The 112,598-nt window shown below is 71.4% G+C and carries 102 protein-coding genes, 1 tRNA gene and 12 pseudogenes (1 of these 115 cut by a window edge); 68 read left to right on the forward strand and 47 right to left on the reverse strand.

Annotation, left to right across the window (positions count from 1 at the left end; all coding sequences use genetic code 11):
* Positions 1-1,018: the 5' portion of a phospholipase D-like domain-containing protein gene (locus tag ACQ86L_RS17305; protein ID WP_434316522.1), read on the reverse strand. 230 nt of this gene lie to the left of the window's left edge; only the first 1,018 of its 1,248 coding nucleotides appear in the window; it begins with the start codon at positions 1,016-1,018; the stop codon falls past the left edge of the window.
* Between the two features lie 156 nt (positions 1,019-1,174).
* Between ACQ86L_RS17305 and ACQ86L_RS17310 the strand changes: the two genes are divergently transcribed.
* The 6 genes from ACQ86L_RS17310 to ACQ86L_RS17335 all read left to right on the forward strand — a co-directional run bounded on the left by ACQ86L_RS17310 (position 1,175) and on the right by ACQ86L_RS17335 (position 8,237).
* Positions 1,175-1,354, forward strand: coding sequence for a hypothetical protein (locus ACQ86L_RS17310; RefSeq protein WP_434316523.1), 180 nt, complete (start codon positions 1,175-1,177; stop codon positions 1,352-1,354).
* Positions 1,355-1,588: 234 nt separating this feature from the next.
* A complete protein-coding gene (locus ACQ86L_RS17315) occupies positions 1,589-3,226 on the forward strand; it encodes an ABC transporter substrate-binding protein (RefSeq protein WP_434316524.1) in 1,638 nt (545 codons plus the stop codon).
* A gap of 4 nt (positions 3,227-3,230) precedes the next feature.
* Entirely contained in the window at positions 3,231-4,241 is a 1,011-nt protein-coding gene (locus ACQ86L_RS17320; protein WP_434316525.1) for an ABC transporter permease, read from the forward strand.
* Complete coding sequence (locus tag ACQ86L_RS17325) at positions 4,238-5,107, forward strand: ABC transporter permease (RefSeq protein WP_434316526.1); 870 nt, start codon at positions 4,238-4,240, stop codon at positions 5,105-5,107. The genes ACQ86L_RS17320 and ACQ86L_RS17325 overlap by 4 nt, the downstream gene beginning before the upstream one ends.
* Positions 5,104-6,837: a dipeptide ABC transporter ATP-binding protein gene (locus tag ACQ86L_RS17330; RefSeq protein WP_434316527.1), complete on the forward strand. Its 1,734-nt coding sequence runs from the start codon at positions 5,104-5,106 to the stop codon at positions 6,835-6,837. Before ACQ86L_RS17325 ends, ACQ86L_RS17330 begins: the two co-directional genes overlap by 4 nt.
* On the forward strand, positions 6,834-8,237 hold the full coding sequence (locus ACQ86L_RS17335) for an LLM class flavin-dependent oxidoreductase (RefSeq protein WP_434316528.1): 1,404 nt from the start codon (positions 6,834-6,836) through the stop codon (positions 8,235-8,237). The genes ACQ86L_RS17330 and ACQ86L_RS17335 overlap by 4 nt, the downstream gene beginning before the upstream one ends.
* Positions 8,238-8,340: 103 nt before the next feature.
* Here ACQ86L_RS17335 and ACQ86L_RS17340 read toward each other — a convergent pair whose 3' ends face one another.
* Entirely contained in the window at positions 8,341-9,066 is a 726-nt protein-coding gene (locus ACQ86L_RS17340) for a DUF4386 domain-containing protein (protein WP_434316529.1), read from the reverse strand.
* Positions 9,067-9,179: 113 nt separating this feature from the next.
* On the opposite strand from ACQ86L_RS17340, the gene ACQ86L_RS17345 reads away from it, so the two are divergent.
* Positions 9,180-9,875 (forward strand): TetR/AcrR family transcriptional regulator, encoded by a 696-nt coding sequence (locus ACQ86L_RS17345; RefSeq protein WP_434316530.1) that lies wholly within the window; start codon positions 9,180-9,182, stop codon positions 9,873-9,875.
* A 10-nt stretch (positions 9,876-9,885) separates the two neighbouring features.
* Here ACQ86L_RS17345 and ACQ86L_RS17350 read toward each other — a convergent pair whose 3' ends face one another.
* Entirely contained in the window at positions 9,886-10,809 is a 924-nt protein-coding gene (locus ACQ86L_RS17350) for a Ppx/GppA phosphatase family protein (RefSeq protein ID WP_434316531.1), read from the reverse strand.
* A 443-nt stretch (positions 10,810-11,252) separates the two neighbouring features.
* On the opposite strand from ACQ86L_RS17350, the gene ACQ86L_RS17355 reads away from it, so the two are divergent.
* The 3 genes from ACQ86L_RS17355 to ACQ86L_RS17365 are packed head-to-tail and all read left to right on the forward strand — an operon-like array spanning position 11,253 to position 13,317.
* Positions 11,253-11,699 carry an FAS1-like dehydratase domain-containing protein gene (locus tag ACQ86L_RS17355; protein ID WP_345837138.1) on the forward strand — a complete coding sequence of 149 codons (447 nt, stop codon included), beginning with the start codon at positions 11,253-11,255 and terminating at the stop codon, positions 11,697-11,699.
* Positions 11,699-12,124, forward strand: coding sequence for a MaoC family dehydratase (locus ACQ86L_RS17360; RefSeq protein WP_434316532.1), 426 nt, complete (start codon positions 11,699-11,701; stop codon positions 12,122-12,124). Before ACQ86L_RS17355 ends, ACQ86L_RS17360 begins: the two co-directional genes overlap by 1 nt.
* Before the next feature lie 8 nt (positions 12,125-12,132).
* A complete protein-coding gene (locus ACQ86L_RS17365; protein WP_434318917.1) occupies positions 12,133-13,317 on the forward strand; it encodes a UDP-N-acetylmuramate dehydrogenase in 1,185 nt (394 codons plus the stop codon).
* Between the two features lie 11 nt (positions 13,318-13,328).
* Here the strand turns inward: ACQ86L_RS17365 and ACQ86L_RS17370 are convergent, their stop codons facing one another.
* Positions 13,329-15,446 (reverse strand): RecQ family ATP-dependent DNA helicase, encoded by a 2,118-nt coding sequence (locus tag ACQ86L_RS17370; protein ID WP_434316533.1) that lies wholly within the window; start codon positions 15,444-15,446, stop codon positions 13,329-13,331.
* Between the two features lie 210 nt (positions 15,447-15,656).
* Here ACQ86L_RS17370 and ACQ86L_RS17375 point away from each other — a divergent pair, with 210 nt between their 5' ends.
* Genes ACQ86L_RS17375 through ACQ86L_RS17385 form a run of 3 tightly spaced genes read left to right on the forward strand, consistent with a single transcriptional unit; the run spans position 15,657 to position 18,179 of the window.
* A complete protein-coding gene (locus ACQ86L_RS17375; protein ID WP_434316534.1) occupies positions 15,657-15,830 on the forward strand; it encodes a hypothetical protein in 174 nt (57 codons plus the stop codon).
* A gap of 10 nt (positions 15,831-15,840) precedes the next feature.
* A complete protein-coding gene (locus ACQ86L_RS17380; RefSeq protein ID WP_434316535.1) occupies positions 15,841-16,920 on the forward strand; it encodes a glycosyltransferase in 1,080 nt (359 codons plus the stop codon).
* Positions 16,917-18,179 (forward strand): O-antigen ligase family protein, encoded by a 1,263-nt coding sequence (locus ACQ86L_RS17385; protein ID WP_434316536.1) that lies wholly within the window; start codon positions 16,917-16,919, stop codon positions 18,177-18,179. The genes ACQ86L_RS17380 and ACQ86L_RS17385 overlap by 4 nt, the downstream gene beginning before the upstream one ends.
* Before the next feature lie 16 nt (positions 18,180-18,195).
* Here the strand turns inward: ACQ86L_RS17385 and ACQ86L_RS17390 are convergent, their stop codons facing one another.
* From ACQ86L_RS17390 to ACQ86L_RS17400, 3 genes are read right to left on the reverse strand one after another with little or no spacing between them, the layout of a single operon-like run.
* On the reverse strand, positions 18,196-19,749 hold the full coding sequence (locus tag ACQ86L_RS17390; RefSeq protein ID WP_434316537.1) for a polysaccharide biosynthesis tyrosine autokinase: 1,554 nt from the start codon (positions 19,747-19,749) through the stop codon (positions 18,196-18,198).
* Between the two features lies 1 nt (position 19,750).
* Entirely contained in the window at positions 19,751-20,110 is a 360-nt protein-coding gene (locus ACQ86L_RS17395; RefSeq protein WP_434316538.1) for a PqqD family protein, read from the reverse strand.
* The gene (locus ACQ86L_RS17400; protein ID WP_434316539.1) at positions 20,107-21,219 is read right to left on the reverse strand and encodes a hypothetical protein; all 1,113 of its coding nucleotides are present in this window, start codon (positions 21,217-21,219) and stop codon (positions 20,107-20,109) included. The genes ACQ86L_RS17395 and ACQ86L_RS17400 overlap by 4 nt, the downstream gene beginning before the upstream one ends.
* Positions 21,220-21,479: 260 nt before the next feature.
* On the opposite strand from ACQ86L_RS17400, the gene ACQ86L_RS17405 reads away from it, so the two are divergent.
* From ACQ86L_RS17405 to ACQ86L_RS17415, 3 genes are read left to right on the forward strand one after another with little or no spacing between them, the layout of a single operon-like run.
* Positions 21,480-22,061, forward strand: coding sequence for a low molecular weight phosphatase family protein (locus tag ACQ86L_RS17405; protein WP_434316540.1), 582 nt, complete (start codon positions 21,480-21,482; stop codon positions 22,059-22,061).
* Complete coding sequence (locus ACQ86L_RS17410) at positions 22,058-23,164, forward strand: LCP family protein (RefSeq protein WP_434316541.1); 1,107 nt, start codon at positions 22,058-22,060, stop codon at positions 23,162-23,164. The genes ACQ86L_RS17405 and ACQ86L_RS17410 overlap by 4 nt, the downstream gene beginning before the upstream one ends.
* Positions 23,164-24,567 (forward strand): sugar transferase, encoded by a 1,404-nt coding sequence (locus ACQ86L_RS17415; protein WP_434316542.1) that lies wholly within the window; start codon positions 23,164-23,166, stop codon positions 24,565-24,567. Before ACQ86L_RS17410 ends, ACQ86L_RS17415 begins: the two co-directional genes overlap by 1 nt.
* Before the next feature lie 18 nt (positions 24,568-24,585).
* Here ACQ86L_RS17415 and ACQ86L_RS17420 read toward each other — a convergent pair whose 3' ends face one another.
* From ACQ86L_RS17420 to ACQ86L_RS17430, 3 genes are all read right to left on the reverse strand, one after another.
* A complete protein-coding gene (locus tag ACQ86L_RS17420; RefSeq protein ID WP_434316543.1) occupies positions 24,586-25,500 on the reverse strand; it encodes a nucleotidyltransferase family protein in 915 nt (304 codons plus the stop codon).
* 457 nt (positions 25,501-25,957) lie between these two features.
* Positions 25,958-26,506, reverse strand: a complete 549-nt coding sequence (locus ACQ86L_RS17425; RefSeq protein ID WP_434316544.1) for a hypothetical protein — start codon at positions 26,504-26,506, stop codon at positions 25,958-25,960.
* Positions 26,503-28,071 (reverse strand): PspC domain-containing protein, encoded by a 1,569-nt coding sequence (locus ACQ86L_RS17430; RefSeq protein WP_434316545.1) that lies wholly within the window; start codon positions 28,069-28,071, stop codon positions 26,503-26,505. Before ACQ86L_RS17430 ends, ACQ86L_RS17425 begins: the two co-directional genes overlap by 4 nt.
* A gap of 57 nt (positions 28,072-28,128) precedes the next feature.
* Here ACQ86L_RS17430 and ACQ86L_RS17435 point away from each other — a divergent pair, with 57 nt between their 5' ends.
* The 8 genes and pseudogenes from ACQ86L_RS17435 to ACQ86L_RS17470 all read left to right on the forward strand — a co-directional run bounded on the left by ACQ86L_RS17435 (position 28,129) and on the right by ACQ86L_RS17470 (position 33,479).
* Positions 28,129-29,331, forward strand: coding sequence for an ATP-binding protein (locus ACQ86L_RS17435; protein ID WP_434316546.1), 1,203 nt, complete (start codon positions 28,129-28,131; stop codon positions 29,329-29,331).
* Positions 29,332-29,335: 4 nt separating this feature from the next.
* A pseudogene (locus ACQ86L_RS17440) lies at positions 29,336-30,006 on the forward strand (LuxR C-terminal-related transcriptional regulator).
* Positions 30,007-30,128: 122 nt separating this feature from the next.
* A tRNA-Trp gene (locus ACQ86L_RS17445) sits at positions 30,129-30,201 on the forward strand.
* 43 nt (positions 30,202-30,244) lie between these two features.
* Positions 30,245-30,517, forward strand: a complete 273-nt coding sequence (gene secE, locus ACQ86L_RS17450) for a preprotein translocase subunit SecE (protein ID WP_185278484.1) — start codon at positions 30,245-30,247, stop codon at positions 30,515-30,517.
* Positions 30,518-30,571: 54 nt separating this feature from the next.
* Positions 30,572-31,492 carry a transcription termination/antitermination protein NusG gene (gene nusG / locus ACQ86L_RS17455; RefSeq protein WP_434316547.1) on the forward strand — a complete coding sequence of 307 codons (921 nt, stop codon included), beginning with the start codon at positions 30,572-30,574 and terminating at the stop codon, positions 31,490-31,492.
* Positions 31,493-31,614: 122 nt separating this feature from the next.
* Complete coding sequence (gene rplK, locus ACQ86L_RS17460) at positions 31,615-32,046, forward strand: 50S ribosomal protein L11 (RefSeq protein WP_345837119.1); 432 nt, start codon at positions 31,615-31,617, stop codon at positions 32,044-32,046.
* A gap of 79 nt (positions 32,047-32,125) precedes the next feature.
* The gene (rplA, locus tag ACQ86L_RS17465) at positions 32,126-32,815 is read left to right on the forward strand and encodes a 50S ribosomal protein L1 (protein ID WP_185278481.1); all 690 of its coding nucleotides are present in this window, start codon (positions 32,126-32,128) and stop codon (positions 32,813-32,815) included.
* Positions 32,816-32,927: 112 nt separating this feature from the next.
* Complete coding sequence (locus tag ACQ86L_RS17470) at positions 32,928-33,479, forward strand: GNAT family N-acetyltransferase (protein WP_434316548.1); 552 nt, start codon at positions 32,928-32,930, stop codon at positions 33,477-33,479.
* Here ACQ86L_RS17470 and ACQ86L_RS17475 read toward each other — a convergent pair.
* Positions 33,460-34,431, reverse strand: a complete 972-nt coding sequence (locus tag ACQ86L_RS17475; protein ID WP_434316549.1) for an NADP-dependent oxidoreductase — start codon at positions 34,429-34,431, stop codon at positions 33,460-33,462. The genes ACQ86L_RS17470 and ACQ86L_RS17475 overlap by 20 nt on opposite strands.
* Before the next feature lie 203 nt (positions 34,432-34,634).
* Here ACQ86L_RS17475 and ACQ86L_RS17480 point away from each other — a divergent pair, with 203 nt between their 5' ends.
* The gene (locus ACQ86L_RS17480; protein ID WP_434316550.1) at positions 34,635-35,393 is read left to right on the forward strand and encodes a DUF998 domain-containing protein; all 759 of its coding nucleotides are present in this window, start codon (positions 34,635-34,637) and stop codon (positions 35,391-35,393) included.
* On the opposite strand, the gene ACQ86L_RS17485 is transcribed toward ACQ86L_RS17480, so the two are convergent.
* The 5 genes from ACQ86L_RS17485 to ACQ86L_RS17505 all read right to left on the reverse strand — a co-directional run bounded on the left by ACQ86L_RS17485 (position 35,372) and on the right by ACQ86L_RS17505 (position 40,433).
* The gene (locus tag ACQ86L_RS17485; protein ID WP_434316551.1) at positions 35,372-36,124 is read right to left on the reverse strand and encodes a YqaJ viral recombinase family protein; all 753 of its coding nucleotides are present in this window, start codon (positions 36,122-36,124) and stop codon (positions 35,372-35,374) included. The genes ACQ86L_RS17480 and ACQ86L_RS17485 overlap by 22 nt on opposite strands.
* Before the next feature lie 35 nt (positions 36,125-36,159).
* A complete protein-coding gene (locus tag ACQ86L_RS17490; RefSeq protein ID WP_434318918.1) occupies positions 36,160-37,188 on the reverse strand; it encodes a Gfo/Idh/MocA family protein in 1,029 nt (342 codons plus the stop codon).
* A 95-nt stretch (positions 37,189-37,283) separates the two neighbouring features.
* Complete coding sequence (locus ACQ86L_RS17495) at positions 37,284-38,021, reverse strand: ThuA domain-containing protein (RefSeq protein ID WP_434316552.1); 738 nt, start codon at positions 38,019-38,021, stop codon at positions 37,284-37,286.
* On the reverse strand, positions 38,018-39,145 hold the full coding sequence (locus ACQ86L_RS17500; RefSeq protein WP_434316553.1) for a Gfo/Idh/MocA family protein: 1,128 nt from the start codon (positions 39,143-39,145) through the stop codon (positions 38,018-38,020). Before ACQ86L_RS17500 ends, ACQ86L_RS17495 begins: the two co-directional genes overlap by 4 nt.
* 106 nt (positions 39,146-39,251) lie before the next feature.
* Complete coding sequence (locus ACQ86L_RS17505; RefSeq protein WP_434316554.1) at positions 39,252-40,433, reverse strand: ROK family transcriptional regulator; 1,182 nt, start codon at positions 40,431-40,433, stop codon at positions 39,252-39,254.
* 149 nt (positions 40,434-40,582) lie between these two features.
* On the opposite strand from ACQ86L_RS17505, the gene ACQ86L_RS17510 reads away from it, so the two are divergent.
* The 5 genes and pseudogenes from ACQ86L_RS17510 to ACQ86L_RS17530 all read left to right on the forward strand — a co-directional run bounded on the left by ACQ86L_RS17510 (position 40,583) and on the right by ACQ86L_RS17530 (position 45,288).
* Positions 40,583-41,329, forward strand: a complete 747-nt coding sequence (locus ACQ86L_RS17510; RefSeq protein WP_434316555.1) for a sugar phosphate isomerase/epimerase family protein — start codon at positions 40,583-40,585, stop codon at positions 41,327-41,329.
* Entirely contained in the window at positions 41,326-42,426 is a 1,101-nt protein-coding gene (locus tag ACQ86L_RS17515; RefSeq protein ID WP_434316556.1) for a Gfo/Idh/MocA family protein, read from the forward strand. The genes ACQ86L_RS17510 and ACQ86L_RS17515 overlap by 4 nt, the downstream gene beginning before the upstream one ends.
* 116 nt (positions 42,427-42,542) lie before the next feature.
* A pseudogene (locus ACQ86L_RS17520) lies at positions 42,543-43,585 on the forward strand (Gfo/Idh/MocA family protein).
* Entirely contained in the window at positions 43,582-44,616 is a 1,035-nt protein-coding gene (locus ACQ86L_RS17525) for a sugar phosphate isomerase/epimerase family protein (protein ID WP_434316557.1), read from the forward strand. Before ACQ86L_RS17520 ends, ACQ86L_RS17525 begins: the two are co-directional and overlap by 4 nt.
* Positions 44,617-44,700: 84 nt before the next feature.
* Positions 44,701-45,288, forward strand: a complete 588-nt coding sequence (locus tag ACQ86L_RS17530) for a pentapeptide repeat-containing protein (RefSeq protein ID WP_434316558.1) — start codon at positions 44,701-44,703, stop codon at positions 45,286-45,288.
* A gap of 120 nt (positions 45,289-45,408) precedes the next feature.
* Here ACQ86L_RS17530 and ACQ86L_RS17535 read toward each other — a convergent pair whose 3' ends face one another.
* The 3 genes and pseudogenes from ACQ86L_RS17535 to ACQ86L_RS17545 form a co-directional block, all read right to left on the reverse strand.
* Positions 45,409-46,080: an ABC transporter ATP-binding protein gene (locus ACQ86L_RS17535; protein WP_434316559.1), complete on the reverse strand. Its 672-nt coding sequence runs from the start codon at positions 46,078-46,080 to the stop codon at positions 45,409-45,411.
* Positions 46,081-46,106: 26 nt separating this feature from the next.
* A complete protein-coding gene (locus ACQ86L_RS17540) occupies positions 46,107-46,472 on the reverse strand; it encodes a hypothetical protein (RefSeq protein WP_434318987.1) in 366 nt (121 codons plus the stop codon).
* Positions 46,473-46,522: 50 nt separating this feature from the next.
* Positions 46,523-46,669 (reverse strand): annotated as a pseudogene (locus tag ACQ86L_RS17545) (FtsX-like permease family protein); the annotation flags it as partial.
* On the opposite strand from ACQ86L_RS17545, the gene ACQ86L_RS17550 reads away from it, so the two are divergent.
* Positions 46,641-46,835 carry a hypothetical protein gene (locus tag ACQ86L_RS17550; RefSeq protein ID WP_434318988.1) on the forward strand — a complete coding sequence of 65 codons (195 nt, stop codon included), beginning with the start codon at positions 46,641-46,643 and terminating at the stop codon, positions 46,833-46,835. The pseudogene ACQ86L_RS17545 and the gene ACQ86L_RS17550 sit on opposite strands and share 29 nt — an antisense overlap.
* 2 nt (positions 46,836-46,837) lie before the next feature.
* Here ACQ86L_RS17550 and ACQ86L_RS17555 read toward each other — a convergent pair.
* Both ACQ86L_RS17555 and ACQ86L_RS17560 read right to left on the reverse strand, forming a co-directional pair.
* Positions 46,838-47,128 (reverse strand): annotated as a pseudogene (locus ACQ86L_RS17555) (ABC transporter permease); the annotation flags it as partial.
* On the reverse strand, positions 47,128-47,685 hold the full coding sequence (locus ACQ86L_RS17560; protein ID WP_434316560.1) for a hypothetical protein: 558 nt from the start codon (positions 47,683-47,685) through the stop codon (positions 47,128-47,130). The gene ACQ86L_RS17560 and the pseudogene ACQ86L_RS17555, both read right to left, overlap by 1 nt.
* Positions 47,686-47,879: 194 nt before the next feature.
* On the opposite strand from ACQ86L_RS17560, the gene ACQ86L_RS17565 reads away from it, so the two are divergent.
* From ACQ86L_RS17565 to ACQ86L_RS17595, 7 genes and pseudogenes are all read left to right on the forward strand, one after another.
* A complete protein-coding gene (locus ACQ86L_RS17565; protein WP_345837104.1) occupies positions 47,880-48,650 on the forward strand; it encodes a response regulator transcription factor in 771 nt (256 codons plus the stop codon).
* Positions 48,647-50,311, forward strand: coding sequence for a sensor histidine kinase (locus ACQ86L_RS17570; RefSeq protein ID WP_434316561.1), 1,665 nt, complete (start codon positions 48,647-48,649; stop codon positions 50,309-50,311). Before ACQ86L_RS17565 ends, ACQ86L_RS17570 begins: the two co-directional genes overlap by 4 nt.
* Positions 50,308-51,126, forward strand: a complete 819-nt coding sequence (locus ACQ86L_RS17575; protein WP_434316562.1) for an alpha/beta fold hydrolase — start codon at positions 50,308-50,310, stop codon at positions 51,124-51,126. Before ACQ86L_RS17570 ends, ACQ86L_RS17575 begins: the two co-directional genes overlap by 4 nt.
* 196 nt (positions 51,127-51,322) lie before the next feature.
* A complete protein-coding gene (gene rplJ / locus ACQ86L_RS17580; RefSeq protein WP_369960998.1) occupies positions 51,323-51,838 on the forward strand; it encodes a 50S ribosomal protein L10 in 516 nt (171 codons plus the stop codon).
* Positions 51,839-51,890: 52 nt separating this feature from the next.
* A pseudogene (rplL, locus tag ACQ86L_RS17585) lies at positions 51,891-52,276 on the forward strand (50S ribosomal protein L7/L12).
* A 240-nt stretch (positions 52,277-52,516) separates the two neighbouring features.
* Positions 52,517-52,654: a hypothetical protein gene (locus ACQ86L_RS17590; protein WP_179607953.1), complete on the forward strand. Its 138-nt coding sequence runs from the start codon at positions 52,517-52,519 to the stop codon at positions 52,652-52,654.
* Between the two features lie 68 nt (positions 52,655-52,722).
* On the forward strand, positions 52,723-53,403 hold the full coding sequence (locus ACQ86L_RS17595; protein WP_434316563.1) for a class I SAM-dependent DNA methyltransferase: 681 nt from the start codon (positions 52,723-52,725) through the stop codon (positions 53,401-53,403).
* Here the strand turns inward: ACQ86L_RS17595 and ACQ86L_RS17600 are convergent.
* Positions 53,358-54,806: pseudogene (locus ACQ86L_RS17600) on the reverse strand (amino acid permease). The gene ACQ86L_RS17595 and the pseudogene ACQ86L_RS17600 sit on opposite strands and share 46 nt — an antisense overlap.
* A gap of 64 nt (positions 54,807-54,870) precedes the next feature.
* Here ACQ86L_RS17600 and ACQ86L_RS17605 point away from each other — a divergent pair.
* Both ACQ86L_RS17605 and ACQ86L_RS17610 read left to right on the forward strand, forming a co-directional pair.
* Positions 54,871-55,344, forward strand: coding sequence for a MarR family winged helix-turn-helix transcriptional regulator (locus ACQ86L_RS17605; RefSeq protein ID WP_434316564.1), 474 nt, complete (start codon positions 54,871-54,873; stop codon positions 55,342-55,344).
* Between the two features lie 60 nt (positions 55,345-55,404).
* Positions 55,405-56,643 (forward strand): MFS transporter, encoded by a 1,239-nt coding sequence (locus ACQ86L_RS17610; protein ID WP_434316565.1) that lies wholly within the window; start codon positions 55,405-55,407, stop codon positions 56,641-56,643.
* Between the two features lie 243 nt (positions 56,644-56,886).
* On the opposite strand, the gene ACQ86L_RS17615 is transcribed toward ACQ86L_RS17610, so the two are convergent.
* From ACQ86L_RS17615 to ACQ86L_RS17635, 5 genes are all read right to left on the reverse strand, one after another.
* Positions 56,887-57,894 (reverse strand): LacI family DNA-binding transcriptional regulator, encoded by a 1,008-nt coding sequence (locus tag ACQ86L_RS17615; protein WP_434316566.1) that lies wholly within the window; start codon positions 57,892-57,894, stop codon positions 56,887-56,889.
* Between the two features lie 9 nt (positions 57,895-57,903).
* A complete protein-coding gene (locus tag ACQ86L_RS17620) occupies positions 57,904-58,140 on the reverse strand; it encodes a hypothetical protein (RefSeq protein ID WP_345837096.1) in 237 nt (78 codons plus the stop codon).
* 4 nt (positions 58,141-58,144) lie between these two features.
* A complete protein-coding gene (locus ACQ86L_RS17625) occupies positions 58,145-59,059 on the reverse strand; it encodes a carbohydrate ABC transporter permease (protein WP_434316567.1) in 915 nt (304 codons plus the stop codon).
* Entirely contained in the window at positions 59,056-60,090 is a 1,035-nt protein-coding gene (locus ACQ86L_RS17630; protein WP_345837094.1) for a carbohydrate ABC transporter permease, read from the reverse strand. The genes ACQ86L_RS17625 and ACQ86L_RS17630 overlap by 4 nt, the downstream gene beginning before the upstream one ends.
* 82 nt (positions 60,091-60,172) lie before the next feature.
* Positions 60,173-61,462 carry an ABC transporter substrate-binding protein gene (locus ACQ86L_RS17635; RefSeq protein WP_434316568.1) on the reverse strand — a complete coding sequence of 430 codons (1,290 nt, stop codon included), beginning with the start codon at positions 61,460-61,462 and terminating at the stop codon, positions 60,173-60,175.
* Positions 61,463-61,705: 243 nt separating this feature from the next.
* Between ACQ86L_RS17635 and ACQ86L_RS17640 the strand changes: the two are divergent.
* Together ACQ86L_RS17640 and ACQ86L_RS17645 are read left to right on the forward strand one after the other, a co-directional pair.
* Positions 61,706-63,584 (forward strand): annotated as a pseudogene (locus ACQ86L_RS17640) (ABC transporter ATP-binding protein).
* Positions 63,585-63,704: 120 nt separating this feature from the next.
* Positions 63,705-64,946, forward strand: coding sequence for an Nramp family divalent metal transporter (locus ACQ86L_RS17645; RefSeq protein ID WP_434316569.1), 1,242 nt, complete (start codon positions 63,705-63,707; stop codon positions 64,944-64,946).
* Between the two features lie 4 nt (positions 64,947-64,950).
* Here the strand turns inward: ACQ86L_RS17645 and ACQ86L_RS17650 are convergent, their stop codons facing one another.
* Together ACQ86L_RS17650 and ACQ86L_RS17655 are read right to left on the reverse strand one after the other, a co-directional pair.
* Positions 64,951-65,619: a metal-dependent transcriptional regulator gene (locus ACQ86L_RS17650; RefSeq protein ID WP_434316570.1), complete on the reverse strand. Its 669-nt coding sequence runs from the start codon at positions 65,617-65,619 to the stop codon at positions 64,951-64,953.
* Between the two features lie 10 nt (positions 65,620-65,629).
* The gene (locus ACQ86L_RS17655; protein ID WP_434316571.1) at positions 65,630-66,661 is read right to left on the reverse strand and encodes an acyltransferase family protein; all 1,032 of its coding nucleotides are present in this window, start codon (positions 66,659-66,661) and stop codon (positions 65,630-65,632) included.
* Between the two features lie 87 nt (positions 66,662-66,748).
* Between ACQ86L_RS17655 and ACQ86L_RS17660 the strand changes: the two genes are divergently transcribed.
* From ACQ86L_RS17660 to ACQ86L_RS17680, 5 genes are all read left to right on the forward strand, one after another.
* A complete protein-coding gene (locus ACQ86L_RS17660; protein ID WP_434316572.1) occupies positions 66,749-68,113 on the forward strand; it encodes a cystathionine beta-synthase in 1,365 nt (454 codons plus the stop codon).
* Positions 68,114-68,151: 38 nt separating this feature from the next.
* Positions 68,152-69,297 (forward strand): cystathionine gamma-synthase, encoded by a 1,146-nt coding sequence (locus ACQ86L_RS17665; RefSeq protein ID WP_434316573.1) that lies wholly within the window; start codon positions 68,152-68,154, stop codon positions 69,295-69,297.
* 11 nt (positions 69,298-69,308) lie between these two features.
* Complete coding sequence (locus ACQ86L_RS17670; protein WP_434316574.1) at positions 69,309-69,824, forward strand: GNAT family N-acetyltransferase; 516 nt, start codon at positions 69,309-69,311, stop codon at positions 69,822-69,824.
* 83 nt (positions 69,825-69,907) lie between these two features.
* Entirely contained in the window at positions 69,908-70,960 is a 1,053-nt protein-coding gene (locus tag ACQ86L_RS17675) for a carboxylate-amine ligase (protein ID WP_434316575.1), read from the forward strand.
* A gap of 118 nt (positions 70,961-71,078) precedes the next feature.
* A complete protein-coding gene (locus tag ACQ86L_RS17680) occupies positions 71,079-71,348 on the forward strand; it encodes a hypothetical protein (protein WP_185278434.1) in 270 nt (89 codons plus the stop codon).
* A 4-nt stretch (positions 71,349-71,352) separates the two neighbouring features.
* Here ACQ86L_RS17680 and ACQ86L_RS17685 read toward each other — a convergent pair whose 3' ends face one another.
* The 3 genes from ACQ86L_RS17685 to ACQ86L_RS17695 form a co-directional block, all read right to left on the reverse strand.
* Positions 71,353-72,813 (reverse strand): DUF1254 domain-containing protein, encoded by a 1,461-nt coding sequence (locus tag ACQ86L_RS17685; RefSeq protein ID WP_434316576.1) that lies wholly within the window; start codon positions 72,811-72,813, stop codon positions 71,353-71,355.
* Between the two features lie 80 nt (positions 72,814-72,893).
* On the reverse strand, positions 72,894-73,100 hold the full coding sequence (locus ACQ86L_RS17690) for a hypothetical protein (RefSeq protein WP_179607925.1): 207 nt from the start codon (positions 73,098-73,100) through the stop codon (positions 72,894-72,896).
* 164 nt (positions 73,101-73,264) lie between these two features.
* Entirely contained in the window at positions 73,265-73,426 is a 162-nt protein-coding gene (locus ACQ86L_RS17695) for a hypothetical protein (RefSeq protein ID WP_434316577.1), read from the reverse strand.
* Between the two features lie 105 nt (positions 73,427-73,531).
* Between ACQ86L_RS17695 and ACQ86L_RS17700 the strand changes: the two genes are divergently transcribed.
* Positions 73,532-74,500, forward strand: coding sequence for an aldo/keto reductase (locus tag ACQ86L_RS17700; RefSeq protein ID WP_434316578.1), 969 nt, complete (start codon positions 73,532-73,534; stop codon positions 74,498-74,500).
* 69 nt (positions 74,501-74,569) lie between these two features.
* Here the strand turns inward: ACQ86L_RS17700 and trxA are convergent, their stop codons facing one another.
* The gene (gene trxA, locus ACQ86L_RS17705; protein WP_434316579.1) at positions 74,570-74,953 is read right to left on the reverse strand and encodes a thioredoxin; all 384 of its coding nucleotides are present in this window, start codon (positions 74,951-74,953) and stop codon (positions 74,570-74,572) included.
* 97 nt (positions 74,954-75,050) lie between these two features.
* On the opposite strand from trxA, the gene ACQ86L_RS17710 reads away from it, so the two are divergent.
* From ACQ86L_RS17710 to ACQ86L_RS17725, 4 genes are all read left to right on the forward strand, one after another.
* Positions 75,051-75,659, forward strand: coding sequence for a glyoxalase (locus ACQ86L_RS17710; RefSeq protein ID WP_434316580.1), 609 nt, complete (start codon positions 75,051-75,053; stop codon positions 75,657-75,659).
* Between the two features lie 112 nt (positions 75,660-75,771).
* The gene (locus ACQ86L_RS17715; protein WP_434316581.1) at positions 75,772-77,076 is read left to right on the forward strand and encodes an APC family permease; all 1,305 of its coding nucleotides are present in this window, start codon (positions 75,772-75,774) and stop codon (positions 77,074-77,076) included.
* Positions 77,077-77,182: 106 nt separating this feature from the next.
* On the forward strand, positions 77,183-78,220 hold the full coding sequence (locus ACQ86L_RS17720) for a LacI family DNA-binding transcriptional regulator (protein ID WP_434318919.1): 1,038 nt from the start codon (positions 77,183-77,185) through the stop codon (positions 78,218-78,220).
* A complete protein-coding gene (locus tag ACQ86L_RS17725; RefSeq protein ID WP_434316582.1) occupies positions 78,217-79,602 on the forward strand; it encodes an MFS transporter in 1,386 nt (461 codons plus the stop codon). The genes ACQ86L_RS17720 and ACQ86L_RS17725 overlap by 4 nt, the downstream gene beginning before the upstream one ends.
* Before the next feature lie 84 nt (positions 79,603-79,686).
* Here the strand turns inward: ACQ86L_RS17725 and ACQ86L_RS17730 are convergent, their stop codons facing one another.
* Positions 79,687-80,973: an MFS transporter gene (locus ACQ86L_RS17730; RefSeq protein ID WP_434316583.1), complete on the reverse strand. Its 1,287-nt coding sequence runs from the start codon at positions 80,971-80,973 to the stop codon at positions 79,687-79,689.
* A gap of 97 nt (positions 80,974-81,070) precedes the next feature.
* On the opposite strand from ACQ86L_RS17730, the pseudogene ACQ86L_RS17735 reads away from it, so the two are divergent.
* A pseudogene (locus ACQ86L_RS17735) lies at positions 81,071-82,161 on the forward strand (glycerate kinase).
* A 140-nt stretch (positions 82,162-82,301) separates the two neighbouring features.
* Here the strand turns inward: ACQ86L_RS17735 and xylB are convergent.
* The 3 genes and pseudogenes from xylB to ACQ86L_RS17750 form a co-directional block, all read right to left on the reverse strand.
* A pseudogene (xylB, locus tag ACQ86L_RS17740) lies at positions 82,302-83,728 on the reverse strand (xylulokinase).
* A gap of 105 nt (positions 83,729-83,833) precedes the next feature.
* The gene (gene xylA / locus ACQ86L_RS17745) at positions 83,834-85,027 is read right to left on the reverse strand and encodes a xylose isomerase (protein WP_345837066.1); all 1,194 of its coding nucleotides are present in this window, start codon (positions 85,025-85,027) and stop codon (positions 83,834-83,836) included.
* Positions 85,028-85,121: 94 nt separating this feature from the next.
* Complete coding sequence (locus ACQ86L_RS17750; protein ID WP_434316584.1) at positions 85,122-86,087, reverse strand: acetylxylan esterase; 966 nt, start codon at positions 86,085-86,087, stop codon at positions 85,122-85,124.
* 75 nt (positions 86,088-86,162) lie between these two features.
* Between ACQ86L_RS17750 and ACQ86L_RS17755 the strand changes: the two genes are divergently transcribed.
* From ACQ86L_RS17755 to ACQ86L_RS17775, 5 genes and pseudogenes are all read left to right on the forward strand, one after another.
* The gene (locus tag ACQ86L_RS17755; RefSeq protein WP_434316585.1) at positions 86,163-87,182 is read left to right on the forward strand and encodes a LacI family DNA-binding transcriptional regulator; all 1,020 of its coding nucleotides are present in this window, start codon (positions 86,163-86,165) and stop codon (positions 87,180-87,182) included.
* Between the two features lie 135 nt (positions 87,183-87,317).
* A pseudogene (locus ACQ86L_RS17760) lies at positions 87,318-88,495 on the forward strand (Gfo/Idh/MocA family protein).
* Positions 88,492-89,184 carry a ThuA domain-containing protein gene (locus tag ACQ86L_RS17765; protein ID WP_434316586.1) on the forward strand — a complete coding sequence of 231 codons (693 nt, stop codon included), beginning with the start codon at positions 88,492-88,494 and terminating at the stop codon, positions 89,182-89,184. The pseudogene ACQ86L_RS17760 and the gene ACQ86L_RS17765 overlap by 4 nt, the downstream one beginning before the upstream one ends.
* Positions 89,169-90,266 carry a Gfo/Idh/MocA family protein gene (locus ACQ86L_RS17770; RefSeq protein WP_434316587.1) on the forward strand — a complete coding sequence of 366 codons (1,098 nt, stop codon included), beginning with the start codon at positions 89,169-89,171 and terminating at the stop codon, positions 90,264-90,266. The genes ACQ86L_RS17765 and ACQ86L_RS17770 overlap by 16 nt, the downstream gene beginning before the upstream one ends.
* Positions 90,267-90,308: 42 nt before the next feature.
* Positions 90,309-91,493: an ROK family protein gene (locus ACQ86L_RS17775; protein ID WP_434316588.1), complete on the forward strand. Its 1,185-nt coding sequence runs from the start codon at positions 90,309-90,311 to the stop codon at positions 91,491-91,493.
* A 71-nt stretch (positions 91,494-91,564) separates the two neighbouring features.
* Here ACQ86L_RS17775 and ACQ86L_RS17780 read toward each other — a convergent pair whose 3' ends face one another.
* Positions 91,565-92,764: a Gfo/Idh/MocA family protein gene (locus tag ACQ86L_RS17780; protein ID WP_434316589.1), complete on the reverse strand. Its 1,200-nt coding sequence runs from the start codon at positions 92,762-92,764 to the stop codon at positions 91,565-91,567.
* Between the two features lie 224 nt (positions 92,765-92,988).
* Here ACQ86L_RS17780 and ACQ86L_RS17785 point away from each other — a divergent pair, with 224 nt between their 5' ends.
* Both ACQ86L_RS17785 and ACQ86L_RS17790 read left to right on the forward strand, forming a co-directional pair.
* Positions 92,989-94,218 (forward strand): multidrug effflux MFS transporter, encoded by a 1,230-nt coding sequence (locus ACQ86L_RS17785; RefSeq protein ID WP_434316590.1) that lies wholly within the window; start codon positions 92,989-92,991, stop codon positions 94,216-94,218.
* Positions 94,219-94,245: 27 nt separating this feature from the next.
* Positions 94,246-94,935: a phosphatase PAP2 family protein gene (locus tag ACQ86L_RS17790; RefSeq protein WP_434316591.1), complete on the forward strand. Its 690-nt coding sequence runs from the start codon at positions 94,246-94,248 to the stop codon at positions 94,933-94,935.
* On the opposite strand, the gene ACQ86L_RS17795 is transcribed toward ACQ86L_RS17790, so the two are convergent.
* Both ACQ86L_RS17795 and ACQ86L_RS17800 read right to left on the reverse strand, forming a co-directional pair.
* Positions 94,907-95,779 (reverse strand): aminoglycoside phosphotransferase family protein, encoded by an 873-nt coding sequence (locus tag ACQ86L_RS17795; protein WP_434316592.1) that lies wholly within the window; start codon positions 95,777-95,779, stop codon positions 94,907-94,909. The genes ACQ86L_RS17790 and ACQ86L_RS17795 overlap by 29 nt on opposite strands.
* A complete protein-coding gene (locus ACQ86L_RS17800) occupies positions 95,776-96,597 on the reverse strand; it encodes a helix-turn-helix domain-containing protein (RefSeq protein ID WP_434316593.1) in 822 nt (273 codons plus the stop codon). The genes ACQ86L_RS17795 and ACQ86L_RS17800 overlap by 4 nt, the downstream gene beginning before the upstream one ends.
* A 17-nt stretch (positions 96,598-96,614) precedes the next feature.
* Between ACQ86L_RS17800 and ACQ86L_RS17805 the strand changes: the two genes are divergently transcribed.
* A complete protein-coding gene (locus tag ACQ86L_RS17805) occupies positions 96,615-97,223 on the forward strand; it encodes a GNAT family N-acetyltransferase (protein ID WP_434316594.1) in 609 nt (202 codons plus the stop codon).
* Between the two features lie 6 nt (positions 97,224-97,229).
* Here ACQ86L_RS17805 and ACQ86L_RS17810 read toward each other — a convergent pair whose 3' ends face one another.
* The 5 genes from ACQ86L_RS17810 to ACQ86L_RS17830 form a co-directional block, all read right to left on the reverse strand.
* Complete coding sequence (locus ACQ86L_RS17810) at positions 97,230-97,790, reverse strand: hypothetical protein (protein WP_434316595.1); 561 nt, start codon at positions 97,788-97,790, stop codon at positions 97,230-97,232.
* Positions 97,787-98,032, reverse strand: coding sequence for a hypothetical protein (locus tag ACQ86L_RS17815; protein WP_434316596.1), 246 nt, complete (start codon positions 98,030-98,032; stop codon positions 97,787-97,789). The genes ACQ86L_RS17810 and ACQ86L_RS17815 overlap by 4 nt, the downstream gene beginning before the upstream one ends.
* Positions 98,033-98,081: 49 nt before the next feature.
* A complete protein-coding gene (locus ACQ86L_RS17820; protein ID WP_434316597.1) occupies positions 98,082-99,587 on the reverse strand; it encodes an alpha-N-arabinofuranosidase in 1,506 nt (501 codons plus the stop codon).
* 78 nt (positions 99,588-99,665) lie between these two features.
* Positions 99,666-100,679, reverse strand: a complete 1,014-nt coding sequence (locus tag ACQ86L_RS17825) for a LacI family DNA-binding transcriptional regulator (protein WP_434316598.1) — start codon at positions 100,677-100,679, stop codon at positions 99,666-99,668.
* Positions 100,680-100,747: 68 nt separating this feature from the next.
* The gene (locus tag ACQ86L_RS17830) at positions 100,748-101,395 is read right to left on the reverse strand and encodes a TetR/AcrR family transcriptional regulator (protein WP_434316599.1); all 648 of its coding nucleotides are present in this window, start codon (positions 101,393-101,395) and stop codon (positions 100,748-100,750) included.
* 155 nt (positions 101,396-101,550) lie between these two features.
* On the opposite strand from ACQ86L_RS17830, the gene ACQ86L_RS17835 reads away from it, so the two are divergent.
* The 7 genes and pseudogenes from ACQ86L_RS17835 to ACQ86L_RS17865 all read left to right on the forward strand — a co-directional run bounded on the left by ACQ86L_RS17835 (position 101,551) and on the right by ACQ86L_RS17865 (position 111,403).
* Positions 101,551-103,230 (forward strand): ABC transporter substrate-binding protein, encoded by a 1,680-nt coding sequence (locus ACQ86L_RS17835; RefSeq protein WP_434316600.1) that lies wholly within the window; start codon positions 101,551-101,553, stop codon positions 103,228-103,230.
* Positions 103,231-103,327: 97 nt separating this feature from the next.
* Positions 103,328-104,151, forward strand: a pseudogene (locus ACQ86L_RS17840) (ABC transporter ATP-binding protein).
* Positions 104,148-104,960 carry an ABC transporter ATP-binding protein gene (locus ACQ86L_RS17845; protein WP_434316601.1) on the forward strand — a complete coding sequence of 271 codons (813 nt, stop codon included), beginning with the start codon at positions 104,148-104,150 and terminating at the stop codon, positions 104,958-104,960. The pseudogene ACQ86L_RS17840 and the gene ACQ86L_RS17845 overlap by 4 nt, the downstream one beginning before the upstream one ends.
* Positions 104,957-106,036 (forward strand): ABC transporter permease, encoded by a 1,080-nt coding sequence (locus tag ACQ86L_RS17850; protein ID WP_434316602.1) that lies wholly within the window; start codon positions 104,957-104,959, stop codon positions 106,034-106,036. Before ACQ86L_RS17845 ends, ACQ86L_RS17850 begins: the two co-directional genes overlap by 4 nt.
* An 8-nt stretch (positions 106,037-106,044) precedes the next feature.
* Positions 106,045-107,073: an ABC transporter permease gene (locus tag ACQ86L_RS17855; RefSeq protein WP_434316603.1), complete on the forward strand. Its 1,029-nt coding sequence runs from the start codon at positions 106,045-106,047 to the stop codon at positions 107,071-107,073.
* A pseudogene (locus ACQ86L_RS17860) lies at positions 107,070-109,336 on the forward strand (glycoside hydrolase family 3 N-terminal domain-containing protein). The gene ACQ86L_RS17855 and the pseudogene ACQ86L_RS17860 overlap by 4 nt, the downstream one beginning before the upstream one ends.
* Before the next feature lie 228 nt (positions 109,337-109,564).
* Complete coding sequence (locus ACQ86L_RS17865) at positions 109,565-111,403, forward strand: adenylyl cyclase (RefSeq protein ID WP_434316604.1); 1,839 nt, start codon at positions 109,565-109,567, stop codon at positions 111,401-111,403.
* 120 nt (positions 111,404-111,523) lie between these two features.
* Here ACQ86L_RS17865 and ACQ86L_RS17870 read toward each other — a convergent pair whose 3' ends face one another.
* Positions 111,524-111,997, reverse strand: coding sequence for a carboxymuconolactone decarboxylase family protein (locus ACQ86L_RS17870; protein ID WP_434316605.1), 474 nt, complete (start codon positions 111,995-111,997; stop codon positions 111,524-111,526).
* The gene (locus tag ACQ86L_RS17875; RefSeq protein ID WP_345837036.1) at positions 111,994-112,353 is read right to left on the reverse strand and encodes a UBP-type zinc finger domain-containing protein; all 360 of its coding nucleotides are present in this window, start codon (positions 112,351-112,353) and stop codon (positions 111,994-111,996) included. Before ACQ86L_RS17875 ends, ACQ86L_RS17870 begins: the two co-directional genes overlap by 4 nt.
* Positions 112,354-112,598: the final 245 nt, after the last annotated feature.

Raw genomic sequence — 112,598 nt, forward strand, 5'->3', positions numbered from 1 at the left:
GGAGGACGAGCATGTTCTCGTCGTTGCCCGTGGTGGAGGCCACGCTGAAGTTCGCCGAGCCCGTCACCACGACCGGGTCGTCGCCGAGCGGGTCGATCAGCAGGTACTTGCTGTGCACGTACTCCACGTTGTTGGAGAAGGGGTTCTGCAACTCCGGAGCGAATCCCGCCAGCGCGCCGGCGGGCAGAAACGCCCCGGCGACGATCGTCGTGCTGGGGTCGGTGACCACCGCGCTCGCCTTCGCGGCGGCCTTCGGGTCCTCGAACAGCAGGTAGCGGAGGGCGTCGTGGGCGCCCGGCAGCGCGTCGCCGAACCGGGAGTCGAGCGTGAAGGGGAACGTCCCGCACGCGATCGTCGCCGCCCCGTCGAACAGGGCCGCATAACGATCGAGGGCGGTGCTGCGGGTGTGCGGGCTGAACACCACGGACACACCCGCCGGCCACGGGTCGGGCAGCGCGTCGTTGGCGTCCACCCAGTCGTTCAGCGTGCTGTACGGCGGATCGTCCAGCAGCTGCGTCCAGTAGGCGAGGTAGGCGGCGGCGATCCCCGGATCGTCGATGGAGTGCCCGACGTTGGACTGCCCGAACACCCCGTTGGTCGTGATGTTGGTCGAGCCGGTCCACACCGCGACGGGCGCTCCGTCGTGCGACGCGACGACGAACTTGTTGTGCGGGATCTTGGCGTTGGCGCGCCAGAGCTTCACCAGGCCGTCGATGCCCGCCGCGCTGACGGCGTCGTGGTTCTTGGGGTTGCCGTCGTCGACGATCAGGTTCACGGAGGCGCCCGCCTGGTCCGCGACGCCGAACGCCTGCAGCACCGCGGGCAGCTGGAACTCGTAGAAGCTGCCGTGCAACTCCCAGCCCGCGTCCTGCGCCCGGCCGATGAACGCGAGGATGGCCTCCTGCAGCCCGCGCGAGAGCCACTTCCATGCGGCGTCGCCCGGGACGTCGGCGGGCAGGCGGTTCTGGAACCGCTCCGCGTACGCCTGCGACGAGATGACCCCGCGGTTGAACCACACCCCTGCTGCGCGGGCTGCCCGGTCGAGACGGCCAGCGTGACGGAGTCCGCGGAGGTCAGCGGCTGCCCCGCCGTGCCCGTCATGCTGTGCACGATGTACGTGTAGTCGTGGCCCTCCTTCGCCGTGTAGTCGCCCCAGAGGAAGGTCTGCAGCGGGTTGACGTCGCTCGTCCAGGTCCCGGCGGGGGCGCCGGTGAAGCGGAGCCGGTTCGGGAGCCAGCGGTGCTCGCCCTCGGTGTGGTCGAGCCGCTCGATGCCGAAGCCGTGGACGCCCGGCATCGCCGCCTGGTCGTGGTCGATCCCGATCAGCACGACGTCGTTGCCGGCGATCGCCTGAGCCGACAGCGCGCCGCTGGTTCCGGTCGTCCTCATCGCGTCCTCCGTTCGCGAGGCGGGGATGTCAGCTGGAGCCTACGAGCCCGGCCGATACCGGTGCCACCCCCTGTCGCGCCAGCTTCCATGACGGGGTGTTTCACCCGCGAAACACGGAGTCACGCCGGCTCGACCGCGCTTGCGGTTCGCCCGCATCCTGGGCGACATCCCGTCCCGCACCCGTAACCCAGGAGTCCACATGCGTTCCCGTTCCCTCCGCACCCTCGCCGGCGCCGCCGTCGCGCTCACCGGAGTGCTGGCGCTCGCCGCGTGCGCCGGCGCCTCCGACGCCGCGACCGGCGGCCAGAAGGTCGACGGCGGCACCATCGTCTACGCCCACCAGCAGGAGCCCGCCTGCGTGTTCGGCGGCTGGATCGAGCAGGCCTACCTCTCCTACCAGGTGCTCGACAACCTCACCTCGCTCGACGAGAACCACAAGGTCGTGCCGTGGCTCGCCACCGCGTGGAAGCAGTCCAGCGACGGCCTCACCTGGACCTTCACCCTGAAGAGAGGGGTGAAGTTCACGGATGGCACTCCGCTCACCGCGGCGGCCGTCGCCTACAACTTCGACTACTGGGTGAACGGCGGCAACAGCACCGCCAAAGTCTGGCTGGACGGCTACTACAAGGACGCCAAGGCGATCGACGACCAGACCCTCCAGATCGACCTGTCGCACCCGTACCCGCGCCTGGCCGACAACCTCACGCAGGGGTACTTCGGCATCCAGTCGCAGCACGCGCTCCAGACCCGCACCAAGGAGCAGAACTGCGAGGCCCCGATCGGCTCCGGCGCGTTCACCGTCGACAAGTGGAACCGCGGCCAGGACATCATCCTGAAGAAGAACAAGGCGTACACCTCCCCGCCCGCGAACGCGAAGCACACCGGCCCGGCCTACGTCGACACGATCGACTGGAAGTTCGTCGCCGACCCGACCACCCGCGTCGCCGCGCTGCAGGGCGGCCAGGTGGACGCGATCTACGACGTCCCCTCCGTGCAGTGGAGCGTGCTGAAGGCCGGCGGCTACCAGCTCGAGAAGTTCGTGACCCCCGGCCGGCCGCAGCAGATCTCGTTCAACACCGCGAAGGGACCGTTCACCGACGAGCAGGTGCGTCAGGCGTTCGCGTACAGCCTCGGCCGTCCGCAGATCGTGAACACGATCGGCCGCGGAGTCATCCCGTCCGAGGGTAATGGCGGCGTCAGTCAGGCGACGCCGGGTTACAGCACCAAGGCCGCGAACTGGTACACGCAGGACGTGAAGAAGGCGGACGCCCTCCTCGACGCCGCGGGCTGGAGCCAGAAGAACTCCGACGGCGTGCGGGTGAAGAACGGTCAGCCGCTGACCGTGCGGCTGCCCTACGGCGCCGGCTCGATCATCAACGCCGACGGCGCCGCCATCCTGCAGGGGGTGAAGGAGCAGGCGAGCAAGGTCGGCTTCGACGTGAAGCTCATCCCCGTGCCGCAGAGCGAGTTCTTCTCCGGCAAGTACTCCGGGCTGGACGCCTACGACCTCCAGGCCGGCTACTGGACGAGCGTCACGGCGGGCATCCTCTACATCAACTGGAGGCCCTCCACCGCCGACCACCCGAACTACAGCAACAGCAGCTTCACCAACGACCCGGTGCTCGCGCAGTACATCCTCGACGGCAACTCGGCGCCGACCGTCGAGCAGCAGAACGCCGACTACCAGAAGGCGCAGGACTACATCGCGCAGCACGCGCTGTCCATCGGCGTCTACGACCGGCTGAGCACGCTCGCCGTCTCGCCCAAGCTCCACGACGTCTGGCAGGAGCACGCACAGGGAGGACCGACGTTCTATGACGCGTATCTCACCAAGTGAGCCGGTGCTCGCAGACGCGGAGGCCGCACCCGGCGGCGCGGCGGTCATCACGACCGTCCGCCCCCGGCGCGGCCGGGCCGTCGCCTTCACCCTCCTGAGGAAAGCCGGCGCGGCCGTCGTGGTCCTCTGGGGCGCGGCGACGGTGGCGTTCTTCGCCCAGCTCGCCCTCCCCGGCGACCGGGCGACGACCATCCTCAACATCCGCGCCGGACAGGTGCAGCTGCGCACCCCGGCCGAGCTGGAGCAGATCCGCGCCCAGTACGGCCTCACCCGCCCGGTCATCCTCCAGTACCTCGACTACCTGCGCGGGCTGGTCGCCGGTGACTTCGGGACGTCGTACCAGCAGTATCGCCCGGTCACCGCGATCATCGGCGAACAGCTCGGCAGCACCGTCACCCTCTCGCTGACGGCGATCGCCCTGGCCTGGGTGATCATGGTCGTCTGGGTCACCCTCACCGCCGGACGCGGTTCGCGGATCGGCGCGCTCGGCTCGACCGTGGACGTCGTCACCGCCGGCCTCCCGGCCTACTGGCTGGGCATCATCCTGCTGCTGGTGTTCGGCCTCGGCCTGCGCTGGTTCCCGATCATCAGCGGCTCGTCGCCGAACGGGATCGTGCTGCCGGCGCTGACGCTCGCCATCCCACTGGCCGGGTTCATGGCGCAGAGCGTCCGCACCGAGTTCGAGCGCTCGCTCGACCAGCCCTTCGTGCTCTCGGCGCGGATGCGCGGGATGGGGGAGTGGGGCATCCGGCTGCGGCACGTCCTCCGGCACGCCGTCATCCCCGCGGTCACCCTCTCGGGCTGGGCGCTCGGCGCGACGCTCTCGGGTGCGGTGATCGTGGAGTCGATCTTCTCGCGGCCCGGCATCGGCTCCGTGCTGGTCACTGCGGTCAACTCCCAGGACCTGCCGGTCGTCACCGGCATCGTCACCCTCGTCGCCGTGGTCTACGTGGCGGCGAACCTCATCGTGGACGTCGTCTACACGGTGATCGACCCCCGATTGGAGCTGTCATGACCTCCGTCGTCTCACCCTCGAAGCAGCGTGCCGCACGGTCGACCGCGACGCGCCTCACCCGCGCGCCGTGGGGCCTCTACTTCGCGGTAGCCTTCGCCGCACTGCTGCTCGTCTCCGTCCTCGCCCCGCAACTCCTCACCACTCACCTGCCCACCGCCGTCGACTACTCCGCAGCCCTCCAGCCGCCGAGCTGGGCTCACCCGTTCGGCACGGATGAATCCGGACGTGACCTCTACACGCGCATCGTGTGGGGCGCCCGCGACTCCCTCACCATCGGGGTGGGCGCCGCGGCCGTGAGCATCGGACTGGCGCTGATCCTCGGCACGCTCGCGGCGTTGGGAGTCAAGCCGGTCGCCGTCGTGATCGACCGGCTCGTGGAGATCCTGTTCGCGTTCCCCGCGCTGCTGCTCGCGCTGCTGCTCATCGCGATCGCCGGCCCGAGCGCGGCCACACAGGTCTTGGCCGTCGGCGTCGGCACGGCGCCGGGTTACGCCCGGATGATCCGCGGCCAGATCCTCGGCGCGCGGAACTCGGCGTACGTGGAGGCCGCGACCGCGCTCGGGCACTCGCGCTGGCGGATCGTGCGCGCGCACATCCTCCCGAACGCGCTGCGCCCGCTGATCGCGGTGTTCGCGCTGTCGATCGGGCAGTCGATCGTGTGGGCGTCGAGCCTGTCGTTCCTCGGGCTGGGCGTCGCCCCGCCCGCGTCCGAGTGGGGCGCGCTGCTCGACGCGGGCCGCGCCTACCTCACCACGGCCTGGTGGCTGGTCGTCATCCCGGGCCTCGTCATCGTCGCGGTCGCGCTGGCCGCGACCACCATCGGGCGGCACATCCAGGCGCGCCTGGAGAAAGGGGAACGATCGTGAGCATCGCCGAGCAGAGCACCACCGCTGACCGTCCCACCACCGACGTCGACACCACAGGCGATTTCGCCGGCGTGGATTGGCCCGCCGCACGCCTCCGCGTCCGCAACCTCCGCACCGGTTTCACCGTGGACGGCATCCACCGGCCCATCGTCGCGGGCGTCTCCTTCGACCTCCTCCCCGGCCAGTGCGTCGCGATCGTCGGCGAGTCCGGCTCCGGCAAGTCCGTCACCGCGCGCAGCCTGGTCGGGCTCGCCGGACGCAACGCCACCGTGGAGGCCGACCTGCTCGAGCTTCACCACGAGGACGCCCGCGCTTTCACCCCGCGGCAGTGGCGTCGCGTCCGCGGCCGGGACGTCGGCTTCGTCCTGCAGGACGCCCTCGTCTCCCTCGACCCGCTGCGTCCGGTCGGCGCGGAGATCGCCGAGGCTCTGCGGCTGCACGGCTGGGGGAACCGCGCCGCACGGAAGGCCCGCGTGCGGGAGCTCCTGGAGCGCGTCGGCGTCCCGAACCCCGCCGTCCGTGCGCGGCAGCGTCCCGACCAGCTCTCCGGCGGCCTCCGGCAGCGCGCGCTCATCGCCTCCGCGATCGCGCTCGACCCGGACATCGTGATCGCCGACGAGCCGACCACAGCGCTGGACGTCACCGTGCAGGCCCAGGTGCTCGCCCAGCTGGAGGCCAGGAAGGAACGCGGCGCCTCCCTCATCCTGATCAGCCACGACCTGTCCGTCGTCGCCCGCCTGGCCGACCACCTCCTCGTCATGCGCGGCGGCGACGTGCTGGAGCAGGGGCCGGCCGAGCAGGTGCTCGCCGCGCCAGAGCACGCGTACACCCGCGCGCTCATCGCCGCGGTCCCCGGCGAAGCGACCCGAGGACGCGCGCTCACCCCCGGCTCACCCGCTCCGTCACCCCGGCCGCCCCTCGGCGAACCGGTGCTGGAGGCGCGCGGGCTGGTCAAGCGCTTCCACACCTCCGACGGCACCGTCACCCGGGCGGTCGACGGCGTCTCCTTCACCCTCCGCGCCGGCGAGACGCTCGGCATCGTGGGGGAGTCCGGATCCGGCAAGAGCACGACCGCCAAGCTCGCGCTCGGTCTCGAACAGCTCGACGGCGGCGACGTGCGCCTCCTCGGCCAGGAGTGGTCGGCGCTGCCCGAGTCGCGCCGTCGCGCCCTGCGCCGCCGCATCTCGGTCGTCTACCAGGACCCGCTGAGCTCGTTCGACCCGCGCTGGACCGTGGAGCGCATCCTGCTCGACGCCCTCCGCTCGGAGAGCTTCACCGACCCAGCCGCACGTGACGCCCGCGTGCACGAGCTGCTCGGCCAGGTCGGCCTGGGCGTGGAGGTGCTTCCGCGCTTCCCGCTCCGCCTCTCCGGCGGCCAGCGCCAGCGCGTCGCCATCGCGCGCGCCCTCGCCCCGCGGCCCGACGTGATCGTGCTCGACGAGGCCGTCTCGGCGCTGGACGTCACCATTCAGGCGCAGATCCTCGACCTCCTCGTCGCGCTGCAGCGGGAGTCCGGCGTCGCCTACCTCTTCATCTCGCACGACCTCGGCGTCATCAGCCACCTGAGCGACCGGGTGCTCGTGATGAAGGACGGCCGGGTCGTGGAGGAGGGGACGGCCGAGGACGTCTTCGAGCGCCCGCAGCAGCCGTACACTCGTGACCTGATCGCCGCGGTCCCGGAGTTCGCCCCGGCCGGCGTCACCCGCAGCAACCCGGAAGGCGTCGCATGACCACCGAACCCAAGCAGCTCTTCGTCAACCTGTTCGAGATGGCGTGCGTGAGCCACATCACGCACGGCCTGTGGCCGCTGCCGGGCAACAACCGCGAGCGCTTCGCCGACCTCGACTACTGGCTGGAGCTCGCGCAGCTGCTGGAGCACGGCGGCTTCGACGGGATCTTCCTCGCCGACGTGATCGGCGCGTACGACGTCTTCCGCGGCGGCCCCGAGACCGCGCTGCGGGAGGGCCTGCAGAGCCCGAACCTCGACCCGCTGCTGCTCGTCCCGGCGATGGCGGCCGTCACCGACCGGCTCGGCTTCGGCGTGACGTTCTCGACCACGTACGAGCCGCCGTTCGCCTTCGCCCGCCGGATGTCGACCCTCGACCACCTCACCAAGGGCCGGATCGGGTGGAACATCGTGACCTCCTACCTCCCGAACGCCGCCCGCAACTTCGGGCTGGACGACGAGGTGCCGCACGACGAGCGCTACCGCCGCGCGGAGGAGTACCTGGACGTGCTCTACAAGCTCTGGGAGGGCTCCTGGGACGACGACGCCGTCATCGCCGACCGCGCGGCCGGCGTGTTCACCGACCCGTCGAAGGTGCGGTACATCGACCACGTCGGCGAGCGGCACCGGGTGGCGGGCCCGCACATCGTGCACCCGTCGCCGCAGCGCACGCCGGTGCTGTTCCAGGCGACCGGTTCGCCGGCGGGGATCGAGTTCGCCGGCCGGCACGCGGAGGTCGTCTTCACCGGCGGCCGCACGAGCGACGAGTTCCGCCGCAACGCCGACGGGATGCGCGACGCCGCCGAGCGCCACGACCGGCAGCGCGACGACGTGAAGTTCATCGCGATGGCGGGCGTGATCGTCGGCCGCACGATCGAGGAGGCCGAGGACAAGTGGAGGCTGTACCAGCAGCACTCCAGCCTCGACGGCATCCTCGCCCACAGCAGCCTCCCCGTGGATCTGACGGCCTTCCCGCGCGACATCACCGTGCGGGAGGCGCTGGCGCGGGCAGAGTTCCCGGCCGAGCGGGTGCCCTTCCTCCCGCTGGATCGCACGGTGGGCCAGGCCCTGGACTTCATCAAGAACGGCCGCGACGACCGCTTCCTGGTGGTCGGCGACCCGAAGACGGTGGCGGACGAAATCGAGCGCTGGCTGGACGAGGACGGCCTCGACGGCATCAACCTCCGCCAGTACCACTCGTTCGAGACGGCCCGCGACTTCGCCGAGCTCGTCATCCCGGAGCTGCGCCGCCGGGGCCGGCTGCCGCAGGAGGGGGAGCGGTCGGGAACCCTGCGGGAGCGGCTGTTCGGGGACGGCCGCAACCGGCTGCCGGAGCGGCACCCTGCGACGCGGTACCGGGGCGGGGCGAACCTGCGGGAGGAGGAGGCGGCCGCGACGCGCTGACCGCGCTGACCCGCGCAGGCTCGTTGAGGGGCACGTAAACGCCCTTAAATGTCACTTTTAGGGGCGACAACGTGCCCCTCGGCGTGGCTGCCATCAGTCGGCGTCACACCGCCCCGCGAACCTCCGCACCCGCCCGGAACCCCAGGAACGCGAGGTACACACCCAGGAACCCCTCCCACACGATCTCCGGCAGCGTCGCCACCGCCGACACCGGCGACCCCTGGCTCCACAGCCCGAACAGCACGCCGATCCCGGACAGCGCGACGAGCGACCCGCCGACCATCCCGACCACTGCCATCGGCCGCGGCACCAGCCCGGTGCGAAGCAGCAGCCAGCCGAGGAGGACGCCGTTGCCGAGCCCCGCGACGAAGCCGGGGCCGAGGAGGAACGTCCAGTTCCGTAGCGCGACCAACGTCTGCGCGGACGCGGTCAACGCGCCCGGGTCTCCGAACGACGCCGCGTGCTGGCGGAGGGTCACGACGGTGAGCAGGCACAGCATCCCGACCGCGATGAACACGCACTCCATCACCCGGGCGACGACGTAGCCGAGTGCGAGGCCCTCGGCGCGGCGGCGGAGGACGGGGAAGAGCGCGAGCGCGGTGCCGAGGTTGGCGGCGATGAGCACCGCCTCGCAGAGGATGCCGGACAGCACGCGCACGTCGGCGCCGGCGCCGAGCACGTAGTGCGGGTCGTCCAGCACCGGCGCGTAGAGCAGGACGCCGGCGATGGCGGACACGAAGGTGACGAGGAAGAGCACGCCCGCGGTGAGCGAGCGTCGCCGGTCGGCGGCGGAATCCGCTGCGACGACGGGTGTCGATGTGGTTGTCATGGTGGCCTCGGATCGGGTGGAAGTGACCTAGGATGATAGGTGTACGGTGTACACCACGAACGATAGGTGTACGGCGTACACCTTGTCAATACCCGTCGACCGAGGAGCCGCCGATGCCGCAACCACCGCGCCCGCGCCTCACCAGCGACACCGTGCTGGCCAGCGCTCTCGCCCGCGCCGACGCCGCCGGCCTCGATGCCCTGTCGATGCGCGCCCTCGCCGCCGAGCTCGGCGTCGTCCCGATGGCTCTCTACAAGCACGTCGCCAACAAGGACGAGCTGATCGACGGGATGGTCGACCTGGTCTGGGCGGAGGTCGAGCCACCGGCGATTCGTGGCGTCGCCGCCGAGGCCGGGAGCACCGCAGCCCCCACCGTCCCATGGCACGCCGCCATGCGCGCCCGGGCCGTCTCGCTCCGGGAAGCGCTGCGCCGCCACCCCTGGGCCGTCGGCCTGATGGAGTCGCGCATGCGTCCTGGCCTTGCCAACCTCGCCGCGCACAACGCGATGATGGGCTGCCTCCGGGAGGCGGGGTTCTCGTTCCGCGCGACCGTGCACGCCACCTCGGTGCTCGACGCCTACGTCTACGGCTTCGCCCTGCAGGAGAAGACCCTCCCGTTCGACACCCCGGAGGAGTCGGGGGAGGCCGCCGCCGCGAAAGGCGAGACCGTGCCGCCGGAGGTCGCCCTCCGCTTCCCGTACCTCCTGGAGGTCGTGGCCGAGCTGACCCGGGAGGGCTACGACTACGACGAGGAGTTCGCCACCGGCCTCGACCTCATCCTCGAGGGCATCGAACGGCTCCAGCCCTGATCGACACCCCTCAGTCGAGGTGGTCGAGGTAGCGGAGGATGATCCCCTCGCGCAGCGCCCACGGGCAGACCTCGAGCACCGGGACGTCGAACGCGCGCATCGCCTCCCGCAGCACCACCCCGCCCGCGACGATCTGGAAGGTCCGGTCCGCCGTGATCCCCGGCAGCGCGGTGCGGGCGTCGGCCGTGAGCTGCGCCAGGCGCGGCACCCAGTCCGCGAGCTCCGAGCGGCGCAGGAGGCTGCGCTCGGTCCCGCCGGGGCCGCTCGCGGTCGAACCGGCCAGCCGGGCGAGCGAGCGGATGGTCTTGGAGGTGCCGATCACGTGCGCGGACCCACGGTCGGTGAAGCGCCCGACCGCGTCGGCGAGCGTGGCCCTGGCGTGGTCGCGGAGGGCGGTGACCTGGTCGGCGGTCGGCGGGTCCTGGTGCAGGAAGCCGATGGTGCTGCGGCCCGCGCCCAGCGGCAGCGAGACGGCGGTGTCGGGGTACTCGTCGACGCCCTCGGCGATCTCGAGCGAGCCGCCGCCGATGTCCATCAGGAGGATGGAGCCGGCCGACCACCCCGACCAGCGGCGCACGGCGAGGAACGTCAGCCGCGCCTCGTCCTCGCCGGAGAGCACCTGGAGGTCGACGCCCGTCTCGTCCAGGATGCGGGCCAGGATCGCGGGGCCGTTGGCGGCCTCCCGGATCGCCGAGGTCGCGAACGGCAGCAGCTCCTCGATGCCCTCGGCGCGGCCGACCTCCACCGCCGACCGGATCGCCTCCAGGATCGCCGTCTCGCCCTCGGCGCTGATCGAGCCGTCCTCGGTGATGTAGCGCATGAGCCGCAGCACGGACTTGTGCGTGGCCGCCGGGAGGGGGCGGGCGCCCGGGTGCGCGTCGACGACGAGCAGGTGGACGGTGTTCGATCCCACATCGAGGACTCCGAGTCGCATAGTCAGACAGTAGTGGGCAGACAGGCCGGTCGCGACACGCGCCTCCGGGGTGCGAAACGCGGCTCCGGGAGGGCGACACGCCGTGTCGATGTACCCAGTTCGGAGGTGGGTCTGTCGGTGGTCCCGCGTATTCTCGGGGGTATCGGAAGAGGTCCCGAAAAAATCGTCCAAACACTACATGTAGTGGAATGACAATCGTGTCATTCGGGTTATATAGTGGGTAAACACCGCGAGACACGCGAGTGACAAGATTTCTGGGGAGGCCATCATGGACTACGAAAACGACACTGTCGGCGGCTATGCGGTTCCGGTCGACCCGATGGACCTGCTGCAGTGCGACAGCTGCCAGTAGTCCGCTGACGACAGCTTCGAGGACCCCGGCGCCGAGTGCGCCGGGGTCCTCCTTTGCGAGGGGGCGCGGGGCGCTTGCGTAGAATCGTCGGGTGCCAGTGAATCCAGAGCTCGTGGGCCGCAGTTTCCCGCCCACCCCTCCGTATCTCGTCGGCCGTGAGAAGGTGCGCGAGTTCGCCGCCGCCGTGCTCGCGACGGATCCGATCAGCTTCGACGTGGCGGCAGCGCAGGCCGCGGGCCACGCCGACCTCGTCGCGCCGCCCACCTTCCCGGTCGTGGTGCAGCAGCTCACGCTCGACCAGCTCCTCGCCGACCCGGAGGCGGGCATCGACTTCAGCCGCGTCGTCCACGGCGACCAGCGGTTCACCTTCTCGCGCCCGGTGATCGCGGGCGATGAGCTGACGGCGACGCTGACCGTCACCGCGGTCAAGTCGCTCGGCGCGCACAGCATGGTCACCGCCGAGTCCGTGATCGTGGACGGCGCCGGCGATCACGTCGTCACCTCCGTTTCCACCCTGGTCGTGCGAGGAGACGAGTGATGGCCGCCCCCGATTTCGACGCCCTGACCGTCGGCGACGTCGTCGCCGAGCGCTCGTTCGACCTCAGCCGCGACGCTCTCGTCCGCTACGCGGGCGCCTCCGGTGACTTCAACCCGATCCACTACCGCGACGACGTCGCGACCTCGGTGGGCCTTCCCGGGGTGATCGCCCACGGGATGCTGACGATGGGTCTCGCCGTCCAGCCGGTGGTCGACTGGGCCGGCGACCCGGCGCGTGTCGTGGACTACCAAGTTCGCTTCACCCGCCCGGTGGTCGTGGACCCGGCGGAGGGCGCGAGCGTGCAGGTCACGGCCAAGGTCGGCCAGCTCGACACGGAGGCCCGGGTCGCGCGCATCGACCTCACGACGACCTTCAACTCCGAGACCGTGCTCGGCAAGGCGCAGGTCCGCGTCTCGCTCGCGTGAACGACGAGATGACCCCGAGCGACGGAGTGACCCCCGGCGACGAGTGGACCGGCGACGAGCCGTCCGCGACGCCCCTGTCGGAGCTGACGACCATGCGCGTGGGCGGCATCCCGGAGATGCTGATCGCCCCGGCCGACACCGACGCGCTCGTCGCGGCCGCCCGGGAGGTCTGGGCGTCGGGCGAGGACTGGCTGCTGCTCGGCGGCGGCTCCAACACGGTCGCGAGCGACGAGGGTTTCGAGGGCACGGTGATCCGCGTGGTGACCCGCGGCGTCGAGCGCCTCGATGCGCCGGAGGGCCGCGTGCGCCTGCGGGTGCAGGCCGGCGAGCCCTGGGACGACGTCGTCGCGCTGACCGTCCGCAATGGCTGGTCCGGCATCGAGGCGCTGTCCGGAATCCCCGGATCGACCGGCGCGGCTCCGGTGCAGAACATCGGCGCGTACGGCCAGGAGCTCGAGTCGGCGCTGCTCGGCATCGACTTCCTCGACGCGAGCACCGGGGAGGTCCGGCGCCTGTCGAGCGCGGACCTGGAGCTGGGATATCGCACCTCCGTACTGAAGCGCGGCCTGCTGGGCGTGGTGCTCACGGTGGACTTGGAGCTGGCGGACAACTCGGTCCCCGGCGGCGTCGGCGCGCCGCTCAGCGCCCCGGTCGCCTACGCACAGCTCGCCGACTCGCTCGGCGTGCCGCTCGGGTCGCGCGTGCCGGTTGCCGAGCTCCGCCGCGCCGTGCTCGCGCTGCGCGCCTCGAAGGGGATGGTGCTCGACCCGGCCGACCCGGACTCGGTCAGCGCGGGAAGCTTCTTCACCAACCCGATCGTGTCGGAGTCGTTCGCGCGCGGCCTGCCGGCGAACGCCCCCCGCTGGCCCGTCACGCCTCCGGAGCCGGACGTCGTGATCGGTCTCCCGCCCGGCGGCGTGCACCCGCTGGACATCCCGCCGCTCGCCGACGGCCCGTACGACGTCAAGCTCTCGGCCGCCTGGCTGATCGAGAACGCCGGAATCCGCCGGGGGTTCTCCCTTCCGGGATCGGGCGCCGGCATCTCCTCCAAGCACACGCTCGCGATCGTCAACCGCGGCCACGCGAGCGCGGCGGACATCGGCCAGCTCGCCTCCTTCATCCAGGCCCGGGTCCAGGCGGAGTTCGGGGTGCTGCTGCGCCCGGAGCCGATCCTGGTCGGGCTGACGCTGTGACCGCACGCCGATCACGCCCGTAGCGCCGCCGCGAACGGCAGCACGGCGCCCGCACCTGCCCGGCGCAGCTCGCGCCCGGCCACGGTGACGGTCCACCGGCTGTCGATGAGGTCGTCCACGAGCAGCACCGGCGCACCGCCCGGGAGGTCGAGCCCCGACGCGTCGAACCGGTCCCAGACCCCCGCGAGCCGGTAGGTGCTGTTGCCGCCGGGACCTCCCGACGGGCCGCCGCCGCGGAGCGCGAGGGCGCCGAGGTAGGGGAGCCGCCCGACCTCGGCGAGCCCGCGCGCAAGGCTCTCGGTGAAGCGCGGCCGGCCGCGCGACGGCATGGCGACCACGGCGGCGGGGCGGCTCGCCCAGACCCAGTCGGCGAGCACCTGCACGCACGCTTTCAAGATCTCCGGAGGGCACTCGCCGTCCGGAGCGTCGGCGTCGAGGAGCTGGCGGAGGCGTCCGCCCCAGCCGAGGTCGGTGAGCCGCGCGAGCACTCGTCCGGGCTCGACCTGTTCGCCCGGGCCGATCTTGCCCCGCACGGGCACGCCGAGGCTGTCGGCGCCGGTCGGCCACAGCTTGCGCGGTTCGACGGGGACGCCGACCCTGTCGAGCTCCGCCGCGATCGTCTGCCGCGCGTCCGCGGCCACTCCCGCCGGATACCATTCGCCCGCGCAGCGGTCGCACCGTCCGCACGGGCCCGCGTCGGGATCGTCCAGCTGCCGCTGCAGGAACTCCATGCGGCATCCGGCGCTGGTCTCGTAGTCGAGCATCGCCCGCTGCTCGGCCTCACGCGCCTCCGCGATCCGCTTGTAGCGCTCGCGGTCGTACTCCCACGGCCGGCCCGTCGACACCCAGCCGCCCGGCACCCGTCGCACGGCGCCGTCGACGTCGAGCACCTTGAGCAGCAGCTCAAGGGTGGACGAGCGCAGGTCGACCCTGCTCTCCAGCACCCGCGTGGACTGCACCTGCTCGCTCAGCGCGCCGAGCAGGGCTGTCGCCTTCTCCTCCGTCGGCATGGCCGCCGTCGCGAAGTACCGCCAGATCGCGCGGTCCTCCGGACCGGGCAGCAGCAGGACGTCCGCCGACTCCGTGGCGCGCCCGGCGCGGCCGACCTGCTGGTAGTACGCGACGGGGGAGGACGGCGCTCCGAGGTGCACCACGAATCCCAGGTCGGGCTTGTCGAAGCCCATCCCGAGGGCGCTGGTGGCGATGAGGGCCTTGACCTCGTTGCGTTTCAGCCGCCCTTCCAGCTCCTCCCGCTCGGCCGGATCGGTCTGCCCGGTGTAGGCGGCGACATCGTGGCCGGCCCGGCGCAGCACACGAGCGGTGTCGTCCGCCGCCGACACGGTGAGCGCGTAGACGATCCCGCTGCCGGGGAGGTCGGCGAGATGGCCGGCGAGCCAGGCCAGGCGCGCCGTCGCGTCCTCGAGCGCGAGGACGCCGAGCCGCAGCGACCGGCGGGCCAGCGGCCCCCGGATGGTGCGCACCGTCGCCGCGAGCGCCGCGCCGACGAGCTGTTCCTCGACGTCGGCGACCACCCGCTGATTCGCGGTCGCGGTCGTCGCCAGCACCGGGATGCCCTCCGGCAGCGCGGCGACGAGGTCGCGCAGCCGCCGGTAGTCGGGCCGGAAGTCGTGCCCCCAGTCGGAGATGCAGTGCGCCTCGTCGATGACGAGCAGCCCGCAGCGCTCGACCAGGGCCGGGAGCTGCTGGTCGCGGAAGTCCGGGTTGTTCAGGCGCTCCGGCGACACGAGGAGGACGTCCACGGTGTCGTCGCGCAGGCGGGCGGCCACGTCGTCCCATTCGTGCCGGTTGGCCGAGTTGATCGAGAGCGCACGCACGCCCGCCCTCGCTGCGGCCTCCACCTGATCGCGCATGAGGGCCAGGAGGGGCGAGACGAGGATGGTCGGCCCCGCGCCCTGCTCGCGCAGCAGCATCGTCGCCACGAAGTACACCGCGGACTTGCCCCAGCCGGTGCGCTGGACGACCAGGGCCCTGGCGTGATCGTCGACCAGGGCCGACACCGCCTCGTACTGCCCGTCGTGGAACGCCGCGTCGGGGCGGCCGACGAGCGCCCGGAGGCGGCTCAGGGCTCGATCGCGGGTGGCCTCGGGGACGGTGTCTGTGGTGCTCATGCAGCCATCGTTCCAGACGGTGCCGACGTTACGACCGGTGGGGGAGAATTTGTGGAAAGGTCGCCGGATCGGTGAGCTGTGCAGGACTTTTCTCGCAGCGGCAGCGGACATCCACGTCGGGTGATCGAGGAGATGAAAAGGTGGCGTCGGCCCGGGAAGTCGGCGCGGATCGCTCCCGATCGGCGCCGAACGCGCACCTACAGTTTCAGGGTGTCCACTCGTACCCGCACTCGCGCACAGGCTCCGCTCCGCCCGTTCGAGCTGCGGCTCCGCCTCCCCAACGGCACCTCAGCGGTCGTCGTGATGGACGCGCGCAACGTCGGTGAGGCCCTTGATATGGCCCGCAGGGCGCTCGGCGACGTCCAGGTCATCGAGTCGCGGTGAGCCGTCGTCCGTGACAGCCGACTCCCCGGGCCGCGGCCCGCTCCGCGTGATGCACGTGGTCGACAGCATGGGGCATGGCGGAGCTCAGCAGGTGGTCGTCGACCTGTCCAACTGGCTGGCCCTGGACAAGGGCGTCGCGGTCTCGGTGTTCGGGAGGGGAGGCTCGGCCGTCTCCCGGTTGGCGGCGCCCGTGCGCTTCATCGAGCACGACACGGGCGGGTTCGTCGCGCAGACCAGGCGGCTGCTGCGCGCAGCACGGCAGACCCGGCCGGACGTCCTCCACGCCCATCAGCGCCGTGAGGCACTGCAGTCGCTCATCGTCGGGCGGCTCCTCGGCATCCCGGTGGTGGAGCACGCGCATACGCGGCTGCCGAGCGTGCGGCCGCGCGTCCTGTCGTTCCGCAGCCGCGTCGTCTTCGCGGTCGGTCCCGCCGTCGCCGAGATGGTCGTGGTCGACGCCGGCCGCCCGGCCGCCCGGGTGGTGATCGTCGGAAACGTGCCCGCCCAGCGCGCCGGGGCGCCCGACCCGGTCCCGAACGAGGTCGCCTCGCCGCTGCGCCTGCTCGCGGTCGGCCGGATGGTCGCGCAGAAGGACCCGCTGCGCTTCGTCCGCGTCGTGGCGGAGCTCGCGAGCCGGCGACCCGTGGAGGCGACCTGGGCCGGCGACGGCGAGCTCCGCGACGCCGCACGCGCGTCGGCGGCCGAGCTCAACGCGCCGGTCGACTTCGCCGGCCAGATCGACGATGTCCCCGAGCGACTGGACGCCGCGCACTTCCTGCTGATGACCTCCCGCTGGGAGGGGACGCCCCTCGCGGTGCTGGAGGCCTTCGATCGCCGCCGCCCGGTCGTCGCGACGGCGTCGGCGGCGAACGGTCTCCTGGCCGACGGCCGGGGCTACGAAGTCCCTGACGACGCCACAGACGCGGAGTTCGCGGCCGTCGTCGCGCGGGCGGCGGACGACACCGCGGCCCGCGCCGACGCGGTCGAGAAGGCCAAGCGCTGGGCCGACACCGAGGCGTCCCCCGAGCGCGTCTTCGGCCCGGTGCTGGAGGCGTACCAGCGGCTCAACGGACCGGCCGTCCGCTCGTGAGCCCGCTGCTGCTCTTCGGCGGGGCGGTCGCGATCCTGGCGGTCGTCCTCCTCATGATCGCGGTGCCTCCGCGGCTGATCCGCGGTGTCGCGGTGTCGTTCACGGTGGTGGCCGCGTCGTTCGGGCTGGCGAACTTCGCACCCGACTCCGTGCGTCCGCCCGTCGCGATGGCCACCATCGGCGTCCTGGTGCTCGCCCTGGTCCGCTCGCGCGCCGTCGCGTCCGGGGGTGTCCGGTTCTGGGCGGTGACCGTCTGGTGGGGATTCATCTCGCTGAGCGTGCTGCTCACCGCAAGCTACGGCACGAATCGCGTCGTGCTGTACTTCGGTCTGGCGACGCTGGCGGCGTACGTCGCCTCCTCGCTCGACCGGGCGGAGCTCCGGATGGTCTACGCCACGATCGCCGGTCTGGCCGCGGTCCAGGTCGGCCTGGCGTTCGTTGAGATCCTCGTCCTGCCCGAACCGATCTGGGGATACACGGGCATGATCCGGTACAACCCGTTCACCAACGACATCTACGCCCGTGCCCAGGGCACGTTCGGGCACCCCATCATCTTCGCCGTGTACATCGGGATCGCGATGATCGTCGCGTGGTCGAATCCGGCACGCTGGTCTCAGACGTGGAGGCTGGTCAACCTGACGGTCGCGACCGTCGGCCTCGCGCTCTCGGGGACGCGCAGCGCTGTCGCCGCCGTCGCGGTCGGACTCCTGGTGCACGTCGCTCTGAACCGCTCGCTGATGACCTGGCTGCGTTCCGCGATCGGTGTCGGCGCGGTCGTCATCGTGCTGCTGAACATCGACATCGGAATCGGGACCATCGTCGCCAACCTGCTCGACTCGGGGTCGTGGACGCACCGCCTCGGCGCGCTCGAATCCGTCCGCGCGCTCCTGGGCCGCCCGCCGATGGAGGCGTGGTTCGGGAACGGGTTCGGAAGCGAGGCGATCCTCTATGATCGCGGCCTCATGCAGCAGACCTTCCTCCGTGCGGTCGACAACATGCTCGTCTATGCGCTGGGGACCACGGGAATCGTCGGCCTGAGCGTCCTCCTGGCCGTCTGGACCGTCGCCTTCTGCTTCGCGGACCGGACCATCAAGGCGGTGCTGGCGATGCTGTTCGCGATGTTCTTCTCGTTCGACCTGTTCACCTGGATGAACGCGGGAGTCATCACCAGCCTGATGATCACCCTCCCACGCGCGGACAAGCCCGTCCCGGGCATCGTCGCGCAGGTGCATGACGTGCCCGCGCTGCGAGCCGTCTAGCCCGACACCCCGGCGCTCAGCGACCGGCGCGGAGCTCCTTGCGGGCCGAGCGGCGCGTCGGTGCGTCCTCATCGCCTCTCGGCGCGTCGTCGCCCGCCTGCTTCTCCGCAGCGCCCGCATCGCTCGCCGCGACCTCCACGTTGTCGTTCGACGTGTAGTAGTCGTTGCGGTAGTACCCGTAGTCGTGCGAGTCGATACCGTTCGGCGGGATCTTGTTGAGGACGGCGCCCAGCACCTTGCCGTTGACGCGCGTGACCGAGCGGTACGCCTTCTGGAGCTGCTCGGCGGTGACCTGCTTGGCGCCGACCGTGATCACGACGCCGTCCGCGATGGTGCCCAGGATGGCCGCGTCCGTCACCGAGAGCAGCGGGGGCGCGTCGAGGATCACGGTGGCGACGCCGGACAGTGCGGCGATCAGCTCGCGCATCGTCCGCGAGCCCAGCAGCTCGCTCGGGTTCGGCGGAACGCGGCCGGCGCCGAGCACCCGCAGGTGGCTGCTCGCGGTCGGCGCCTGCAGGGCGTCGCCGAGGGCGACCCGGCCGCTCAGCACATCGGTGAGGCCGACCCCGCCGCGCAGGTTGTACAGGGTGGACTGCATCGGACGGCGCAGGTCGCAGTCGATGATGACGACGTTCGCGTTGCCGGAGGCGATCGCGTCGGCGAGGTTCGCCGTCAGCGTCGACTTGCCCTCACCGGGGATCGAGCTGGTCACCACGATGACCTTCGGCGGGTTGTCGACGTCGATGTAGCTCAGGTTCGTGCGCAGCTCGCGCAGGGACTCGGAGATCGCGAAGAGCTGTGTCGAGTCGGCCGTGCCGTCGTGCTCGACGATCCGTTTGCGGTCGGAGAGCGCCGGACTGGCCGGGACGGTCCCGATCACCGGGGCGTCGAGGAGGCGCTCGATCTGGTCGACCGACCGGATCCGGCGGTCGAAGTGCTGGCGGAGCAGGGCGTAGACCAGCGCGAGGGCGAAGCCCGCGAGCAGCGCGAGCACGAGCGCCGTCTGGATGTTGGGCGACGACGGGAAATACGGCGGGCGCGCGTTCGCCAGGGAGACGAAGGCGATGGGCGGATCGCCCACCGACCCCTCCGGCGACTCCAGCGCCTTCACCTGGTCCGAGAGCGCGGTGGTCCACGCGTTGGCGAGCTTCGCGGCGCCCTCCGGGCTGCTCGCGCTCGCGGTGATCTCGATGATGGCCGTGTCCGCCGGAAGGGTGGCGGTGATCCTCCCGAGCAGGTCGGAGACCGAGCGGTCCGTACCGAGGATCTCCTGCGCGCGCTTGGCCACCGCGTCCGACGTGGCCACACGCACGTACGTCTCGGCACGGGACTTGGCGAGGCTCTCGCCCGCGAAGGTCATCGAGAGGCTCTCACCCGCCGCCGCCTGGGTGAGGCCGGTCGAGGTGGACTGGTAGACGCGGGGCTGCAGCGCGGTGAACCCCGCGACGAGACCGATCGTCGCCAGCACGATGATCGCCTCGCCGAGCCAGTAGCGCCTGATCATCCGCACGAAGTCGCGCAGGTCCCTGCCCTTCGACTGGTTCTCCGTGGTGTCCGTCGGCGAGGTCATCTCACAGCTCCATTCCGGCGTCGGCGGCCTGTTCGTGGTCGGGGTGGGGGAGGGTGGGTTCGAGCAGTCGGAGCCGCAGCAGCTCGTCGATCAGCGCCCGGCAGTCGCCGCGAGCCGACTCCGGGTGGTCGGGATAGGTGTCGAGCACGCGTTCGACGATCGCGTCGTCCGTCGAGTGCCCGTCGAACGACCGCCAGAGCAGGCCAGAGGTTCCGTTGAGGACGAACTGGCGGAAATCGCAGATGTCGGCCACCGCCCAGCGGCCCGCCGTCGTCTCCACCCACACGACGGAGCGGGCATGACGGTGCACGCGGGCGGAGGTTTCATCCTCAACGTCACCCGTCGTGACGGCGCGCCTCACGACCGCCACTCGAGCACCCCCGCGTCGACGAGGACGTCGATCGCGCCGCGCAGAGCGAGGGCGTCGCCCGGCTCTGCGCCGTGGATCGCCCGCAGCCTGTCCAGGAGCTCCTGCTCGGACCGGGCGGCTCCGGCGTCCAGCCACAGCGTCTTCGCGACCCCGGCCAGCACCCGGATCTCGCTTCCGTGAGCGAGGACGAGCACGTCGGCGAGCTCCAGGGCGTCGGAGGGCCGCGTGCGGATCAGGCCGGCCCCGGACCCCTCGTCGCGGTCGCAGTCGACGGCCGAGTATGCGAGCTCCTCGTCGGTCAGCCGCGGTGACGCGGGTGGCCCGGAGGCCGGATCGAGGTCGACCACGTCGGCATAGCTGAGCAGCTCGATCCCGCCGACCTGCCGGATCAGCCCCGCGAGGGCGCCGAGCGGGCTCGGGTGCCGCTCCAGCGCCGAGAGCTGCGGGACGAGCGCCTCCAGGCTCTCGACCACGTCGAGGCGCCGGGACCGCGGCTGCCGCGAACCACCCGCCTCCCGGTTCAGGACGATCACCCGGTCCACCTCGTGCCGGGCATCGGCGACCGGCAGCCCCAGCTCCGACGGAGCGTGCTGCGCTTTGGCCGGGCCGCCCCGCTCGACCGAGAGCGGCTTCGCGTAGGGGAGGACGCTGCCGTCGGCTCGGACGAGGGCCGTCTCATCCGTCAGATAGCTGTGCGGGCCCGCGAGCCGGGTGATGGCAGTGGTCTTCCCCGCCCCGGACGGCCCGACCAGGAGGATCGCGCGGCCGTCGGCGCGGCCGGCCGCTGCCGCGTGGAACAGCAGCCCCTGTCCCGCGTTCAGGTCGATGAGCGCGCGAGTGATCAGGGCGCTGGCCTGGGCAAGGCCGGCGGCGATCGAGTCCGGCGTGTCCGCGGGGGAGTCGAGGACGAGTTCGTGGTCGGTCTCGGCGTTCGGGTCGAGCAGCAGGTGCGCCCATGCGTCCGCGAACACCGGGGCGAGGGTCCCGGCTCCCGCGCCGCTGATCCGGATGCGCACTGCCCGACCGAGGGCGCCGACGACGAAGCCGGCCTCCGCTGCGTGCGGGCCGTACTCGTGCGGTCCGGTCGGGTCGGCGGGCATAGGTCTCCTCGGGCGCATTCGGGTCGGGGCGGAAAGACACCAGTATCGGCGCGGGCGCGGCCGAGGAGTCCCCCGGACGTCCCGGTCGGCGCCGCGGCCGATCGGGTGATGTTTTACCTGAGAAATCAGAGATGAGGTCGATTCTTCGGGTGAAGAACGGATCGGGGAGGTGCGTCGTCGCCTCCCTGCCCGCGGAGCGGCGACGTCGGCGGGGTCATCCTGTCCGTCTGCATCCGCGTCCGACCGAGGGGAGTCCTGATATGCCAGGGAGCGGGTTCTCCGTCCTGTTCGTGTGCACCGGCAACATCTGCCGCTCGGCGATGGCCGAGCGGCTCCTCTCTGCCCGGTTGTCGCTCTCCACCGGCGCAGCGGGGGAGGGCGTGGTCGTCCGGAGCGCGGGCACGCGCGCGGTCGTCGGGCGGTCGATCTCATCGCAGACGCGCCCGCGCGTCCGCGCTTTCGGCGGCGATCCGGACGGTTTCGTGGCCACCCAGCTCACGGAGGCGGCGATCGCCGGCGCCGACCTCGTCCTCGCGCTGACCCAGGAGCACGCCACGCGGGTCACCGCGCTCGACCCCGGCGCCTTCTCCCGGACGTTCACGCTGCTGGAGTTCGCACGCGCGATCGAGGGCTTCGCCGGGGACGGCGACCCGGGCGATCCTGGTCGGTGGCGCGCGCTCACCGGCCGCGCCGTGGACGCCCGCCGTCACGGGCTGCTTCCGCCGCGCGCGGACGACGACATCGACGACCCCTACGGCAAGCCGGACGAGGCGTTCGACGCGATGGCGCGTCGGCTCGTCCCGGCGATCGACATCCTGGCCGGCCGGCAGGCCTCCGCGTGACGGCGCCCGGCGGAGGCGACGACCCCTTGCTTCCCGGAGGATCCGCGCCCGAAGCGTCCGCGCCCGAAGCGTCCGCGCGCCGCCAGGGGCGGCGCCGATCCGAGCGCAGACGGCGGCGACGCCTCTGGATCTGGATCACCGCGGCCGTCCTCGTGATCGTGCTGCCGGTGGCGCTCGTCGGCGGGTACGTCCTCTGGCTGGGGTCGTCCTTCGACGACACGGTCGAGCGCATCCCGGACGCGTTCCCGGACGAGACCGGGCGTCCGCCGGCCGTCGCGGGGGCGACCAACTTCCTGCTCATCGGATCGGACTCCCGGAGCGGGCTCCGCGATCCGCTGTCGGGCGGGGCGACCGGCGAGCGCTCCGACACGCTCATGCTGGTCCACATCCCGGCGGACCGTTCCGGGGTCGTCGTCGTCTCGCTGATGCGCGACCTCTGGGTGCCGATCCCGGGCCACGGCGAGGCCAAGCTCAACGCCGCCTACAGCTGGGGCGGCGTGCCGCTGACGGTCCAGACGGTCGAGGGACTCCTGGGCGCGCGGATCGACCATGTGGCGGTCGTCGACTTCGGAGGGTTCGGCGATCTCGCGACGGCGCTCGGCGGTGTGAAGGTCTGGTCCGACCAGGCGTTCACGTCCAAGAACATGCCCGGCTACAGCTTCGAGAAGGGCGAGAACCGGCTGGAGGGGTCGGCCGCCCTCGCGTTCGTCCGAGAGCGGTACTCCTTCCCCGACGCCGACTATCAGCGCGTCCGCAACCAGCAGGCGTTCGTCCGCGGGATGCTCCAGGGCTTCATCAGCACTCAGACCCTGAGCGATCCGGGCAGGACGCAGTCCGCGATCACCACTCTCGCGCGGCATGTGGCGGTGGACAAGGGGCTGACCGCGTCGGTCGCCGCGTCGCTCGCGCTCAGCTTCCGCGGCCTGGCCCCCGACGCGATCCACACCCTCACCCTGCCCACCGCGGGGACGGGGACCTCGCCGGACGGGCAGTCGATCGTGCGCGTCGACGAGGCGCGCGTCGAGGTCCTCAGAAAGGCGCTCGTCGCCGACGACGTCGTACCGACGCTGAAGCGCGGCGCGCTCGGGGATGGAAGGAACTGATGGTCCGCACCGATTCACAACGCCCGCAGACGCTGGCCGGCCGGCTGCGCGCCGCCCGCACACTCGTCCTGGCTGACGCGCTCGTCGTCGGCGGCGTCCTCGCCACCGCGCATGTCGCACGCTTCGGGAGCCGCGACGACCCGTTCCAGCTGGGGCCGCTCGACACCTCGTACGTGATGGTCTCGATCCTGATCGGGCTGACCTGGCTCGCCATCGTCGCGATGCTCAACGGGTACGAGTCCTGGCCGAAACGGCTCAACGGCCCGTCGTACGCGCCCCCGATCCGCGCGACCGTCTGGCTCGTGGCCCTCCTCGCGATCGCCTCCCTCGTCCTTCAGCTCGACCTCTCGCGCGCCTACCTCGCCTTCGCCATGCCGTCCGGCCTGCTCGGCCTGCTGGCCGTGCGCTTCGTCTGCCGGGGGTGGATCTATGCGCACCGCGCGCGCGGTCGCTACATCCGGCGCGCGCTCGTCGTCGGCACACCGGAACGCGTGGCGGAGCTCGCCGCGGTCTTCGCGGAGCGGGCGGCGCGGGTCGCGGTCGACGTCGTCGCGACGACCGGCATCGAGAACGCGCGCGGCCCGTATCTGCGCGAGCTGGTCGAGCGGCATCGTGTCGACATCATCGTGCTGACGGAGGAGCGCGACGGCGCCAATGTCCGCCAGCTGCTCTGGGACGTGGAGGGCGTGGGCGCCGTGGTCTGGCTCTCCGTCGACGTGCCGGAGCTCGCCGCGCCGCGCGCCGAGTACTTCCCGATCGACCGGCTCCCCATCGTCGAGGTCGCGCCGGCCGATCGCTCGATCACGCGGCGACGGGCCAAGCGCGTGTTCGACATCGTCCTGAGCTCCGTGGCGCTGACGCTGCTCCTTCCGATCATCCTCGTCTGCGTCATCGTGATCCGGCTCGACAGCCCGGGGCCCGCCTTCTTCCGGCAGTCGCGGGTCGGCCGCGACGGCGCCGCCTTCGGCATCGTGAAGCTCCGCACCATGCGGGTCAACGCGGAGGAGGAGGTCGCGGACCTGCAGCACAGGAACGAGGGCGCGGGGCCGCTGTTCAAGATCAAGGACGATCCGCGCGTCACCCGTGTCGGCCGGTTCCTGCGCCGCACGTCGATCGACGAGCTGCCGCAGCTCTGGAACGTCCTCAAGGGCGAGATGAGCCTCGTCGGGCCACGGCCGGGGCTGCCGTCCGAGGTGGCGGAGTACGACAGGGACAGCCACCGCAGGCTCATCGTCAAGCCGGGGATGACCGGGCTCTGGCAGGTGAGCGGGCGCTCCGATCTGTCCTGGGAGCAGGGCGTGCGGCTCGACCTCTTCTACGTGGAGAACTGGTCACTGGCAGGCGACGTCCAGATCCTGTTCCAGACGGTCCGCGTCGTGCTGCGCCCGAATGGGGCGTACTGACACCGGCCGCGCGCGGCCTCAGGGGCGCCGCCGCCCGCTCGCGCGCAGCACGGCGAGCGCCTTCGGGAGGGCCTTGGCTCCGCGGCCCCAGCGGCGGAGGTAACGGCCGGCGAGCTGGGCGGGACCGAGCGTCGTCACTGTGGTCTCCTTCACCAACGCGGAGGCCGGCGGGAAGAGCGCGAGGCGGAGCTTGGTGAGGCGCTCGCGCGGCGTCGCCTGCTTCCACAGCAGTGCCCGCCGCTGGGAGGGGTCGGGGATCCCCGTAAGCAGTTGCCACTCGGCGGAGGCCTCGCCCCAGTCGTACTCCGCGTCGAAGGGTTTCAGCCGCTCCAGGAACGGCCGCGCCGTGGCGAGCGCGCCGAGCTGCTCCGCGCGTTCGAGGAGGAGGGTGACGTCCATCTCCGAGCAGCGTCCGACGAGGAAGTCGAGCTCCACGCGGTGCCGCCGGGAGAAGCGCGACCGGATCGCGTGGACGGCGCCGATCAGGATCGCATCGACGAGCCCCGGGATGCAGACCGGCTGGTTGCCGCACCACATGGTCGTACGCTGCGCCCAGATCGGCCCGAAGACCTCGCCCTCGACCTCCAGGCCCGGGTAGCGGAAGTGGACGTCGATGTCCGCGGCCCACTCCGGGTGGTACATGCTCGCGCTGTGCACGGGGAAGGTGTCCGTGTCCGGGTCGTGCGCCCTCCGGCGCCAGCCGCGCTCCTCGAGCTCGGCGAGGAGGCGGCCGTAGTCGTCGTGGGAGACGAGCACGTCGACATCGCTGCTGATGTGGGCGGGGCGGAGCCCGTACTGGTCCGCGGCGATCCCTTTGATCACGATCAGCCGGACGCCGATCGTGGCGGCCAGCCGGGAGACGGCGGCAGTGAGCAGCAGCGTCGGGTCGGGGATGCTCGGAGGGACGGGCGGGGCGGTGGCCGGTTTCACCATGCTTTTCACTCCAGGTCTGCCGCTCGGCGATCGTGAGGGTCTGCCGTCGCGGCCGGTCGCGTCCCGAGTCGCCCGGGAATCCGCGGCGACCGCGCGCCGGGACGGGGCCGCCCGCGGCTGTTCACCACCCATAGTCACCGGACCCGCGCGACGCCGGCGGCCGCGGACCACGGGTCCGGGTGTGCCGGTCTCCCGCGGCCTTCCGGGATTTCCGATGTGCGAGGTGACCGCTCAGGTGATCCTGATGAGCCGTCGCCGCGGGATTCCGGGGCCGGCCGGGGTCGGGCGCTTCTGCGTCCGCGTTACTGGAATCCTGCGGTCGCCGCTTCCGGTACGGGTACCCGGAGCCGCGCCGCCAGTGGGTGGCCGAGCGTCGCTGCGTCCCAGTGCGCGACGAGGTCCGCCCCGGTGCCGGCCGGCTTATTCGGGTTGAGCGGCCGGCACCGTCTCTCGGCGGTCAGACCCGGCGGCGGCGGTTGCGCTGGGCGGCGCTGATCGCGCCGAGCAGCGCAGAGACGACGATGACGATCCCGAGTGCCGCGATCCAGACGGCGACGGCGCCGCCGGGCGAGAGCGTCGCGAGCCACACGGTGACGCCGGCGAGGCGCACCGGCGAGGAGACGACCACCAGGACGGTGGCGGCGACCAGGATGATCAGGATGCCCCAGACGATCCCGCCCCAGCGCACCGGCGGCGGCCCGGAGGGCAGCGGGCGGGCCGGGAACGTGTAGGCGGCATCGGCGAGCCAGGGCTCGGCGGGGGCGGCGGCCGGAGTCGTGGGCGCGGTCGCCGTGTCGGACGCAGTCGAGGCGCCACTCGGCTCCGCTGCCGGGATCACGAGCGTGTCGGCCTCCGCCGTGTCGGGCGCGGTCGGGATCACCAGGGTCTCTGCCTCCTCGGACCCGGCGGCCGGTGTGGCCGTCGGTGCGTTTCCGGGGGTCTGCGCGTTCACGTCGTCGGTCGGCTGGTCGGCGTTCGTGGGCATCTCGTTCTCGCTCTCGTTCACTTCTGGACTCGCTCGACGTGGACCGCGTCGAGCTGCGCGACGCGGACGATGGCCTCCGGGGTCCCGGCCGGTCCGACCACGATGTCCGTGGAGCAGCCCCCGAACGGTCCGGGGTCGCAGCGGTGCACCTGGTCGCCGCCCGAGGGGTCCGTGACCGTCACGGAGGAGACCGTCGCCGCCTCCACGCGGATCGTGGCGTCCACGGGGACGATCACCGTGGTCGGCCCAGGGCCTTTGGCGAGGTTCACCACGGGCGTGCCGGATGCCGTCACGGCCTTCGTGAGGTCGATCGTCGTGTCGCCGACGGCCTGGAGGTAGTTCGCGCTCCCGGCCGGGGTCGCCGAGAGGGTGTTCCCCGTCGTGACGCTCGCGTCGAGGCGGACCGCCGGGGACGTCGGCAGCAGCGCGGCCAGCACGGTGAGCGCCGCGAGCAGGATGCCGAGGAAGATCAGGAAGCCGCTTCCGCGGCGCGCGATCCCCGCGATCAGGATCGTGATCCCGAACACCAGGGTCGCCGCGGCGAGGGAGGCCGTCAGGGCGTAACCGGGCAGGCCGGTGAGGGGTCCCCAGAGCGCCCCCGCGAGGGAGCCGGCGACGAGCGCCAGCCCCACCGACAGCCAGCCGATCGCTGCGCCGACCCGCGGGTTCGCCGCGCGGTAGGCCACACGCCGGGCCTCCGCGTCGGCGTTCGCCGCGGCCGCCTGCGCCCGGAGCTGGGCCGAGCGCTGCGCCTTCACGGTGCGCATGTCCTCGGAGAGCCGCTGCTTCCACTCGTCGTGCTCGGCCTTCCACTGCGCCTGACGGGTGCGCCAGTCGGCGACCTCCTGCTCGCCGGCGCCGGCGCCGGGCGCGGGAGGCGCGCTCGGCTCGGCGACGGTGGCGACGAGGGGCGTGGCGGCGGCGGACGGTCCCGCACCGGGCGCAGGCGTCTGCTCGGCGGTCGCCGTTCCTCCTGCGCTCGCGGTCCAGGACCGGCGGTCGGCCTGGCGTCCGGCGAAGACGATCAGCGCCGTTGCGGCCGCCAGGACGATCAGCGTCCAGACGATCCGCCCGACCGAGTCACCCCAGCCCGGATCCCGACCGAACCACCACAGCCCCTCCGACCACGGCAGGAGCGACAGGACCACGAGCACCCCGATGGCGACCATCGGAGGCTCGAACTCGCCCTCGAAGAGCCGCTGCAGGTGGATGCGGCCGTCCGTGTCCGGCAGCAGCGCCCAGGCGAGGGCGTAGAACAGGATGGCGGGCGCGCCGAGCAGCGCGGCCACGACCAGGATGCCGCGGACGATGAGGGGATCGATCCCGATGCGGTACGCGATGCCCGCGCAGACGCCGCCGATCCAGCCGTCGGTGCGCGTGACGCCGAGGCTGCGCATCCAGTCGAAGAAGCGGGTGCCGCGCCCGGAGAGACCGGTCTGCGGGCCGCCGTAGGGAGCCTGCCGGCCGCCGGAGGCCGTGCCGTCCGCGGAGCCGTCCGACGGGGAGGGGTCGTGCTGTCGTTCACCATGACCCGATCGTGGCGCGCGGCGGCGCCCGGTCGCTATCGGGGGACACCCTGACCGCACCCTGATTCCCGCCGATCGCGCTGTGCGGGACGGACCGGGTCTGCTTGGATTCGAGGTATGGCCTCCACTCCCGCCACCCGAGGGCGCATCCCGCGCCCTCCGCTCGCGCGCCCGCGCGACTGCCTCGTCGGCGGGGTGAGCGTGGCGCTGGCCGACCACCTCTGCTGGCCGGTCGTCGCGGTGCGCTGGATCTTCGTCGGCACGGCCCTGATCGGCGGTGCCGGTGTGCTGTTCTATCTCTGGCTCTGGGCGCTGACGCCGCTGCGCGCGGCGACCCCGGACGATCCGGACGAGCGGGTCACCCGCCGGGTGAACGTCCCGTGGGTGCTCGAGGGGGTCGGCGCCGCCGCCGGGGTGGCCGCCATCGTGATGGTCGCCGCCGATGCGCAGGGGTCCGCGTTCGGCGCCGTGCTGACCTCGGTCCTGCTGGTGGTGGCCGCCGTCATCTGGGATCAGCTCGTGGACGACCAGAGCGTCGCCCCGTTCCCGCTCGCGCCCGCGACGTTCCGTCTCGCCGCGGGCGGCTTCCTCGTCACGCTGGCCCTCGTGCTCAGCGGGATGCAGGCCGGGCGCTCGTCGGGATACCTCTGGCTCGCCATCATCGGCGCCACCTTCGCGGGCGCGGCCGTCCTGGTCGCCCCGTGGGCGCTGCGGCTCTGGCGCGAGCTGATCGCAGAGCGGACGGCGCGCGTGCGGGAGGAGCAGCGCGCCGAGATGGCCGCGCACCTCCACGACTCGGTGCTGCAGACGCTCGCCCTCATCCAGAACCGGGCGGGAGCCTCCAGCGAGGTCGGCCGGATCGCGCGCGCCCAGGAGCGCGAGCTGCGCGACTGGCTCTACGCGGAGGGCGCGGACGGTGTCGCGCCGGAGGACTCCGACCTCGCGACGGAGCTCCGTGAGGTGGCGGCGGCCCTGGAGGTCGACCACGCCGTCCACTTCGACGTCGTGAGCGTCGGCGAGCCCGTGCTGCGCGCGCCCGCCGAGCTGGCGGCCGCCGCGCGCGAGGCGATGCTGAACGCGGCCAGACATGCAGGCGGCGACGTCTCCGTCTACGTGGAGTCCGGCACCGGGACGGCCGACGTGTTCGTCCGCGACCGCGGCCCCGGCTTCGACATCGCCGCGCTTCCGGAGGGCCGGCTGGGCGTGCGCGAGTCGATCGTCGGCCGGATGCGACGGGCGGGAGGCCACGCCACGGTCACCTCGCGGGACACCGGGACCGAGATCCACCTGACCGTCGAACTGCCCGCCGAGCGAGAATGAGACCATGACCGACGACACAGCTGCCGGCGCGATCACGGTCGTGATCGTCGACGACCACTCGATCTTCCGCTCGGGCCTGCGCTCCGACCTGGACGACCGCCTCCGCGTCGTGGCGGAGGCGCAGGACGTCGACGGCGCCGTGGAGGCGATCGTGCGCACGCACCCGGACGTCGTGCTGCTCGACGTGCACCTGCCGGGCGGCGCGGGCGGCGGCGGCGCGGAGGTGCTCCGGCGCACCGCCGCCGAGCACCAGCGCACGCGCTTCCTCGCGCTCAGCGTCTCCGACGCGGCGGAGGACGTCGTCGGCGTCATCCGCGGCGGAGCCCGCGGCTACCTCACCAAGGGCAGCTCCGGCCGTCAGGTCAGCGACGCGGTCGTCGCGGTCGCGGGCGGCGACGCCGTCTTCTCACCGAAGCTCGCGGGCTTCGTGCTCGACGCGTTCGGCGCGGCGGCGGGGAGCAGGCCGAGAGCACCGACGAGCTCGACCGGCTCTCGGCGCGCGAGCGGGAGGTCATGCGGCTGATCGCTCGCGGGTACGCTTACAAGGAGGTCGCGGCCGAGCTGTTCATCTCGGTCAAGACCGTCGAGACGCACGTCTCCGCCGTGCTGCGCAAACTCCAGCTCTCCTCACGTCACGAGCTCACGGCGTGGGCCTTGGAGCGCAAGCTGCTCTGACCGGGCGCGTTTTTGCGAGGGGGTGTGGCGTCCCGTACACTTGGTGGCGGTGGTTGAATCCGCCAAGCTTTTCTGCGCCTATTTTCGCGAATGCCAGGAGGGTTACTGGGTTCACGATCCCTAGGGCGGTAGCTCAATTGGCAGAGCAGCGGTCTCCAAAACCGCAGGTTGCAGGTTCGATTCCTGTCCGCCCTGCAAACCGGCATCCCGGATGCCGGTCCACGAAAGGTGTAACGAGGTGGCCCGAAAGGTAATCGACGAACCGAGCGAGGAAGTCGTCGCCAACGCCAAGAAGGAGCGCGCTGCGAGGCGCAACCCCTTCGCGCGGATCGCCCTGTTCATCCGGCAGGTCATCGGCGAGCTCAAGAAGGTCGTCACGCCGACGCGCAAGGAGCTCCTGAGCTACACCGGCGTCGTGCTCGTCTTCGTGGTGATCATGATGGCGATCGTGTCCCTGCTCGACTGGGTGTTCGGTCTCGGTGTCGTGTGGGTCTTCGGGAATCCGAAGTAATCCGCCCTTCCCGACCGGCCGCACGGCCATACCGACAGAAATGGAATGAATTCAGTGTCTGAGACGAACCGCGACGACGTCGACTGGGCGACCGCTGCCGAGCAGTCCTCCGAAGACGACGAGGCGCAGACGGGCAACGTCCTGGAGCGCGACGAGGAGTCGTCCGACCCCGCCGAGCACGAGGCGCTGCACATCGTCGCCGAGGACGGCACCGAGATCGACCTGGACGCGGTCCTCGACGCGATGGCCGAGGCCGTCGACCCCGAGGCCGACCGCGCCGTCGACGAGGCCCTCGAGGTCGACTCCTCCGAGGAGGCCGAAGCGGCCCAGGAGGCCGTCGAGGACGAGGACGAGGCCGCGAGCGACCCGTACGAGGAGTTCCGCGCCGAGCTGCGCGCCAAGTTCGGCAAGTGGTACGTCATCCACTCGTACGCCGGCTTCGAGCGCCGCGTGAAGTCCAACATCGAGAACCGCATGGTCTCCATGAACATGGAGGACTTCATCTTCGAGGTCCAGGTCCCGATGGAGGACGTGGTCGAGATCAAGAACGGCCAGCGCAAGATGGTCAACCGCGTGCGCATCCCCGGCTACGTGCTGGTGCGCATGGACCTCAACGAGGACAGCTGGTCCGTCGTCCGCCACACCCCCGGTGTCACCGGCTTCGTCGGCAACGCCCACAACCCGACCCCGCTGCGGTTCGAAGAGGCCTTCTCGATGCTCAAGAGCCTCGTGCAGGTCGAGCGGGCCCCGGCCAAGGGCGCCGCGAAGGGCCAGAAGGCCGCCGCGCGCGTCATCCCGGCCGAGGTCGACTTCGAGATCGGCGAGACCATCACCATCAAGGAGGGCTCGTTCGCGGGTCTGCCTGGCTCGATCAGCGAGATCAAGCCGGAGAGCGGCAAGCTCACCGTGCTCGTGTCGCTCTTCGAGCGCGAGACCCCGGTCGAGCTCAGCTTCGACCAGGTCACGAAGCTCTGACGGGAATCATTCAGGGCATCCCCCAGTTTTCACATGACACCGGGTCTCGGAAGGGCCGAGAAACCGGGAGAGCGACGCGGGCGTGAAGCCCACGTGCTCGAATACACAAAGAAGGAAGAGACATGGCACCGAAGAAGAAGGTCACCGGTCTGATCAAGCTTCAGATCAAGGCCGGCGCCGCCAACCCGGCCCCGCCGATCGGCCCGGCCCTGGGTCAGCACGGCGTGAACATCATGGAGTTCTGCAAGGCGTACAACGCGGCGACCGAGGCCCAGCGCGGCAACGTCATCCCCGTCGAGATCACCGTCTACGAGGACCGTTCGTTCACGTTCATCCTCAAGACCCCGCCGGCCGCTGAGCTGATCAAGAAGGCCGCGGGCGTCCCCAAGGGCTCCGGCGTGCCGCACACCACCAAGGTCGGCAAGCTGACCCAGGCCCAGGTGCGCGAGATCGCCGAGCAGAAGATGGTCGACCTCAACGCCAACGACATCGACGCGGCGTCGAAGATCATCGCAGGCACCGCCCGTTCGATGGGCATCACGGTCGAGGCGTAAGCCCGACCTCCCCGTCACCCCAGACATCACCGTGGCAGAGCCGCCAGGCTCGCACCACATTCTCGTTAGGAGAAATCTCATGGCACAGAAGTCCAAGGCCTACCGGGCCGCGGCCGACAAGATCGAGGCCGGCAAGTTCTACACCCCCACCGAGGCCGTCACCCTCGCGAAGGAGACCGGTTCCGCCAAGTTCAACTCGACCGTCGAGGTCGCGCTGAAGCTCGGTGTGGACCCGCGCAAGGCGGACCAGATGGTCCGCGGTACCGTCATTCTTCCTCACGGTACCGGCAAGACCGCGCGCGTCATCGTGTTCGCGACCGGCCCGGCCGCTGAGGCCGCGATCGCCGCGGGCGCCGACGAGGTCGGCGGCAGCGACCTGATCGAGAAGGTCGCCGGCGGTTACACCGACTTCGACTCGGCCGTCTCCACCCCGGAGCTCATGGGCCAGGTCGGCCGTCTCGGCAAGGTGCTCGGCCCGCGCGGCCTGATGCCGAACCCGAAGACCGGCACGGTCACCCCGGATGTCGCGAAGGCCGTCTCCGACATCAAGGGCGGAAAGATCGAGTTCCGCGTCGACAAGCACGCCAACGTCCACTTCGTGGTCGGCAAGGCCGGCTTCACCGCCGAGCAGCTCGACGAGAACATCAAGGCCGCCCTCGACGAGGTCGTCCGGCTCAAGCCGTCCGCCGCGAAGGGCCGCTACATCCAGAAGGGCGCCGTGTCGACCACGTTCGGCCCCGGCATCCCGCTGGACGTCAACGCGATCTGATCCCAGCGCGCCTGAACTGCGTTTCGAGGGGCACGTTGTTGTCGCTTTTCCGCTTGGAAAGTGACAACAACGTGCCCTTCGGCGTTGGTGGAGGCGTGGATAGGGTAGCGGGATGAGTGTTGTGATCCGTGCTGCGACCGCCGCCGACGCCCAGGCCCTCGCGGCCGTCGCCGCCGTGACCTTCCCGCTCGCGTGCCCGCCGCACACCACGGACGAGGCCAAGGCCGCCTTCATCGCGGAGGTGCTGTCGGCGGAGCGGTTCGGCGAGTACACGGTGGACCCGGCGCGGAGGCTGCTCGTCGCGGAGGACGACGAGGGGGCCGTGATCGGCTACACGATGGTGAACCTCGGCGAGCCGGCCGACGCCGACGTGCGGGCCGCTGTCCGGGTGCGCCCGACCGCCGAGCTCAGCAAGTGCTACGTCCTCCCCGGTCACCACGGCGAGGGCGTCGCCGGCCGGCTGATGGAGGCCAGTCTGGCGGTGACCGCGGAGGCCGGCGCCGCGGGGATCTGGCTGGGCGTCAACGAGGAGAACGCGCGCGCCCAGCGTTTCTACGGCAAGCACGGCTTCGAGCGGGTCGGCTCCAAGCGCTTCCTGGTCGGGGACCGGCTGGAGGACGACTGGGTGATGGAGCGCGAGCTGGTCAGCCCTCCGCGACCTTGAGCACGATCGCGCCCTTGGTGTGCTCGTGCTCGAGCGCCCAGTGGGCCTCCGCGATCTCGTCCAGCGGGAAGATCCGGTCGACGTGCACGCGGACGCTCCCGGTCTCCAGCAGGCGGGCGATGACGGCGAGCGTGCTCCCGTCCGGCGACCCGGTGTAGCCGGTGACACGCACTCCCGCGGCGTCGGCTGCCTCCGCCAGCCCTGGGTCGACGCCGGCGGGGACGTGCAGCACGAGGAGGCCGCCCGGCCGGATGAGGGCGAGCGCGCGGGTCGCGCGCTCCGGGTCCGGCGCCGGGTCGATCACGACGTCGACGGTGTCGCCGAGCCGGGTGGGGTCGTAGCCGGTCGCGTCCTCGTCCACCACCTCGGCGGCGCCGAGCGAGCGCAGCCAGGCGTGGTTCGTGCTCGGCGTCGTGGCGATCACGTGGGCGCCGAAGTAGGCGGCGAACTGGATGGCGAAGTGCCCGACGGCGCCGGTGCCCGCGTGCACGAGAACGCGCTGGCCCTCGTGCGCCTTGGCCAGCTCCACCACCATCCCCCACGCCGTCAGCGCCGCGTGCGGGGCCGCCGCTGCCTCGATGTGGGAGAGTGTCGCCGGCTTGCGGACGAGGCTCACGCTGGGCACGGAGACGTATTCGGCGTAGCTGCCGCCGAACCGGGGGACCATCACCATCCCGAAGACCTCGTCGCCCGGGCGGAGCGGATGCGCGGCGAACGGCGACTCCACGACCACGCCGCTGAAGTCGTGACCGAGCACGGCCGGGAAGCTGTGGATGGCGCCGAACACGCCGCTGCCGGAGCGGGTGGACGCATCGAGCGGGCTGACGCCGGCCGCGACGACCTTGACCAGGAACTCCGCGTTCACCCGGTCGGGGGTCGGGGCCTCGCCGATGCGGAGGGCGTCCGGGTCGCCCGCCGCGTCGAGGAGCGCGGCGCGCATCGTGTTCGGCATTCGTGATCCCCTCGTCGCGTCGCCGCGATCGGTGCGGCTGCTCCCCAGTCAAACGCGCGGAGGGGTCGCGGGTGTTTCGGGCGGGTCACCGTGTGTGAACAGTCTGTTTCCCGGTCCGCTCAGGCTGCACCGGCCCGGCTCAGGACGTTCGCAGGGATGGTCCGGTTAGAATCCCTCGACCCGAACCATCCCGAGGAGCCCCTGTGCGACGACTGCTGCGTATCGTGCGCCAGCCGTTCGCCCTGCCCGTGCTCGCCGGCGGATGGCAGCGTGCCGTGCCCGTCCTGCTGGCGATCGGGACGGTGTGCGTCCTCAGCGGCCTGACGATCATCTGGGCTGCCCGGCTCACCGTGCCGTACCCGGTCTACGTCAGCGAGCTGGGCGCGGTCGGCGCGCCCACCGCCGTCCCGTTCAAAGTCGCGCTGCTGCTCATCGCCGCGGGCGGCTTCTCGGTGGCGCTGGCGAGCGGGCACGTCCGGTCGTCGGTGCGGGGCCTGGACCGGTGGGCTCCCGCCGTCAGCCTCGGCTTCGCGGCGCTGTGCTTCGTGCTCGCCTCGCAGGTCACCTGCACGGCGTACTGCCCGGTGCCGCTCGTCGACCCGGCGTCCACCGTGCAGGATCTCGTGCACACGGTCTCAGCGGTGGTCGGCTTCGCGGCGGCGTGCTTCGCCATGCTCCAGGTCGCGTTCGCCTCCGGCCTGCCGCGGGTCGCGCGGGTGTCGCTGGCGAGCTGCGTCGCGGTCGCCCTCATCACGATCGTGGGCGGACTGCTCGCGCTCGTGCACGTCGCGACGGACATCGGCGCGTGGCTGGAGCTCGTCGGCACCACAGTCGCGATCGCCTGGATGGCGGCCTATGCGCTCGCGCTGGTCCGGGGACCGGCCGCTCGCACGGCGCCGGCCGACTCACCGGAGGCCGCGCAGGCGGCGGACTCGATGGATCAGGACGCGATCGTCGGCTGAGCCTGGACCGTCCGAGGCTCCGCTCGTGCTGCCGGCCGGGCCGTGGCCTCCCGCAGCAGATCGATCAGGTCGCCGGCCAGTTTCACGAGCCGGGCGATCTCCCGGTCGTCGCGGTCGACCCACTGGCACTGCGGCTCGTCGTGGATGGGCACGAACCGGTCGTGCTGCTCCCACACGAACAGCGTCCGCTCGGCGCCGAGGACGTACTGCTGCCACCAGATCTGCCGGAGGTAGTGCCGCGGGATGCTGTTGAACGGCTTGTTCGTGGTCTTGATCTCGGCGAGCTCGATCCGGCCGCCGGTGCGCAGGACGAGGCCGTCCGGCGTCGCGAGGTGCCGCCGGTCGCGCTCGGCGTGGAACAGCAGGTCGGAGGGCTGGATGCCGTGGGTCGCGGCCACCCAGGCGGCGATCTCCGGCTCCCGGCTGCGGCCGTGCTGGGTGAAGACGTTGCCGGAGAACCCGGAGCCGTTCAGCTTGTCGTAGACGGCCGCGCGGAGCGACTGCGGGGTGGACAGCTTGGCCACGTCGGTCGCGGTGATCCCGCGGCTGCGGGCGCGGAGCCAGCCCACGCGGTCGCTCGAGGACGCGACGATGCGCGCCAGGTGCCCGGTCGCGCCGGGGACGGCCGGCACCACGGGACGCGGGGCCGGAGCCGATGAGCTCGGGCCGAGGTCCGCCAGCACGCCCGGCCGGTAGAGGTCGGCGGTGCGGGTGGCGGAACGGTCGAGCACCCGTCCATTCTGCCTCGCCCCACGGACTCCCGCTGTCACCCCACGCCCGCGGCGCCGAGCTGGCGGCGCGCCTCGTCGATGGTGGCGAGCGTCGACACGGCCTCGTCCAGCGAGTGGAGCGGCGACTCGGTGCGGCCCTCCGCCACGTAGCGGGCGAGGGCGGCCGCCTCGTACGACATCCCCTCGCGGTACGGGCGGCCGTACGGGTCGCGCCACTCCGCGGCGACGCGGCCGTCGGAGCCGACCACCCGCAGCCCGCTCGGCCCCCAGAACGGGCTGTCCAGCTCGATCCTGCCCGCGGTGCCGCAGATCGTCGCGAGCGACGGCGTGCCGGCGCGCAGGCCTGTGCTGAGCAGCGCCTGGCCGCCGCGGGCCGCGCTGAGGATCAGCGCGACCTGCTCGTCCACGCCGGTCGGGGCCAGCGTGCCGGTGGCGATGATCCCGGCTGGAGCGCCGAGCGCGAACGACGCCCACGACACCACGTAGACACCGAGGTCGAGGAGGGCGCCGCCGGCCAGCGCAGGGTCCCACAGCCGCCCGGCCGGGTCGAAGGCGGCGTTCCCGCCGAAGTCGGCGGTGACCACGCGCACCTCGCCGAGAGCGCCGGTGTCGAGGACCTGGCGCACGATGTCGGTCTGCGGGAGGTAGCGGGTCCACATCGCCTCCATCGCGAAGACGCCGGCCTCCCGGGCCGCCGCGGCGATCCGCCTGGCCTGGTCCGCGGTCGCCGCGAGCGGCTTCTCCACCAGGACGTGCTTGCCCGCCGCGATGGCGAGGAGGGCGTGCTCCAGGTGCTCGCTGTGCGGCGTCGCCACGTAGACGACGTCCACGTCCGGGTCGGCGACCAGCGCCTCGTAGGAGTCGTAGGCGCGCTCGACGCCGTGCGCGGCGGCGAAGGCCGCCGCGCGCTCGGCCGAGCGCGAGCCGCAGGCGACCATCCGCTGCGTGGTGTGCGCGTGCAGCGCGTCGGTGAAGTCGGCGGCGATCCCCCCGGGACCGATCACGCCCCAACGCAGCGCCGGCGCGTCGGCCGGGTCGGGGAAGCGAGGAGCGGGCAGCGTCATGTCGACCATGTGACCAGTCTGCCTCGAACGAACTGACAGGACACACCGCCTCCCACGGTGCGGAGGCGGCGTGTCCTGTCAGGTAGATGGTCGAGCTAGACGGGCTGGGGGTTGGAGACCTCGGGGACGGCGCGGGCGCCGGGGATCGGGGCGGCCCAGCGCACGCCGTTCGCGAGGACGCGGCGCACCTGCGGGTGGAAGTACACCGGGTACTCCTGGTCGCCGGGCGAGAAGTAGAAGATCTTGCCGCGGCCCCGGGTGAACGTCACGCCGGAGCGGAACACCTCCCCGCCGGTGAACGAGCTGATGAACACCAGGTCGTCCGGGGTCGGGATGTCGAAGAACTCCCCGTACATCTCCTGGGCCTCGATCACGATGGGCTGCTCGACGCCCTGGGCGATCGGGTGCGTGGGGTTCACGTTCCAGACCAGCTCGCGCTCGCCGCCCTCCGGGTTGCGCCAGCGCAGCGAGCAGGTGGTGCCGAGCATGCGGATGAAGATCTTCGAGAAGTGCCCGGAGTGCAGCACGATCAGCCCCATCCCGCCGAGGACGTGCTGCCGCACGCGCTCCACGACCTCGTCGGAGACCTGGTCGTGCGCGATGTGGCCCCACCAGAGCAGCACGTCGGTCTCGGCGAGCTGCTGCTCACTCAGGCCGTGCTCGGGGTCGGCGAGCGTCGCCGTGCGCACGGTGACCTCCTCGCCGAGCAGCTCAGTGAGGCCGGCGGCGATGGCGCCGTGGATGCCGTCCGGGTAGATCGCGGCGATGTCGGGCTGGGTGGTCTCGTGGACGCCCTCGTTCCAGACGGTCACGCGCAGTGCGGTCATGGTCATGCCTCCTCAGTGGTGGTCGTGTCGTCGAGCCCGGTGGTCGCCGGGTGCAGGCGCACCTCGGCGCCGATGCGGGCCGACTCGTACGCCGCGTCGATGACGCGCGCGCGGTCGAGGGCGAGCGAGCCGTCCCAGTGCGACCAGTTCGCCCGATCGGCGACATGCTCCAGGAACGTCTCGACCACCGCGAGGTGGCCGCGGCCGGCGTCGGCGGTCACCGCGACGTCCTCGACCTCCTCGCCCTCACCGGTGAAGATGGTCAGCTCGCCGGCGGGCGCGTAGTCGACCACGCGGAGGTCGGCGCCGCCTTCGGTGCCGTAGAGGGTGATCCCGAACTCGTCGCCGGCCGGACGGTAGGCCGCCCAGCTGGTCTCCAGCACGATGGACCCGCCGCCCTCCAGGCGCAGCAGCAGGCTGGCCAGGTCCTCCACCTCGTAGGCGGAGCCGACATGCTGCTTGTCGCTCTTCGCGCCGCCGCGGCCGCGCGCGCCGAGCTCGGAGTGGGTGACGGCGGAGACCGCGGTGACCTGCGGCTCGCCGAACAGGTGCAGCGCGTAGTCGAGCACGTGCACGCCGATGTCGATCAGCGGGCCGCCGCCCGCCATCTCGCGGTTGGTGAACCAGCTCCCGAGCGCCGGGATGCCCGCGCGGCGCAGCCAGATCGCGCGCGCGTGGTACGGCCGGCCGATCTGACCGGCGTCGATGGCCGCCTTCAGAGCCTCGATGTCGCCGCGGCGGCGGTGGTTGAACGCGACCTCCAGCACCCGGCCGGAGCTGTGGGCGGCGTCGACCATCGTCTGCGCCTCGGCGGCGGTGCGCGCGATCGGCTTCTCGCTGAGGACGTGGATGCCGGCCTCCAGCGCTCCGACCGCGATCGGGGCGTGCAGGAAGGTGGGGACGGCGACGCTCACGACGTCGAGGTCGCCGTCGGCGACGAGGTCGCGCCAGTCGCTGTACAGGCGGGTCACGCCGTACTTCTCGCCGAGCTCGGCGCGCGGGCCGTCCTCCATGCCGGCGATGGCGACGAGCTCGACGCCGGGGAGGTCGGAGTAGGCGGCCATGTGCTGCTGGCCGGCCCAGCCGAGGCCGACGACGCCGGCGCGGAGCGGGGTGGATGCGGTGGTCACTGCGGTCCTTTCTAAGGGGTGTGGTTGGAGCCTGGTACGGCGCTCGTTCCGATCGAATCGATTCGATCTTTCAGAGGCGCCGAGGTGGACGGTGGACGGTGGCGGCTCAGCGGGGGAGGGGACGGGAGGCGACGCCGAGGGTGTCCTGGATGACCATGATGGCCGCCCCGATGGCGCCGCCGGTCTCGCCGGAGCGGGACTGGGTGATGGTGAGATGCTGGGTCGCGAGCGGGGTCGAGCGCTGGTAGACGACCTCCCGCACCCCGGCGAGGAGCTGCTCGCCGACCTGCGACAGGCTGCCGCCGACGACGACGAGCGAGGGGTTCAGGAGGTTGACGCAGGTCGCGACGACCTCGCCGAGGTCGCGTCCGGCCTGGCGGATGGCCTGCAGCACCTCGGCGTTGCCGGTGCGGGCGAGCGCCACGACGTCGTCGCTGGTCTCTGCGGGGATGCCTGCCGCGGTGAGCGCCCGCGCGATGGCCGGGCCGCTCGCGAGGGCCTCCAGGTCGGCGTCGCGGGCGCCGTGGCTCGGGGTCTCGCTGGTGAACGGCACGCGCACGTGGCCGAGGTCGCCCGCCGAGCCCTGCGCGCCGCGCTGCAGACGGCCTCCGCTGATGATGCCCGCGCCGATGCCGGTCGCGACCTTGACGAACAGGAGCTCGGACTGGTCGGGCCAGGCGAGGGCGTGCTCGCCGAGGGCCAGCAGGTTCACGTCGTTGTCGACCAGCACGGGCACGTCGAAGACGCGCCGCACGTAGGCCGGGATGTCGAAGCGGTCCCAGCCGGGCATGATCGGCGGGTTCACCGGGAGGCCCGTGGAGTGCTCGACCGGTCCCGGCACCCCGACGCCGACGCCGACCAGGTCGCCGAGCGGGCGTCCGGTCGCGGCGTACAGGCGCTCGGCCGTCTCCAAGGCCCAGTCGAGCACGGCCTCGGGCCCGTCGGAGATCCGCAGCCGGCGGGACTCGCTGCTCGTGATCGTGCCGGCGAGGTCGGCCAGCGCGACGACGCCGTGGGTGGCGCCGAGGTCCACGCCCAGCACCACGCGCGAGTCGGGGTTGAACCGGATGCGCGCGGGTGGGCGGCCTCCCGTCGAGACGTCGTCGCCGGCCGGCGCCACCAGCCCGGACTCGGTGAGCGAGTCGATGCGCACGGCGATCGTCGAGCGGGCGAGGCCGGTCAGCTCGGCGAGCTGAGCGCGGGTACGCGGAACGCCGTCGCGCAGGATCGCCAGGAGTTCCGAGGCGTCACCGGCGACGATGCCGGACTCCCGGACACTGTCGGTCATGCACGTATTGAACCACAGGGCTGGTCGGCGGTCCAAAGATCGCCGATGAAGCGGCGACTTTTGATTGACAATCGACAGAAGTCTCGCTTGAATGGAATCCGGCGCCGTCTCGCGCGCCGACATCCCAGCGAACTCGACGAGGAGAACCAGTGTCGACGTCAAAACTCTCCGTGCAGCTCTATACGGTCCGTGAGCTTCTGACCGAGGACACGGTCGGGACCCTCCGCCGCATCGCGGACATCGGCTTCACCCAGGTCGAGCCCTTCGGCTTCCTGGACTTCGCGGAAGGCCTCCGCCAGGGCTTCGCCGAGACCGGCCTGACCGCGCCCACCACCCACCAGGGCTTCATCGGCCGCGACGACCTCGACACCGTGTTCGCCGCCGCCGCGGACCTCGGCATCCAGACGGTCATCGACCCGCACGTGCCGGCCGAGCGCTGGCAGACCGCCGAGGACGTGGAGGCCACTGCCGCCGCCCTCAACGCCGCCGCCGAGGTCGCGGCGAAGCACGGCGTCCGCGTCGGCTACCACAACCACGCCCACGAGCTGGAGAGCACCATCGACGGTGTCACCGCGCTGGAGTACTTCGCGGGCAAGCTCGCGCCGGAGGTCGTCCTCGAAGTCGACACCTACTGGGTGATCGTCGGTGGCAAGGACCCGGTCGAGCTGCTCACGAAGCTCGGCGACCGCGTCGTCGCCCTCCACATCAAGGACGGTCCCGGCACCACGGAGACCAAGGACCAGGTCGCCGTCGGCCAGGGCTCCGTGCCCGTCGCCGACATCATCGCGGCCGCGCCGGACGCCCTCCGCGTCATCGAGCTCGACGACTCCCGCGGCGACCGCTTCCAGGCCGTCGCGGACAGCTACGCCTTCCTCACCACGGAGGCCTTCGCGTGACCGGGACCGGAAAGGTCGGCGTCGGCCTCATCGGCGCGGGTGTCATCAGCAACCAGTACCTGGAGAACCTCACCGCGTTCCCGGACCTCGATGTGCGCTTCGTCGCCGACATCGACCTGGACCGCGCCAAGGCGCAGGCCGAGAAGTACGGCGTCCCCGGCTCCGGCACCGTGGAGGAGCTGCTGGCGGACGACGCGATCGAGATCGTCGTCAACCTCACCATCCCCAAGGTGCACGTCGAGGTGGCGCTGCAGGCGCTCGCCGCGGGCAAGCACGTCTGGAGCGAGAAGCCGTTCGCGCTCGACCGCGTCAGCGGCGTCCAGCTCCTGGAGGCCGCGCACGAGAAGGGCCTGCGCGTCGCGACGGCGCCGGACACCTTCCTCGGCGCCGGGATCCAGTCGTCGCGCCGGCTGGTGGAGAGCGGCGCCATCGGCGCACCGCTGACCGCGCTGACGCTCATGCAGAGCGCCGGTCCCGAGTCGTGGCACCCGAACCCGGACTTCCTGTTCCAGGAGGGCGCCGGCCCGCTGTTCGACATCGGCCCGTACTACCTCACCGCCCTGGTGCAACTGTTCGGCCCGGTCAAGCGCGTGTCGGCCGTCGCCTCCAAGGCGAAGGAGTCGCGCGTCATCGGCTCAGGCCCCCGCGCCGGCGAGTCGTTCGAGGTCACCGTGCCGACCCACGTCAGCGCACTGTACGAGTTCGAGAGCGGCCAGACCGCGCAGTCGATCTTCAGCTTCGACTCGAAGCTCGGTCGCACCCAGTTCGAGGTCGCCGGCCTGGACGCGACGCTCGTCGTCCCCGACCCGAACACCTTCGAGGGTGACCTCCTGGTGCACGGAGCGGACGGCATCGAGACGCTGCCCGCGACCGGCACCACGAGCAGCCGCGGCATCGGCGTCGTCGAGCTGGCACGGGCGATCCGCGCCGGCGTCCCGGAGCGTGCCTCGGGCGAGCAGGCCTTCCACGTCCTCGACGTGATGGTCGCCACCATCGAGGCCGGCACGTCCGGAGTCCCGGTGGACGTGAAGAGCACCGTCGAGGTCGCTCCCGCGCTGCCGGAGGACTGGGACCCCCGCGCGGCGACCCTGGCCTGACCCGCGGATCGACGGACGAACGGAGCAGTGTGAGCAGGGAGTCGGGTGGACTGAGCCGGCGGGACGAGAGCGCGGCCGGGTCGCGGCTGCGGGTCGCGATCGTCGGCGGCGGATTCATGGCGGAGGTGCACTCGCGCGCCGCGCGGGCCGCGCGCGCCGAGCTGGCGGGAATCGTCTCGTCGTCGCCCGAGCGGTCGGCCGCCGCGGCCGAGCGTCTCGGGATCGGCCGGGCGTACGGCTCGCTGGAGGAGGTGCTCGCGGACGACACGATCGACGTCGTCCACGTGACCACGCCGAACGCACTGCACGCCGCGCAGGCAGCGGCCGTGCTGGCCTCCGGCAAGGACGTCGTCTGCGAGAAGCCGCTGGCCACGACGGTGTCCGACGCGGAGGCGCTGGTCGCCGCCGCGGCGGGCCGCACCGCGACCGTGCCGTTCGTGTACCGCTTCCACCCGCTCGTCCGGGAGGCCAGGGCGCGCTTCGCGTCCGGCGACGCCGGGCAGGTGCTCACCGTGAACGCCTCCTACCTCCAGGACTGGCTGCTGGCCTCCGGCGACGACAACTGGCGCGTCGACTCGGAGCAGGGCGGCCGCTCCCGCGCGTTCGCCGACATCGGCTCGCACCTGGTCGACCTGGTGGAGTTCGTCAGCGGCGACCGGGTCGCTCGCCTCTCGGCGAAGAAGCGCACGGTGTTCGCCGAGCGCGCCTCCCACGCGGGCATCACGACGGAGGACGCCGCCGCGGTCGTCATCGAGACCGTCTCGGGCGCGATCGGCACCCTGCTCGTGTCGCAGGTGGCGCCCGGCCGCAAGAACCGGCTCTGGCTGGAGATCGCGGGCAGCGCCGAGAGCGTGGCCTTCGACCAGGAGCAGCCGGAGACGCTGTGGGTCGGCCGCCGCTCCGGGAGCCTCCTGATCCCGCGCGACGCCGACCAGCTCAGCGCCGACGCCGCCCGCCTCTGCGTGGTGCCCTCCGGCCACCCGCAGGGCTATCAGGACGCGTTCAACGCGTTCGTCGCCGACAGCTACGCCGCGGTCGCGGGGAGACCCCGGACGGCCTGCCGCGCTTCGAGGACGGCCTGCGCGCCGTCCGGATCACCGACGCCGTGATCGACTCCGCCGAGTCGGGCACCTGGATCGAGATGGGAACCACACGATGACTGACGCCGAGACCACCGCGGGCCGCACGCACCCGGTCACCCTGTTCACCGGCCAGTGGGCCGACCTGACGCTGGAGGAGGTCGCCAAGCACGCCTCCGAGTGGGGCTACGACGGCCTGGAGATCGCCTGCTCGGGCGAGCACCTGGACGTCTGGCGGGCCGCGGAGGACGACGCGTACCTCCAGGGCCGCCTCGACATCCTCGACAAGTACGGCCTGAAGGTCTGGGCCATCTCCAACCACCTCAAGGGCCAGGCCGTCTGCGACGACCCGATCGACTTCCGTCACCAGGCGATCGTCGGCTCGAAGGTGTGGGGCGACGGCGACCCGGAGGGCGTGCGGCAGCGCGCCGCGGAGGAGCTGAAGCTGACCGCGAAGGTCGCCCGCAAGCTCGGCGTGGACACCGTCGTCGGCTTCACCGGCTCCAGCATCTGGCCGTACGTCGCCCAGTTCCCGCCGGTTCCGGCCTCCGTCATCGACGCCGGCTACCAGGACTTCGCCGACCGCTGGAACCCCATCCTCGACGTGTTCGACGGCGAGGGCGTGCGGTTCGCGCACGAGGTGCACCCGTCGGAGATCGCGTACGACTACTGGACCAGCGTCCGCTCGCTGGAGGCCATCGACCACCGCGAGGCGTTCGGCTTCAACTGGGACCCGTCGCACATGATGTGGCAGGACATCGACCCGGTCGGCTTCATCGTGGACTTCCAGGACCGCATCTACCACGTGGACTGCAAGGACACCCGCCTCCGCCCGAAGAACGGCCGCGCCGGCGTGCTCGGCTCGCACCTGCCCTGGGGCGACCCGCGCCGCGGCTGGGACTTCGTGTCCACCGGGCACGGCGACGTGCCGTGGGAGGACTCCTTCCGAGCGCTGGAGTCGATCGGCTACACCGGCCCCATCTCGATCGAGTGGGAGGACGCCGGGATGGACCGCCTGCACGGCGCCGCCGAGGCGGTCACCTACATCCGCTCGCTCCTCTGGAACCTCCCCACCGCCTCCTTCGACGCCGCCTTCTCCAACCAGGACTGACCGCCGAAACGTGAGTCGTTGCGGGAATCGCCCCCGGCATTTCCGCAACGACTCACGTCTCGCAGGCCGAGGTAGGGTTTCCGCGTGGAGATCGTTCGGGGTGAGGACTGGTACGGGCGGGAGCTCGACGGGGTCGAGTTCGACGGGGTCGAGTTCATCGACGTGGATCTGACGGAGGTTCGCTCGACCGGCGCAACGTTCACCGCGTGCACGTTCCGGAAGGTGCGCTTCAACGTCAGCGAGCACACCGACAGCGCCTTCGTGAACTGCACCTTCATCGGGTGCAACTTCTTCGACGCGACGTTCCGGCGGTGCAAGTTCACCGGCAGCAGCTTCAGCGGGTGCGAGTTCGCCCTCCTGAAGGTCGAGGGCGGCAACTGGTCGTTCGTGGACCTCGGCCGCGCCGAGCTGCGCGGCGCCGACTTCACAGGCGTGCGGCTGCGCGAGGCCGACCTCAGCCGGGCGCGCTGCGTCGAGGCCGTGTTCTCCGGCTGCGACCTGTCGGCGGCGGTGCTCACCGGCGCGGACTTCTCCGCGGCGAGCCTCGTCGGCAGCGACCTGACCGGTGTCGACCCGACCGATGTCGGCCTCCGCGGCGCGACCATCGACGAGCGCCAGGCCGTGCTCCTGGCGGAGGCGGCCGGGATGACCGTCGTCGCCACGCCTTCCTGACTGACGAGGGGTCGCAACACGCCGTTCGGCGCGCGCCGTGGCGGCGTGTCGCGACCCCGAACGCGACGGCGCCCGTCCCCGGTGTCGCGGGGACGGGCGCCGAAGCGGTCGCGGTGTGCGCTACGCGACCTCGTTCACCTGGCCGTGCTTGATGTGCAGCCGGCGCTGGGCGCGCTTGGCCACGGCGGTGTCGTGGGTGACGACGATGACGGTGAGGCCGCGGTCGCGCCACAGACCCTCAAGGAGGTCCATGATCTCGTCGCGCGTCTCCTCGTCCAGGTTGCCGGTCGGCTCGTCGGCCAGCAACACGTCCGGGTTCTTCACCAGGGCGCGGGCGATCGCGACGCGCTGCTGCTGGCCTCCCGAGAGCTCGGACGGGAGGTGGGTGCCGCGGTCGGCCAGGCCCACCGAAGCGAGCGCCTCCGCGGCGCGGCGCTTGCGCTCCTCCGCGCTCACCTTGAGCGGCGCGAGCGCGGTCTCAACGTTCTCCTGGGCCGTCAGCGTCGGGATCAGGTTGAAGCCCTGGAAGACGAACCCGATCTCGTTGGCGCGGATGCCGGTGAGCTTGTGGTCGCCGAGCTTCGACAGGCTGGCCGCGCCGAGCTCGACCGAGCCGGAGGTGGGCCGGTCGAGCGCGCCGAGCATCTGCAGCAGCGTCGACTTGCCTCCGCCGGTCGGGCCCTGGATGGCGACCAGCTGGCCGTCCGGGATCTCCAGGGTGACGTCGTTGAGGGCGATCACCTCGCGGGAGGACTGGCGGTACTTCTTGGTGACGTTCGTGAGGGTGTACACGATGACTCCTTCTGGTCGGGCGACGCTCAGGCGACCGAGCGCAGGGCTGCGGCGGGACGGAGACGGGAGGCGCGCCAGCCGCCGATCGCACCGGCGATGAGACCGCCGAGGATGGCGAGCGCGACCGCGCCGACGATGATCCACAGCGTGACCGGGGCGTGGAGGGCGATGTCGGCCGTGGTCTGGGTGGCGGCCCGGCGGGCGCCGGCGAACGCGCCGCCCCCTCCGGTCCCGCCGCCGAATCCGCCGCCGCCGAATCCGCCGCCGAAGCCGCCCCCGCCGGTGCCGGTTCCCGCGCCCCCGTCCCGGCACCGGTGCCCCGACCGGCAGCATCGGCGAAGCCGGAGCCGATGCTGCCGGTCAGAGTCGGGGAGACGATGTTGACGACCCACACGCCGATGAGTCCGACGGCGACGCCGATGATGCCGCCGATGAGGCCCTGCACGATCGACTCGCCGGCGACCTGGCCGGTGATCCGGCGGTTGGACCAGCCGATCGCCTTCAGGGTGCCGAACTCACGGGTCCGGCGGGTCACGCCGGAGATGGTGAAGAGGATGGCGATGAGGAACGCCGCCGCCAGTACGATCACCGAGAGCCAGGTGCCGAGGCTGGCGATGAGCTGCCCCGCGCTGCCGAGCGAGCCGGAGACGCTGGAGGCCAGGTCGGCCTGCGTGCTGACCGTCGCGCCGGGGATGGCCTTAGTCAGGTCGGCCTTGATCTGGTCGATGTCGCTGGACGACGCCGCCGTGACGTAGACGGACGAGATCTTGGACGCCTGCCCGGAGAGCGTCTGGGCGACGCCGATCGGGATGTACGCGTTGGCCGCGGTGGTGGAGTCGGCGCCGGTGGCGGAGACGATGCCGATCACCTTGAAGTCGGTGCCGCCGATGGTCACGGTGTCGCCGACCGCCTTGGACGCGGTCTTGGCGTACGCCGCGTCGAGCACGACGACATCCGCCGCCTTGTCCGCTGCGGTGAAGGTCCGGCCGCTGGAGAGCGTCACGGACGAGAGCGGTCCGACCGACTTGCCGGCCGGGTCGAGGCCCATCACAGAGAACGAGTCGACCGTGAACGAGCTTCCGCCCGCGCCGTCTGCGCCGCCGGTGGGCGGGGAGTGGAGGCGGTGGAGCCGCCGCCGGCCTGCCGCTGCTCGCGGAGCTGCTGGAAGTTGGGGAGGGTGCCGCTGAAGCTGGTGTTGGTCAGCGAGAGCACCGCGGCGGCCGACTGCACGTTCTGCACCTTCTTGGCGGTGGTCAGGGTGGCGGCGTCCATCACGGTCGCGCCGCGGGTGGGCTCCAGCCGGGACGTGTTCACCTGGCGGCCGGAGCCGGTGTCGGTCCCCGAGTCGGCGCCGAAGTCGAAGCGGGGGCCGCCCCCGGCGCCCTGCTGGGCGCTCGCGCTCTGGGCGGTGGCCGGCTGCGTGATGGTGATGTCGGTGCCGACGCCGTAGACGGACTGCAGCACGCTCGCCTGCGCGTCCTTCACACCGGCGGAGACCGCGTTGACGATGATGACGAGCGCGATCGCGAGCGCCATGCCGATCGCGATGATGATCGTCTGCTTACGGCGATTGAGGAGCTCGCGCCGCAGATATGTCCCGAACATTGGCTTCCATATCTCTGGGTCGGAAAAGTGATTCATCGTGAAGCTAGGGTCGGGGGATTGCCGGGCACTATGGCGAAGCTATGGATCTGCCGTGTGCCGCTTAGGGTGCTCACATGCGGCGCAGCGACGTCGATGCAGCGGTTCTCAGACGCTCCATAGCTTTCGCAAAGACACCATCAAGTCCGCTCCTCATAATGGGAAAGGTGACCATCAACGCCCGTGCCGCCTCCGGCGCCTCCAGCCAGCCCCGAACCCTCCTGCGCCGTGCGGACGGCAGCTCGATCCGCGTGCTCGTCGTCGATGACGAGGCGACGCTCACCGATCTGCTCGCGATGGCGCTGCACTACGAGGACTGGGAGGTGAAGACCGCGTCCAACGGGCAGCAGGCTCTGCAGCTCTCGCGCGAGTTCAAGCCGGACGTGGTCGTGCTGGACATCATGCTGCCGGACATCGACGGCCTCCAAGTGCTCTCGCGGATGCGCGCGGACGGCAACGAGGCGCCCGTGCTGTTCCTCACCGCCAAGGACTCCCTGGACGACCGCATCGCCGGGCTCACCGCCGGCGGCGACGACTACGTCACCAAGCCGTTCAGCCTGGAGGAGCTCGTCGCCCGGCTCCGCGGCCTGCTGCGCCGGTCACGCGCAGCCGTCGCGGACCAGGACGACCCGGTGCTCATCGTGGGCGACCTCGTGCTGGACGAGGACAGCTACGAGGTGCACCGCGACGGCGACCCCATCCAGCTCACCGCGACGGAGTTCGAGCTGCTGCGGTTCCTGATGCGCAACCCGCGCCGCGTGCTCAGCAAGGCCCAGATCCTGGACCGGGTCTGGTCCTATGACTTCGGCGGGTCGTCCAGCGTGGTCGAGCTCTACATCTCCTACCTGCGCAAGAAGATCGACGCAGGTCGCCCCGCGATGATCCACACCGTGCGCGGCGCCGGCTACATGGTGAAGGCCGCGCAATGACCGCTGCCCGCACTGCGGGCGCCCCGACCCCCGGCCGTGAGCGCGCCCGGCGCTTCGGCCTCCGTCCCTTCCGCTCCTGGACGCTGCGCAGCCGCGTCGTGCTCGTCGTGGTCGCCATGCTCGCGGTGCTGGGCGCGGTGATCGGGACGGTCAGCGTGCTCGCGCTGCAGAACTACCTGATGGACCGGCTCGACCAGCAGCTCACGAGTGCGCTGGAGCGCGGCCAGCACACCGCCGACCGCGTCAACGGCGGCGGCCCGACCGTCCCGGAGGCGCAGAGCGTCGTGACGACGCCCGGTCAGCCGACCGGCACCCTCGGCGCGGTGCGGAGTGCGAACGGGGGCCTGCTGTTCCCGCCGGTCATCCTCTCCGACCGGCCGTCCACCCCGTCGACCGACCAGCCGCTCGGGCCCAAGCAGGTGACGATCAACGGCCTCGCCCTGCTCTCGGTGCCCGCGGACTCCCAGCCCAGGACCGTCGACCTCGGCTCCGCCCTCGGCTCGTACCGCATCGCGGCGGCGCAGCTCGACAACGGGGACAGCGTCATCATCGGTCTCCCGCTCAGCGAGGTGACCGCGACCACCCAGCAGCTCACCCTCGTCATCGGGCTCGTGACCCTCGCCGGGCTCGTCTTCGCCTTCCTGATCGCCAGCTTCGTCGTGCGGCTCGCCATGAAGCCTCTCGCCCGGGTCACGGAGACGGCCGAGCAGGTGGCCCACATGCCGCTCGACCGCGGCGACGTCGCGCTGTCGGTGCGCGTCCCCGAGGAGGACACCGACCCGCACACGGAGGTCGGCAAGGTCGGCTCGGCGCTCAACCGGATGCTCGGCCACGTCGCCTCCGCGCTGACCGCCCGGCAGGCGAGCGAGCAGAAGGTGCGCCAGTTCGTCGCCGACGCCAGCCACGAGCTGCGCACCCCGCTCGCCTCCATCCGCGGCTACGCCGAGCTCACCCGGCGCTCGCCGCACGAGCTGCCGCAGGACGTCACCCGCTCGCTGGGCCGCATCGAGTCGGAGGCGACCAGGATGACCTCGCTGGTCGAGGACCTCCTGCTGCTGGCCCGCCTCGACGAGGGCAGGGAGCTGGACCGCGACCCGGTGGACCTCTCCCTGCTCCTGATCGACGCGCTCAGCGACGCGCACGCCGCCGGACCCGACCATGTCTGGCACATCGACCTGCCCGAGGAGCCGGTCGAGGTGCTGGGCGACGCCCCTCGCCTGCACCAGGTGGTGATGAACCTCCTCGCGAACGCACGCGTGCACACGCCGGAGGGGACCCGCGTCGTGGCGGCGCTCGCCGTGGACGCTGCGACGCGGGAGGCCGTGGTCACCGTGTCGGACGACGGCCCCGGCATCCCGGAGGAGCTCCGGTCGACGCTGTTCGAGCGCTTCGCCCGCGGCGACAGCAGCCGCAACCGGGCGACCGGCTCGACGGGGCTCGGCCTCGCGATCGTCTCCGCGGTGGTGGAGGCGCACGGCGGCACGGTCGCAGTTGCCAGCGAGCCGGGCAGCACGGTGTTCACGGTGCGGCTGCCGCTGGCGGGCGAGGTCTCCTCCGCGCCGGTGGAGGAGGCGGTGATCGAGCCCGAGAACGCGGTCGAGCTCGAGAACGCGGTCGAGCCCGCACCCGAGACCGAGCCAGAGGGAGCGGACCGGGAATGACCGGCACCGTCCTGCCCACGGTCGCGTACGGCGACCCCGCCGCCCCGCCGCTGGTGTTCCTGCGCGGCCTGCCGTCCGAGCCCGGCCGCGCCCGCGGCCTGAACGCGCTGACCGAGCGCGTCATCGTCAGCGGCCCGGCGCGCACCCACCGCGTGCACGCCGTCGGCCGCCCCGCGCGCCTGGAGCCGGGCGCCACGATGGCGGAGGTCGCCGACCTCTACGCGAGGATGCTGCGCGGCCGGTTCCGCACCCCCGCAGCGATCATGGGGGTCTCGACGGGCGCCAGCATCGCCCTCCAGCTCGCCGTCGACCACCCCGACCTGGTGAGCTCGCTCGTGGTCGCGGCCGGGGCCGCGACGCTGGGCGCGAACGGCAGGGCCGCGCAGCGCCGCTACGCCGACCTCCTCGGCGCCGGTGACCCCGGCGCGACGTCCGAGCTCGCGCTCGCGACGATGGACGCCCCGCTGCTGGCCCCCGCAGTCAAGCTGGTCACCCGGCTGCTGCCGGGCCCCGCCGACCCGGACGGGCTGCGCGCCCTCGTGGAGGCCGAGGAGCGCTTCGACGTCCGCGACCGGCTGTCGCGCGTCTCCGCGCCCGCGCTGGTCGTCTCCGGCGGCCGCGACTTCTTCTATCCGCTGCAGCTCGCCGCGGAGACGGTCCGCGGGCTCCCGCGCGCCTCGCACGTCGTGTACCTGAACCGCTCCCACGCCGGGGTCGCGCTGCATCCGCGGTTCGGGCGGGATGTCGGGGACTTCCTGCGCGCCCACCGCGGAGCGCCGGATTTGCGTGCGACCCGCCCCATCCCGTACCCTTGACGAAGCCAAAGACCGCTGGTTGACGTGCGTGCACGTCCGAAGATCCACTCAGGTGGGGCCCGCGCAGGTGTGTGAAGTGATTCCCGCAGTTCTCTGCGTGTCGAGCTCCGTGCCCTTGCGCCGGAGCTTTTTCTTTGCCCGCGGTCGAGGCGCACACCGCTCCCGCGGTGTGCATGAAGACAACCGAGGAGTAGCCATGGCGAACAAGGAAGCCACGGTCGCCGAGCTCGAAGGACTGTTCGAGAGCTCGACCGCCGTTCTGCTGACCGAGTACCGCGGTCTCACTGTTGCTCAGCTCAAGACGCTGCGCAAGTCCATCAGTGAGCACGCGACGTACGCCGTGGTGAAGAACACGCTGACCAAGATCGCGGCCAACAACCAGGGAATCTCGTCGTTCGACGAGGAGCTGGTCGGGCCGTCCGCGATCGCGTTCGTGCACGGCGACCCCGTCGCCGTCGCGAAGGCTCTGCGCGACTTCACCAAGGCAAACCCTCTGCTGGTGGTCAAGGGCGGTTACTTCGACGGTAACCCGCTGACCGCAGAAGAGGTAGGCAAGCTCGCCGACCTCGAGTCCCGTGAGGTTCTGCTGGCCAAGCTGGCCGGCGCCTTCAAGGCCTCGCTGTTCGGAGCCGCATATCTGTTCAACGCACCGCTGTCGAAGGCCGTTCGCACGGTCGACGCGCTGCGTGAGAAGCAGGAGTCCGCTGCCTAAGTCCCCCCGGGCTTACAAGCGGTGAGTAACCACACACACTAAGGAGAGAATCATGGCAAAGCTGTCGACTGAGGAGCTGCTCGACGCGTTCAAGGAGCTCACGCTCATTGAGCTCAGCGAGTTCGTGAAGAAGTTCGAGGAGACCTTCGAGGTCACCGCCGCCGCCCCCGTCGCCGTTGCTGCGGCCGGTGCGGGCGCTGCCGCCCCGTGGAAGAGGTCGAGGAGAAGGACTCCTTCGACGTCGTCCTCGAGGCCGCCGGTGACAAGAAGATCCAGGTCATCAAGGAGGTGCGCGCCCTCACCAGCCTCGGCCTCGGTGAGGCGAAGGCCCTCGTTGACGGCGCACCGAGCACCGTGCTCGAGGGCGCCAACAAGGAGACCGCCGAGAAGGCGAAGGCTCAGCTCGAAGAGGCTGGCGCCACCGTCAACCTCAAGTAGTCGACGCCCCATCGGGGCTTCTTCTACCGCAGGCTGACACAGCCACGCGACGCGGACTCCTTCTGTAACAGAGTGTTCCGCGTTGTGGAGGGCGTCGCCCCCGTGACGGGGGTGACGCCCTTCGTGGTTTAACCACGAAGGCCGGCCGCAGCGCGGACGCTCGACCCCACCAGAGCGTCCGATCGCGCCTGCCCGCGTGCATCGGTGTGCAAGGACGCACAACCGGAAGAAGAAACCACGATGAATACCTGGCGCACGTTCGCCTCCACCCTGCGCGGACTCGGGGCCGCGCTCCTGCACGGTGACGACCGCGACAGCGGCGCCCACCCGCCGGATCTCTACCGCAGGACCCTCCTGTACGACCGGTACCTGCGGTAACCCGAACCCACACGAAACGCCCCCGTCCTGCGCGGACGGGGGCGTTTCGGCGTCCTAGGGTCGGACGGGTGGACAGTGAGCACGAGGCGCGCGTCGCCTACGACCGGGTGGCCGAGGACTACGCGGCGCTGCTGGAGGGCGAGCTCGAGAAGCTGCCGATCGAACGGGCGATGCTGACCGCGTTCGCGGAGCAGGTCGCTGCGGACGGCGGGGGAGCGGTGGCCGACATCGGCTGCGGTCCGGGCCGGGTGTCCGGGTTCCTCGCGGGCATCGGGGTGGACGTGCGCGGCGTCGACCTGTCGCCCGGGATGATCGAGGTCGCGCGGCGCGACCACCCCGGCATCCCGTTCGAGGTCGCGTCGATGGCCGCCCTCCCGTACCGGGACGGCGGGCTCGCCGGCGCGCTGGCCTGGTACTCGATCATCCACATCCCGCAGGAGAAGCAGGACGCCGTGTTCGCCGAGTTCGCCCGCGTGATCCGGCCGGGAGGCCGGCTCCTGCTCGGCTTCCAGGTGAGCGAGCACGGGGACGAGGACGTCGTGCACCTGCGACAGGCCTACGGCCACGAGCTCGACCTGCGCACCCGCCGCCAGTCGCCCGCCCGCGTGAAGCAGCGGCTGGCGGAGGCGGGCTTCGCCGTGCGGGCGGAGCTGGTCCGCGAGCCGGTGGCTCCCGAGAAGTCGCGGCAGGCGTTCCTGCTGGCTCAGCGCAGTGCCGACTCCGCCTCGGAGGCCGCGGCCGCCTCCTGAGCCGCGTGCTCGCGCACCCGGCCGCGCACCAGGTACCAGCCCGCGACGAGGAGCGGCGCGATGATGACGACGGCGGCGCCGACGGTGAGCGTGCCCGTCGGCCAGTCGAACAGGATCAGCACCCCGACCGCCGCGAGGAAGCCGAGCGTCAGGTAGCTCGTGATCGGCGCCCCGGGCAGGTGGAACGCCGGCCGGGTGAGCCGCCCCGCTTTGGCGAGGGCCTGCAGCTTGAGCTGGCAGACCACGATGATCGCCCAGGCCCAGAGCAGCCCGATCGAGGTCAGGTTGATCCCGATCTCGAAGGCCTGGCCCGGCATGACCAGGTTGAGGCCGACGCCGACCAGTGCGACGACGCCGGTGATGACGATGCCGCCGTACGGCACGCCGGCCCTGTTCATCCGCAGCGCGAACCGGGTGGCCGCGCCGCGAGGGCCAGGGACCGTGCGATCCGTCCGGTCGAATAGAAGCCCGCGTTGAGCGAGGAGAGCGCAGCGGTCAGCACGACGAGGTTCATGATCGCGTCCGCTCCGTCGACGCCGATGGACGAGAAGAACGTGACGAACGGGCTCTCGTCCTTCTTGTAGGCCGTGTACGGGAGGAGCAGGGAGAGCAGCAGCACGGACCCGACGTAGAACAGCCCGATCCGCACCAGGATCGTGTTGATCGCGCGCGGCATCGTCTTCTCCGGGTTCTCGGTCTCGCCAGCGGCCGTGCCGATGAGCTCGATGGCCCCGTAGGCGAAGACGACGCCCTGGACCACGAGGATGAGCGGAAGCAGTCCCTTCGGAAAGAGGCCGCCGTTGTCGGCGAGCAGCGCGAAGCCGGGCGTGTGCCCGTCGACGGGCGTGCCGAAGACCACGAAGGCGATGCCGATCACGAGGAAGGCGACCAGCGCGACCACCTTGATCAGGGCGAACCAGAACTCCAGCTCGCCGAACACCTTCACCGACAGCAGGTTGAGCAGGAGCACGACCGCCAGTGCGACCAGAGCGAACACCCACTGCGGGATCTCCGCGAGCACGGGCATGTACTTGCCGAAGAAGTGCATGTAGAGCGCGACCGCCGTCACATCGACGATGCCGATCATCGCCCAGTACATCCAGTACATCCAGCCGGTCACGAAGGCGAGCTTCTCGCCGTAGAGCTCGCGGGCGTAGGAGACGAACGAGCCGGAGTCCGGGCGGTGCAGGATCAGCTCGCCGAGCGCGCGGAGGATGAGGTACGCGAACACGCCGCACACCGCGTAGACGATGAGCAGACCGGGACCGCCGGAGGCGAGGCGGCCGCCCGGCCCCGAGGAAGAGCCCGGTCCCGATCGCGCCGCCGATCGCGATCATCTGGATGTGCCGTCGCTTGAGGCCCTTGTGATACGAGCCGTCGCCGGCCGGGTCGGTGGAGGTCATCCGGAGATTCAACCAGGAGGGGACCGACTTGATTTATATAGGTTAGCTATATAAAATGGCTGTCGTGACCGAGATCATGACTGACACCGCCCAGCTCCGCACCACCATCGGCGACCTCGTCGTCGCGAGCCACCGGCTCGCCCGGCTGGCCGCCCGCGTCACGGGCAGCACCGAGTCCCCGGCGACCTGGCGGACGCTCAGCGTGCTGCAGACGGTCGGCGCGATGCGACTCGGCGAGCTCGCCGCCCAGAGCCGCGTGTCCCAGCCCACGATGACCAAGCTCGTGCGCAACCTGGTCGAGTCGGAGTGGGTCAAGCGCATCGCGGATGTGGACGACGCGCGCGCCTGGCAGATCGCGATCACCCCGAAGGGCGCGGCCGCGCTCCAGGACTGGCGCGACACGCTGGCGGAGGCCCTGGTGCCGATGTTCGCCGATCTCCGCGACGACGAGCTGGCCGCTATGCGGGCCACCGTCGAGATCATCGCGTCGCGCGTCGACCTGTCCACCGCGACGTCGGCGGCCGTCGACGGCCGCTGAGGCGTTTCACCTCACCGTTCACTTTTCACTCCCTACAGACCCAGGAGGCCTCACCCGTCCATGTCCCATCAGAAGCCGGACAACATCCTCAAACAGCCGACCGCCGTCTGGGCCGTCGCGTTCGCGTCGGTCATCGCCTTCATGGGCATCGGCCTCGTCGACCCGATCCTCCCCGCCATCGCCGCCAGCCTGAAGGCGACCCCGACGCAGACCGAGATGCTCTTCACGAGCTACCTGCTGATCACGGGTGTCGCGATGTTCTTCACGAGCTGGATCTCCAGCCGGATCGGCGCCAAGCGCACCCTGTTGATCGGCCTCGCCCTGATCGTGGTGTTCGCGCTGGCCGCCGGGCTCTCTCAGAGCGTCTGGTCGATCATCGGCTTCCGCGCCGGCTGGGGTCTCGGCAACGCGCTCTTCATCTCCACGGCGCTCGCGACCATCGTCGGAGCGGCGGCGGGCGGGACGTCGGCGGCGATCATCCTCTATGAAGCCGCGCTGGGCCTGGGCATCGCGATCGGCCCGCTGCTCGGCGGCCTGCTCGGGAGCTGGAGCTGGCGCGGGCCGTTCTTCGGCACCGCGACCCTGATGGCGATCGGCTTCATCGCGATCGTGGTCATGCTCAAGAAGAACCCGGAGAAGCCCGTCCCGACGAAGCTCTCCGCCCCGTTCCGCGCGCTCGGCCGTCCCGCCCTCGGCTTCCTGGCCGCCGCCGCGCTGTTCTACAACATCGGTTTCTTCGTGCTGCTGGCGTACACGCCGTTCGCGCTGGCCGACCTCGGCGTCAAAGACGCGATCACGCTCGGGCTGATCTTCTTCGGGTGGGGCGTCGCGCTCGCCGTCACGTCGGTCTGGGTGGCGCCGCTCCTCACCGCGCGGCTGCCGCGGACCCGCGTGCTGTGGCTGATCATGCCGCTGCTGGCCCTCGACCTCGCCGCCGCCGGCCTCCTGGTGGGCTCGCTGGTCGCGCTGATCGTGTGCGTGATCGTCGGCGGACTGCTGCTCGGCGTCCTGAACACCGTGCTGACCGAGTGCGTGATGGAGGCCACCGACCTGCCGCGCGCGGTCGCGTCGAGCGCGTACTCCGGCGTCCGGTTCCTCGGCGGCGCCATCGCCCCGCCGGCCGCCACCCTGCTGGCGAGCCTGTTCGCCCGGTCCACGCCGTTCTACGCCGGCGCCGTCTCGGTGCTGATCGCCGCCGCCTTGGTGATGCTCGGGCACAAGCACCTCAAGCGCGTCGACGCCCCGCAGGAGACGCGGGAGCAGGAGGCGGAGATCCTGGCCCTGGCCGACGCCGACTGACCTGAACCGGTTCAAGAGAAAGCGAAGAGCCGCCCTGTCCTAGTCAGGGCGGCTCTTCCCGTACGCGCCGAAGCGTCGGTACGGACGGACAGTCGGCGGTCGATCGTGCCTACCCGAAAGGCGCGATCGGCCAACGGCCGCATCACCTATTGTTTCAGATCACGGGGCGCTGATCGTTCATATCCGGACGAAATCGTGCAAATCCGCAACGATTCACCCGGCGCGTGTACGAACTCGCAGGGCTCAGCGCGGCGGCGCGGTCGAGGTGCGCACCACCAGGTGCGCGGATGAGCGCACCGATCCGACCCGCGGCTCGCCGCCGCCCAGCTCGTCCAGGAGGATGCGCGTCGCCACCGCGCCCTGCTCGAACGGGCTCTGCGCCATCGTGGTGAGCCCGAAGCACTCCGCGAAGTCGTGGTCGTCGATACCGATGACGGAGAGGTCCTCCGGCACGCGCAGCCCGTGGTCGCCCGCTGCGAGGATGGCGCCCATCGCCATCTCGTCCGAACCCGCGAACACCGCCGTCGGCCGCGGGCCGGGGCGGTCGAGCAGCCGGTTCATCGCCGCGCGTCCCTCGGGGAGGGAGAAGCCGCCGGGGATGACCCACTCCGGCCGCACGGCGAGGTGCGCCGAGCGCATGGCCTTCTCGAAGCCGCGCAGCCGGCCGAGCGGGACGTTGCTGTTCAAGCCCTCCTCGTCCTCGCCGCCGAGGTGGGCGATCTCGGTGTGGCCGAGGCCGATCAGGTGGTTGGTGGCCTCCTTGGCGGTGGCCTTCTCGTCGATCCCGACGCTGCGCAGCCCCTTGACCGGGCCGCCGACCACGATGGTCGGATGGCCGAGCGACGCGAGCTGCTCGCGCTCGTCCGGCGTGAAGTCGAGGCACAGCGCCAGCAGCGCGTCCGTGCGCTTGCGCAGGATGCTGCGGTGGAAGACCCGCTCCCGGTCGCCGCGATGGCCGCCCAGGTTGAACAGGATCATGTCGTAGCTGGCCGAGCGCAGCTCCGCGTCGACCCCCTCCAGCACCTGCGTGTAGAACCAGCGGCTGACCGAGGGGACGACGACGCCGAGAGCGAGGGTGCGCCCGCTGGCGAGGCCGGACGCGCTGGACGACGCGACGTAGCCGAGCTCGTCGGCGGCGCGCCGCACCGCGGCGCGCGTCGTGTCGGAAACGTTGGGAAGCCCCCGCAGCGCGCGCGAGACCGTCGCGGTCGAAACCCCTGTCGCGCGCGCGACCTCCTCGATTCCTGCCATGATCCCCCGTCAGGAGTCCTGGCCCGCTCGTGCCTCCTCCGCCCGCAGGCGCGCCGCCACGATGCGGTGGCGCGCCTGCAGCAGAGCGATGAAGATCACGACGAGCACGAGCGAGATCAGCGCCCACGTCAGCGCGGGTTGACCGGTCAGCTCGCAGACGGCTGTGATGATCGCGAACGCCGCCCCGAAGAAGCCGACGAAGCCGAGGCCGATGTCGACGAGCTCCTTCGGGTCGGTCACGCGCATCGGTTCAGCCCTTCACTCCACCTGCGGTCAGGCCCGCGACGATCCGGCGCTGGAAGATCAGCACCAGGATGATGAGCGGGACGGTCACGATCGTACCGGCCGCCATGATGGCGGTGTACGGCTCCTGGTGCGGCTGGCTCCCGGTGAACGAGGCGATGGCGACCGTCACCGGCTGCGTCGCGTCGCTGGAGAGCTGGCTGGAGATCAGGAACTCGTTCCAGGACGAGATGAACGCCAGGATCGCGGTCGTGAACACGGCAGGCGCCGCCAGCGGCAGGATGATCTTGCGGAACGCCTGCGCCTGGGTGCACCCGTCGATCCGTGCGGCCTCCTCCAGGTCCCACGGCATCTCGCGGAAGAACGAGACGAGCGTGTAGACCGTCAGCGGGAGCGCGAACGAGATCTCCGGGATGATCAGCGCCTGGTAGGTGCCCATCCACCCGATGTTCGTGAACAGCTGGAACAGCGGCGTGATGAGCGCGACGCCCGGGAACATCGACGCGGCGAGGATGATGCCGAGCACGATGCCCTTGCCCAGGAACTCCAGTCGGGCCAACGCGTACGAGGCGAAGATGCCGACGACCAGGGAGATCACGGTGACGCAGACGCCGATGAACAGCGAGTTCAGCAGCGCCTGGCCGAGGTGGTTGCCCAGGTTGGTCGATAGCGCCGTCACGTAGTTGTCGAACGTGATGTGCGTGAACCACGGCGTGTTGTCGCTCGTGTAGCCGACGTCGCGGAACGACGTCACGACCATCCAGTAGAAGGGCAGCAGACACCACAGCACGATGACCAGCGCCTGCACGATGGTGCGGACGTTCTGGTTGCGGTTGCGGGACTTGGTGCGGTTCTTCGAGCGGGTCCGGGGGAGGGCGTTCGCCTCCGCGGTGGCCGATGCGGGGCCGGCGACGGTGGTCATCCCTTCGCTCCCTTCGCTTGCGTCTCCTGCGTTCGCACCACGTTCGTGCCGAGGAACCGCACGAAGATGAACGCGACCAGGAAGATCAGGATGAACGTGATGGTGGAGAGGGCGGCGGCGCTGTTGAAGCCCTGCCTGATCTGATCGACCACGAGGATGGACAGCGTCGTCGTCGCATGGCCTGTGCCTCCGCCGCCGCCTGTCAGGATCTGCGGCAGGTCGTAGATGCGGAGCGCGTCGAGCACGCGGAACAGGACCGCGACCATCAGCGCCGGCTTCAGCAGCGGCATCGTGACGCGCCAGAAGCGCTGCCAGGTGCTCGCGCCGTCCATCTTCGCCGCCTCGTAGACGTCCTCCGGGATGATCTGGAGGCCGGCCAGGATGAGCAGCGCCATGAACGGCGTCGTCTTCCAGGTGTCGGCGATGATGACCGCGAACCGGGACGCCCATTCGTCGCTCGTCCAGAGGATGTGCGCGTTGAGCACGGCGTTGGCGACGCCGGCGACCGAGAAGATGAAGAACCACAGCTTCGCGGTGACGGCGGTGGGGATCGCCCACGGGATCAGGATGGCCGCGCGGACGAAGCCGCGGCCGCGGAAGGCCCGGTTCATGATGAGCGCGAACCAGAGGCCGAGGACGGTCTCCAGGATCACGGTCGTGATCGTGAAGAAGAAGGTCACCCCGACGGCGCTCCAGAAGGTGGAGCCCAGGTTGCCCGGCGGGCACGAGACGGTCGTGCCGTTCGGCCCCTGGCACTGCTGGAACAGCCAGTGGGCGTAGTTCTGGAAGCCGGCGAAACCGCCCTGGACGAACAGACCGGTCGCCGGGTCGAGCCCGGCGTCCTTCTGGAAGGACATCACCACGGCGCTGACGATCGGGTAGCCGATGACGATGGCCAGGAGGATCAGCGTGGGGAGGATGAGGTAAAGGGCCCAGCGGCTCTGCTGGCGGCGGTTGTGCTTGACTCCGGCGCGCTGTTCAGGCGGCCTGTTCTTCGTGGATGAGGGGGCGACGACGTTCGACGTTGACATGTGCTGCCTCCGGGAGGAAAGGCGGTAAGTGGGGGAGCCGGGCGGCGGGAAGGGTCCCGCCGCCCGGCGACCGTAGTGGGACCTACTGGCCCGCGCTCGCGGTCTTGATGGCCGCGGACATGTCCTTCAGCGCCTGGTCGACCGACTTGTCGCCCTTCAGGGCGGCGTAGGCGTTGTCCTGAACGGCCTTGGTGATGGCCGGGTAGAACGGCGAGACGGGACGCGGGACCGCGTTCTCGATCGACGTCTTCAGGGTGGACAGGTAGGGCAGCTGGCTGTTCAGGCCGGCGTCGTCGTACAGCGAGGAGAGGACCGGTGCGAGCGAGCCCTGGGTCACGAAGAACTTCTGGGTCTCTTCGCTCTGCAGGAACTTGAGGAACTCGAAGGCGGTCGCCTTGTGCTTGCTGTAGACGCTGATCGCGGCGTTGTGGCCACCGAGGCTGGAGACGCCCGGCTTGTCGGCCGAGATGCCCGGCAGCGGTGCGATGCCGAAGGTGTCCTTCACCGTGGACGATCCGTCGGTCTTGGCCAGGTTGTAGACGTACGGCCAGTTGCGCAGGAACATCAGCTTGCCGGCCTCGAACGCCTGGCGGCCCTGCTCCTCCTGGTAGGTGATGGCCTCGGCCGGGATCTGGCCGTTCTTGAAGCCGTCCACCAGGCGGGTCAGACCCGCGTTGGCCTGCGAGCTGTCGACGGTGACGGTCTTGCCGTCGTCGCCGACGATGGTGCCGCCGTTGGTGTTGATGGCCTCGGCCACGTTCACCGTCAGGCCCTCGTACTGGGCGAACTGACCGGCGTAGCAGCCGATGCCCTTCGCCTTGGCGACGTCGCAGTCCTTCAGCATCTCATCCCACGTCTTGGGCGGGCTGGCGACGAGGTCCTTGCGGTAGTACAGGATGCCGCCGTCGGACGTCTGCGGCGCCGCGTACTGCGTACCGTTGTACGTGCCCGACTTGACCGTCGGCGCGAGCAGCTTCGAGTTGTCCATCTTCAGGCTGCCGGTGAGAGGCTGCAGCCAGCCCTTCGCGGCGAACTCACCCGTCCACACGACGTCGACATCGACCACGTCGTAGTTCGGGTCCTTCGCCTGGAAGTGCTGCACGAGGTCGTCGTGCTGCTGGTCGGCCTGGTCGGTCTGCTCCTTGAAGGTGACCTTCTCGCTGGGGTGTGCCGCGTTCCACTTGTCGATCAGGGGACGGACGACGTTGGAGTTGTCCTTGCCCTGCACGTAGGTGATGGGGCCTTTGCTGTCGAGGTTGGCGCCGGCGTCCCCGCCCGCGCTACTGCCTCCTGAACCGCCGCCGGTGCATCCCGCAAGGGCGAGGCCCGCGAGGGCGACCCCTGCGATCACGGAGAGACGTGCTGCTTTCATTTCACTCCTCGTTGAGCTATTTGGTGCTCGTGTCGAGCATGGTGCTCTTGGTGCAGGCGCGGGTGCGCCCGGGCTCAAGGTACTCCCGCCGGCAAATCTGTGCAAGCGTTTACGTCAAGCGCTTGCATTGCGATTAGGTCACGGCGGTTTCTACCCGCGTGCGGGGGCGGGGGTTCCTCCGACGGCGTAACCGGCCCGTCATCCGCGCCCACGGCGCCGACGTAGGCTTTCGGTGTGAGCGGAATGCGTGGCATGGGCGGAGGCGGCGGTGCCATGCGTTCACGGGTCAGCGGCGGCGACGCGGCAGCGCAGCGCGCGATGAACGCCGAGGCGCCGCGCATCCCGCACCTGTTCCGCCGGATCGTGTCGCTGTTCGCCGCGCACAAGGCCGCCATCATCACGACGATGGTGCTGGTGCTCATCGGCGCGGCCCTGTCGGTCGTCCCCCGCTGCTCACCCAGCGCGCCTTCGACCAGGGGCTGTTCCCGAAGTCCGGCACACCCGACATGCCGGTGCTGATCGAGATCGTCGTGGTGATGATCGTGGTCTTCGTCGGCTCGGCGCTGCTCGGCGTCTGGCAGACCTACCTGACCTCCTCGGTCGGCAACAAGGTGATGGGCGCGCTGCGGGTGCGGCTGTTCTCGCACCTGCAGTCGATGGAGCTGAGCTTCTTCACCAAGACCAAGACCGGCATCATCCAGTCGCGGCTGCAGAACGACGTCGGCGGCGTCGCGAACGTGCTCACCAACACGATGTCGAGCATCCTCGGCAACACCGTGACGGTGATCGCGGCGCTGGTGGCGATGCTGCTGCTCAACTGGCAGCTCACCATCGTGGCGGTCATCCTGATGCCCATCCTGGTGATCGCCCAGCGCCGGGTCGGCCAGGTGCGCGCGCGGATCGCGACCCGGACGCAGGAGTCGCTGTCGGACATGACCGCGATCACGCAGGAGACGCTGAGTGTGTCGGGCATCCTGCTCTCGAAGAGCTTCAACCGGCAGCAGGCGGAGATCGAGCGCTACTCGGACGAGAACCGCACCCAGATCCGGCTGCAGGTGTCGCAGTCGATGAGCGGGCAGTGGTTCTTCGCGATGGTGAACATCTTCCTGTCGTCCATCCCGGCGATCGTCTACCTGGTCTCGGGCTGGCTGATCCTCGGCGGGGCGACGGACATCACCGCCGGCACGATCGTCGCGTTCACGACGGTGCAGGCGCGGCTGCTGTTCCCGCTGCTCGCGCTCATGCGGGTGGCGCTGGATCTGCAGACCTCCGGCGCCCTGTTCGCCCGGATCTTCGAGTACCTCGACCTGAAGCCGGCCATCGCCGACCGGCCGGACGCTGTGCCGGTCGACCCGGGCCGCGACCTCGGCCGCATCGAGTTCGACCACGTGGTGTTCCGCTATCCGGACGCCCGGCCGGGGAGCGCAACACCCTGGACGACGTGTCGTTCACGATCGAGCCGGGCGAGTTCGCCGCGTTCGTCGGGCCGAGCGGCGCGGGCAAGACCACGGTGAGCTACCTCATCCCGCGGTTCTACGACACGACCTCCGGGCGCATCCTGTTCGGGGACACCGACCTGCGCGGGCTGCAGCAGGACTCGCTGGTCTCCCACATCGGCGTGGTCAGCCAGGAGACGTACCTCTTCCACGCGAGCATCGCCGAGAACCTCCGGTACGCGCGGCCGGACGCGACGCAGGAGGAGCTGGAGGCCGCGGCCAGGCGCGCGAACATCCATGAGACGATCGTGAGCTTCCCCGACGGCTACGACACGATCGTGGGCGAGCGCGGCTACCGGCTGTCGGGCGGCGAGAAGCAGCGCATCGCGATCGCGCGCGTGCTGCTGAAGGACCCGGAGGTGCTCATCCTCGACGAGGCGACGAGCGCGCTCGACACCATCTCGGAGCGGGTGGTGCAGCAGGCGTTGGACACGGCCTCCCGCGGGCGCACGACCATCGCGATCGCGCACCGGCTGTCCACGATCGTCGCCGCGGACGTCATCTTCGTGATCGACCACGGTCAGGTGGTCGAGCGCGGGACGCACCGCGAGCTGCTGGAGGTCGGCGGCGTCTACGCGCGCCTGTACCGCGAGCAGACCGAGACCGCCATCCTCGACCGCGACTGACGAGCACTCCCACAGCCGAGGGCACGTAAACGCCCCTAAAACGCGTTCTTAGGGGCGTTTACGTGCCCTTCGATCGTTGTTAGGCTGGGCTAACAATGGAGTGAGGGTGGGGAGGTTGCTGTGGCGCTGGAGGTCGTGGAGCGGCCCGCGCGCTCCCGCCTGCGCCTGTGGTTCCTGCTCGGCCCGGCCTTCGTCGCCGCGATCGCGTATGTCGACCCGGGCAACGTCGCGGCCAACCTCACGGCGGGCGCGCGCTACGGCTACCTCCTGGTCTGGGTGCTCGTCGCGGCCAACGGGATCGCGGTCTTCGTGCAGTACCAGTCCGCGAAGCTCGGCATCGTCACCGGCCGCAGCCTCCCTGAGCTCCTCGGCGCGCGGCTCGGAACGGGGGCGCGGCGGGCGTACTGGGCGCAGGCCGAGCTCGTCGCCGCCGCGACCGACATCGCCGAGGTGATCGGCGGGGCCATCGCGCTGAACCTGCTGTTCGGCCTCCCGCTCCCGGTCGGGGGCCTCATCGTCGGCATCGCGGCCATCGCCCTTCTCGCCGTGCAGACGCATGGCGGGCAGCGGCCGTTCGAGGCGGTCGTCCTGGTGCTGCTCGGAGTGATCGCGGTGGGTTTCCTGGCCGGGCTGGTCGTGAGCCCGGTGGACTGGCGGGCGGCAGCGTCGGGGCTGGTGCCGCGGTTCGACGGGGCGCCGACCGTGCTGCTGGCCGCGAGCATGCTCGGTGCGACGGTCATGCCGCACGCGATCTACCTGCATTCGGCGCTCGCCCGCGACCGGCACGGCGAAGGCGGCGACGACGGGCGGACGCGCACGCTGCTCCGGGCCACCCGGCTGGACGTCGTGCTCGCGCTGGTGCTGGCCGGAGCGGTCAACATCGCGATGCTGCTGCTCGCCGCCGCCGCGCTGCCGGGGGTCGCGGGGACCGACACCATCGAGGGCGCGCACGCCGCGATCAGCGCGGCGCTCGGGCCGGCGATCGGCGTGATCTTCGCGGTCGGACTGCTGGCGTCCGGCCTGGCGTCGACCTCGGTCGGGAGCTACGCCGGCGCCACGATCATGAGCGGCCTGCTGCGGGTGCGGGTGCCGCTGCTCGCCCGGCGGATCGTCACGCTCATCCCGGCCGTCGTCATCCTATGGCTCGGCGCCGACCCGACCTGGGCGCTGGTGCTGTCGCAGGTGTTCCTGAGCCTCGGCATCCCGTTCGCTATGATCCCGCTGCTGCGGCTGACCGGGTCGCGCGCGGTGATGGGGGAGCGGGCGGACGCGACCTGGATGCGGGTCGTCGGCTGGGGCGTCGCCGGGCTCGTCGTGGCGCTCAACCTCGCGCTGGTGGCGCTGACACTGCTGCCGCAGTGAGCGGTCAGGCTCCGGCGACCCAGACGGCCGCGGCGGCCGTCGCGCCGAGGACGATCGCGGCGTCCCCGAGGTGCACCGTCACGTCGCCCGCGAAGGCGCGGTGCTCGTCCACGGTCAGCTCGGCGTCCAGGCCGACGCCGCGCTCGCCGAGGTAGCGGAGGACGGCGGGGTCCGCGTCCGAGATGCGCGCGACGGTGAGCGGGACCCCCGTGGGCGCGGCCAGCAGCGGGACGGCGTCCGGCCGCCGCGGCGTGCCGTCCGCGGTCGGGATGGGGTCGCCGTGCGGGTCACGGGCCGGGAAGCCGAGCCGGCGGTCGATGCGGGCGACCAGCTCGTCCGAGACGGCGTGCTCCAGCACCTCGGCCTCGTCGTGCACCTCGTCCCAGCCATAGCCGAGCTCCTCGACCAGGAAGGTCTCGATCAGCCGGTGCCTGCGCACCATCGCGACCGCTCCGCGGCGGCCGTCGTCGGTGAGCTCGATCGCGCCGTACGGCTCGTGCACGACCAGGCCCTGGTCGGCGAGCCGGCGGATGCCGTCGGACACCGTCGCGGCACGCACGCCCATCCGCTCCGAGAGCTGCTTGACGGTGATGGGGTCGCCGGACCACTCGGTCGCCGACCAGATCAGCTTCAGGTAGTCCTGAGCGACGGGGGAGAGATCGGACACGGGCATGGAGGAAAGTCTAGGCGGCGGCCCAGCCCCGGCCGAGGCGCGGTGAGGCGGCCAGGGCGATCAGCCATTCCATCGGGCCGCGACGCCATCGGCGCCGGATCAGCCAGGCGGCGAGGAGCGAGCCGACGCTCAACGCGAAGAGGATCGACCATTTGTCGTCCGACATCCCGGTCAGTCGTGTCCACAGGCCGAGCGCAGCGATGTGGGCGAGGTAGAACGTCAAGGTCATGCTGCCCAGCGCGGTCACGGGTGTCAGGGCGCGGATGACGGGCGTCGAGGCCAGGCCGCAGCAGACGGTGATGGCGAGGCAGGCCAGACCGAGGCCTTTCAGGAGCTCAGGGGCCGAGCCGCTGTGCGGTTCGAGCGTCCCGAGGGTCATGGTCGAGGCGGCGATGGCGGCGCAGAGGAGAACCACGCCGGTCGACCCGAGTGCGAGGAGGCGACGTCGGCCGGTGAGCGCGACCCTGGAGATCGCCAGTCCGGCCAACGCCCAGACGAGGAGGGTGCTCACTCGATAGCCGTAGTCCGTGGCGAAGAAGCCCACCAGGGTCTGGGCCAGATCGAGACCCCACGTGTCCGCGAGCGCGGCCTCCCTGACGAGCGCGGCCCGGAGGGTGGTGGCGGGTCCGATAGCGAGCGCACTCAGGACGAGACAGGCCCCTGACAGGAGAACCAGCCAGCGCGTGCGCAGGGAGAGGGCGGGAACGAGGAGAAGCGTGACCGCGCCGAGGTAGTGGACGATCGGAATGACCATCGCCCCTGCCAGACCGGCCAGCAATCCGAGCACGACCAAGAGAACACCGCGGATCGAGAAGGCGCGTCGCACTGCGGTCCTCATCCCGCCCGGTGCTTCCAGAGCGCGCCGCGTCGCCAGGTCGGCGGAGACGCCGAGCAGCACGGTGAACAGTGGTGTGGTCGCGTGATCCGCGATGGCGAGCCAGCGGAGTGTGGGCGGGCTGCCCGGTCCGATCGGGGCCGTGTGTGCGACGAACACGCCGAGAAGGGCGAAGCCGCGTGCCAGATCCACGCCAGTGATACGCATGATTTCAGACTAGCCGGTCGAGAACGGGCGCGAAGGAGCGGGGTAATACACCGGCAGCCCCGCAACCGCCCTGTTACGGTGGACCGCGTGAAGTACGCAGAGACCATCATCGACTTGGTCGGCGACACTCCGCTCGTGAAGCTCAACAGGCTGACCGACGGAATCGCGGCGACGGTGCTCGTCAAACTCGAGTACCTGAACCCCGGAGGTTCGTCGAAGGACCGCATCGCCTCCCGCATCCTCGACGCGGCGGAGGCCGAGGGGCTGCTGACGCCCGGCGGGACCATCGTGGAGCCGACGAGCGGCAACACCGGCGTGGGCCTCGCGCTCGTCGCCCAGCAGCGCGGCTACCGCTGCGTGTTCGTGCTGCCCGACAAGGTGGGCGAGGACAAGCGCAACGTGCTCACCGCCTACGGCGCGGAGATCGTGGTGACGCCGACCTCCGTGGCTCCGGAGGACCCCGACTCCTACTACTCGGTCTCCGACCGGCTGGCGAGGGAGATCCCCGGGGCGTTCAAGCCCAACCAGTACTTCAACCCGAACGGGCCGCGCAGCCACTACGAGACCACCGGTCCGGAGATCTGGCGCGACACCGACGGCCGCATCACCCACCTGGTGGCGGGCGTCGGCACCGGCGGCACCATCACGGGGACCGGCCGCTACCTCAAGGAGGTCTCCGAGGGGCGCGTCCGCATCGTGGGCGCCGACCCGGAGGGCTCGGTCTACTCCGGCGGCACCGGCCGGCCGTATCTCGTGGAGGGCGTGGGCGAGGACTTCTGGCCCGGCGCCTACGACCCCAGCGTGGTGGACGAGGTCATCCCGGTCAGCGACGCCGAGTCGTTCCACATGACCAGGCGGCTCGCACGCGAGGAGGGCATCCTCGTCGGCGGCTCCAGCGGCATGGCCGTGGTGGCGGCGCTGCGGGCCGCGAAGGACCTGACCGCGGACGACATCGTCGTGGTCATCCTCCCCGACGGCGGCCGCGGCTACCTGGCGAAGATCTTCAACGACAAGTGGATGCGCTCCTACGGCTTCAGCGAGGTGCCCGACGAGGCGACCGTGCACGACGTCATCCGCACCAAGCGCGGGGACCTGCCGGACCTCGTGCACGCGCACCCGTCCGACACCGTGCACGACGCCATCGAGATCATGAACACGTACGGCGTCTCGCAGCTCCCCGTGCTGACGGCGGAGCCGCCGGTCGTCATGGGCGAGGTCGCCGGGGCGCTCGACGAGCGCTCGCTGGTCGACGCCGTGTTCGGCGGCCGTGCCAGGATGAGCGACCCGGTCGGGGCGCACCTGGGCGAGCCGCTGCCGCTGATCGGCGTCAACGAGCCGGTCACCGCGGCGCGGGCGGCGCTCGCCGTCGCGAACGCGCTGCTGGTCACGGAGGACGGCAAGCCCGTCGCCGTGCTCACCCGGCAGGACCTCCTCACCTACCTGAGCGAATAGCTCGCACCTCAGACCACCGCATCGAAGTAAGGATCCCGATGACCCACGGTTTCGCCACCCGCGCCATCCACGTCGGCCAGGAGTTCGACCCGACCACGGGCGCGATCATCCCGCCGATCTACCAGACCTCGACGTTCGTGCAGGACGGCGTCGGCGGCCTCCGCGGCGGCTACGAGTACGGGCGCGCGGGCAACCCGACGCGCACCTCGCTGGAGTCGCTGCTGGCCTCGCTGGAGGGCGGCGTGAGCGCGCTGTCGTTCGCCTCCGGCCTGGCGGCGGAGGACGCGCTGCTGCGCGCCGTGCTGCGCCCGGGCGACCACGTCGTGCTCGGCAACGACGTCTACGGCGGCACCCACCGGCTCATCAACCGCATCCACGGGGCCTGGGACGTGCGCAACACGACCGTCGACCTCGGCGACCTGGACGCGGTCCGCGCCGCGCTCGCGACCGATGGCACTCGCGTGCTGTGGATCGAGACCCCGAGCAACCCGCTGATGAAGGTCAGCGACCTCGCCGCACTGGTCGAGCTCGGTCACGCCGCGGGGGCGCTGGTCGTCGTGGACAACACGTTCGCGTCGCCCGCCCTCCAGCAGCCGCTGTCGTTCGGCGCCGACGTGGTGGTGCACTCCACCACCAAGTACCTCGGCGGGCACTCCGACGTGATCGGCGGCGCGCTGGTGTTCGCGGACGCCGAGCTCGCCGAGAAGGCGCAGTTCATCCAGTTCGCAGCGGGAGCGGTGTCGGCGCCGATGGACGCGTGGCTGACGGTCCGCGGCATCAAGACGCTCGACGTGCGGATGAAGCGGCACAGCGAGAACGCGCAGGCGATCGCGGAGGCGCTGGTCGGCCGTCCCGGGATCGACGCGGTGTACTACCCGGGCCTCCCGGACCACCCCGGCCACGACCTCGCCGCCCGGCAGATGAGCGGCTTCGGCGGGATGCTGTCGGTCGCGCTGAGCGGCGGAGCGGCGGCAGCGCGGCGGTTCGCGGAGTCGACCGAGGTGTTCCAGCTCGCGGAGTCGCTCGGCGGGGTGGAGTCGCTGATCGGCTACCCGTCGGAGATGACGCACGCGTCGGTGCGCGGCACCGAGCTGGAGGTCCCGGACAACGTCATCCGGCTGTCGGTCGGGATCGAGGACGTCGCCGACCTGCTCGCCGACGTCGAGCAGGCACTGGCCCGCTAGCCGACAAGGCCATGACCTCCATCCGCCCGGCGCGCCCCGCCGACGCCGACGCCGTGCTGCGCCTGTTCGACGACGCGATCGCCTGGTTCGTCACCATCGGGAACACCGGTCAGTGGGGCACGCAGCCGTTCTCGGAGCGGCCGGAGCAGGTGACCCGCGTGCAGGGCTGGGTCGCCGAGCCTGGCACGTGGATCGCCGAGCACCCGGAGGCGGGCGTCGTGGGCTTCCTCGCGCTCGGGGCGGCGACCGAGTACGTCCCGGCCGCAACCGAGCCGGAGCTGTACGTGCGCGTCCTGATCGGCTCCCGCGACCCGCGCGCCAAAGGAACCGGCCGGCGGCTGCTGGACTTCGCCCACCAGGAGGCGCTCGCCGCGGGCGTCGGGAAACTGCGGGTCGACTGCTACGCGGGCGGGTCCGGCGACCTGGTGCGCTGGTACGAGTCGTGCGGGTACACGCGCACCGACCCGTTCCTGGTCGGGGACTGGCCGGGGCAGGTGCTGGAGCGACGGGTCGCCCTCCCGGTCTGAGCCGCGCTGGGCGGATTCACGGGATTCGGGGTATTGCTCCCTGAGGACCCCTCACCGATAGTGGTTCCGTGAGGACTTTCGGGGTGGAGGAAGAGCTCCTCCTGGTCGATGAACGCGGGATCGCGACTCCGGTCGCCCCGTACGCGCTGGCGGACGCTCCCGCCGGGACCGAGCTCCGGCTCGGCGCCGAGATCCAGCAGGAGATGATCGAGACCCAGACGCTCCCGCGGCTGACCACGCACGACCTGTACGCGGACATCGTGGAGGGTCGCACGCTCGCCGACACGCTCGCCCGCCGGCACGGCGCCAGGGCCGTGGCGGTCGCGATGTCGCCGCTGCCGCTGCGCCCGCACGCCACACCGGGCCCGCGCTACGACCAGATGATGGCCAGGTACGGGCTCACCGCGAAGGGCACGTTGGTGTGCGGCTGCCATGTGCACGTCGTGATCCACTCCCGCGAGGAGGGCGTCGCCGTCCTCGACCGCATCCGCACCTGGCTGCCGGCGCTGCTGGCGCTCACGGCCAACTCGCCGTTCGTCGGCGGCGTCGACACCGGGCACGCCAGCTACCGGTTCGTGGCCTGGCACCAGTGGCAGAGCGCGGGGCCGACCGACGTGTTCGGGTCGGTGGAGGCCTACGACCGGTTCGAGCGGTTGCTCGTGGAGACCGGGGTCATCCTCGACAAGGCGATGCTCTACCTGGACGCGCGGGTCTCGCACAAGCAGCCGACCGTGGAGATCCGGGTCGCCGACGTCTGCCTCGACGCGCGCGACACGGTCGTGCTGGCCGCGCTGGTGCGCGCCCTCGTCGACACAGCCGTCGGCGAGTGGCGCTCGGGCGTCGCGCCGCTCGCGACGCCCTCCGCCGCCCTGCGACTGGCCGAGTGGCAGGCGGCGCTGACCGGGGTCGGCGGCAAACTGCCGCATCCCGTGACCGGCCGCGAGGGGACGGCGGTCGCGGCCCTCGATGCCCTGCTCACGCACACGGCGCGCGCGCTGGACAGCTACGGCGACCTGGAGCTGGTGCGCAGCGGGGTGGACCGGATCCTGCGCAGCGGGGAGGCGCCGGCCGTCAGCGGAACGCCCTCGCCCGGCGCGGACGGATGCGTGACGTCGTCGCCGAGGCGGTCGCGGTGACCCACGACGAGAGCGTCGAGGGCGACGGACGCTTCGTGGCGTAGCAGTCCCTTCCGCCGGAGGCTCGACGCGCTTACGCTTCGGACATGGGATGGAGGGCCAGGACGTGGAGGCGGACATGACCGGGAAGGAACTGGCCCACCAGCACGCCGTCTACACCTACGGCACGCTCCCGCTCACCCTCATGTACAGCCCGACCGCGACGGCGGCGTGGGAGGTGTACTTCGGCGGCGACTACCTCGGTCTGGTCGAGGAGTCGCACATCCCAGGCGACCCGTGGCCGTCGTTCGTGGCGCGGCCGCCCGGCGAGGAGGAGACCGGCGACGGCATCCCGGCGCGGGACTGGCGGGTGGCGGTGGAGCTGCTGGCGGCGCGGGCGGGGCTGTGAGCGTCTAGGCGATCGGCTCGGTCACGCGATCGAGCTCCGGGAGGCGCCAGCTGCCGTCGAACCACGGCGCGAGCGGCCCGTAGAGGCGGAACATCGGGAACCACGACTTGCCCGGCACGGTCCCCACCCAGTTCGACTCGCGCCCCGCCGGCGCGTGCGGACCGAACCAGAGCAGGAACGAGCCGTCATGCTCCTGCTGGAGCGTGCCCGCGAGACTGGACAGCGCCGGGTACGGATTGTCCGGGAGCTGGAGCAGCGAACGCGTCTGCGTGTCGTAGAGGTCGATCGACCAGAAGTTCTTCGCGGGCGGGTCCGCCGGGATGCGGAGGGTGTAGGTCGCCGCGCCGTCGAGCGTGCGTCCGTCGCCGTCCTCCGCGGTGTACGCGTACGCCGAGCCCGCGCCGACCTGGGCGTGCGCCATCGCCGGAGTGATCACCGTCGCGAAGTAGTGGAACTGCGTCCGCGCGTCCAGGAGCCGCACACCGTCGCGGAGGAACTCGGAGCTGCCGCCGACGAAGGCGTTCTTCCACGACCTCCCCTCCCAGAAGAACGCGGCGGGGTCGCGCGGGGCGAACACGATGGCGCGCGAGATCGCCGCCCCCAGCCGCGCCCCGGCGTCCAACAGGCGCGCGCGGTGCTCGTCCGGGGCGAACGGCCTCCCGCGCAGCAGGCCGAGCGCGGCGAAGATCCCCGCGCGCTCCGGGTCTAGCGCCTCGGGCGGCTCCTCCTGGATGAGCTGGTCGATCTCCCGGAAGAAGTCGAGGTCGTTCGAGTGCACCGAGTTCTGCGGCACGTCCGCGATGTTCACGAAGGTGTTCTCGCGCGGCGAGCCCGCCTCGGAGAGCGGGTAGATGCGCGTCGTCTTCATCGTGGGCACGCCGCCGAGCGTCCGCAGCACCACCCAGTTCGTGAACGTGGCCGGCCGCGACACGAAGTAGCCCTCCGGCACGTCGCCGTCGTACCCGGGCGGCAGGAACAGATACGAACCGCCCTCGCCCCGATCCGGTCCGGGGATGCCCATGTCCGTGACGTAGCGGAACCAGAAGTCGTCGATGACGCACAGCGACTGCGGCGGCGCCTCGATCACCGTCGGCCCCCAGGCCCGGAGGTCGAGGAAAGTGGTCCCGTACGTCGTCTCCGTGTTGGGCGTGAGGTAGTAGCCGCCGGAGTTCGCGCGCGGATCGGTGTACCCGATGATGTCCGGCGAGGTGACGCCCGCGCTGCGCAGGCCGGCGCGCACCGCCACGAGCGACGCGCCGGGGATCCCGACCAGGAACGCCTCCGCCGCGCGCATGACGTCGAGCGCGTCGTAGATCGCCGCGACCGACCCGCTGCGCGGCACGCCGTCGACGAACCCGAACGTCCCGAAGGCCGTCGCCAGCTCGTCGGGCGTGGAGATGCGCTCCAGCGCCTCCCGCATCTGCTCCGGGGTGAAGCCCGCTCCCGGCACTCCCTCGATCGGCATGACACGTCCTCCCCGTGGCCGGTCGGTCCGGCCGATGGCGGGAAAATAACGTGGAACGCGAGAGGGCGTCTAGACGCGGGTCAGAACGCGAATTGCGCCCACTCGGCCCGGTCGAGGCTCACGCGCTCGCCATGCCGTTCCACCACCCAATGCGAGGGCGTCCCCGCCAGATACGTGCAGAGCACGGTCTCGCTGCTCCAGCCGTCCGCGGACCGGATCCATCTCACCAGATGGATGTCCTGGCCCGGTTTCGGCGCATTCCCGATCGGCGTCTCGTAGGTCGTCACGCTGCACCCCTCCCCAGTTGTGCAGCCGGTCCTTCCCCGGTGAAGGCGCGACGAGGCCGCCCCTCCGCCAGCTCGGGACTGGCTCCTGGACCACACCCTAGTGGGGTACAAGCCCGGGGGACAAGAGGGGCAGGGTGAACGGGAGGGGACAGCTCGTGGTCGGTTCAGATCCCGGGGTCGTCCTCGTCGTCCGCGGCCGCGTCGTCCTCGGGCTCGAACACGCCGTCGGCGTCGTACGGGCCGCCGCCTTCGCCCTCGGCCAGGGCGTCGACATCGATGGGCTCACCGGAGGGGGTCTCCGGCCAGTTCTCTCTCTCATCACTCATGCCGTGATGGTAGGCCGATCGGGGGCACAGGCAGTACCTCCCTTCCCGGCGGCCTCCCGCGTAGCGTCGACCCTGAGAGTCGAAACGGAAGAGGAGAACGACACTATGGAGTACACCCGACTGGGGTCGACCGGCCTGACGGTCAGCCGCCTCGCACTGGGCTGCATGAGCTTCGGCGACAGGTCGCGCGGTTTCAACGAGTGGGCGCTGGACGACGAGGGCGCCGCGCCGATCTTCCGGCAGGCGGTGGAGGCCGGCATCACCTTCTGGGACACCGCCAACGTCTACGGCTTCGGCAGCTCGGAGGAGATCGTCGGCCGCGCCATCCGCGAGTACACCAAGCGCGAGGACATCGTGCTGGCGACCAAGCTGAACTTCCGGATGCACGACGGCCCCGGCGGCTCCGGCCTCTCGCGCCGCGCGATCCTGGAGCAGATCGACGCGTCGCTGCAGCGGCTCGGCACCGACTTCGTCGACCTCTACCAGATCCACCGCTTCGACTCGCTGACCCCGGTGGAGGAGACGATGGAGGCGCTGCACGACGTGGTCAAGGCGGGCAAGGCCCGCTACATCGGCGCCTCCTCGATGTGGGCGTGGCAGTTCGCCAAACTGCAGCACGCGGCCGACCTCGGCGGCTGGAACCGGTTCGTGACCATGCAGGACCAGTACAGCCTGATGATGCGCGAGGAGGAGCGCGAGATGTTCCCGCTGCTGGCGGACCAGGGCGTCGGCAGCCTCCCGTGGAGCCCGCTCGCGAAGGGCCGGCTCACGCGGCCGTGGGGCGAGCAGACGCTGCGCGGCGAGACCGACCCGCTGCAGGCGCGGTACTCCGAGGAGCACGACAAGCCGATCGCGGAGGCCGTGCAGCGCGTGGCGGAGGCGCGCGGTGTCCCGATGGCGCAGGTCGCCCTCGCCTGGGTGCTGCGCAACCCGGTCGTGGACGCCCCGATCGTCGGCTCGACGAAGCCGAATCACCTGCCGGACGCGGTGGCCGCGCTGCACCTGGAGCTGACGGAGGAGGAGGTGCGCGCGCTCGAAGCCCCCTACACCGTCACCATGCCCACCGGCTTCTAGCCGCCGAGACGTGGGTAATCGCGGGAACCCGGTGGTGGATTCCCGCGATTAGTCACGTTTCGGTTGGCGTCAGGCCTCGGGGCCGGGCTCGGCGGTCTGGGCCTCGGCGATCGACGCGCGGACGGCGTCCATGTCGAGCGCCTTGACCTGGGTGATCAGGTCCTGGAACGTCGGCGCGGGCAGCGCACCCGGCTGCGAGAAGACCAGGATGCCGTCCCGGAACGCCATCAGCGTCGGGATGGAGGTGATGCCGGCCGAGGCGGCGAGCGCCTGCTCGGCCTCCGTGTCGACCTTGCCGAACACGACATCGGTGTGCTCCTGCGACGCCTTCTCGAAGACCGGGCCGAACATGCGGCACGGGCCGCACCATTCCGCCCAGAAGTCGACGAAGACGATGTCGTTCTCGGTGATCTGGGACTCGATGTTCTGAGCGGTGAGCTCGACGGTAGCCATGGTGAGTGCAACGGTACGCCGGCCTCCGTCATTCCCTGCCGGCCATCGAGCAGGAATGGAGAAGCGCCCCGCTGCGCCGGCTCGTAGCGTGATCTCCATGACCTCCATCGACCACATCACCCTCGAAGTGGCGGACCCCTCCGCCGCCGAGCAGTTCTACGACGCCGCCTTCGGGCTCGGCGACCGGGTGCGCGTGCGCGCGTCCGACACGGCCTCCACCGGTTTCCGCGGCTACACGATGTCCATCACGGTCGCGCAGCCGGCCGACGTGAACGCCTACGTGGAGTCCGCGCTCGCCGCGGGCGCGACCACGATCAAGCCGGTCACCAAGACGTTCTGGGGCGTCGGCGGCACCGTGCAGGCGCCGGACGGCGCGATCTGGAAGATCGCGACCTCCGAGAAGAAGGACTCCGGCCCGGCCAAGCGCGAGCCCGAGTCGGTCGTGCTGCTGCTCGGCGTCGACGACGTGAGCGCGAGCAAGCAGTTCTACGCGGCTCGCGGCCTCCCGGTCGGCAAGAGCTTCGGCTCCTACGTGCAGTTCGACCTGAAGGACAGCCCGGTGCAGCTCGGCCTCTACAAGCGGCGCGCGCTGGCCAAGGACGCGGGCGTCCCGGAGGAGGGATCCGGCTCGCACCGGATCGTCATCGGCGGCGACAGCGCGGCGACCGACCCGGACGGCTTCGCGTGGGAGGCCGCGGCGGGCTGATCGGCGCGGCGCGAAGTGTCGCCGAAAGACCCTCGGCGCGATTGGCCGCCGATCGCCGCGACGTGGCCGCGGATGAACGGCGGATGTCGGTGGTCCGCGGCAGGATGGTCCGGTGACCGATAGCGCTCCCTCCGCCACACGCGTGCCCACGGCGGAGCCCGTCGAGCACCGCGGGCACCTCGGCGTCGCCGGCGGAACGGCGCTCTACGTCGCGGCCGTCCTCGGCACGGGCATCCTCGTCCTCCCCGCGCTCGCCGCCGCCGCGGCGGGGCCGGGCGCCATCCTCGCGGTCGCCGCCCTCGCGCTGATCTCCGTGCCGCTGGCCGCGACGTTCGCCGCGCTGGCCCGTCGCCACCCGGACGCCGGCGGTGTCGCGACGTTCGCCCGCCGCGCCTTCGGCCCGACCTCCGCGAGGATCGTCAGCTACTGGTTCTTCTTCGGCACCCCGATCGGCGCGCCCATCGCCGCCCTGATGACCGCACGCTACGTCGTGGCGGTGATCGGCGGCGATGCTGTGCAGACCGTCGTCATCGCGATCGCCCTGATGGTCGTGCCCGTCGCGGTGACGGCGTTCGGCGTCCGGTTCGCCGCGTCCGTCCAGCTCGTGCTCTCCGGCGCGCTCATCGCCGTGCTCGTGTTCGTCCTCGCCGCCGCGGCTCCGCACGCGCGCGCCGACAATCTCCAGCCGCTGCTCCCGCACGGCTGGTCGGGGGTCGGGCTCGCGATGAGCCTCTACATCTGGGCCTTCGCCGGGTGGGAGGCCGTCGCCGGCATCGGCGGCGAGTTCCGCAACCCGCGGCGCGACATCCCGCGCGCGACCGCCCTGGCACTGGTGATCGTGTCGGTCGCCTACCTCGCGATCCAGACGGTCACCGTGGCGGTCTTGGGCGGCCACGCCGCCACGTCGGTCGTCCCGCTGCTCGACCTCGTCTCGGTCGCGACCGGCTCCGGCGGCGGCGTGGTCGTCGCGGTCATCGCCGCGATCGTCGTCACGGGCGTCTTCAACGCCTACCTCGCGGCCTTCAGCAAGCTGGGCGCGGCGATGGGCCGCGACGGCGACCTCCCGGCCTGGTTCGGCCGCGGCGCCGAGAACGGCGCCGTCGCGCGGCGCGGGCTGCTGTTGTCGGCGGTGGTCATGGCGCTGTACTCGGTGGTGGTGCTGGCCAGCGGCGACCTCCAGCCGTTCATCCTCGTGCACACCAGCATCGCGGCGGCGGTCTACGGCCTGGGCGTCGCGAGCGCGATCGTCCTGCTGCCGACCCGCTCGCCGGGGTGGTGGATGGCCGTGCTGTCGGTCGTGTTCGCGGCGGGGCTGCTGGTGCTGGCCGGCTGGCACCTGGTCTTCCCGGCCGGGATCGCGGTGATCGCGGTGCTGGTGGGGGTCGTCGCGCGGCGGAGGACGCGCCGCCGAGCGTGAGCCGGGTGTGGTGGTGACGCTCGGCTCCCCGGTGTCGCAGGTGATCGACGCGACCGCGGTCCGCGCGGGCGCGCCGCAGCGCAGCGGCATCCCGGATAATGGGGCCGTGCCCCACGATCCTGCGGTCCGCGCCGCGAGCATCCGCGACGTCGCGCTGCTCGCCGGTGTCTCGCACCAGACGGTGTCCCGGGTCATCAACGACCACCCGAGCATCCGGGACTCCACCCGGCAGCGCGTCCTCGACGCGATGGAGCAGCTCCAGTACCGCCCCAACCGTGCGGCGCGGGCGCTCGTCACCGCGCGGTCGCGGACACTCGGTGTCCTCTCCACCACCGCGGCCGCCCTGTACGGGCCGGTGTCGAGCATCAACGCCGTCCAGGGCGCCGCCCGCGACGCCGGGTACTACCTCGCGGTCGCCCAGATCCCCGAGCTGACCGACGTGGGGATCGCCGCGGCGCTCGACCACCTGCTGGCGCAGGCGGTGGAGGGCATCATCGTCATCGCGCCGCAGGACCTGGTGCTGGAGCACATCTCGGGCGCTCGCATCGGCGTTCCCTACGTCACGCTCCAGGGCGGGTCGGAGTACGTCGAGCGCGAGCTGACGGTCGACCAGGAGGCCGGGGCCCGCGGCGCGACCGCGCACCTGATCGGGCTCGGCCACCGCCGCATCCTCCACCTCACCGGTCCGCTCGGATGGTTCGAGGCGCAGGCGCGCGTCGCCGGCTACACCCACGAGCTGGAGGCCGCGGGCCTGGCGGTGCCGGCGCTGCTGGAGGGCGACTGGTCCGCCGAATCCGGGTATCGTGCAGCGCAGTCCTTCGTGCGCGATCCCGACGCCACCGCGGTGTTCGCGTCGAACGACCAGATGGCGCTCGGGGTGTACCACGCCGCCCGTGAGGCCGGCCGGCGCATCCCGGAGGACCTGAGCGTCGTCGGCTTCGACGACATCCCGGAGGCGGCGCACTTCTGGCCGCCGCTGACCACCGTCCTGCAGGACTTCACCGAGCTCGGCCGCCGCAGCGTGGAACGCCTGGTCGCCGAGATCGAGGGCGGCGAGGTGCCGGGGCCGGCGAGCCTGCTGCCGGAGCTGATCGTCCGCGCGTCGACGGCGGCTCCCGGGAGCGCCGGGAGGCCGGGCGGATGAGCACCGACGAACGCCACCGCGCCACGGCCGGACGCCTCGCCAAGCCGGAGGGAGTGCTCGCGCCGCGCTACCGCTGGGTGAGCATCGGCATGTGCCTGCTCGTCACGCTGGCGGCCTTCGAGGCGCTCGCGGTGACGACGATCATGCCGACGGTCAGCCACCAGCTCCACGGCGCCGGGCTGTACGCGTTCGCGTTCGCCGGGCCGCTCGCCGTGGGCGTGGTCGGTATGGTCGTCGCGGGGACCTGGTGCGACCGCGGCAACCCGCGCACCGTCCTGTTCGCGTCGGTCGGGCTGTTCGCGGCCGGCCTCATCCTGGCCGGCCTCGCGCCGACGATGGGACTGTTCGTCACCGGACGCCTCGTGCACGGACTCGGCGGCGGGGCGCTCACCGTGGCGCTCTACGTGATCGTCGCGCGCGTGTACCCGCCGAGGTTGCACGCCCGCATCTTCGCCGGATTCGCCGCCGCGTGGGTCATCCCGTCGCTGATCGGCCCGGTGATCGCGGGCGCCGTCGCGGAGACGGTCGGCTGGAGGTGGGTGTTCCTCGGCGTCGTGGCCCTGGTCGTCCTCGCGATGCTGATGGTCGTGCCCGCGATGCGCGGCCTGCACGCGCCCGACCAGCGACCGGAGGGCGGCCGGCGCGAGCTGGCGCGCGCGGGGCTGGCCACGCTCGTGGCGGTCGCCGTCCTCGCGCTCACGCTCGCCGCGGAGGCGCGCGGACCCGTCCAGTGGCTGGTCCCGGTGTTCGCGGCGGCGGGTGCGGTCGCCGCGCTGCGGCCACTGATCCCGGCGGGCACGCTGCTCGCACGCCGCGGCCTCCCGAGCGTGGTCCTGCTGCGCGCGATCGTCGCGGGGACGTTCTTCTCGGCGGAGGTCTACGTCCCGCTCCTGATGGTGACGCAGTACGGGGCGTCCCCGGCCGTCGCTGGCCTCGCGCTCACCGCCGCGGGCCTCAGCTGGGCGGCGGCCTCCTGGGCGCAGGGCCGGTTCCCGGCGATCGGGCACCGCCTCGCGGCGCGCCTCGGCGCCCTCGGCCTGACCATCGCGATCGCGTCGCTGCTGGTGACCGCGCTGACCGGCGCCTCCCCGGTGCTCGTGGTCGTCGGCTGGGCGTTCGCCGGCGGCGGGATGGGCATCCTTTACCCGCGCCTCGGCGTCCTCACCCTGGAGTACTCGACCCCTGCCGACCAGGGCTTCAACAGTTCGGCCCTGTCGATCGCGGACTCCACCGGCTCGGCCATCGCCCTCGCCACGACGGCGATCGCGTTCTCGGCCCTCGGCGGCGCGTCGTCGCCGGCCGCGTTCGCCGGGGTGTTCGCCGTGAACGGCGTGCTGTGCCTGGCCGCGTGGGTGTGCGGCGGACGGATCGTCCGCCGCTGACCCGCCCCGCGCCGACCAGGGGTCGCAACACGCCGTCACGCGCCGGTCGTGGCGGCGTGTTGCGACCCCTGTGAATGCGGTCGTTCACGGAGTGGTGGGAGCTGCCTCCGCGTCGCCCGCCGCGGCCTCCCCGCGGAGCCCCGCCGAGTCCGACGGGTCGTCCTGCCGCCGGCTCGCCAGCAGGAACGGGATCCCGATCAGCTCGATCGCCCCGCCGATGACAAGCGAGGTCCCGTACCCCCACAGGTCGGCCGCGCGCCCGAGCGCCGGCTGGATGACCACGCCACCGAGGCTCCCGAACAGCGAGTCGAACGACAGCACCGTCGCGCGCTGCTTCGACGGGATCATGTCGTTCAGGTACGCCTGCCGCACCGGGCCCGCCACCGCGAAGACGAAGCCCCAGATCACCAGCAGCACCACCGCGAACCAGAAGAACGCCGTCAGGCCCATCGCCACCAGGATGACGATGCTGCACAGCGAGGCGCCGATGATCGTCGTCGTCCGCTTGGCGAACAGGCGCCGGAGCCGCGGCGCCAGGATGCCGCCCGCCACCTGCGCGAGCGACAGGATGGCCGCCGCGAGCCCGGCGACCGAGTACGCCTTCGGGTCGCCGTACAGTTCGAGCAGGTACGGCTGGAGGGCGTAGAACGCGTAGATTCCGACCCCGGACGCGAACGGCGCCGACAGGATGATGTAGCGCACCGAGCGCTTCCGCATCCCGTGCTCGATCGACTGGGTGAGGATGTTCCTGGTCGCCTTGAGCGGGCCCATCGACTTGTCGGGGGTGAAGCCGACGTCGCGCATCGCGATGAACGCGAAGACGAACATCAGCACGAGCACAGCGGCCCGCAGCAGGAACGGCACGCCGAGGTTGGTCACCTGCGCGATCACCCCGCCCAGCACCGACCCGGCGAACATCGCCACCCCGGTGACGACGAGCCCCCTCCCGAACACCGTCTCGAGGCTGCCGGTGTATCCGGTCGCCGCGAGCGCATCCACCAGCCACGCGTCGACCGCGCCGGAGAAGAAGGTGAAGCCGAGCCCGAGCAGCATGGACGCCAGGGCCCACCAGACGAACGGCGCATGCCACAGCCAGAGCAGCCAGTAGAAGGCCGTCGACAGCGACAGGGTGATCGTGCCGAGCAGGTAGGAGGCGCGGCGCCCGATGGTGTCGGCGACGACCCCGGTGGGGATCTCGAAGATGACCATCCCGGCCGTGAAGAACGCGTTCGCGGCGAACGCCTCGAAGTTGGTCAGCCCGGCGTCCAGCAGGAACAGGGTGTTGATGCCCCAGATGAACGACGCTGCCAGGGTGTTGCCGAGGAGCAGGGTGAGATAGACGGCCTGGACCCGGCCGGGTGACGGGTTCATGGCCGGGGACCGGATGGTGCGTTCATGGGCAGCATCATCGTCCTCTCGGTGCCGGGATGCCAGAGGCTGTCGGCCGAACTGTGCCAGGGTGGTGCTGATGAGCACCGTCGTCTTCGCCCCCGACTCCTTCAAGGGCTCCGCGACCGCGGCGGAGGTGGCGTCGGCGCTCGCCACAGGATGGTCGTCGGTGCGTCCGGGCGACCGCGTCGTCCTCGCGCCGATGGCGGACGGCGGCGAGGGCACACTCGACGCGTTCGAGGTGGCCGTGCCCGGTTCCACTCGCCGGCCCGTGCGCGTGACCGGACCGGACGGCGCCCCGCGGGACGCGAGCTGGCTCCTGCTGCCGGACGGGACCGCCGTCGTCGAGCTGGCGGAGACCAGCGGGATCGGGCTGATGCCGTCGCTCGCGCCCTTCGACGCCCAGACCACCGGTTTCGGCCAGGCGATCGCGGCCGCGCTGGACGCGGGCGCGACGGGGCTGCTGCTCGCGATCGGCGGCAGCGCCTCCACGGACGGGGGAGCCGGGATGCTGACGGCACTCGGTGCGCGGCTGCTCGATGCGGCCGGGGGTGCCGTCGTCCCGGGGAATCGCGGCCTGGCGAGCCTCGACCGTGTCGAGCTCGGCCTGCGCGCGCTTCCCCGGGAGGGGCGCGCATCCTGAGCGACGTGACCAGCCCGCTGCTCGGACCGGTCGGCGCGGCCGCGGTGTTCGGGCCGCAGAAGGGCGCGGGTCGGGCGGATGTGCCCGTGCTGGAGGCCGGTCTCGCGCGGTTCGCGGACGTGCTGCGGGAGGCCGGGGTCGCGGTCGACCCGGCGACGCCCGGCGCCGGCGCGGCGGGCGGGACCGGTTTCGGCCTGCTCGTCTGGGGCGCGACGATCGCGCCGGGGTCGGCGGCGGTGGGGGAGGCGCTCGGGCTGCCGGGGATCGTGGCCGGTGCGGATGCCGTCGTCACGGGCGAAGGCCGGTACGACGACCAGTCGGCGGCGGGCAAGGTCCCCGAGTACGTGGCGGGGCTGGCTCGCGCTGCTGGGATCCCGGCGCTGCTGGCGGCCGGCTCGATCGCGGCGGAGCCACGCGGCTTCGCGGGCGCGGCGTCGCTCACCGAGCTCGCGGGCGACTCCGCGGCCGCCATTGCGGACCCGCTCCGCTGGGCCGCGGCCGCCGGCGCCGAGCTCGCCCGCCGCTGAGCCGCCACCGGAGGAGAACGGCCCGCGACCTCGCCTCCACAACAGTCAACGGAGCAGATCGGGGCAGCCAGCCTCCCCATCTCCTCCGCTGACTGCTTTGGGGATGGGTTGGGCCCGGATGTCCTCCGTTAGCGGCAGGCCTACCGGAGGTACTGCCCGCGCTGCTCCCGGATCACGGGGCGCGTGTCGACCGCCAGCGGCGGCGCAGACTCCACGGTCCACGACGGGCGCTCGCCCGTCAGCGCCCACGCCGCCTGCACGGCTCCGCCGTCGGCGACGTACTCGCCCGGCGCCGGCACGACGACCGGTGCGTCGAACACCTGCGCCGCGATGGCCGCGACGGCGGGGTTCTGCGCTGCCCCGCCGATCAGCAGGATGCGCTTCTCCCGCACCCCGACCGCTCGCACGGCGTCGAGTCCGTCGGCGAGGCCGCACAGCATCCCCTCGATGGCCGCTCGCGCGAACGTCGCCGGGCGCGTGCTCGCGATGGTGAGCCCGTGGAGGCTCGCCTTCGCGTCCGGGAGGTTCGGCGTCCGCTCGCCCTCGAAGTACGGGACGAGGACGACGCCCTCCGCGCCGGGCTCGACCGAGAGGGCGAGGTCGGCGAGGGCGTCGAAGTCCACCGAGAGCAGGTCGGCGATCGAGCTCAGGACGCGGGCCGCGTTGAGCGTCGCGATGAGGGGAGGCTGAGGCCGCTCGCGTCGGCGAATCCGGCGACGGTCCCGGTCGCGTCCGCGACGGGGGCGTCGGTGACGGCGAAGACGGTGCCGCTGGTGCCGATGGACACGACGACGTCGCCGTCCGCGGCGCCCAGGCCGAGCGCCGCGCCCGCGTTGTCGCCGGCGCCGGGGCCGACGAGGACGCCGTCCGTGGTGCGGCCGGCGGACTCCGCCGGGCCGAGAACGCGGGGCAGGATGACACCCGCGCCCGTCCCACCGGCCTCCCGCCCCGCACGCCCCAGCGCCCGCTCGAACAGCTCGAAGTCGTACGCCCCGGTCCCCGCGCTCCAGTACGCCGTCCCGCTCGCATCGGACCGGTCCGTCGTCAGGGCCTCCAGGTCCGGTCCCAACGGGCTCTCGTCCGCCGGGCCGTAGCCGAGCAGCCGCCAGGTCAGCCAGTCGTGGGGGAGCGCGACCGCCGCCACCCGGGCCGCGTTGGCGGGCTCCGCGTCGCGCAGCCAGCGCAGCTTGGTCGCCGTGAAGGAGGCTACCGGCACCACCCCGACCCGCGCGGCGTACGCCTCCGCGCCGACCTCGTCGATCAGGTCACGCGCCGCCTGAGCGCTGCGGGTGTCGTTCCAGAGCAGGGCGTCGCGGATGACGCGGCCCTCCGAGTCGAGCACGACCATGCCGTGCTGCTGGCCCGCGATGGAGATCGCGGCCACGTCGGCGAGGCCGCCCGCCGCGTCCAGCGCCGAGCGCAGCGCGCTCCACCACGCGGCCGGGTCGACCTCCGTGCCCTCAGGGTGCGCGGCCCGGCCGGTGCGCACCAGCGCGCCCGTCTCCAGATCGCGCACGACCACCTTGCAGCTCTGCGTCGACGAGTCGACTCCCGCGACCAACGTCACGAACTCACCTCACTTCTCAAGAATCAGGCACCGAGGGGCACGTCGTTGTCACTTTCCACGCGGAAAAGCGACAACGACGTGCCCCTCGGCATCAAACGGGTGGCGTCAGCCGCGGGCTCCGATGAGGTGCTCCAGCGCGAGCTGCTGGAGGCGGACGAAGCCGAAGCCCTTGGCGCCGAAGTAGGCGCTCGGGTCGAAGTCCTCGTACGCGCTGCGGTCGGCGAGCAGGTCGTCGTAGCTCTCGCCCGCGCCGAGCGTCGGCTGGGACAGCTCGGTCACGCGGGAAGCCTCCAGCGCCGCCTGCACCTCGGGGTCGGCGCGGAACGCGGCCGCCCGCTCCTTCAGCAGCAGGTAGGTGCGCATGTTCGCCGCAGCCGAGTCCCACACGCCGGTGATGTCCTCGGTGCGCGACGGCTTGTAGTCGAAGTGGCGCGGGCCGTCGTACGCCTGCCCGCCGTTCGGGCCGCCGTTCTCCAGCAGGTCCACGAGGGCGAAGGCGTTCTGGAGGTCGCCGTGGCCGAACACGAGGTCCTGGTCGTACTTGATGCCGCGCTGGCCGTTGAGGTCGATGTGGTAGAGCTTGCCGTGGTACAGCGCCTGGGCGATGCCGGCGGCGAAGTTCAGTCCGGCCATCTGCTCGTGGCCGACCTCGGGGTTGAGGCCGACGAGCTCCGGGCGCTCCAGCGAGTTGATGAACGCGAGGGCGTGGCCCACGGTCGGCAGCAGGATGTCGCCGCGCGGCTCGTTCGGCTTCGGCTCGATCGCGAAGCGGATGTCGTAGCCCTTGTCGGTGACGTAGTCGCCGAGCAGGTTGACGGCCTCCCGGTAGCGCTCGAGCGCGGCCTGGATGTTCTTGGCCGAGTCGTACTCGGCGCCCTCGCGGCCGCCCCACATCACGAACGTCTTCGCGCCGAGCTCGGCGGCGAGGTCGAGGTTGCGGAGCACCTTGCGCAGCGCGAAGCGGCGGACGGCGCGGTCGTTGGAGGTGAAGCCGCCGTCCTTGAAGACGGGCGCGCTGAACAGGTTGGTGGTGACCATCGGCACGATCACGCCGGTGTCGGCGAGCACCTGCTTGAGGCGGTCGATCTGCTTCTGGCGCTCGGCGTCGGTCGAGCCGAAGGCGAACAGGTCGTCGTCGTGGAAGGTGAGGCCGTAGGCGCCGAGCTCGCTGAGCTTGGTCACCGCCTCCACCACGTCGAGCTGGGGCCGGGTCGGGCCGCCGAACGGGTCGGTGCCGTTGTAGCCGATGGTCCACAGACCGAACGAGAACTTGTCGGCGCGGGTGGGGGTGAGGCTCATGGAAGGTTCCTTCAGCGTCGTCGGTGATTTGTTGTTTCGATAAACTTATACCAGCCCCGACGCCCGAGCGCCACTCCGCGGACCGTCGAGTCGCTCAGATCCGCGACGCCAGCCACGCCGCCTGCTTGTGCCAGTGCGCCGCCTGCCCGCCCTCGTGGTCGTTGAACGGGTACACCTCGATCGCCCGGTCCTCCGCCGCCAGGTGGTTGTAGGCCGCGAAGGTCGTGGACGGCGGCACCACCGTGTCCATCAGCGCCACCGAGAACAGCGACGGCGCGTGGATGCGGCGGGCGAAGTTCACGCCGTCGAGGTAGGACAGCGTGCGGAAGGCCGTGTCGACCTCGTCGCGGTGGACGGACAGGTAGGTGGCCAGCTCTTGGAACGGTCCGCCGACCGCGACCTCCGCGCCGCGGCGGTACGCGCACAGGAACGCGACGTCCGGCAGCACCGCCTGCACGTCCGCCAGGGCGCCCGCGGCGAGGGCGATCCCGCCGCCCTGGCTGCCGCCGGTCACGGCGATCCGTGCCGGCTCCACGAACGGCAGCGCTCGCGCCGCGTCGACCGCGCGCACCGCGTCGGTGAACACGCGGCGGTAGTAGTGCTCGCGGGGGTCGTGGATGCCGCGCGTCATGAAGCCGGGGGTCGCCGGCCCCGAGCCGTGCGGGTCGGCGGTGCCGCCTCCCGTGCCCCAGCCGCTGCCCTGGCCGCGGGTGTCCATGAACACGTGCACGTAGCCCGCGAGTGCCCAGTCGACGTTCTCGCCGGCGAGGCCGCGGCCGCCGCCGTAGCCCTGGTACTGCACGACCGCGGGGAGCGGGCCGTCCGCGTGCAGCGGGCGCGAGACCCAGGCGCGCACGGGCTCGCCGCCGAACCCGGGGAAGGTCAGGTCCTCCACGATGAGCTGCGTGACGGGAGTCGTCGCGGGCGCGAGCAGCACCTCGCCGCCTGCCGCGCGCGACTCCGTGAGCGTCGCCTCCCAGAAGGCGTCGAAGTCGGCGGGCTCCTCGACCTCCGGGCGGAAGTCGGCCAGTTCGGCGAGCGTGAGGTCGGTGAGCGGCATGGTTCTCCTCGGGAGGGCGGAAACGTTTCGGGGAACGGCGCGAAAGCCTGGCCGACATTGTGGCACAGTGTCTCCATGTCTCAACCGACCGCGCCGAGCCGTCCGACGCTGGAGGCGATCGCGCAGCGGGCGGCGGTGTCGCTGTCCACGGTGTCGAAGGTCCTGAACGGCCGGCCGGGGGTCTCCGCGCCCACCCGGGCGCGGGTCGAGAAGCTGCTGCACGACTCGGGCTACGCGCGCCGCGGCCCGGAGCCGGAGCGTGGCGGGCTGGTCGAGCTGGTGGTCGCCGACCTGCTGAGCGAGTGGTCGGTGGAGATCATCCGCGGCGTCGAGCGGATCGCGCGCGAGGCCGGCTTCGTGCTCGCGCTCTCGGCGCTCGGCGACCATCTCGAGCCGGGGCGCGACTGGATCACCGGCGTGCTCAGCCGGAAGCCGGTCGCGGTGATCCTGCAGTTCTCGAACCTGACGGCCGAGCACCGGCAGCAGCTGCGCACCCGGAACATCCCGTTCGTGGTCGTGGACCCGGCGGGTGATCCGCCGCCGGACGTCCCCGCGATCGGCGCGACCAACTGGGCGGGCGGTGTCGCCGCGACCCGGCACCTGCTCGGGCTCGGCCACACCCGGATCGCGGTGGTCTCCGGGCCGCCCGACCTGGAGTGCTCGCGCGCCCGCGTCGCCGGATACCAGTCGGCGCTGGCGGAGGCCGGCCTCCCGTTCGACTCGCGGCTGGCGGGCGTCGGCGACTTCCGCCGCGAGGACGGCGAGCGCGAGGCGCGCCGCCTGCTCGACCGGGCCGACCGCCCCACCGCGATCGTCTGCGGCAACGACCTGCAGGCGCTCGGGGCGATGGACGCGGCGTTCGCGCTGGGGCTGGACGTGCCGGGCGATGTCTCGATCGTCGGCTTCGACGACGTCGCGCCGGCCTCCTGGGCGCGGCCGGCCCTCACGACGGTCCGCCAGCCGCTGCAGGAGATGGCGGAGGTCGCGACGCGCACCGCGCTGCGCCTGCGTGCCGGGGCCGTCGAGAACACCCGGCTGGAGCTCGCGACCTCGCTCGTCGTGCGCGACTCCACCGCGGCGCCGGCCGCGCACTGACCTGTCGGAGACACGAAAGTTTTCCAAGCTCGGCGAGAAACTTGCGCGGTGAAAATCCCGTTGGTTAGCGTCCACCAGGACGAATGCGAAGGAGCGGGACGGATGACTTCAGCGGCACGCGAGCTGCGGGTGGCGATGGTCGGCTACGGGTTCATGGGCGCGGCGCACTCCCAGGGCTGGCGGGTCGCACCGCGGTTCTTCGACCTCGCCGCCGAGCCGGTCATGTCCACGATCGTCGGGCGTGACGCCGCCCGCGTGGAGGCCGCCCGCGCGAAGTTCGGCTGGCAGCGTGCGGAGACCGACTGGCGGCGCGCGGTCGAGGACCCCGACATCGACGTGATCGACATCTGCTCGCCCGGCGCCTCGCACGCCGAGATCGCCATCGCCGCGCTGGACGCGGGCAAGCACGTGCTCTGCGAGAAGCCGCTCGCCAACACGGTCGCCGAGGCCGAGGCGATGGTCGCCGCCGCCGAGCGCGCAGCGGAGCGCGGCGTCCGCTCGATGGTCGGCTTCAGCTACCGCCGGGTCCCCGCGATCGGCTACGCGCGCCGCCTGGTGCAGGAGGGCCGCCTCGGTGCGATCCGCCAGGTGCGCGCGCTCTACCTGCAGGACTGGCTGAGCGACGAGAACGGCCCGATGACCTGGCGGCTCGACAAGGAGGCCGCCGGCTCCGGATCGCTCGGCGACATCGGCGCGCACGCGATCGACCTGGTCGAGCACCTCACCGACTCCCGGCTGTCGTCCGTCTCCGGCACGCTCGCCACGTTCGTCGAGGAGCGGCCGCTGCTCGGCGAGACGGTCGGGCTCTCCGGCACGGCCTCCAGCGAGCGCGGCCGGGTGACCGTGGACGACGCCGCCTGGTTCACCGCCCGCCTCAGCGACGGTGCGGCGGCGGGCGCGATCGGCGCGTTCGAGGCGACCCGCTATGCGACGGGCCGCAAGAACGCGCTGCGGATCGAGCTGAGCGGGTCCCGCGGGGCGATCGCCTTCGACCTGGAGTCGATGAACGAGCTCCAGTTCTACGACGCGACCGCTCCGGCGGGGAGCAGGGCTTCACCCGGATCATCGTGACCGAGCCAGAGCATCCCTACATGGCGAACTGGTGGCCGACCGGGCACGCGATCGGCTACGAGCACGCGTTCAGCCACCAGATCAAGGACTTCGTCGACGCGATCACGAGCGGCGCCGATCCCGAGCCGTCCTTCGCGGACGGCCTGCACATCCAGCGCGTGCTGGCGGCTGTCGAGCACAGTGCCGCCTCCGGCAGCGCCTGGACCCCCACTGCCTCACCCGCCCGAACGGAGAACCCATGACCAGACAAGCCCTCGTCGTCCGCGGCGGCTGGGACGGGCACATGCCCGTCGAGACCACGAACCTCTTCATCCCGTTCCTGGAGGAGAACGGCTTCGCCGTGCGGGTGGAGGAGAGCCCCGCCGTCTACACCGACGAGACATTCATGGACACGGTCGACCTCGTCCTCCAGATCAACACCATGAGTACCATCGAGCCGGAGGAGTTCGCGGGCCTGCAGCGCGCGATCCTGAACGGCACCGGGATGGGCGGCTGGCACGGCGGCATCGCCGACTCGTACCGGAACAACGCCGACTACCTGCACATGATCGGCGGCCAGTTCGCCCACCACGCGGGCAAGGACCCGGCGGAGCGCACCGGCGAGCAGTCGGACAACTACATCCCGTACACCGTGAACATCACCGAGTACGGCGCCTCCCACCCGATCACCGAGGGCATCTCGGACTTCGACCTGGAGACCGAGCAGTACTGGGTGCTGAGCGACGAGTACAACGACGTCCTGGCCACCACGACGCAGACCGTGCGGCCGTGGGACGCCTGGAACCGCCCGGTCACCGCGCCGGCGATCTGGACCCGGCAGTGGGGGAAGGGCCGCATCTTCGTCTCCGCGCCGGGCCACCGGCTGGAGATCGTGGAGTCCCTGCCGGTGCGCACGATCATCGAGCGGGGGCTGCTGTGGGCCGCGCGCTGAACGTCGGGGTCGTCGGCGTCGGCGTCATCTCGGCGCAGTACTTCGCGGAGTTCCCGGAACTGCCGAACCTGCGGCTGCGCGCGGTCGCGGACCTCGACCTCGAACGCGCGCGTGCCGTCTCGGCCGAGCAGGGCGTCGAGGCGATGACAGTGGATGAGCTGCTCGCGCATCCCGACGTGGATGTCGTGCTCAACCTGACCATCCCGCTCGCCCACGCGGGCATCGCGCTGCGCGCGCTCGCCGCGGGCAAGCACGTCTACGGCGAGAAGCCGCTCGCGCTCACGACGGCGGAGGCGGCGCCGGTGCTCGCGGCCGCGGCCGCGCGCGGGCTGCGGGTGGGCTGCGCGCCGGACACCGTGCTCGGCACCGGCGTCCAGACCGCGCGTGCCGTGCTCGACGAGGGCAGGATCGGCGTGCCGCTCGGCGCCGCGGTGGCGTGGACGGCGCCCGGTCACGAGCTGTGGCATCCGGCGCCCGCGTTCTACTACCAGCCGGGCGGCGGCCCGCTGTTCGACATGGGGCCGTACTACCTGACGTCGCTCGTGACCTTCTTCGGGCCGGTGGTCCGGGTGTCCGGGGCGACCCGGCGGTCGGACCGCGTGCGCACGGTCGCCACCGGGCCGAACGCGGGAGCCGCGCTGCCGGTGGACGTCGACACGCACGTCACGGCCATCCTGGAGCACGCCTCCGGAGTGGTCTCGACCGTGACCGTCTCGTTCGAGGTGTGGGCCTCCCGGGTGCCGCTGTTCGAGGTCTACGGGACGGCGGGGACGCTCGCCGTGCCCGACCCCAACCACTTCTCCGACCCGGTGTCGGTCGCGACCGCGGACGACCGCGAGTTCCGGGAGCTGGAGGTCGCGGGCGGCTACGCCGACGCCGGCCGCGGCTACGGCCTCGCCGACCTGGCCCGCGCGATCGAGACCGGCCGGCCGCACCGCGCCTCCGGGGAGCTGGCCTTCCACGTGCTGGAGATCATGGAGGCCGTGCTCGCCGCGGGCGCCCGGCACGAGGTCGTCACGCTGACCTCCACGGTCGAGCGGCCCGAGGCGGTGCCGGCGGGGGCGCGACCCGAGACATGGTGACGTCCGCCGCACCCCGCGACCTGTAATACAGTGACCGGGACCATGAACGGCAGGACGACGGCGGGGACGAACCTCGACACGGTGCGGCGGCACAACCTCTCCGCCGTGCTCGGGATGGTGCACCGCGAGGGCCCGCTGGCGCGCTCGGCGCTCACCCAGGCGACCGGCCTCAACCGCTCGACCATCGGCGCGCTCGTCGCCGAGCTGGCCGAGCTCGGGCTGGTGCGCGAACGCGAGCCGGAGACCAGCAACCGGGTCGGGAGGCCGTCGCCGGTCGTCGCCGCCGACGGCCGGGTCGTCGCGCTCGCCGTGAACCCCGAGGTCGACGCGGTCACCGTCGGCGTCGTCGGGCTCGACGCGCACGTGCACCGCCGGGTGCGCTATCCCACCGGGCACGTGCCGACCGCCGCGGAGGCCGCCGCCATCGCCGCCGCCGTGATCGACGGGCTGCGGCCCGAGCTGGCCGCGGCCTCACGGGTCGTCGGCGTCGGCGTCGCGGTGCCCGGACTCGTGCGGGAGGAGGACGGCGTCGTCCGGCTCGCGCCCCACCTGGAGTGGGCGGAGGAGCCCTTCGCCGCCGAACTCGCCGCGGCCACCGGCTATCCCGTCGCCGCGGCCAACGACGCCAGCCTGGGCGCGAACGCCGAACGACTGTTCGGCGCCGGACAGGGCGCGGCCGACCTCGTCTACGTCAACGGCGGCGCGTCCGGCATCGGCGCGGGCGTCATCGTCGGCGGGAGGCCGCTGACCGGCATCAGCGGTTACGCCGGCGAGCTCGGCCACACGCTGGTGAACTCGGTGGGTGTGCGCTGCCACTGCGGCGCGATCGGCTGCCTGGAGACCGAGGTCAGCCAGCGGGCGCTGCTGCGCGTGCTCGGGCTGGCCTCCGCCGACCCCGACGAGCTCTCGCGCTCGCTCGGCTCGGCCGTCGCGGCGGGCGACCCGGCCGTGCTCGCCGAGGTGGACCGCCAGCTCGGCTTCCTCGCGACCGCGCTGCGCAACGCCACCAACGTCTTCGACCCGGACCGGATCGTGCTCGGCGGGTTCCTCGGCGCGCTGCACGAGCTCGCGCCCGAGACGCTGCCGGCACTCGTCGCGTCGCAGGCGCTCGCCGCCTCCGCCGAGACCCTCACCATCGCCCGCGCCGCCCTCGGCAGCGACATCCTCCTCATCGGCGCCGCCGAACTCGCCTTCACCCCGCTCCTCGCGTCCCCCTCCGCCCCGTAACCCCTCAATCTCTTCCGGAGTTGTGTACGTCCGCGCGCGGCGTGTCGCGTACACAACTCCGGAACGGATGGTCAGTGGGGCGCGGGGCCGAAGTCGGGGATGGGGAGGCGGGCGCCGTTCTGGAGGGCGCTCTCGTGGGCGACGATGCCGGGGAGGGTGTAGCGGGCGGCCTGCCAGGCGTTGACCGGCGGGAGGCTCAGGGTGTTCACGGCGCGCACGAAGTCATCGGCGAGGAAGTGGTGGCTGCCCTCGTGCCCGTTCGTCACGTGGTCGAACTCGCGCGGCAGCCGCGTGCGGTCGTGGATGGGCGCGCTGCCCGACGTGAACGCGTCGCGCAGCGCGGGCGCGACGTGCGCGAGCGACGGGTCGTCCGGCGACAGCGTCGGCTTCGGCTGCAGCAGGTCTGTGATGTCCGTCACGCCTGCCTTGTCGGTGCGGTGCGAGACGGTCGCGAGCTGCTCGAAGCTGCCGTCCGTCCCGAAGAAGCGGAACCGCGACTCCCGGATGTGCGACGGATAGCCGACCCGTCGGAACTCGTTCGTCCGGAACGACCCGCCTCCCGCGACCTCGAACAGCGCGGTCGCGTTCGAGAAGTCGTTGCCGAACATGCTCACCTCGCGGTCGAAGACGCCGTCGCCGCGGTCGTCGGTGACGCCGATCGCCGAGACACTGACCGCGTGCGTGTCCCACGCGCCGAGGATGCCGCCGATCGAGTGGGTGGGGTAGAGCAGGGGCGGGTAGCTGGCCGTCGCCTTCCAGGCCTCGCCGCCGGAGTACCGGTACGCGTCGTAGAAGCCGAGGTCCATGTCGTGCACGTAGTCGCCCTCGGCGTAGAAGACGCGGCCGAAGGCGCCCTCCGCGATCTGCGACCGCGCGTAGACGGTGGCCGGGTTGTAGTGGCTGGTCTCGCCCATCATGTAGGTGAGGCCGGTGCGGCGCACGGCGCCGATGATCGCGGCGATCTCCTCGGCGCTGATCGCCATCGGGACGGCCGAGTAGACGTGCTTGCCGGCCTCCAGGGCGCGCACGACGAGCGGGCCGTGCGTCCAGCGCTGGGTGAAGATCGCGACGGCGTCCACGCGCGGGTCGTCGAGCGCCGCCTCGAACGAGGGGAGGGCGCCGTCGAGGCCGTACTCGGCGACGAGCCGCTCCGCGCGCTCCGGCAGCAGGTCGGTGGCGTACACCGCGCTCACCCCGGGGTGCAGCGCGAACAGCTTCGCGAACTGCCCGGCGAACTGGCCGGCGCCGATCATGGCGATGGAGAAGGTCATGTCACTCGCTCTCTGGGTCGTCTTCCGTCGGCGCCGCGAAAACGCCGCAATGCGCACGTTCACATTCTGGCCCGGAACGCGCTAGTATGGACACGCGCCCACGATCGAATCGATTCGAACGGGCGGCTCCCAGCACCGCGATCCCGTCGCGGTGCTGTCGTTTTGCGTCCAGTGCCGGACGCGTGCCCCCTCCCCACACGCCCTCCAGCAGAAGGACTCCTTTCGTGACCACCGTCGTGCATCCCGGCGACTCGCTCACCGGCCGCCAGCGCCTGGCGTACATCCTGATCCTCGGCGCGCTCACCGCACTCGGGCCGTTCACGATCGACATGTACCTGCCTGCGCTGCCGACGCTGGAGTCCGACTTCCACGTCTCCACCGCCATGATCCAGCTCACGCTGACGGCGACCACGATCGGCTTCGGCCTGGGCCAGCTCCTGGTCGGGCCGTGGTCGGACAAGATCGGCCGCCGCATCCCGCTCATCGCGGCGACCGGCGTCCACATCTTCGCGTGCCTCGCCGCGGCGATCGCGCCCAACGTCGAACTCCTCGGCGTCGCCCGCGCGCTGATGGGCATCGGCGCCGCAGCCGGCGGTGTGGTCGCGATGGCCATGGTCCGCGACCTGTTCGGCGGACGCCCGCTCGTGCGGATGCTGAGCCGGCTCGCGCTCGTCAACGGGCTCGCGCCCGTCCTGGCCCCTGTCATCGGGTCGTGGCTGCTGCTGGTCATGCCGTGGCGGGGCATCTTCGTCGTGCTCGCCTGCTACGGCGTGTTCGTGATCACGTGCGTGTCGCTGTGGATCACCGAGACCCTCCCCAAGGCGCGCCGGCACGACGCCGGCCACTCGACGGTCGGCCAGCGCTACCGCTCGGTGCTGAGCGACCGGGTCTTCGTCGGCATCGCGATCGTGGGCGCCGCGAACTTCACCGGACTGTTCTCGTACCTGTCGGCGAGCCCGTTCATCTTCCAGGGCCTCTACGCGTTCACGCCGCAGGAGTACGGCCTCCTGTTCGCGGTCAACTCGATCGGCATCATCATCGGCGTGCAGTCGGCGGCGCGGCTGACCAAGTATTTCGGGCCGCAGTGGATCCTCGCCGTCTCGACGGCCGTGATGTTCCTGGCCTCGGTCGCGATCGTCGTGCTCGACCAGGCGCACGCCGGGCTGTGGGGCGTGGCGATCCCGCTGTGGTTCTTCATCGCGGCCTGCGGCTTCGGGTTCCCGTGCGTGCAGGTGCTCGCGCTGAACAACCACGGCCACGAGGCCGGGACGGCGGCGAGCCTGCTCGGCGCGCTCAACTTCGGCGCGGCGGGGGTGTTCTCGCCGATCGTCGGCCTGCTCGGCACCGGGAGCGCCGCGCCGATGGGCGCGATGATGGCGGTCTGCGCTGCGGTGTCCATCGGGTCGCTGTGGCTGGTCGTGCGACCGCGGACGGTGCCGGCGCTCGGGCACTGACGCGCCGCGCCGCGCTAGCGTGATCCCATGACCGCGTCGCCGCCCCTCCACACCGCCGCGCGCATCCAGCGCCGTTGGCCGCTGATCTCGGCGTCGGTGGCGATCGGCCTCGTGCTGGTGATGGGCGCGATCATCGCGTTCCGGCCGACCGAGCCGTTCGTCCTCGACCTGAAATGGATGGCCGAGGTGGTCGAGCACCGATCGCCGGTGTGGACCGTCCCCGCCCTGTTCTTCAACTGGGTCGGCGGCGGGATCGTCGGCTCGGTGGTGATCCCTGTCCTGATCTTCCTGCTGCTGCTGGCGTTCCGGAGGCCGTGGGGCGCGGGCTTCTTCGCGATCGCGAGCGTCGTGTCGGTGATCTGCGTGCAGCTCCTCAAGCACACGGTCGGCCGGGCACGTCCGTCGGAGATCCTGGTGGTCAGCGATCCCGGCTCATTCCCGTCCGGGCATACGGCGAACGCGGCGACGATGGCGGTCGTGTTCGGCATCCTGTTCCCGCGCGTCTGGGTGTGGTGCGTGGGCGGGGCGTGGGCGATCCTGATGGCGATCAGCCGCACCTACCTCGGCGCGCACTGGCTGAGCGATACGATCGGCGGCCTCCTGCTCGGCGCCGGTGTCGCGGTCATCGTCTGGGCGCCGCTGGCGTACAAGCTGGCGGAGGAGAGCGCCCGGCCGCACCCGTTCTTCCTCAGCGCGGCGGCCCGGGCGAAGACGTAGCCGGAGGCGCGTCCAGCGCCCGCATCGCCGCGATCCCCGTCCCCACCGCGATCGTCGCGTCGCCGGCACTGCGCTCCGACCATGCCGCCGACAGCCCGGCCCAGGCGAGCGCCCAGCGCAGCATCCGGCGCCGGGTGATCCCGGTCTCGGCCGCGATCACCGCCACGGTGCGCTCCAGCCGTCCCGGGGCGAGCGCCACCTCCGCCGACGGGTTGCAGAGGATGTTCGCGAAGTCGAAGCCCGGGTCGCCGTGGATGTGCTTGGGGTCGATCGCGAGCCAGCCGTCTCCCGCGAAGTCGAGCACGTTGCCGTGGTGGATGTCGCCGTGCAGCACCACGTCGCCCGCCGGCGAGGCGAGCAGCGCATCGGCCTCGGCCGCTGCGCGGGCGAACATTCCGTCGTGGGCATGCGGTCGATCGGCGGCGTGCTCGAAGAGTTCGGCGAACCAGCGCGGCAGGTCGACCAGGCCCTCCGGACGCGGCCGGTCGGTCACCGTGTGCAGCCGCAGCGCCGCCCGGCAGAGGATGCGGGTCGCCTCGTCGTCCCCGTCCGGGCCGGAGGCCGCCAGCGACTCCAGCGAGCGGCGGCCGGTCGCGCGCGCGAGCACGAGCGCGTCGCCGTCCGCGGCCAGCACAGGAGCCGCCCCGCGGCCGTCCCACCAGCGGAGCACGCGCCCGCCTGCGGCCTCCTCGGCCTGCGTCGCCAGCTTGAGGAACGCCGCCCTGCTCTCCCACACCACCGGCTGCAGCACGCTCGACGGCGTGGCGAAGGCCGCACCGTCCGGCGTCAGCGCCCAGCGCGCCCGCCACGGGGCGAGCAGGGCGCCGGGATCCCGCTCCGTCACGTCAGCCGGCTCTCAGCCGCGTACGCCCCGGGCGTCCGGCCGACCACGGCCCTGAACTCGCGGTTGAAGTGCGCCTGATCCGCGTAGCCCAGTTCGGCCGCGAGCTGCGCGAGCGCGGGAGGCTCCGGCTCGCGCAGTGCCGCTGCGGCCTCCTGCAGCCGGTAGCGCTGGATCAGCCACTTCGGCCCGAATCCGATGTGCCCGGCGACGAGCCGCTGCAGGCGGCGCACGCCGATCCCGAACCGGTCGGCGAGCTGCTCCACCCGGCGCAGCTCGCGGTCCGACTCGACCGCGGCGACGATCGCGTCGACCAGCCGCGCGTCGGCGTCGGGGGCGGGGAGGCCGGCCAGCGCGGCCTCGACGACCGCGATCGCGCCGTCCGCGTCGTCGTCGGCGAGCCGTTCGCGCACCACGCCGACCGCGTCGGTCAGCCGTACCGAGAGCGCGTCGAGCGGGATCACCGGGGGAGCGCCGCGCAGCGAGCCGCCCACCCACTCCCGCGCCACGCCCGGCCACAGCATCGCCCCGAACGCCCAGCCTTCGCCGGTCAGCGCCCTCCCGGACAGTCCGCGGCTCGCACGATACAGCGCCGCGGTGTCCGCCTCGATCACCAGGTTCGCCGTCGGATACTCCAGCACCGCCTCGCGCACGCTCGCGCCGGCGGGGAGGGACCAGCGCGGCAGCCAGTAGTGCCGCACGAACGCGGCCGCCGTCTCACCCGGCACGCGTCGCTCGATCCGGACGGGCGCAGCGGGGGCGTCGGCTCCGAGGGTGAGCCGGCCCTTGCTCAGCGGCCCTGCGACGGTGGACGAGGTCACGCTGCCATACTTTCACGGTGACTTCGATCCGACCGTACCGTCCGGCCGACCGCGCGGACGTCTACGACATCTGCGTCAGGACGGGGGCGAGCGGCGCGGACGCGCGCGGGCTCTACTCCAGCGACGACCTTCTGCCCGACGTCTTCGCCGGACCCTATGTGGAGTACCAGCCCGACCTCGCGTTCGTGGTCGACACCGGCGACCGGGTCGCCGGGTACGTGATCGCGGTTGCGGACAGCCACGCGTTCGCCGACTGGTACGACGAGCACTGGCTGCCCGGGTTCCGTGAGCGGTACCCGGTGGAGGCGGCGCCCTCCGCGAAGGAGCGGGAGGCGATCGGGTTCGGGCTCGATCAGCACGAGGCGATCGTCCCGGAGGCCGACCGGTATCCCGCGCACCTGCACATCGACCTGCTGCCCGAGCTGCAGGGCCAGGGCTTCGGGCGCCGGCTCATCCGGGAGCTCCTCGGGGCGTTGAACGCGCGCGGCGTACCCGGTGTGTTCCTCCGGATGTCGCCCACGAACACCGGTGCGATGGCGTTCTACCGCCGGCTCGGCTTCGAGGAGCTGCCCTCCAGCCGCACCGACGCGCCCGCGCTGGCGATAGCGACGGACGCGGACGTCTGACACGCCCTAGCGGAACCGCGGCATCCGCTCGAACCAGTACAGCAGCTCGGGCGACCGGCGCCGGAGTTGCGTCATGGTCAGGAAGTCCTCCGGCCGCGTCACCGGCACGTCGAGCTCCTCGGCGACCCGCTCCATGTCGTCCACCGACCAGAACTGCCCGCGCATCCGGATGAGCACCCGGCCGTCGCGTCCGGTGATGAAGAGCTGGGGGAGCGTGTCCAGCGTGCTGCCGTCGTAGAGGCGCACGATCAGGATGGAGCCGACGTCGACGGACCGCACGAACCGGGTCCGGCCGAAGAAGCCGCGCTCCCGGATGCCGTCCGCCTGGATCGTGATCGTCGCGCTGAGGAACGCGTACACGCCGAGGATCGTCGCCAGCACGACCAGCACGTGGGCGAAGAGGACGAACCTCCATTCGCCGTTCGGGATGGTGAGCCAGTACAGCACGGCGAACACCGGCGTGGTCAGCGCGAGCACGGCGGTGAGCCCGCGCGCGAACAGGTCGCGATGCGGTCTGAGTACGGTTCCCCTCGACACGTTCGTGCCGACCCCCTGATGGTTGCTCATCGGGTCGAGTCTGACGGATTCCCGGGGTCGTTCATAGCGGCATTTTGGGGGACACGGCGTTGCATCTCGGCGAGGTGCTTGACGCGCAGCGAACGCACCCGGAAGGCCGACAGGATCGTCGCCAGCACACCCACGGCGAACAGGATCACCGTGGCGAGATCGTGCATCGAGCGGCCGATCAGCAGGGTCACCGCAGCGAGCACCACGGTGGCGCAGAGCTGGGAGAGCATTTTGCCGGTCACTCCCATATCTAACATGCAGGACGGCCGTCTCACCAAATCCGCCGCGCGGTCAGCCGAGCGCGACCGCCGTCCAGGAGACCGGGGGCAGCTCCAGGGTCAGCACGCCGTCCGCGAGCCTCGCCGTGCCGTTGGCGCTGAGCCCGACGCGCTCCGGCTCGGCCTGCGTGTTCTTCGCGTACACGTCGTCGTCGAACAGGCTGAGCGCCTCCCGCACGGCGGTCGCGCCCAGGTCGCGGACGTCGATGGTGACCGTCTCCGTCTCGCTGAGGCTGCGGTTCACCAGGAAGACCGCGGACTCGCCCGTCGCGGCGTCGTGCGTCGCGACCGCGTCCACCACGTCCGCGGAGCCGTGCACCGCGGTCTCGTAGCTTCCGGTGCGGACGGCCGGGCGCAGCACCTCGCCGCGCGCGAGCCGGCTCGTCACCGAGAACGGGAAGAACGTCGTCTGCCGCCAGGCCGCGCCGCCCGGCTCGGTCATGATCGGCGCGATCACATTGACGAGCTGGGCGAGGGAGGCGCTGCGGACCCGGTCGTGGTTCTTGAGCAGCGTGATCAGGAGGTTGCCGACGACCACCGCGTCGGCGACCGAGTAGACGTCCTCCAGCTGCCGCGGGGCGACGCGCCACTCGTCGTTGACCTCCTGGGACGCCTGGTGCTCGTCCAGGTACCAGACGTTCCACTCGTCGAAGGAGATGGCGATCTTCTTGGCGATCTTGCGCTTGCTGCCGACGTGGTCCGCCGCCGCGACGACCGTGTCGATGAAGTACTGCATGTCCACCGAGGAGGCCAGGAACGACCCGAGGTCGCCGCCGCGCTCCTGGTAGTAGGCGTGCGCCGAGATGAAGTCGACGTTGTCGTAGGCGTGCTCCAGCACGGTGCGCTCCCAGTCGCCGAAGGTCGGCATCCCGGAGCCGGACGACCCGCACGCGACGAGTTCGAGGTGCCGGTCGGCCGCCTTCATCGCCTGGGCGGTGCGGGCGGCGAGCTTGCCGTAGTCGTCGGCGGTCATGTACCCGGTCTGCCAGGGACCGTCCATCTCGTTGCCGAGGCACCACATGCGGATGCCGTGCGGCTCGACCGTGCCGTTGGCGATCCGCTGGTCGCTGAGGGCGGTGCCGGACGGGTGGTTGGCGTACTCCAGGAGGTCGAGCGCCTCGTCGATCCCGCGGGTGCCCAGGTTCACGGCGAGCATCAGCTCGGACCCGGTCAGCTTCAGCCAGCGCGAGAACTCGTCCAGGCCGACCTGGTTGGTCTCCAGCGAGTGCCAGGCGAGGTCGCGGCGCACGGGACGCTGCTCGCGCGGCCCGACGCTGTCCTCCCAGCGGAAGCCGGAGACGAAGTTGCCGCCGGGGTAGCGGATGGTGGTCGCGCCGAGCTCCTTCACCAGCTCGACCACGTCGAGGCGGAAGCCGTCCTCGTTCGCGGTCGGGTGCCCCGGCTCGTAGATGCCGTCGTACACGCAGCGGCCGAGGTGCTCCACGAACGAGCCGAAGATGCGCCGGTCGATGGGGGCGACGCGGGCGGAGCGGTCGAGGGTGATGGTGGTCTCGGGCATGCTGCTTCCTCTTCTGGCCGTATTACAACGTTGTACAGACATGATCGCGGCCGAATGTGACCGTGTCAAACGGAGGCCTCAGAGAGCCGTGGACTCGCGGGGGAGGAGGCGGTAGGGGACGAGGATGCGATCGGGTTCGAAGGGGGCGTCGCCGCCCTCGATGCGGCGCACGAGCAGGTCGACCGCGGTGCGGGCGATCTCGCCGCGGCCCGGGTCGATCGTGGAGAGCGTCGGCATCGAGTACCGCGTCTCGTCGATGTCGTCGAAGCCGATGAGGGCCACGTCCTCCGGCACGCGGAGGCCGGCCTCCTGCAGTGCGCGCAGCGCGCCGAGGGCGATCGCGTCGTTGAACGCCACGACCGCGTCGAATCCGACGCCGCTCGCCAGGAGGTCGCGCATGGCCTCCGCCCCGTTGCGCCGGAGCCAGGAGCCGACGGGGACGATCAGCTCCTCGCCGGACGGGATGCCTGCCGCCGCCAGGGCCGCCCGGTAGCCGTCGAGACGCAGCGCCGCGGACCCGATGACCTCGCCCGGATGCGCGCCGAGCGCCACCACGCGGCGCCGTCCGAGCCCGAGGACGTGCTCGGTCGCCGCACGGGCGCCCTCGGTGTTCCGCATCGTGACGTGGTCGCGCGGCCCGGTGAAGATGCGCTCGCCGAGCAGCACGACCGGGACGGGCATCGCGGCGATGACGTCCTCGTCGTCCTGGTCGAGGGCGAGAACGCTGTAGAGCACGCCGTCCACGAGCTGGGGCCGCGGCCGGCGCAGGGCGGCGATCTCGTGCTCCCGGTCGTCCCCGAACTGCTCGATGAGCACCGAGAGCCCGTGCCCGGCGGCCGCCCGCATGACGGCGTCGGCGAGCTCGGCGAAGTAGGCGTTGCGGAGATCGGGGATCATCAGGGCGATGACATTGGTGCGTCCCGATCGCAGGCTCCGGGCCGAGAGGTTCGGCGTGTACCCGAGCGCGGCGATCGCGTCGAGCACCCGCCGCCGGGTCTCATCCCGCACGTAGGGATGGTCGTTGACGACGTTCGACACGGTCTTGATCGACACCCCGGCCAGCCGGGCGACATCGTGCAGGGTCACAGCCACGCTCACTCCCGTCTGTTGCCGGTCGGCACGACCTTACAACGTTGCACGGGCGCAGCCCCGCCGAGCGCTCACGCGTCGTGCACGTACGACGTGAGCTCCCGGCCCGGCCGCAGCACCCCGTTCACGATCGCCTCGATGGCGAACTCGCTGGCCCCCGCGAGGTCCACCGACGCCGGATCGAGCAGCCACTGCAGCTGGAGGCCGTCCATCACAGCGAGGATGGACGCCGCTGCCCGGTCGATCGTGTCCGGGTCGGTCACGCCCTCCTGGGCGCAGAGCGCGCGGAAGGCCGCGTCGATCTCGGCCCGGAGGTTGCGGTAGCGCTCCTGGAAGTAGGCCGTCGCCGGGTGCCCCTCGGTGACCGACTCCGCCGACAGCACGGTGAACACCTGGACGATCCCCGGCCGCAGCGCGTTGCGCTGCGCGGTGGCGACGAGGTGCGCGAACAGCGCTGGGCCACCGGGGATGTGCTGGTCGGCGAGGTGGGCGACGTCGTCCCTGTCGCGGAACTCCAGCACCTCCAGGAGCAGGTTGTTCTTCGACCCGAAGTGGTGCAGGACGCCGGCGTGCGTCATCCCGACCTGCTCGGCGATGTCGGTGAGCGTGCCGTTGGTGGACCCCTTGGCGCCGAACGTCTCGATCGCCGCGCGCAGGATGTCGATGCGCTTCTGCTCGGTCTCCGGGCGCGTTCCGGTGCTGGTGCCGCTGATGGCCATTTCCGTCGCTCCTGCCGTGCTGGTTGCGGCCGAGCTTACCAGCCAGTAACCTCACCTCAACCAACTTGCTTTCTGACCAGTAAGCAAGTTATCGTCAGCCGACATTCCGCAGCACCACAGGGCACAACGGATGTGCCCGCCACGAAGGAGAAGCAATGAGGCTTAGGAAGTATCTGATCACGGCATCGGCGATCGCCGCCGTCGGCGCACTCGCGCTGACCGGCTGCTCGTCCGACGGCAAGTCCGCCGGCGGCACCGCCAGCACCGGCTCGCTCACCGTCGCCAAGCCGGATGGCGCGGCCATCCTGGCGACCCAGATCAACAACCCGTTCATCACCACCGGCTCGGGCATGTCGCTCGGCTACGACCGAATGATCTACGAGCCCCTCGCGATCGTCAACCCGGTCGGCAAGAACGAGACCACCCCGTGGCTCGCCTCGAAGGTGCAGTGGAACGCGGACTACACCCAGCTCACCGTCACCCCGCGCAAGAACGTCAAGTGGAGCGACGGCAAGGCGTTCACCGCCGACGACATCGTCTTCACCTACAACCTGATCAAGAACACTCCGGCTCTCGACCTCGGCGGCCTCAAGCTGACCGACGTCAAGAAGGACGGCGACAACGTGGTCCTGAACTTCAGCGAGTCGAAGTTCGTCAAGCAGGGCGACGTGCTGCAGGTCCCGATCGTCCCCGAGCACCAGTGGAAGTCCGTCGCCGACGCGACGAAGGACCCGGTGACGAACGCGGTCGGCACCGGCCCGTACACGATCAAGACCTTCTCGTCGCAGGGCGTCGTCCTCCAGGCGCGCAAGGACTACTGGGGCGGCACCGTCCCGGTGGCCCAGCTCAAGTACCTCGAGTACAACGACAACACCGGCCTCCTCCGCGCGCTGCAGAGCGGCGAGACCGACTGGGCGCAGATCTTCATCACCGACTACCAGAAGAACTACGTGGACAAGGACCCGAAGCACAACGTGTTCTGGGGCGCCAACGTCCTGAGCCCGGACATGATCGTGGTCAACACCGCGAAGGCCCCGTTCAACGACGTCGCGCTCCGCAAGGCCGTCAACATGGTCATCGACCGCAAGGCGCACGCGACGACCGCGCGCAGCAACGCCGGACCCGAGCTGACCAACGTGACGGGCATCCCGCAGCCGACCGGTGACCAGTACATCGCGTCCGACTACAAGGACCAGACCTTCAAGATCGACGTCGACGGCGCCAAGAAGGTCCTGACCGACGCCGGCTACACCTGGAAGTCCGGCGCGCTGACCGACCCGTCCGGCAAGGCGGTCTCCTTCACCCTGCAGGACCCGCAGGGCTGGAACGACTACGTCACGGGCATCCAGCTCGTCGCCACGCAGCTCAAGACCACGCTCGGCATCGACGCGAAGGTCGCGACTCCGGACGCCGACACCTGGTTCGCCAACGTCGCCTCCGGCAACTTCGACGCCGTGCTGCACTGGACCGGCTCCGGCTCGAACCCGTGGCACATCTACGACGACGTGATGAACTCCAGCTACCTCGACCAGGCCGCCGACGGCAAGGTCTCGGACAACTTCGGGCGCTACAGCAACCCGGACGCGACCGCCCTGCTGAAGGAGTACGCGCAGGCGTCCGACGACAGCGCCCGCACCGCCGCGCTGGACAAGCTGCAGAAGATCTTCGTGGACGACGTCCCGGCGATCCCGATCGGCACCCACCCGCAGCTCGCCGAGTACAACACCCGGAAGTTCGTCGGCTGGCCGAGCGAGAAGGACCAGTACGCGACCGCCGACCCGACCCAGCCGTCGGCCGTCCAGGTGCTGATGAACCTGAAGCCCGCGGGCAAGTAGTCGCCCGGAGCGACCTCACCCAACCCGTCCGGGGTGGGCGGCGGCCTCGTGCCGCCGTCCGCCCCGGGCGACCCGCGGACAGCATGAAAGCGACGCCATGACAGACTCCCTTCTCTCCGTGCGCGACTTCTCGGTCGTGTACGACGTCGACCCGCCGGTCGCGGCGGTCAAGAACGTCTCCCTCGACATCAAGCGCGGCGAGATCGTCGGCCTCGCCGGCGAGAGCGGCTGCGGCAAGACCACCCTCGCCTACGGGGTGCAGCGACTGCTCAGCCGCCGGCCGTCATCACGAGCGGCAGCGTCGTCTTCCACGACGAGGGCGGCGAGGACATCGACATCAACGCCCTTGACCCGGAGCAGATGCGCCGCTTCCGCTGGGACAAGACCTCGATGGTCTTCCAGGGGGCGATGAACGCCCTCAACCCGGTGGCCACCATCGGATCGCAGCTGGACGATGTGTTCCAGGTGCACCGGCCCGGGATGAGCAAGGCCGAGCGCCGCGCTGCCGTCGTCGAGCTCCTGGAGATCGTCAAGGTGGGCGGCCAGCGGGTGCGCTCCTACCCGCACGAGCTCTCGGGCGGCATGCGCCAGCGCGTGATGATCGCGATGGCCCTCGCCCTGCGTCCGCAGCTCATGGTCATGGACGAGCCGACGACCGCGCTGGACGTGCTCGTGCAGCGCGAGATCCTCAAGCAGATCTCCCAGCTCCGCCACGACTTCGGCTTCTCCGTCGTCTTCATCACGCACGACCTCCCGCTGCTGCTGGAGATCAGCGACCGGATCGCGATCATGCGCGACGGCGAGATCGTGGAGCTCGCCACCGCCGAGCAGATCTGGACGAACCCGCAGCACGAGTACACGCAGAAACTGCTGCAGTCGTTCCCGCGCCTCACCGGCGAGAGAGGAGTGGTCGTCCGATGACGACGCTCGAGTTCAAGAACGTCACCAAGATCTACAACGTCCGCGGCTCCGGGCAGCTCAAGGCCCTGGACGACGTCAGCTTCACGCTGGGCCAGCGCCAGACGATCGGCCTGGTCGGCCAGTCCGGCAGCGGCAAGTCCACGATCGCGAAGATCCTCACCCAGCTGGAGACGCCGACCCGCGGCGAGGTGCTGCTGGACGGCGCCCCGATCCCGCGGTCCGGCAAGCGGCTGCGGCAGTACCGCCAGCAGCTCCGGATGGTCTTCCAGGACCCGTTCGCCTCCCTGAACCCCTCGCACACGATCCGGCACCACATCGAGCGCCCGCTCCGGCTGGACCACGTGGTCCCGAAGGGCGAGGTGGACGACGAGGTCCGGCGCCTGCTGCGCCGCGTCCAGCTCGACGCGGACGCCGTGATCGACCGCCGCCCGCACGAGCTCTCCGGTGGACAGCGCCAGCGCGTCGCCATCGCCCGCGCCCTGGCCTCCCGGCCGACCCTGCTGGTCGCCGACGAGCCGGTGTCGATGCTCGACGTGTCGCTGCGCGTCGGCGTCCTCAACCTGCTCGCCGACCTGCAGCGCGAGGAAGGCCTCGGGGTGCTCTACATCACCCACGACCTGGCCACCGCGCGGCACTTCAGCGACGAGATCATCGTCCTCAACCAGGGCAGGATCGTCGAGCACGGCCCCGCCGACGACGTCATCCTCCGCCCGCAGGACCCGTACACCCGCGAGCTCCGCGCCGCGTCCCCCGACCCGGACAAGCACTTCGGCGCCCTGAGCGCACAGACTGCAGGAGGTGCGCTGTGAGCGCAGAGACCGTCAGAGCCGACGCTTCCCTCGACCCGACGCTCGTCGGCACGACCGCCACCCGGGCGGAGCGCCGCGGCGTCCGCGTCCCGTGGCGGTTCATCGGAGGCCGCGTGGCCTTCTACGTGTTCACCCTCTGGGCGGCGATCACGATCAACTTCTTCATCCCGCGCCTGATGAAGGGCGACGCCGTCTCCTCGTACATGGCGCGCAGTCAGGGCCAGCTCACCCCCGACGCCGAGAAGGCGCTGCGCCTCCTTTTCGGAGTCGACAAATCCGTGCCGCTCTGGCAGCAGTACCTCGACTACTGGAACATGCTGCTGCACGGCAACCTCGGCGTCTCCATCTCGACGGGCATGGCGCCGGTGGGCGACGCGATCGCCTCCGCCCTGCCGTGGACGCTCGGCCTGGTCGGCTTCGCCACGGTGGTCTCCTTCCTGATCGGCACCGGCCTCGGCGCGGTGATCGGCTGGCGGCGCGGCGGCAAGCTGGAGGTCTTCATCCCGATCACGACGTTCCTCGGCACGATCCCGTATTTCTGGCTCGGCCTGATCTTCATCGCGATCTTCTCCACGACGCTCGGCTGGTTCCCCGCGGGGCACGCCTACGAGCTGGGCGTGGACCCGGGCTGGAACGCCGACTTCATCGGCCAGGTGCTCTCGCACGGCGCCCTCCCGATGGCCACCATCGTGGTGGTCTCGATCGGCGGCTGGGTGCTCGGGATGCGCAACATGATGCTCACCGTGCTCGACGAGGACTACATCACCGTCGCGCAGGCGAAGGGCATGCCCGACCGGCGCGTGCTGTGGCGCTACGCCGCCCGCAACGCCGTGCTGCCGCAGATCCAGAGCTTCGCGCTCGCTCTCGGCTTCATCGTCAGCGGCACGATCGTGATGGAGATGGTGTTCTCCTATCCCGGCATCGGCCTGCTGCTGCTCAACGCGACCAACGCCAAGGACTATGCGCTCATGCAGGGCATCTTCCTCGTGCTCGTGCTCGCCGTCCTGATCGCGAACATCATCGCCGATATCGCGTACGCCATCCTCGACCCGCGCACTCGCCAGACGGAGGCCTGATCATGTCGATGCCCCAGACCGCTTTCATGCAGGCGGTGACCCCCGAGGCGCCTGCGCCGAAGAAGACCACCTTCTGGTCGCAGCTCAAGGCCTCCCTGGCCATGTTCAGCAACCCGAAGTCGGCCGCCGGCCTGATCATCCTGGGCGTGTTCGTGCTCGTCGCGATCTTCGCCCCGCTGCTCGCCCCGTACGACCCGAACGCGCAGAACCTGAAGGAGACGCTGCAGCCGCCGTCGTTCACCCACCTCCTGGGCACGACGCACATCGGCCAGGACGTCTTCAGCCAGCTCGTCTACGGGACCCGCGGCGTGCTCGTCGTCGGGTTCCTGGCGACGATCATGGCCACTGTCGTGGCGATCGTCGTCGGCGTGACCGCAGGCTATCTGCGCGGCTGGAAGAGCGAGTCGCTGTCGGCGCTGTCGAACGTCTTCCTCGTCATCCCGGGCCTGCCGCTGATGATCATCGTCGCCTCCCAGTTCCAGGACCCGCCGCTGCCGCTGATCGCCGCCGTGCTCGGCCTGACCGGCTGGGCGTGGGGCGCCCGCGTGCTGCGCGCGCAGACCATGTCGCTGCGCAACCGGGACTTCATCCAGGCCGCTCGGGCGAACGGCGAGCCGCTGCACCGGGTGATCCTGGTGGAGATGCTGCCGAACCTGCTGGCGATCATCGCCTCCAGCTTCGTCGGCACCATGACGGCCGCGGTGCTGGGCCTGACCACGCTCGCGTTCATCGGCGTCATCCCGGTGTCGAACCTGAACTGGGGAACCATCCTGTTCTGGGCGCAGCAGAACAACGCGTTCCCGGACTACTGGTGGTGGTACGTCCCCGCCGGCCTGTGCATCGCGCTGCTCGGCGTCTCCCTCGCGCTGATCAACTTCGGCATCGACGAGTACGTCAACCCGCGCCTGCGTTCGGCGGGGGAGCGCGCCCGCGCCATGAAGCGCAAGGGCATGAACGTCAACGCCGCCGTCACGCAGGTGCGCACGACCTCCACCACGGCCCCGGCCGCAGCGACCCCGGAAAGCAACACCGCATGACTTCGATCCTCCCGTCCACCACCACCGTTCCCGCAGAGGAGGCACTCCCGTACCAGGACCCGTCGCTGACGACCGCCGAGCGCGTTCGCGACCTCCTCGACCGGATGACGGTGGAGGAGAAGGTCGGCCAGATGCTGCAGCTCGACGCGCGCGACGACCTCCAGGACCACGTCCTGCGGCGTCACGTCGGCTCGATCCTGCACACCTCCCCGGAGCGCATCCTGGAGGCCAACCGGCTCACCGCGCAGACCCGGCTGCGGATCCCGCTGCTCGTGGGCGAGGACTGCATCCACGGCCACTCGTTCTGGCCCGGCGCGACGATCTACCCGACGCAGCTCGGCATGGCCGCGTCGTGGGACGCGGAGCTGATCGAGCGCGTCGCCCGTGCCAGCGCGGAGGAGGTCGCCGTCACCGGCGTGCACTGGACCTTCTCCCCAGTGCTCTGCATCGCCCGCGACCTCCGCTGGGGGCGCATCAGCGAGACGTTCGGCGAGGACCCGTTCCTCATCGGCGAGCTCGCCAGCGCGATGGTCCGCGGCTACCAGGGCGACGGCCTGGACGACCCGACCGCGATCCTCGCGACCGCCAAGCACTTCGCCGGCTACTCGGAGACCCAGGGCGGCCGGGACGCGAGCGAGGCCGACATCTCGCGGCGCAAGCTGCGGAGCTGGTTCCTGCCGCCGTTCGAGCGGGTCGCCCGCGAGGGCTGCCGGACGTTCATGCTCGGCTACCAGAGCACCGACGGCGTGCCGATCACGGTGAACGACTGGCTGCTCAGCGAGGTGCTGCGCGGCGAGTGGGGCTACACCGGCACGCTCATCACGGACTGGGACAACGTCGGCCGGATGGTCTGGGAGCAGAAGGTCCAACCCGACTACGCCCACGCCGCGGCCGCCGCCGTGAAGGCCGGCAACGACATGGTGATGACGACCCCGGGCTTCTACGAGGGCGCGCTGGAGGCCGTCGCGCAGGGACTGCTCGCGGAGGACGCCTTCGACGCCGCCGTCGCCCGCATCCTGACGCTGAAGTTCGACCTCGGCCTGTTCGAGGACCCGCGCCTGCCGTCGCCCTCGCTGGACGACGTGGTCGGCAGCGCCGCGCATGCGGAACTGAACCTGGAGATCGCGCGCCGCTCGATCGTGCTGCTGGAGAACGACGGGACGCTGCCGCTGGCGTCGTCGTCGCCGCTGCGCGTCGCCCTGGTCGGCCCGCTGGCCGACGACGCCCAGACCCAGCTCGGCGACTGGGCTGGCGGCTCCGGCCAGGCCGGCTGGCTCGACGGCCAGCCGCGCGAGATGATCACCACCGTGCTCGACGGCCTGAGCGCGATCGACGGCTGGACCGTGACGCACGCGCGCGGCGCCGACATCCTGACGCTGGAGGACGACCCGCGCGGCGCGACGTTCCAGGACGGGCAGCCGCGGCCTCCCGTGGTGGTGCCGTGCGCGCCGGACGCGGACCTGATCGCCGAGGCGGTGGCCGCCGCAGCGTCGTCGGATGTCGTCGTGGCCGTGGTCGGCGACCGCATCGAGCTCGTCGGCGAGGGCCGCTCCACCGCGACGCTGGAGCTGATCGGCGGCCAGAACGCGCTGCTGGACGCGATGATCGCGACCGGCAAGCCGGTGGTCGTGGTGCTCCTGGCCTCCAAGCCGCTGGTGCTGCCGCCGTCGGTGTCGAGGGCCGCCGCGGTGCTGTGGGCGGCGAACCCGGGCATGAAGGGCGGCCAGGCCCTCGCGGAGCTCATCGCCGGCCGGGTCGAGCCCTCGGGCCGCCTCCCCTCTCGTTCGCCCGCCACGTCGGCCAGCAGCCGACCTACTACAACCAGCTCCGCGGCCAGCACGGCGACCGCTACGCGGACCTGACCCAGGCGCCCGCGTGGGCGTTCGGCCAGGGCCTGTCGTATACGACGGTGACGTACGCGGACCTGACGCTCGCCGCCGGCTCGCTCGGCGTCGCGGACTCCATCGAGGCCTCCGTGACGGTCACGAACACAGGCTCCCGCCCGGTCCGCGAGACGGTGCAGGTCTACGTCCGCGACCAGGTCACGAGCGTGAGCTGGGCCGACAAGGAGCTGAAGACGTACCGGCAGGTGGAACTGGCCCCGGGCGAGTCGGCGCGTGTGCGCCTGACGCTGCCGGTCGCCGAGTGCACGATCGTGGACGCCGCCGGCGACCGCCGCGTGGAGGCGGGGGAGTTCGAGCTCCTGGTCGGCGCGTCGTCCCGGGACGCCGACCTCCTGGTGGCCGGGTTCGAAGTGCGGTGAGTTGGGCAGGAGATTCGGATGAAATCTCCTGCCCAACGCGGTACGGAAGGAGTTTCCCGCGCGTGTCGCGGCGAGGCTCCTTCGGAACGGTCGGGTCTCGACATCCCGACCGACCGGTTCTACAGTGCTGGGCGTTGCACTCTCGACGGTCAGCGGCGTCCGTCGGGGGACCGACACTCGGGCTTCGGGGGCGCCGCATCGTCTTTTTCCAGGGAAGAAGGTTCATCGGTGCCTACATCGTCACAACACGCAACCGGCCGGCGCCGCGGCCATCGCATCGCAGCGATCGCCGCCGCAGCCGCCGTCGTCCTCGGCGTCTTCGCCACCGCCCAGGGCGCCGTCGCGTCCCCGGCCCCGCCCGGTCCCGACCTCGGCCCGAACGTCATCGTGTTCACGCCGGACATGCCGCAGTCGCAGATCCAGGCGAAGGTCGACGCGATCGCCGCCCAGCAGGTGAACGACGAGATGGGCACCGGCCGGTACGCGCTGCTCTTCGCCCCGGGCACGTACGGCACGCCGGCGAACCCGCTGCGGTTCCAGGTCGGCTACTACACCGAGGTCGCCGGGCTCGGTGCGTCGCCCGACGATGTGACGATCAACGGCTCCGTCGACGTGTACAACCGCTGCTTCACCGACGGGAGCGGGTGCATCGCGCTCGACAACTTCTGGCGCTCGATCTCCAACCTCCACATCGCCGTCGCCGGCGGGTCGGGCTGCCAGACGAACACCGAGTTCTGGGCGGTGTCGCAGGCCGCCCCGATGCGGCGGATGGACATCACCGGGGGCGGTATGTCGCTGATGGACTACTGCACCGCAGGTCCCCAGTACGCCAGCGGCGGCTTCCTCGCCGACTCGAAGGTCAGCGCGACGATCGTCAACGGCAGCCAGCAGCAGTTCTACGTGCGCGACTCGTCGATCGGAGGATGGTCGAACGCGGTGTGGAACCAGGTGTTCTCCGGCGTGCAGGGCGCGCCCGCGCAGAGCTTCCCGACGCCGCCGTACACCACGCTCGCGAGCACGCCGGCCTCCCGCGAGAAGCCGTACCTCGTGCAGGGCGCCGGCGGCCTCTCCGTCGTCGTGCCGCCCGCGACGACGGGTTCGAGCGGCACGAGTTGGACGTCGGGCTCTGCTGGGCGCACCATCCCGCTGTCCGACTTCTACGTGGCGAAGCCGGACGACTCGATCGCCCGGATCAACGCGGCGCTCGCCGGAGGCAAGAACCTCCTGCTGACGCCCGGGGTCTACTCGATCGACCGCTCCATCCACGTCAAGCGGGCGGGCACAGTCGTGCTGGGCCTCGGCCTCGCGACGCTCACCGCGGAGAACGGCTCGACGCCGCTGGTCGTGGACGACGTCCCCGGCGTCGACGTCGCCGGGCTCACCGTGGACGCCGGACCGGTGAACTCGGACGTCCTGGTTCGGGTCGGCACGAAGCACCAGCGCGGCCAGGGCGGCTCGACCGCCGCCGACCCGATCTCGCTGCAGGATGTCTTCCTGCGCGTCGGCGGCCCGCACGCCGGCAAGGCGACCGTCGGGGTCCAGGTCGACAGCGACCATGTGCTCCTGGACGACCTGTGGCTCTGGCGCGCCGACCACGGGACCGGGGTGGGCTGGACCCAGAACACCTCCGACACCGGCCTGATCGTGAACGGCGACGACGTCACCGCCACCGGCCTGTTCGTGGAGCACTTCCAGAAGTACAACGTGATCTGGAACGGCGAGAACGGCCGGACCGTGTTCTTCCAGAACGAGCTGCCGTACGACGCGCCGGACCAGGCCGCCTGGCAGCACGACGGGACGCTCGGCTACGCCGCGTACAAAGTGGCAGACACGGTGAAGACGCACGAGCTGTGGGGCGCGGGCAGCTACATCTACACCAACGTCGACCCGACCCTCCACGCGAGCCGCGCGTTCGAGGTGCCGCTGACGCCGGGCGTGCGGCTGCACGACCTGAGCACGGTGTCACTGAACAAGGCCGGGACGATCGACCACGTGGTCAACGACACCGGCAACGCGGTGACGCCGACGCACCAGGGGCCGGAGACCGTGACGGAGTACGGGGGCTGAGGCAGGCGCGTGGTTTGGGCAGGAGATCTCCCGGAGATCTCCTGCCCAACGCCGCTTCGAAGGAGTCTCCCGCGCGTGTCGCCGCAAGACTCCTTCGAAAACGTTGACCTGCCGCGCGCGTCAGCGCACCAACCGCCCCTTCCCGTCCCGCGGGTTCACCCGGTGCCCGCTGAGGATCGAGATCCGGTTGAACGCGTTGATCGCCACGGCGAGCCACTCGGCGGCGACGTACGCGGCCTCGCCGAGCACCGCTCGCGCCCCGGCGAGGTCCGCGCGGGCGTCCTCGGTCAGCGGCAGGAGCGTCGCCGCCTCCGCGATGGCCAGCACCGCCCTGTCCCGCTCGTCGTAGAGCTCCGCGTCCCGCCAGGCCGGGAGCATGTCCAGTTTCTGCTGGGGGACGCCCGCCGTCCTGGCCTCCCGCGAGTGCAGGTCGAGGCAGTAGGCGCAGGCATTGAGCTGGGAGGCCCGCACCTTGAGGAGCTCGACCTGCTGCGCCGTCAGCCCGTGGGCGAGCGCGCCCTCCGCCACGACGACGGACCAGGCTCGTGCGGCCAGCCAGGCCTCGGGCGCCGACTTGTCCAGGTAGGGGTTCACTCGGCGTCCGCCCGCCGCTGGAGGAGGGTGCGCCAGTCGGCGGGGAGCCGGCTCGCCGGTCCGGGAACGCCCTGATCCTCCGGGTGGCTCGTCGCGGGAGCCAGCTCCGGCCCCTCCGCGTACTGGTCGGTGCGGAAGTCCCAGTACCAGTCCTCGCCCGGCTCGAAGCTCTGGATGTAGGGATGCCCGGTCGCCGCGGCGTGCGCGCGGGCGTGCCGCGAGAGCGAGTCGTCGCAGCAGCCGACGTGCCCGCACGCGGCGCAGCGGCGCAGGTGCACCCACCAGCCGCCCTCGGCCTCGCATTCGACGCAGCCGGTGCCGCTCGGCGGCGCGCTGGGGTCGATTCCGTCCGTCATCTCCGCCCCTTCGGTCGTGGGAAGGCTCACTCTAGTGTGCGCGCGACGTGGGCTCGGGGCCGGAGATGGAACGAAGGCCCCGCTTCCGCGATATGGGCGGAAGTTGGGGCCGTCGAATGGCGGAGAATGGGGGATTCGAACCGCACCCCGCGGCGCATCTCGAAACTGTTGGCGGAGAATGGGGGATTCGAGCGCCTGGTGAGCGCTGTGCGCGCACCCCGCGGCGCATCTCGAAACTGTTGGCG

It is taken from the genome of Leifsonia sp. P73, from assembly GCF_051059105.1.
In the GTDB taxonomy this organism is placed as follows: Bacteria; Actinomycetota; Actinomycetes; order Actinomycetales; family Microbacteriaceae; genus Leifsonia.

Coding starts and splice junctions, on each gene's coding strand:
- ACQ86L_RS17315 (WP_434316524.1), top strand. CDS start 1,589: ATGCGTTCCCGTTCCCTCCGCACCCTCGCCGGCGCCGCCGTCGCGCTC.
- ACQ86L_RS17325 (WP_434316526.1), top strand. CDS start 4,238: ATGACCTCCGTCGTCTCACCCTCGAAGCAGCGTGCCGCACGGTCGACC.
- ACQ86L_RS17335 (WP_434316528.1), top strand. CDS start 6,834: ATGACCACCGAACCCAAGCAGCTCTTCGTCAACCTGTTCGAGATGGCG.
- ACQ86L_RS17340 (WP_434316529.1), bottom strand. CDS start 9,066: ATGACAACCACATCGACACCCGTCGTCGCAGCGGATTCCGCCGCCGAC.
- ACQ86L_RS17345 (WP_434316530.1), top strand. CDS start 9,180: ATGCCGCAACCACCGCGCCCGCGCCTCACCAGCGACACCGTGCTGGCC.
- ACQ86L_RS17350 (WP_434316531.1), bottom strand. CDS start 10,809: ATGCGACTCGGAGTCCTCGATGTGGGATCGAACACCGTCCACCTGCTC.
- ACQ86L_RS17360 (WP_434316532.1), top strand. CDS start 11,699: ATGGCCGCCCCCGATTTCGACGCCCTGACCGTCGGCGACGTCGTCGCC.
- ACQ86L_RS17365 (WP_434318917.1), top strand. CDS start 12,133: ATGACCCCGAGCGACGGAGTGACCCCCGGCGACGAGTGGACCGGCGAC.
- ACQ86L_RS17370 (WP_434316533.1), bottom strand. CDS start 15,446: ATGAGCACCACAGACACCGTCCCCGAGGCCACCCGCGATCGAGCCCTG.
- ACQ86L_RS17390 (WP_434316537.1), bottom strand. CDS start 19,749: ATGACCTCGCCGACGGACACCACGGAGAACCAGTCGAAGGGCAGGGAC.
- ACQ86L_RS17400 (WP_434316539.1), bottom strand. CDS start 21,219: ATGCCCGCCGACCCGACCGGACCGCACGAGTACGGCCCGCACGCAGCG.
- ACQ86L_RS17405 (WP_434316540.1), top strand. CDS start 21,480: ATGCCAGGGAGCGGGTTCTCCGTCCTGTTCGTGTGCACCGGCAACATC.
- ACQ86L_RS17415 (WP_434316542.1), top strand. CDS start 23,164: ATGGTCCGCACCGATTCACAACGCCCGCAGACGCTGGCCGGCCGGCTG.
- ACQ86L_RS17420 (WP_434316543.1), bottom strand. CDS start 25,500: ATGGTGAAACCGGCCACCGCCCCGCCCGTCCCTCCGAGCATCCCCGAC.
- ACQ86L_RS17435 (WP_434316546.1), top strand. CDS start 28,129: ATGGCCTCCACTCCCGCCACCCGAGGGCGCATCCCGCGCCCTCCGCTC.
- rplK (WP_345837119.1), top strand. CDS start 31,615: ATGGCACCGAAGAAGAAGGTCACCGGTCTGATCAAGCTTCAGATCAAG.
- rplA (WP_185278481.1), top strand. CDS start 32,126: ATGGCACAGAAGTCCAAGGCCTACCGGGCCGCGGCCGACAAGATCGAG.
- ACQ86L_RS17470 (WP_434316548.1), top strand. CDS start 32,928: ATGAGTGTTGTGATCCGTGCTGCGACCGCCGCCGACGCCCAGGCCCTC.
- ACQ86L_RS17475 (WP_434316549.1), bottom strand. CDS start 34,431: ATGCCGAACACGATGCGCGCCGCGCTCCTCGACGCGGCGGGCGACCCG.
- ACQ86L_RS17490 (WP_434318918.1), bottom strand. CDS start 37,188: ATGACGCTGCCCGCTCCTCGCTTCCCCGACCCGGCCGACGCGCCGGCG.
- ACQ86L_RS17495 (WP_434316552.1), bottom strand. CDS start 38,021: ATGACCATGACCGCACTGCGCGTGACCGTCTGGAACGAGGGCGTCCAC.
- ACQ86L_RS17505 (WP_434316554.1), bottom strand. CDS start 40,433: ATGACCGACAGTGTCCGGGAGTCCGGCATCGTCGCCGGTGACGCCTCG.
- ACQ86L_RS17525 (WP_434316557.1), top strand. CDS start 43,582: ATGACTGACGCCGAGACCACCGCGGGCCGCACGCACCCGGTCACCCTG.
- ACQ86L_RS17550 (WP_434318988.1), top strand. CDS start 46,641: ATGAGGAACGCCGCCGCCAGTACGATCACCGAGAGCCAGGTGCCGAGG.
- ACQ86L_RS17560 (WP_434316560.1), bottom strand. CDS start 47,685: ATGTTCGGGACATATCTGCGGCGCGAGCTCCTCAATCGCCGTAAGCAG.
- ACQ86L_RS17565 (WP_345837104.1), top strand. CDS start 47,880: ATGGGAAAGGTGACCATCAACGCCCGTGCCGCCTCCGGCGCCTCCAGC.
- ACQ86L_RS17570 (WP_434316561.1), top strand. CDS start 48,647: ATGACCGCTGCCCGCACTGCGGGCGCCCCGACCCCCGGCCGTGAGCGC.
- ACQ86L_RS17575 (WP_434316562.1), top strand. CDS start 50,308: ATGACCGGCACCGTCCTGCCCACGGTCGCGTACGGCGACCCCGCCGCC.
- rplJ (WP_369960998.1), top strand. CDS start 51,323: ATGGCGAACAAGGAAGCCACGGTCGCCGAGCTCGAAGGACTGTTCGAG.
- ACQ86L_RS17590 (WP_179607953.1), top strand. CDS start 52,517: ATGAATACCTGGCGCACGTTCGCCTCCACCCTGCGCGGACTCGGGGCC.
- ACQ86L_RS17610 (WP_434316565.1), top strand. CDS start 55,405: ATGTCCCATCAGAAGCCGGACAACATCCTCAAACAGCCGACCGCCGTC.
- ACQ86L_RS17615 (WP_434316566.1), bottom strand. CDS start 57,894: ATGGCAGGAATCGAGGAGGTCGCGCGCGCGACAGGGGTTTCGACCGCG.
- ACQ86L_RS17620 (WP_345837096.1), bottom strand. CDS start 58,140: ATGCGCGTGACCGACCCGAAGGAGCTCGTCGACATCGGCCTCGGCTTC.
- ACQ86L_RS17625 (WP_434316567.1), bottom strand. CDS start 59,059: ATGACCACCGTCGCCGGCCCCGCATCGGCCACCGCGGAGGCGAACGCC.
- ACQ86L_RS17630 (WP_345837094.1), bottom strand. CDS start 60,090: ATGTCAACGTCGAACGTCGTCGCCCCCTCATCCACGAAGAACAGGCCG.
- ACQ86L_RS17635 (WP_434316568.1), bottom strand. CDS start 61,462: ATGAAAGCAGCACGTCTCTCCGTGATCGCAGGGGTCGCCCTCGCGGGC.
- ACQ86L_RS17650 (WP_434316570.1), bottom strand. CDS start 65,619: ATGCCCGTGTCCGATCTCTCCCCCGTCGCTCAGGACTACCTGAAGCTG.
- ACQ86L_RS17655 (WP_434316571.1), bottom strand. CDS start 66,661: ATGCGTATCACTGGCGTGGATCTGGCACGCGGCTTCGCCCTTCTCGGC.
- ACQ86L_RS17665 (WP_434316573.1), top strand. CDS start 68,152: ATGACCCACGGTTTCGCCACCCGCGCCATCCACGTCGGCCAGGAGTTC.
- ACQ86L_RS17670 (WP_434316574.1), top strand. CDS start 69,309: ATGACCTCCATCCGCCCGGCGCGCCCCGCCGACGCCGACGCCGTGCTG.
- ACQ86L_RS17680 (WP_185278434.1), top strand. CDS start 71,079: ATGACCGGGAAGGAACTGGCCCACCAGCACGCCGTCTACACCTACGGC.
- ACQ86L_RS17685 (WP_434316576.1), bottom strand. CDS start 72,813: ATGCCGATCGAGGGAGTGCCGGGAGCGGGCTTCACCCCGGAGCAGATG.
- ACQ86L_RS17695 (WP_434316577.1), bottom strand. CDS start 73,426: ATGAGTGATGAGAGAGAGAACTGGCCGGAGACCCCCTCCGGTGAGCCC.
- ACQ86L_RS17700 (WP_434316578.1), top strand. CDS start 73,532: ATGGAGTACACCCGACTGGGGTCGACCGGCCTGACGGTCAGCCGCCTC.
- trxA (WP_434316579.1), bottom strand. CDS start 74,953: ATGGCTACCGTCGAGCTCACCGCTCAGAACATCGAGTCCCAGATCACC.
- ACQ86L_RS17710 (WP_434316580.1), top strand. CDS start 75,051: ATGACCTCCATCGACCACATCACCCTCGAAGTGGCGGACCCCTCCGCC.
- ACQ86L_RS17725 (WP_434316582.1), top strand. CDS start 78,217: ATGAGCACCGACGAACGCCACCGCGCCACGGCCGGACGCCTCGCCAAG.
- ACQ86L_RS17730 (WP_434316583.1), bottom strand. CDS start 80,973: ATGAACCCGTCACCCGGCCGGGTCCAGGCCGTCTATCTCACCCTGCTC.
- xylA (WP_345837066.1), bottom strand. CDS start 85,027: ATGAGCCTCACCCCCACCCGCGCCGACAAGTTCTCGTTCGGTCTGTGG.
- ACQ86L_RS17750 (WP_434316584.1), bottom strand. CDS start 86,087: ATGCCGCTCACCGACCTCACGCTCGCCGAACTGGCCGACTTCCGCCCG.
- ACQ86L_RS17755 (WP_434316585.1), top strand. CDS start 86,163: ATGTCTCAACCGACCGCGCCGAGCCGTCCGACGCTGGAGGCGATCGCG.
- ACQ86L_RS17765 (WP_434316586.1), top strand. CDS start 88,492: ATGACCAGACAAGCCCTCGTCGTCCGCGGCGGCTGGGACGGGCACATG.
- ACQ86L_RS17775 (WP_434316588.1), top strand. CDS start 90,309: ATGAACGGCAGGACGACGGCGGGGACGAACCTCGACACGGTGCGGCGG.
- ACQ86L_RS17780 (WP_434316589.1), bottom strand. CDS start 92,764: ATGACCTTCTCCATCGCCATGATCGGCGCCGGCCAGTTCGCCGGGCAG.
- ACQ86L_RS17790 (WP_434316591.1), top strand. CDS start 94,246: ATGACCGCGTCGCCGCCCCTCCACACCGCCGCGCGCATCCAGCGCCGT.
- ACQ86L_RS17810 (WP_434316595.1), bottom strand. CDS start 97,790: ATGAGCAACCATCAGGGGGTCGGCACGAACGTGTCGAGGGGAACCGTA.
- ACQ86L_RS17820 (WP_434316597.1), bottom strand. CDS start 99,587: ATGCCCGAGACCACCATCACCCTCGACCGCTCCGCCCGCGTCGCCCCC.
- ACQ86L_RS17830 (WP_434316599.1), bottom strand. CDS start 101,395: ATGGCCATCAGCGGCACCAGCACCGGAACGCGCCCGGAGACCGAGCAG.
- ACQ86L_RS17835 (WP_434316600.1), top strand. CDS start 101,551: ATGAGGCTTAGGAAGTATCTGATCACGGCATCGGCGATCGCCGCCGTC.
- ACQ86L_RS17845 (WP_434316601.1), top strand. CDS start 104,148: ATGACGACGCTCGAGTTCAAGAACGTCACCAAGATCTACAACGTCCGC.
- ACQ86L_RS17855 (WP_434316603.1), top strand. CDS start 106,045: ATGCCCCAGACCGCTTTCATGCAGGCGGTGACCCCCGAGGCGCCTGCG.
- ACQ86L_RS17875 (WP_345837036.1), bottom strand. CDS start 112,353: ATGACGGACGGAATCGACCCCAGCGCGCCGCCGAGCGGCACCGGCTGC.